The following is an 82,192-nucleotide window of genomic DNA, read 5'->3' as shown; positions in this document are numbered from 1 at the left end:
GACTGACGTCATCACGCTCTAGGGCGAGACCGGCACCATCGTGCCCATCAACACCGCCACCAGCGTCTCGGTGCCGGCGTCGATGGCGTGCACCTCGGCCGACACGACCATCAGGCGGCGGCCGGGTTTGATCACCCGGCCGGTGGCCCGCAGCCGTTCACCCGTGGCTGGCGCCAACAGGTTGATCTTGATTTCGGCGGTCATTACCTCGCTTTCCTCGGGCATCAGCGTCAAGGCAGAATAGCCTGCCGCGGAATCGCCGAGGGCAAAGGTCAGCGCCGCATGCGCGGCGCCGTGTTGCTGGCTGGTAGCGGAAAGCATCGGTGCCGAAATCACCACCTGGCCGCGCGACACCGACTGCAGTTGCGCCTGCAGAGTCGTCATCATGCCCTGCCGGTCAAAACTCGCCTGTATCCGGCGATGCATCGCCTGTACGTTGTGTTCGTCCATAGAGTTCCCTATATTCTGCGCGTTATTCTGCCCCGCCCGATGCGGTGATGCGGAACCGGCCTGGTGACGGTTCCCTGGTTGTTTGCAGGTTAAGGCAATTGGGGTGCCAAAGTGAAACTGAAGTCGTATTCTGGATGATCAAAGCCATCGCACGAAGCTATCGGCCGCTTTTCACTTGGCGCACACTGACAATTCTGGCCCTGACCTCGATTGTCGCCGCTGCGGCAGGTCCGTTCGGCACCTATGAAACCACGCCGTTCTGGTTGCGCCTGCTGTACTGGACCGCGGTCGTTGGCATCTCGGTGATCATCGGGCATGGCTGTCACGCGGTGGCGCGCCACCTGGTGCCGGCACATCGCCCGATTCTGACCGACCTGCTGATGACCGCGCTGATGGTTCCGTTGTTCACGCCGGTCCTGTGGGGGCTCAGTCACTTCTTACTTCATCGTGCCGCTGGCTCGGGTCCAAGCCTGTACAAGCTGTTCTATTACGTTGCGACCATCACCGCTGCGATCTGCGTCTGCCGCCGCATCCTGCCCGGATTCGAAACCGTCGGCTATTTCGGCACCCAGCCGATCACGCAGGACGTGCCCGCACCGCCGCGCCTGACCCGCCGCTTGTCGCCGGACTTTGAAGGGCCGATCCTGCGCCTGACGGTGCGCGACCATTTCGTCGATGTGGTTGCGGCCGCTGGGATTGAGACGATCCGGTTGCGGTTTGCCGATGCCATCGACGAAATGGACACGGTGATCGGCCATTGCACTCATCGCTCGCATTGGGTGGTGCAGGACGCAATCGAGGGGTCCGAACGGGAAAAAGGCAAGATTTTCGTGCGGCTGGTCAATGGCGACCGGGTGCCGGTCAGCCGCAAGTACCGCCCAGCCCTGGAGGAAGCGGGCCTGATCTGAGCCTGCAAGCGGCCTTGGACGGGTCAGCATGAGCCGCGCCCCGGCCGCTGGCGCGGCATCGGGATCGCATGCACGGTCGTGCCGGTCAGATAGGCCAGCGCGTCCGGGCGCATCAGCCGGTCCAGAACCGGTGCGTCGCTGCGCAAACCACCGGTATAGGTGCCAAAGGCCGGCAGGATGATCCGGTCGCGGTCAGCCAGAAATGCCGGCCGGGCCATCGACCGGCCGTGGCTGCGCAGCATTGCCTTTGGATGGTAATGTCCCGATATCTCGGCGGTTTCGCCGGGATCGGCAATATGGCGAAACGACAGGGGGCCGACGGTCAGCGCCGTCAGGTGGCTGCCGCCCAGATTCAGTGGGCCGGGATCGTGGTTGCCCTCGATCCAGATCCAGCGCCGCCCCGCTTGCAAACCGGCGATGCACAGACGCGCGGTTTCCGGCAGCGCCCGGGCCGCCTGCGGATCGTCAAAGCTGTCGCCCAGGCAGACAACCGTGCGGGCGGCGCACTGCTGCAGTTCGGCCGCCAGTCGCGCAAGCGTGTCGGCTGTATCATAGGGTGGCACCGGGCCGCTGCCGCGCCGTGCCATCCGCTGCGATTTCCCCAGATGCAGATCGGACACGCAGAACAGATGCCGTGCGGGCCACCACAACGCGCCCGACGACAACGCTACCAGATCGGCTCCGGCCAGAGAAAGCGGCAACCCGTTCATGATCCGTTCCTTGCCGATGGGCGCGTGTTTGGCAAGCCCTGAAATCCGGTCCGCCGCGCTCATGGCGTGGGGGCGGGTTGCAAGCCGGCACGAACCATCAGCCGCCGCGTCTCGTCGGCCAGCAGGCGCTCTTCTGCCGCCCCCTTGATCGGCACCTTGCCGACTTCCAGAAGCAACGGCGCCGCCAGCGGAGTGATACGCGGCAGTCGCAGCAGATCGAACCGGTCGCCGACGCGTTCGATCAGCTCCCGGATGCGGTCGAAATCGACCAGCCCGCGCAGCGCCTCGGTGCGGGTGATCTGCAACAGCAGGTGGTCGGGGTCGTATTTCAGCAGGGTGTCATACAGGATGTCCGATGAAAACGTCGCCTGACGTCCGCTCTTGCGCGCGTCCATCGTGTTTCGTTCGATCAACCCGGCGATGGTGGCGCTGGCGCGAAAGGTGCGTTTCATCACCGCGTTGCCGGCCAGCCAGGTATCCAGTCCGGCCCGCAGAGACGCGAGATCGAACAACGGTGTCGGATCCAGCAGCGGCTCGAGCCCCCAGATCAGCGTCGCATAATCGGTGGCGACAAATCCCAGCGGATGCAGGCCGGTCTCTTCCATCCGTTTGGTCAGCAACAGACCCAGCGTCTGTTGCGCGTTGCGCCCGGCAAACCCGTAGATGCAGGCGTGCTGGTGTCCGTCATGAGGAAAGCTCTCGATCAGCAGCCGGCCGCGCCGGGGCAGGCGGCTGACCTGACGTTGCAGTGCCAGCCAGTCGGCGGTGTGCCCGGGCAGTTCGGGCCAGCCCGGTTGGGCCAGAATATCCAGCATACGGGCGCTCAGCTGGGTCGATGTGGCGAATTTGGTGCCGCTGAACGTGGCGATCCTGGGCTTTTTGTCCGCGTTCCGGCTGACCTCGACGGTCATCTCGCGCAGCCCTTCGTACCGTACGATCTGGCCACCGATCAAAAAGGTGTCACCGTCAGAGAGGCTGGCGGCAAACCCCTCTTCGACCTCGCCCAGCGGTTTGCCGCCCCGGCTGCGTTTCAACCGGACCTTCAGCGTGTCGCTGTCCTGGATGGTTCCGATATTCATCCGGATGCGCTGGGCCGCGCGCGGATCGCGCAGCTGCCAGTGCCCGTCGGCGCGCTGCAGCAACCGTTGCCAGCGGTCATAGGCCCGCAGGGCATAGCCCCCGGTGGCGGCGAATTCCAGGCAGCGATCGAAATCCGTGCGCGCAAGATCGGCATAGGGACCTGCACCTTTGACCTCGGCAAACAGATCATCGGCCTGAAAGGGGCCAGCACAGGCGGTGATCAGAATATGCTGGCACAGAACATCCAAGGGGCCGCGGCCGCGCGGCGCGCCGTCCAGATCACCGGCACGCACCGCCTGCAGGGCCGCCTGGCATTCCACCACTTCGAAACGGTTGGCCGGCACCAGCAGCGCCTTGGACGGCGCGTTGTAGCGGTGGTTGGCACGGCCGATCCGCTGGACCAGCCGCTTGACGTTCTTTGGCGCGCCGATCTGGATCACCAGATCCACATCGCCCCAGTCGATGCCCAGATCCAGGCTGCCGGTGCAGACGATGGCGCGCAGATCGCCCCGCACCATCGCCGCCTCGACCCGTTCGCGCTGGTGTCGGTCAAGACTGCCGTGATGGATGCCGATGGGCAGATCCTCGAGATTCGCCAGCCAGAGGTTGTGAAAGAAGATTTCGGCCTGTGCGCGGGTGTTGTGAAAGATCAACGTGGTCCGGTGCGCGTGGATTTGAGCCATGACCGCCGGGATTGCATAGGCGCCGCCGCCGCCGGACCAGGGCGGCGCGGCGTCGGTTTCCAGCATGCGGATATCGGGCACCGGGCCGGGATCGGCCAGCAGAATCTGGCAGGGATCGGGATGGCGGGCCAACAGGCGCCCGATGGCCGCTGGATCCTCGACCGTCGCCGACAGCCCGATGCGACGCAGCCCGGGACACAGGATCTGCAACCGGGCCAGCGCCAGCATCAGCTGGTCACCGCGTTTGCTTTCGGCCAGGGCGTGGATTTCATCGACCACCACCCGTTTCAGCCCGGCGAAAATACGCGGCGCGTCAGGATAGGACACCAGCAACGCCAGGCTTTCGGGTGTGGTCAACAGGATATGCGGCGGATCGGCGCGCTGGCGTTTCTTGCGCGTGGCCGAAGTATCGCCTGTGCGGTCTTCGATGCGGACCGGCAGGCCGATCTCGTCCACCGGTGTCTGCAGATTGCGCCGGATGTCGGCGGCCAGCGCCTTGAGCGGGCTGATATACAGCGTGTGTAGCCCGTCATGGGGATGGTCCGCCAGATCGACCAGGGTCGGCAGAAACCCGGCCATGGTCTTGCCGCCGCCAGTGGGGGCGATCAACAGGACGGCCGGCGCATCGGCACATGCCAGCATGTCCAGCTGATGCGGATGAACCGACCAGCCCCGGGCGGAAAACCAGTCGTGAAAACGGCGTGGCAGTTGCATGCCTGCAGTCTATCGCAGCCCCGTCCCCGGGACAGCCCCCAAACCCGCTGGCGCCTTGCCGGTCGCGGCAGGGCGGGTCACTTCACGATTTTCTCGTCCCGCACGAACATGTTGGCCCAGGCCCGGTCGATCAGGTCCGGGCTCATCTGATAGGGAATGCCCTCGAATTCGCAGATCGCGATCATCTGATCGATCAGAAAGACCGGCTGATAATTGGCAAAGATGTTGTCGATCGTCGGATATTTGACCCTGAGCAGATGCAGCAGGGTCGGTTCATCCAGCGGCATGCCCTTTGCCCGGGCCACCAGGGCAAAGATCTTGAGAAAGTTTTCCTGGCTGGGGCCGTCGATCTTGATCTTGAAGAAGATCCGGCGCAGGGCGGCCTGGTCAAAGATCTCGTTCGGGTGAAAGTTGGTGGAAAAGATCACCAGCGTGTCGAAGGGCACCTCGAATTTTTCCCCCGATTGCAGACCCAGAATATCCTTGTTTTCCTCCAGCGGCACGATCCAGCGGTTGATCAGCGCCTGTGGCGGCTCTTCTTGCCGGCCCAGGTCGTCGACGATGAAAATGCCGCCGGTGGATTTCAGCTGAAGCGGTGCCTGATAGGTGCGCGCCGTGGGGTTATAGACCAGGTCCAGCATTTTCAGCGACAGTTCGCCGCCGGTAACCACCGTGGGGCGTTCGCAACAGACATAGCGCGTATCGAACCGTTTCACGCGGCGCAGCGTGGTCGGATCGTCGCGCACCTCGTCAACGGCGCAATGCACGATCGGGTCGTAAACGGTGATGACCTGGCCGGAATACTCGATGGCGCGCGGCACATAGACCCGGTCGCCCAGCGCGTCGCGGATGCCGTTCGAGATCGAGGACTTGCCGTTGCCGGGGGGCCCGTACATCAGGATCGAGCGCCCGGCACTGACCGCGGGGCCCAGGTGATCGAGCAGGCTGTCCGGCAGAACCAGATGCCCCATCGCCCGGACCAGTTGATCGCGCGTGACCTGGATGTTGCGTATGGACTGGCGTTTGACCTGTTCGCGGTAAACGTCCAGCGGCACCGGCATGGCACCGAAATACTCGGATTGCGCCAAGGCGTCCAACGCCCGTGCCTTGCCGGCATCGGTCAACTGATAGCCCATTTCGTTGCCGCTGTTGGCGTTCAGGGTGCCGGTGGCCTCAAGCAGGCGCTGATCGCGGGCGATGTCCACCAGTTCCTGCGTGACCTGCATCGGCAGGCACACAGCCTGGGCGATTTCCGACACCGTGTCGGCGTTCTTTCGGAATATGGTTTTCAGCAGGATGTCGCGCATCATCACCATGGGCAGCTGCATCTCGGCCATGGTGCGGGGGGCGGGCGGCTGAATCACCGCGGCGTTCTGCATGTTCATCGGGGGTCTGCCTGTGGTTGGGTCGCGTCCGTCTGGGCCCGGTGCATCCCCGGGGGCGCGGCGGGCGGGCATGTGTCACTGATCGGTCTGTTGCCCGACAGGGTGCGGCAGACAGTTTTAGATTCGGTGAATCCTCGCCCCTTAGCGCCCGAAATTGGCGCCCAGGATCAGATAGATCGCCAGGGTGCCGCCCAGCGACAGCCCCATCGGGAATTTCAGGCCCGCATCCCAGCTTTTCCACCCCGGTGCGATCCGGCGCAGCGGCGTGTATTTCGCCAGGCGGTGGGTCAGAAAGGCGGCCAGCAGGTTGGCGGCAAAGATCGCGATCAGCAGCCGCAGATCACCGACCGCGATATAGGGCGCAGCGGCGGCGGCGAATTTCGCGTCGCCGGCACCGACCGCGCCGGCGGCATTCAGGATGATGCCGATCACCAGCACCGCGCCCATCTGAACGAGGCTCATGCCATAGGTGGACAGGGGCAGCAGAAATGGCCCGACCAACAGAAACACCGCCGCCAGCAGCAGTACAGACTGGTTGGTGATGCGCATGTCGCGCAGGTCGGTAAAGGCGACATAGAAACAGATCGGAATCACGAACGGCAGGAACCACAGGGCGGCCGATGCGGAAACCGACATTGCCGTCAGGTGCTTTCAAGTGCGCGCAGGGACCGCGTCGCCTCTTCGAAATGCTGCGGATGGGTGTCGATCGCCTCGCGCAGCAGACCTTCGCCGGTCTTGACATCGCCCTGTTTGATCGCCGTCAGCGCCATCGTGTGCAGCAATTCCGCCCGCTCGGTCTGATCCATCGGAATCACCGGCAGGGAATAGTTGCGCTGCGCACCACGGGCCAGAACCAGATTGTTCTTGGCGGTGAACAGCGACGGGTCCTGACGGATCGCCTGACCGAACAACCGTTCCGCACCGGAATAGTCGCCGCGGGTCAGCTTGGAATAGCCCCAGTTGTTCATCACCCCGGCGGGTTTGGTGGTCAGGCCGACGGCGGTCTCGTAAAAGCTGTCGGATTTTTTCCATTCCCGGTTGGCATCCGCCACCATCGCCTCGAGCCGGTAGCGTTTGAAGGTCTCGTAGGTGGGCGGCACGCTGTCCAGGGACTTTTCCGCATCCTTCCAGTCGCCGTTGCGGATCTGGGCATCGGCCAGTTCGATCTTGTCGTCCGAAGTCGCCCCGGGCATCGACACCACCTTTTTCCAGGCGCTGACACCTTCGGTGTTACGCTTGGCGCGGACCAGCGACAGGGCCAGGCCGCGCTGCAAATCGATGCGGTTCGGGTTCTGTTTCAAGCTGCGCGAGAAATAGTCGACCGCCTCGTTCGGGTCGGACACGGTCAGCATCACGTCGTTCAGATCGCTTTCATCGACGACATTGACGTCCTGAAAGGCCCGTTCGACCGTTTCGTCGGCCTTTTCGGTACAGGCCGAAAGGGTCAGCCCCGCCGCGATGACCGAAGGGATCAGAAGAAGGTGGCGCATTTTTTGCGTCCTTTACTGCTTTTGCCTCTGTCATGGTGTCTTGCGGATCAGATAGTCGCTGCTGCTCCGCCGCACCAATTTATAGTCTTGGTTTTGTCCAGTATTAATAGCAGAAATTTCGTTTTTTGCGAGCGCTAAGCGCAGATTGTCCCGGATTGAGTCACTTTCGCCATTGTCCAGTGCATAGGCCTTGCGGAAAATCTGTTGCGCTTCGGGAATTTTTCCCTGTTCGATCAATACAACCCCAAGGTTATTCCAGGCTTCGGGCCAGTCCGGTGCGGCGGCCACCGCATCGCGCAGCTGTTTCTCGGATTGCCCCAACCGTCCCAGCCCCAGATTCGCGGTACCCAGGCCGGTCAGGACCTCGGCGGTCAGGCCACGATCCAGTGCGGCGCGGGTAAAGGCGTCCAGCGCCAGTTCGTATTCCCCGGCGGCCAGCAGCCGGTTGCCGACTTCCATGCCGTCGACCGCCGTCTTGCTGCGGTCAACACCTGGGGCATAGGGGCCGACCTGGGCGTCCGAAATCGGACGCGGACTGCAGGCAGCCATCGCCCCGAAAAGGACGATGGCCAAGCCCAGATTGCGAATAGCCGGTGACGGCCTCTCGCCCGATGGCGGCATGGATTTACCTGCTCATGTTGCCCAAATTCGAGATGCCCTGCACCGAAGGTCCCACCAGGATGATCAGCAATGGCGGCACCGTGAGGCCCATAGTGGCAAGGGTCATTTTGGTTGGCAACTTGTTTGCGGCCTCTTCGGCGCGCATCACGCGCTTGTCCCGCATTTCGCCGGCATAAACGCGCAAGGCATCGGCGATCGAGGTGCCGAACGTGGCTGACTGGATCAGCACCGTGACAAAGGACGAAACGTCCTGCACGCCGCAGCGGGTGCCCATGTCGCGCAGGACGGCCGCCTTGTCCTTGCCCGCTTTCATCTCGTAGGCGACGACTTCGAATTCCTCGGCCAGTTCGGGGTACGAGGCCCGCAATTCCGCCGAGACCCGGACAATGGATTGATCCAGTGACTGCCCGGCCTCGACACAGACCAGCATCATGTCCAGCGAGTCCGGGAAACCGCGCTCGATCGCCTCTTTGCGCGCGGCCACACGGCGGGTCACCCAGTATTTCGGCAACATGTATCCGACGCCGCCGGGGCCGAGCACGTACATCAGCATCTGCTGGTTGTCCAGTTCCTGGCCCTGGGAACTCAGCATGCCGATATAGGTGACGCCGCCGATCAGACCCAGAATGCCCAACGCAAACTGGGCAAAGTGAAAGAACCGCACCGCGTCCTTGGACTGGTATCCGGCCTGGCGCAGCGTCAGCTGCATGGCCGAGAGTTCCTCTTCGTTCTTGGGCTCCAGGAAGGTCGCGAATTTCTGCAGCTGTTCGTTGCGCCCGGTCTGGCGCAGGCGCTCTTTCTTGGCCTTGCCGCCGCTTTCCGGGTTGTTGTCGCGCTTGAGTTTCTTCAGCGGATCCTCGCGCTGGTTCAGCATCATGGGAATGGTCAGCAGCACCATGAACAGCCCCAGCAGGCCAACGGCGATGATCGGTCCGAACTCGCCCAGCGAACCGGTCAGCAGATCGTTGATATCGGTCAGAAATTGCATCTCGGCCTCCTTACACTTTGATGTCAGTGAGAACGCGCATCACCAGCAGGTTGGCAGCCAGCAGGATGCCGACGACGAAACAGGCGGGAATGAACCAGGGATGGTCCAGCACCTCGTCATAATAGTTCGGATCGTTGACGGTGATCACCAAGAGGCAGAACAGCGGGAAACCGGACAGGAACTTGCCCGACCATTTCGCCTCGGCGGTGATCGCATTGACACGGCGGAACAGGCGAAAGCGGGCGCGGATCACCTTGGCCAGACCGGCCAGGATCTCGGCCAGGTTGCCGCCTGACTGCTGCTGGATGGTGACCGCCACCGACAGAAAGCGCAAATCCTGCATATCCAGACGTTCGGCCATTTCCTTGAGCGCCTCGCCGATGTCGCGCCCATAAGCGGCTTCGTCGGCGATGATGCCGAATTCGGTGGCCAGCGGGTCTTCGATCTCTTTGGACACGATGCTGACGGCGGAGGAAAACGGATGACCGACCCGCAGGCTGCGCACCATCAATTCCACCGCGTCGGGCAATTGCTCTTCGATCATCGACATGCGTTTCTTGGCCTTGGCGTTGACCCAGAAATAGACACCGCCCACACCGATGCCGACCGACGCGACGAGGCGCACGGGCAGATCGGTTGCCGTGCCGATGGTCAGCCCCAGAAAGGCCACGACCGATACGCCGCCCATGATCATCAGCAACTGGCGCGGGGTAAAGGCGATGGCCGCCTTTTGCGCTTTTTCGCCCAGCAGCGAATACAGCGGGATCGTGCGGGTCTTCATGTGCTGACGCATTTCCTTGCGCAGCTGTTCCAGCACCTGTTCGCGCCCGGCGCCCTTGTCCAGCATTTCCAGCCGCCGGTTGACGCGGCTGTTCAGGCTGATCGATTTGCCAAAGGCCACCAGATAGATGCCTTCGACCAGAACCAGGACACCGACAAAGATCAGGCCATAGATAAGCGGTTCGGCACTCAGTTCCATCAGTTCTACTCCATCACGGTGGGTTCATAGATCGCCGCCGGCAGGTCATAACCCCACATCCGGAAGCGTTCGGAATAATGGCTGCGCACGCCGGTGGCGGTGAAATGGCCGATGATCTTGTTGTCCGGCGTCAGCCCGGTGCGCTGATACTTGAAGATTNGGTTCATAGATCGCCGCCGGCAGGTCATAACCCCACATCCGGAAGCGTTCGGAATAATGGCTGCGCACGCCGGTGGCGGTGAAATGGCCGATGATCTTGTTGTCCGGCGTCAGCCCGGTGCGCTGATACTTGAAGATTTCCTGCATCGAGATCACGTCGCCCTCCATGCCGGTGATCTCGGTGATCGAGGTCATCCGTCGGCTGCCATCCTGCAGGCGACTGGCCTGCACGATCAGATTGACCGCCGACGAGATCTGGCTGCGCACCGCCTTCAGCGGCATCTCGATCCCGGCCATCGCGATCATGTTTTCCAGACGGCTGACCCCGTCGCGGGCGCTGTTGGCGTGGATCGTGGTCATCGAACCGTCATGGCCGGTGTTCATCGCCTGCAGCATGTCGATGACCTCTTCGCCGCGGGTCTCGCCGACGATGATGCGGTCCGGGCGCATCCGCAGGGCGTTTTTCAGACAGTCGCGTGGACTGACCTCGCCCTTGCCTTCGACATTGGGCGGGCGGCTTTCCATGCGGCCCACATGGGTCTGCTGCAATTGCAATTCCGCGGTGTCCTCGATGGTCAGGATGCGTTCCGCATTGTCGATGAAACTGGACAGGGCGTTCAGCGTCGTCGTCTTGCCCGAGCCGGTACCGCCCGACACGATCACGTTCAGCCGGGTGGCCACCGCGGCCTGCAGATAGGCCGCCATCTCTTCGGAAAAGGCGCCGAACCCGACAAGGTCGTCGATGCCCAGCTTGTCCTTCTTGAATTTCCGGATCGAGACCAGGCTGCCATCCACCGCGACCGGCGGCACCATGGCGTTGAACCGCGACCCATCGGCCAGGCGGGCATCGACATAGGGGTTGGATTCATCGACACGCCGACCCACGGCGCTGACGATCTTGTCGATGATGCGCAGAAGGTGACGCTCGTCCTTAAAGGTGATGTCGCTGAGTTCCAGCTTGCCGGCGCGTTCCACGAACACCTGTTGCGGGCCGTTGACCAGAATGTCGTTGACCGTCTCGTCCTGCAGCAGCGTCTCCAGCGGGCCGAGGCCGGTGACCTCGTCGTAAAGTTCCTTGTTCAGGGTCTGGCGGTCCTCGCGGTTCAGGATGATCCCGCGTTCCTCGAGCAGTTCGCTGGCGATACTGCTGATTTCGCCACGCAGTTCCGCCTCGCTGGCATGTTCCAGGGCCGCCAGGTTCAGGTTGTCCAGCAGCGAGCGGTGCAGCTCGATCTTGATTTCGCCCAGCCGTTCCTTGCGCTTGCGATCCTTGTCGGCGTTGGTGGCCTCGGCCGCCTTGGTCGGCATCGGGCGGCGCAGGGTGGCGGCGGCGGGGGCCGGTGCGGCCTCGATATTGACCTCGGCGACATTTGCGGCCTTGGCCGCCGGTTGCACCGCCGGCGCTGCTTTTGCGGATTTCTTGTATTTGGAAAACATGCTTGGGTCTCCCCCTTGGTGATTAGGCCGCCTTGGCGTCGCTGCTGCCCAATTGGTGCAGGGACAGCGCCAGCTTGGCGATTTCCTTGCGCAGCGGGTTCTTGGCGGCCGAGCTGGCCAGGGGCAGGCCATGATCGGCGCCCTGGGTCACCGGCTTGCCACCCTCGGGCAGTTGCAGGTCGATCGAGATGCCCAGGCTTTCGGCCATGCGCTTGACCCGGCTCTTGCCCGACAGATCGGTAAATTTCGGCGCCCGGTTCAGCGCAAAGCGCAGCTTTTGAAACGGCAGGTCCTCGGATTGCAGCGCCCGCTTCAGGCGCAGTGCGTTCTGGGCCGACCGCATGTCCAGTTCGATCAGCGCAAAGTAGACATGCGCGGCGTTCAGCACGGTTTCGGACCAATGCACCAGGGTCGAGGGCATGTCGATCACCACATAGTCGAAATGGCTGCGCGCCATGGCGATGACCCGTTCGATATCCTCGGGGCCGAGAATGTCCAGCGGCACCAGCTCCGAAGGTGCGGTCAGGACCTGCAGCTTGTCCTCGAAACTGAGCAGGGCCTGTCCGAACACCTCTTCGTCCATGTTCTCGGTGTCCGACAGCATCTCAAGCACGGTTTCGCGCCGGGGCAGGTCGAGATAGGTCGCCACCGAGCCGAATTGCAGGTCCAGATCCAGCAGGCAGACGCTGGGAGGGTCGTCGGCGTCGATCGTGGCCAGTTCCCAGGCCATATTCACCGCCACCGTGGTCGATCCGACGCCGCCGGCCAGACCATGCACCACCATCACGGCGCCCTCTTTGGATGTGCCGGATTTCAACTGATGCGTATTGTGTTGCACCGCCTCGGGTTCCGGTTCCGGCGTGTTCAGACGGTCGATGGCCGATTGCAACTCGTTCTCGGGCAGCGGGTAGGGGACGAATTCGTCGGCCCCCTGACGCAGCAACTGGTGCAGCGAGGCGGGGGTGACATCCTCGGCGATCAGGATGACGCGGATGCCGCGGGTCTTGGCCTGGGTAATGATCTCGCCCATCAGGACGAGATTGTCCTCGTCATCCGAGTCGATCGCCAGGGCGACAAATTCCAGCGCGTCCGCCTCGGGCTGGCCAAAGAACGCCAGCGCTTCGGCAAAGCCCAGATCGCCCCAGCTTTCGCCCAGCGCGGTTTCCATGTCCTCGATCAGCAAATCGAAATTCTGAACATCGCGGCTGATCGTGCAGGCCACGATCGGATTCATTTCTGGTTGTGCCTGTCCACTGCTCATTGCCTTAGTCCCCAAATTCGAGGCTCGGCAGGCGCTGCGGACCCAAGGCCCGTTCTTGCTGTCCTGCGTTCGCCGGCGTTTGACCGTCTATGGTCGCACGTCACCTATTGAGGACAATGTCGCGGGAAATCTGGGCGAGATTGGGGCCAAAAAACCCCAATTGTAGGGAATCTGGATACGATAGCGAAAATCGACCGCTATTGTGTTTCCGCAAATCCGCCGGTGTTGCTGCGCCGGGTCAGGCCGTCGACGGGTTTGGCGCTGACGATGTATTCGCGATAGACGATTTCGGCATATTTGCCATCCAGCACGGTGGGATGGCGCTGCAGGAAACCGGCAACTTCGGTGACGCTGCGGCGGTTCTGGCGTTCCGGACCGGCCGTGTCGATGACCGGCCGGGTCTCGCCATAGGACACCAGCGCTTTCAGCCGCGAGGGGCTGATTCCGCGCGAGGACAGATAGCGCACGACGGCTTTGGCGCGGCGCCGTCCCAGGCCGTAATTATAGGATTGCGTGCCGACCTTGTCGGTATAGCCATAAACGTTAAAGCGAACCTCGGGAAACTGGCGAATCCAGTCTGCCTGACGTTCCAGAATCAGCTGTGCCTCGCCATCCAGCACGTCGCTGTTAAAGGCAAAGTTCACGGTGGTCGGGATTTCCCGGGCGAAACGCTGACCCAGGCTGATCGCATAGCTCTTGTCGCCGCGCATCACCAGGTCGTTGTTGTGGGTGGCCTGGCCGAAATCGCCGGTCTTGACAAAGTTTCCGGCCTCTTGGGCGCAGCCGGTCAGGGCCATGCTGAGTCCCGCCACGATGATGAGTTTCTGCATTTTCCCGCTCCTCCGCTCAGTCCATGACATAGCCATAGGATCCGCTGAAGTCCTGTTTCGCCACTTCCTGTGCGGCGCGGTTTGCGCTTTTGCCGGCCACCTTGCTCATCTTGCCCATCAGAAACAGATCGCTTTCGCTGGGTGGGGTCACGCGATCGGTCGGCAGGGCCAGCGCCTCGCCCCGGGTCGGGGTGACCAGGTGGGCGGTGACGATGATCACCAGTTCGGTCTGCTTGCGCTTGTAGTCGGCGCTGCGGAATAGCGTGCCCAGCACCGGGACATCGCCCAGCCAGGGGATTTGCGAAGCATTGTCCAGAAAATCGTCCTCGATCAGGCCGGCGATGGCAAAGCTTTCGCCATCGCGCATCTCGACCGTGGTCGAGGTTTCGCGGCGGGAAAAGGCCGGGACCTGCAGATCGTTGATGTCGGCCCCCAAGGTGGGGTCGATGGCGGACACGGCGGCCATCAATTCCAGGTTGAACACGTCCTTGTCGACCACGCGCGGAACAAAGTTCAGCTCGATGCCAAAGGGTTTGTATTCGATCGAGAACAGGCCGTCGCGCTGGGCCACGGGGATCGGGAACTCGCCGCCGGCGAGAAATTTGGCCTCCTGCCCGGACAGGGCGGTCAGATTGGGTTCGGCCAGCGTGCGCACGACGCCTTTTTGCTCCAGCGCTTCGATCAGCAGGCCGACCTGCACCGATCCGGCGTTAAAGCCGAACAGGACGGCGCCGGTATTGTCGTTGGCCAGAGGCAAATGACCGGCCATGCCGTTGGACAGGCCGGGCTGGGCGCTATAGCGTCCGGTTCCACCGTTCAGTCCGTTTTTGCCGCTGTTGATCGAGCCGTTAAAGCCCAGAGAGGCGCTGAGCGATTTCGACACCGACCGCTGCATCTCGGCGAAACGTACCTTGAGCATCACCTGCTGCACGCCACCGACGCTCATCAGGTTCGATACCCGCTCGGGCGCATAGCGTTCGGCCAGGTCCAGGGCCCGCTGCAGCCGTGCCGAGCTGCTGACCACGCCGGACAGCACGATGCCGTCATTGGCGGTGCGGACCTCGATCTTTTCGCCCGGCAAGATCTGTCGCAGGCGTTCCTTGAACTCGGTCACATCCGCGGCGACGCGGACATTGACATTGGTGATCAGGCGCCCGGTCGCATCCAGCAGGGTCAGGGTCGTCATGCCCGGCGACTTGCCCAGCACATAGATCGTGCGGTCAGACAGCGAGGAAATGTCGGCGATACCGGGATTGGCGATGCTGAGTTCCGCGAAGGGGACGTCGCTTTCGACGACGACGGCCCGGTTCATCGGCACATCCAGCGTCGACTCGGTGCCCTTTTTGACCACCGTCAGCGACTCGGCCTGCACGCCATGCGCGACCGGAGCGAACGTCAGTGAAAGGCCCAGAAGGGCCGCTTTCAGGAATCTGTCGATGTTCATGTGACCTGCCTCTCCGATCACGCCTCATTGTCGGGTCTTTTTGCCCGATCCATTTACCACTTTGCGTTACCTCCACATTTTTTGCAAGAATCAAAGGCTTCGCCCGGATTTCTTATGTGGATATCCGGCAACATAGACAAACCCCCGGCATGTGGACTACACGCCAAGGGAGAGTTAACCTGCTGGTATCGTTTCAGTTTGTGCAAGGAATGGGCAGTTCCACGACTTCGGCCCCACGGCGGGTTCGGATCGTGCAAACCCGCTCTTCAGCCTTTTGCGGCGCCATTTCCACCGCGCCCAGACCCAGCAGCGAGCGCTGATCGACCTCGACCGCCGCCGCGATCGTGTCGTCCCCGGCTCCGACAAGCGACAGGGACAGCTTGCCCGTGGTCTGGGCCTGGGCCAGGGCGGCCACCTGTTCCGGCCGCGCTGCCACGGTCACGGTGCGGGCAATGGTCGTGGCCTCGATATCGCCGCCGGCGCTCTGGTCGATGGCGATCAGGGGCACGTTTGCCTCGATCAGACGGGTGACGTCGCCACGCCCGCCCTCGACCGTGCCGTTGACGCTGCCGGTCCAATAGACATCGACCCGGTCGCCGGGACGCAGAAAGCCCGACACGCCCGAAGCCACGTCGACCTTGATTGCAAAGGCCCGCATGCCGCGTTCCAGCCGCGAGGTCAGGCCAGCATCCTGCCCGGGTTCGGTGACCTTGATGGCCATGATCGCCTCGTCGGGCTCCATGCTGCGCAGAACCACGCGCAGATCGGTCAGTTCGGGCGGGAACAGCACGGTCTGGTCGGTAAAGCTGCCCTCGGGCACCGCGTTTTCCGGCCAGCGCACCTTGCGGACATCCTCGGGCTGCAGGGGTTCGCCGTATTTCAGGGGCCGCGCCGCGACAAAGACATCGACGGTCGGCACGATTTCGGCGCGGGCCGCGCGTTCCTTTTCCAGCTCCGCCTGATAGGCGGTGATGTATTTCTTTGCCATCATGACGGCGCCGCCCGCCAGGGCGATTCCAACGATCAGAACCAATCCGAATACTGCACGCATAGCCTTGACCTTTCTTTTCTTGCTTGGCCCCGGTTATCCCGCGGGCGGGTGTTGGCCCCTGAACTTGCTCACGCACCGGTATCGCAGTTCAATATGGCGAAATAACGGTGCCGGCATGACCTGATGGCGGCAAGCCGCGTCCTGTTTGCGGGCTGAGCCGATATCAGCCGGGTTCGATGGATGAGATATAGGCGCCGGTGCTGCTGCCGACGCCGCCGGTCGCGGTCTGGATCGAGGCGATGACCGCGATGGCCAGGCCGACGACGGCCGCAGTCAGAACGACCCAGTCGACCGTGACGGCACCGCTCTCGCTGCGCAGGAATGTCTTGAAAATGTGTCGCATATTTGCCTCGCAGTGTATCTGGTTAAATCAGGTGAAAAGGGCCACGCCTTGCGATCAAGACGTGGCCCTTGAAATTTTCGTCTCGGACCGGACTTATTCCGGAGCTTGTGCCTCGATGAAGGTACCGGTCGAAGCGGTCAGAGCCGCCGAGCTGGTTTCGATCGAGGTGTACGCAGCGACGGCCAGGCCAACGACGGCGGCGGTCAGCACAACCCAGTCAACCGTAACGGCGCCGTCTTCGTCCTTGCGAAAGTTCTTGATGAATTTGATCATGGTCTTGTCCCTCCAAAGGATCATTTGAGTTTTCAGCAAACCGCGTCGTTCAATGTCGGCCGTTTCTCTCGTTGGCCCGTGTCCGCCGTGGTATGCAGCTATATAGACGGTGCCCGATGGCAGGAGTTGGGCGGAAAAATGGATTTGCATGCCACATTTAACGATTCCCTAATTTTTTGCCTAAGCATCTGAAAAAGAGGGTAAAAAAGCTGGGTTCTTTTGCTCGCGGCCGGGTGGGGGCGATGCAAATCGGTGTCAAATCGGGCGAAATTGACAGATTTGCCACGCAATTTCTGGTTATGCGGCCGGTTTTCGGGGACAGTTTCAAAAAACGAGAGAGCCGGGCAGCGAGGCCACCCCATGTTCAAACCGTTCCCGATCGCCCCCGCGATCGCCCTGTCGCTGTGGGCCGCCGGCTCGCTGGATGCCGAACGTCTGGTTCTGCGCGACGTCACGGTCGCCCCCCAGCAGACCACGGACAGCGCCGCGCCCGTTGCCGCCGAACCGCGTCGCGCGCCGGCGCCCTTTCCCGAGTTTCAGGCGCGGCGGGTGCGCCCGCCCGGCGCCGATTCGGGCAGGCGTATCACCATTCAGATCGACCCGGCAGCGCAGCGCCCGGCGCCACCGCCGCCGCCGGAATCCGCCCCGGGACCCACCGTCCCTGCGGACCCGATCGGCCGTTACACCTGGTTCTGGGAACAGATCTCACCCAGCCTGAGCAGCACCGGACCGGGGCGGCTGCCCCAGGCCCTGACGGCGCTGACGACAAGGGGCGACATCGCTGCACCGCGCATGCAGGCGATGCAGGACATCGCCCGTGCGCAGGGCGTGCCGATCCTGCGCGCCACGGTCGGTACGCGGGTGTCGCCGGCGCTGGTCTTGGCGGTGATCGCGGTCGAAAGCGCCGGCCGCTCGGACGCGATCAGCCATGCCGGGGCGCGAGGGCTGATGCAGTTGATGCCCGACACCGCGGCACGGTTCGGCGTGACCGATAGCCTGTTGGCCGAGGATAATATTGCAGGTGGCGTGCGCTATCTCGACTGGCTGATGGGCGAATTCAACAACGATCCGATATTGGTGCTGGCCGGGTACAATGCCGGCGAAGGCGCGGTCTATACCCATGCTGGGGTGCCGCCCTATGCCGAGACGCGCGACTATGTGCCAAAGGTGCTGGCGGCGTTTCAGGTCGCCAGCGGTCTTTGCGCCACACCGCCGGAACTGATCAGCGACGGCTGTGTCTTTGTCGCGATGAACTGACCGCCGGAACGTAAAAGGGCCGATGCATATTGTGCACCGGCCCTTTGTGATCCGACGGTATTCGACAAAAGGTCAGACGATTTTTGCCTCGGTGGCGGCGCGCAGCTCGTCCTCGGTGACGCCGTCGGCGCATTCGACGATCTTGAGGCCACCTTCGACCACGTCCAGCACACCCAGATTGGTGATGATCCGGTCAACCACGCTTTTGCCGGTCAGGGGCAGGGTGCATTCCTTCAGGACCTTGCTGTCACCATGCTTGTTGGTGTGATCCATCACGACAACGACCCGGCCGACGCCGGCGACCAGATCCATAGCACCGCCCATGCCCTTGACCAGCTTGCCCGGGATCATCCAGTTGGCCAGATCGCCGTTCTCGGCCACTTCCATGGCGCCCAGGATCGCCGCCGCGATCTTGCCGCCGCGGATCATTCCAAAGCTCTGCGAGCTGTCGAAATAGCTGGTGCGGCTCAGTTCGGTGATCGTCTGCTTGCCGGCGTTGATCAGGTCGGGGTCTTCCTCGCCCTCGAACGGAAACGGACCCATGCCCAGCATGCCGTTTTCCGATTGCAGGGTAATGTCCTTGTCGCCGACATAATTGGCCACCAGCGTCGGGATGCCGATGCCCAGGTTCACATACATGCCGTCTTCGAGTTCCTCCGCCGCGCGCGCGGCCATCTGATTGCGATCCCAGGGCATTAGGCTTCCTCCCGCTGGCGCACGGTGCGCTGTTCGATGCGTTTTTCGTGTTCGCCCTGAATGAGGCGATGCACATAGATGCCGGGCAGGTGAATCCCGTCCGGGTCCAGGCTGCCGCGCGGCACGATTTCCTCGACCTCGGCGACGCAGACCCGGCCGCACATCGCGGCGGGCGGGTTGAAATTGCGCGCGGTCTTGCGGAACACCAGGTTGCCGGTGTCGTCCGCCTTCCAGGCCTTTACGATCGACAGATCGGTGACGATGCCGCGTTCCAGGATGTATTCCTCGCCGTCAAATGTCTTGCTTTCCTTGCCTTCGGCAATCACGGTGCCGACCCCGGTCTTGGTGTAAAAGCCAGGAATGCCGCAGCCGCCGGCGCGCATGCGCTCGGCCAGAGTGCCTTGCGGATTGAATTCCAGTTCCAGCTCGCCCGACAGATACTGACGCATGAATTCCGCGTTCTCGCCCACATAGGACGACATCATCTTCTTGATCTGCTTGGTGTCCAGCAATTTGCCCAGGCCAAAGCCGTCAACGCCGCAATTGTTGGACGCAATGGTCAGGTCCTTGACACCGCTGTCCACAAGCGCGTCGATCAGCAGTTCCGGAATGCCGCACAGGCCGAACCCGCCGGCCGCAATCGTCATGCCGTCAGACAGCAGCCCGTCCAAGGCCTCGGCGGCGGTGGAATAGACTTTCTTCATGGAAAACTCCCCGAAAATTGGTGTGCCATGCTTGTGCCGCTGCGTTGCAGGAGAGTCAACAAAGCGGCGCGCGGTCTTCGGCGGCGTCCCGGTCGGGCACGCGGCCAGCCGGCTATTGTGTCGCCGGCTTTTTGGCGGGAGTCTTGGCCGTGGTCTTTTTCGTCGCAGGTTTCTTGGCTGCGGCCTTCTTCTTTGGCGCGGCCTTGCGGCGGGTGCCCTTCTTGGCGGCCTTTTCGGCGATCAGCTCGACGGCCTGTTCCATGGTCAGCGCCGCCGCCTCGATCTCTTTGGGCAGGGTGGCGTTGATCTTGTCCCATTTCACGTAGGGGCCGTATTTGCCCTCCATCACATTCACCGGGCCGCCCTCGTCCGGGTGTTCGCCCAGCTCGCGCAGGGGTTTCGCCGCCGCGCCCCGGCGGCCCCGGCTGGCGACTTTTTCCGCCAGCAACTGCACCGCCCGGTTCATGCCGACGGTGAACACTTCGTCGATGCTTTCCAGGTTGGCGTTGGTACCGCCGCGCTCGGACGTGCTGGCCGCGTGTTTCAGATAAGGCCCGTAGCGCCCGATATTGGCCCAGACCATCACCCCGTCCTCGGGGTGCGGACCGATGGGGCGGGGCAGCGACAGCAGTTTCAGCGCCTGCGGCAGATCGACATCCTGCGGCGGCCAGTCCTTGGGGATCGACTGGCGCGGCGGCTTCTTGTTGTCGTCGGTGACTTCGCCGCGCTGTACATAGGGGCCGAACCGGCCCTTGAAGGCGTAGATCTTGTCGCCTGCATCCTCGCCCAGCAGCTTGCCCTCGGGCGGGATCGCACCGTCGTCCTCGGCGCCCGGCGGACCAAAGGCGCGGGTATAGCGGCATTCGGGATAGTTCGAACAGCCAATGAACGCGCCGCCGGACCGGGCGGTGCGCATGCTCAGCCGGCCGGCGCCGCAATTGGGGCATAGCCGCGGGTCGCCGCCATCCTCGGTCGGCGGGAACAGGTGCGGTTCCAGCACCTCGTTGATCTTTTCCAGCACCTCGGTGATCCGCAATTCGCTGGTTTCCGCGATGGCGGCCGAGAAATCGCGCCAGAACCGGTTCAGAACCGCCTTGTAGTCGGCATCACCGGCGCTGACCTGATCCAGTTCGTTTTCCAGCCCCGCGGTAAAGTCGTAACCCACATATTTGCGGAAATAGTTTTGCAGAAAGGCCGTCACCAGCCGCCCCTTGTCCTCGGGGATCAGGCGGTTCTTGTCCTTGCGGACATATTCGCGGTCCTGAATCGTGGTGACGATGCTGGCATAGGTACTGGGGCGCCCGATGCCCAGCTCTTCCATCTTCTTGACCAGGGTCGCCTCGGTATAGCGCGGCGGCGGCTGGGTGAAATGCTGTTCCGGCGTGACCTTGCGCTTGTCGGCCGTCTCGCCCTGGGTGATCTGCGGCAGACGCTTGTCGTCGTCATCGGTTACGGAATCGTCGCGGCCCTCTTCATAGACCCGCAGGAAGCCGTCGAATAACAGCACCTGGCCGTTGGCGCGCAAACCCACCTGATCATCGCGGCTGCCGATCTCGACCGTGGTGCGCTCGAGCCGGGCGGCCTCCATCTGGCAGGCCAGCGTGCGTTTCCAGATCAGGTCATAGATCTTGCGCTGATCGGGGTCGGTCAGCTTTAGAGCCGCCGCGTCACGGGCCATCTCGGTTGGGCGGATGCATTCATGCGCTTCCTGCGCGTTCTTGGCCTTGTTCTTGTACATGCGCGGGCTTTTGGGCACGTATTCGTCGCCATAGCGATCCTTGATCGCGTCGCGCGCCGCGTGCACCGCCTCGGGCGCCATGTCGATGCCGTCGGTCCGCATATAGGTGATGTGCCCGGCCTCGTAGAGCCGTTGCGCCACGCTCATCGTCTGGCGGGCGCCCATGCCGAACTTGCGGCTGGCCTCCTGTTGCAGGGTCGAGGTCATGAACGGCGCGCTGGGGTTGCGGCTGGCGGGTTTGGCCTCGACCGATTTCACCATCAGATCGCGGCTGGTGATCGCCTGCACCGCCAGTTCGGCCTGGGTTTCGTTGGCGATGTCGAACTTGTCCAGCTTCTTGCCCGCCAGAAGCGTCAGCCGCGCTTCGTATTCCTGGCCGCGCGGCGTCGCCAGAATGGCCTTGACCGACCAGTATTCCTGCGCCCGGAACGCCTCGATCTCCATTTCGCGCTCGACGATCAGGCGCAGGCAGACCGATTGCACGCGGCCGGCCGATCTGGCGCCGGGCAGCTTGCGCCACAAGACCGGCGACAGGTTGAACCCGACCAGATAATCCAGCGCGCGCCGGGCCAGATAGGCCTCGACCAGCGGCATGTCGACCTGGCGCGGATGTGCCATGGCCTCGGCGACCGCTGCCTTGGTGATGGCGTTGAACGTGACGCGGCTGACCGGTGTGTCCTTCTTGATCGAGCGGCGCTTGGTCAGCGCCTCCTGCAGGTGCCAGCTGATCGCTTCGCCCTCGCGGTCCGGGTCGGTCGCCAGGATCAAGGCGTTGTCCTCGGCCAGGGCATCGGCGATCGCCTTGACATGTTTGCGGCTGTCGCTGGCGACCTCCCATTTCATGTCGAAATCCTGCTCGGGATCGACGGATCCGTCCTTGGGGGGCAGGTCGCGCACATGGCCGTAAGATGCCAAAACGGTGTAGTCGGGACCCAGATATTTGTTGATCGTTTTGGCCTTGGCCGGGGATTCTACAACAACTACAGGCATTTAACGGATTACCTCATGGGACGGGCTTTGCGCGTTCTATGGCGGGGCTAGATGTGGGGTGCAAGTCCTGATTGTCAATCTGTGCAAAATCGGCGCAGGATCGCGGGGTAAACCCGCCCGCGCAACCTGGCCGCGGCAGAACCGGAGAATGGCCGTGAAACACCGGGTACGCATGAATTTTTTCGTACTGTTTGCGGTGCTGGCGCCGAGCTTCGCGGCGGCATGGCAGGAACCGGCCCGGGGCTCGCCCGAGCGCGCCGCGCTGATGGATGCGCTGCGCCCGCATGCCGAGTGGATGCTGGGCGCGCCGGTTCAGTTCGTCGTGCATGATCTGCGCCGCTCCGGCGATCTGGCCTTTGCATCGGTCTGGCCGCAGCGCCCGGGCGGGGCCGAGATCGATCTGCGGACAACGCCGGGTTTTCTGCGCGGCGAGCTGGATTCGGGCTATATGGACGGGGTGGCGATCCAGGCGCTGTACCGCAAGTCGGGCACCACCTGGGTGGCGGTGCACTGGGCGCTGGGCGCCACCGATGTCTGGTATGCCTGGGCGCCGCTCTGCGCCATCTACCGTCCGGTGATCCCCGAGGCGTGTCAGGGGTTGTAGAGACGCTGGGGCGTCGGTGCCACGATGGGCAACAAGCCGGTTCAATGCTCGCGCGATAGCAAACCGCCCGACTGGCGTCTGATCTTGCCTTCCAGTTCCAGATCGACCAGCGCCGGGCCGACATGTCCGGCCGGGACCGACAGGTCGCGGATCAATTGATCCTCGGCGACCGGCGAGGGCCCGAGCCGCGACAGGATCTGCTGATGCAGGGCCGCGGTCTGACGCAGGCTGCGTTTTTCCGGCGGCTGTGGCGGCAGGTCGGACAACAGGTCCGGCTGAACGGGCGGCGCAGTGTCCGGCAGGGCCGCCAAAACGTCCTCGGCATTGCGCACCAGAACGGCCCCGTCGCGGATCAGCATGTTGCAGCCCGAGGCGCGGGCGTCAAAGGGATGGCCGGGCACCGCCAGCACCTCGCGGCCCTGATCCAGCGCGTCGCGGGCGGTGATCAGACTGCCGGACTTGGCGGCGGCCTCGACCACCACAACAGCCCGGGCCAGGCCCGAGATGATCCGGTTGCGGCGCGGGAAATGCCCGGCCTGCGGGGCCATGCCCATGGGCTGTTCCGAGATCAACACCCCGTCTGCCGCAATGTCGCGGGCCAGATTGCTGTTTTCCGAAGGATAGATGATGTCGACGCCGCTGGCCATCACGGCCACGGTGCCGGTCTTCAGCGCCGCGACATGGGCCGCGGTGTCCACCCCGCGCGCCAGACCGGATACGACGACATGGCCGGCTGCGCCCAGATCCTGTGCCAGACTGCGGGCCGTGCGTGTGCCCAGCGAGCTGGCGTTGCGGGCCCCTACAAGGGCAATCATCGGACGGGACAAGAGCGCGGGGTCGCCGACCACCCACAGCAACGGCGGGGCATCGGAAATGTCGGACAGTGCGGCGGGGTAATCCGCGTCGCCAAGGCACAAAAGCCGCGCATGCGCGGCTTTTGCGGCCTTGATTTCCGCGGCTATTACACCGGCCGGGCATATTTCATACCCGTCTACTCCGGCGGCGCGCGCCACTTCGGGCAACGCGGCCAGCGCGTTCTGCGCTGTGCCATGCTCTGACAGCAGGCGATGGAACGTCGTCACACCGACCCTGCGCGAGCGCAACAGACGGAGCCACGCGAACCGATCGTCTTCCGTGGTGGGTGGGAGTGGGGGGTGAGTGGAAGAATTGGTTTCCTCGGTCATCCGTCGCTCCGCCTGCTTGCAAGACCGGTGTAGCGCCCGTCTGGTTAACACAACGTAAAGCGAAACAAATTCTTTTCAGTTTTTTCGCAGTTTCCCCACGCGACCGGATTCGGCCGCGATCGCGGCCATGAAAACAGGGGCGCACTGCCCGGCCCGGGGGTGCGGGTCGTGACGTCGATGGCCGCTCAGGCCGCCGATCCGCCGACGGTCAGGCCGCCCATCAGCACCGTCGGCTGGCCGACGCCCACCGGCACCCACTGGCCGTCCTTGCCGCAATTGCCCATGCCCGGGTCCAGTTGCATATCATTGCCCAGCCCGCGAATGCGCGTCAGGGCGGTGGCGCCATCGCCGATCAGGGTCGCGCCCTTGACCGGAGCTCCGACCCTGCCGTTCTGGACGCGATAGGCCTCGGTGCAGGAGAACACGAACTTGCCATTGGTGATATCGACCTGCCCGCCGCCGAATCCCACCGCCCAGATGCCGTCTCTGATCTGCGCGACCAGGTCCGCAGGATCGTCCGTGCCACCCTGCATATAGGTGTTGGTCATGCGCGGCATCGGCGCATGGGCATAGCTTTGGCGGCGGCCGTTGCCGGTGGGCTCGACCCCCATCAGCCGGGCGTTCTGGCGGTCCTGCATGTAGCCGACCAGGATACCGTCCTCGATCAGCACATTGCGCCGCGACGGCGTGCCCTCGTCATCGACGGTGATCGAGCCGCGCCGGTCGGGGATCGTGCCGTCATCCAGCACCGTGACGCCGCGCGCGGCGACCTGTTCGCCCATCAGGCCGGCAAAGGCGCTGGCGCCCTTGCGGTTGAAATCACCCTCCAGGCCATGACCGATCGCCTCGTGCAACAGGATGCCGGGCCAGCCCGGTCCCAGCGCCACCTCCATCACCCCGGCCGGGGCGGGGATCGCATCCAGATTGACCAGCGCGATGCGCAGCGCCTCGCGGGCCTTTGCCTGCCAGTCTGCGGGAGCGATCAGCCCGTCCAGCCCGATCCGCCCGCCGCCGCCGGCAGTACCGGTTTCGCGCCGCCCGCCCTGCTCGACGATGACCGACACGTTGATGCGGGTCATCGGGCGCATATCGCCGACATGCACGCCGTCCGGGCGCAGGATTTCGACCTCTTGCAGCGACGCGGCCAGGGTCGCCGACACCTGCACGACGCGGCTGTCCAGGTCGCGGGCAAAGGCATCGATCTCGCGCAGCGTGTCGATCTTGACGGCAAAGGGCTGTCCGGCAATGGGGTCGGCATCGGTATACAGCCGGCGGTTCGTCGCGGCGGGGGCGTCGGCCAGCGTGCCGCCGCCGTCGCCGACTGCCAGGCGCGCGGTTTCGGCGGCGCGTTTCAGCGACGCGATGCTCAGCTCGGTGGAATGGGCATAGCCGGTGACCTCGCCATTGACGGCGCGCAGCCCAAAGCCTTCGGAGGCATCATAGCTGGCGGTCCGCAGGCGCCCGTCATCAAACACCAGCGCCTCGGACTTGCGCCGTTCGGCATAGATTTCACCGTCCTCGGCGCCCGCGGTGGCGGCGCGCAATTCGGCGAGTGCCGCGTCGCGGGGCAGGGCGGTTTCAAAGGGCCGAAAGGGCGCGCTGGTCATTGCATGTGGCCTCGCAATTTGATCTAAGTCAAAAAAAGCGTCCCAATGACGCAATCTCATGGCTTTAACTGACTGCCGGAATATGGTTTCTACCGGCGGCAAAGACAACGGGGCAGGTGCGTTTTGATGAATGACGCTTGTGCCACATAGAACAACGCGATCAACCGATCAGGACATAACATGAAGAACGCTTTCACGCTTTCGGGGGTAATCACCGCCCTTTCGGCCCTTCCGGCATTGGCGCAGGATGGCCTTGAAATCATTGGTACACCGGTTGACGGCCTGACCGGTTTTCAGCCGGCTGCGACCGAACTGGCGCGGGATCAGCAATCGCTGGACTGGCTGATTCTGGTGATCATCACCGTGATCTGTGTCTTTGTGACCCTGCTGCTGCTCTATGCCATTCTGCGCTTTAACCAGCGTGCGAATCCAGAGCCGGCCAGCTTTACGCACAATTCCCCGCTGGAAGTCGCCTGGACGGTGATTCCGATCGTGATCTTGGTGTTCATCGGCGCCTTCAGCCTGCCGGTGTTGTTCAAGCAGCAGGAAATTCCCGAGGCCGACATCACCATCAAGGTGACCGGATACCAATGGTATTGGGGCTATGAATATGTCGACCACGAATTCGGTTTCGAAAGCTTCAAGCTGGAGCGCGACGAACTGGAGGAGAACGGCTATAGCCAGAACGAATATCTGCTGGCGACAGATACCGCCGTGGTCGTGCCGGTTGGCAAGACCGTGGTGATGCAGGTCACCGCCGCCGACGTGATCCACAGCTGGACCATTCCGGCCTTTGGCGTCAAGCAGGACGCGGTGCCCGGACGTCTGGCGGAACTGTGGTTCGCGGCGGAAAAGGAAGGCATCTATTTCGGCCAGTGTTCCGAGCTGTGCGGCAAGGATCACGCCTATATGCCGATCACCGTCAAGGTCGTCAGCCAAGACGCCTATGACGCCTGGCTGGAAGGCGCGATCGAGGAATATGCCGGCACGCCGCGCAACCTGACCGTGGCTTCCAACTAAGCGCGTCCGGGCGGGGCGATCCCGCCGGGCGCGACCTGTGCATAAAGGGTCTGCGATGAGCGACGTCAGCATCAACACCGGTCTGGACCAAGCCGGCCCGTCCCAGAACGAGGCGGGTTTTGGCGACTTTTTTGCCCTGCTCAAGCCGCGGGTGATGTCGCTGGTCGTGTTCACCGCCTTTGTCGGGCTGGTGGCGGCGCCGACGCCTGTTCATCCGGTGATCGGGTTCTGTGCCATCCTGTTCATCGCCATCGGCGGCGGTGCCTCGGGCGCGCTGAACATGTGGTGGGACGCGGATATCGACTGCATCATGCGCCGCACCCGCAAACGGCCGATCCCGGCGGGCAAGGTTCGCGAACAGGACGCGCTGGCGCTTGGGCTGGCGCTGTCGGTGCTGGCTGTGACGATGCTGGCGCTGGCCACCAACCTGCTGGCCGGGGCGATGCTGGCCTTTACCATCTTCTTTTATGTCGTGGTCTATTCCATGTGGCTGAAACGCACGACGCCGCAGAACATCGTCATCGGCGGCGCCGCCGGGGCGTTTCCGCCGGTCATCGGCTGGCTGGCGGCGACCGGGTCGATGGCGGTCGAGCCCTGGCTGATGTTTGCCCTGGTCTTCATGTGGACGCCGCCGCATTTCTGGGCTCTGTGCCTGTTCATGCGCAGCGACTATGACGATGCCGGCGTGCCGATGCTGACCGTGACCCATGGCCGCCCCGCAACCCGGGTGCACATCCTGGTCTATACCGGGCTGCTGGCGGTGCTGGCGCTGGCCGCGGGGTTCACCGGTATTGGCGGCCCGATCTATCTGTCGGTGTCGGTGATCCTGAACCTGCTGTTCCTGAACGGCGCCTATCGCATCTGGCGCCGTGACGAAACCGATGCCGAAGCCGACAATTTCGCGGTCGAGCGGCGGTTTTTCAAACTGTCGCTGCTGTATCTGTTTCTGCATTTCGGCGCGATTCTGGCCGAAGCCCTGCTGAAACCCTATGGCCTGGGGGGCTGGGCATGAGCATCAAGACGACCCACGAGCTGCACCAGCGCCGTTTCGGCCGCAATCTGGGCGTGGCGCTGGCTTTGGTGGCCTTTATCGCGGTAGTTTTCGGTCTGACCGTGGTCAAGGTGACCAGCGGCGATTTTCAGATGCCGAAAGCGGAAAGCCTGAACTGATGGCGATGGCGGGGCCTAAAAAGACCGTTCTGCAACTGGTCGGCGTGGTCGTGGTCATGGGCGCGCTGTCCTGGGCGTCGGTGCCGTTTTACGACTGGTTCTGCCGGGTCACCGGCTTTGGCGGCACCACCGGGGTAGAGACCGCCGGTGCCGAGCAGGTGCTGGACCGCACCATCAAGATCCGCTTTGATGCCTCGCTGGAACGCGACATGCCCTGGACGTTCAAACCGGTGGTGCGCGAAATGGAGCTGAAAATCGGCGAGACCGCGCTGGCCTTTTACGAAGCCCACAACCCCACGGATCGACCCGTGGCCGGATCGGCCAGCTATAATGTCTTTCCCTACGAGGCCGGCGGGTTTTTCAACAAGATAGACTGTTTCTGCTTTGAACAGCAGGTGCTGCAACCCGGCGAACGGGTGCAGATGCCGGTGACCTTCTTTGTCGATCCGGAAATTGTCACCGACAGGGACGCAAAATACGTGCATACGATCACGCTGTCGTACACATTCTATGAAATCGACCTGCCAGAGGGCGCGGCCGACCGCGACGAACTGGCAGGCGCAAAAACGAACTAACGCCGTACGGTGAGGGATACTTAATGGCACACGCAAAAAACCACGATTACCACATTCTTCACCCGTCAGTCTGGCCGCTGCTGGGCGCCCTGTCGGGTTTTCTGATGCTGGCGGGGGCGGTTCTGTGGATGCACAGCATCACGCCCTATCTGTTCTGGATCGGTTTCATGGGCGTTCTGTACACCATGTATGGCTGGTGGGCCGAGGTGGTGCATGAAAGCCATATCGGCGATCATACCGCAGTGGTGCGGATCGGCCTGCGCTATGGTTTCATCCTGTTCATCATGTCCGAGGTGATGTTCTTTGCCGCCTGGTTCTGGTCGGTTTTCAAACATCTGATCTATCCGATGCAGGAATATATCGGCTCGGCCTATGAGAAACCCTATATCTATCCGGTCAACGCCTTTGATCTGCCGCTGATCAACACCGTGATCCTGCTGCTGTCCGGCTGTACCGTGACCTGGGCGCACCACGCGCTGGTGCACGGCAACAACCGCCGCGATCTGGTGGCCGGCCTGGCGCTGACCGTGGTCCTGGGCATCGCCTTTACCGGGCTGCAGGCCTATGAATACCAGCACCTGCTGCACGAGGGCTGGAAGTTCGGCGACGACATCTTCTATTCCAACTTCTTCATGGCGACCGGCTTTCACGGCCTGCACGTGATCATTGGCACGATCTTTCTGACCGTCTGCCTGATCCGCGCCATGCGGGGCGATTTCACGTCTGAACAGCATGTCGGGTTCGAGGCCGCCGCCTGGTACTGGCACTTTGTCGATGTTGTCTGGCTGTTCCTGTTCTTCGTCGTCTATATCTGGGGCACCGCCGGGCTGGGCTGATGTCCGATTGCGGTTGAAAATCCGCATCCACACCTTATCAAGCAGGCGCGCGGCGACACCGCGCGCTTTTTCCTTTCCCGGGAGACCCGCCACCGATGCGCCGCATCCTGTTTCCGCTGATCATTGGCCTGACCGGGTTCGCGATCCTGATTGCACTGGGCACCTGGCAGCTGCAGCGTCTGAGCTGGAAGCAGGATGTGCTGATGCAGATCGAGACCCGCATTTCCGCCGACCCGGTGCCGCTGCCGGCCGCCCCGGATCCTGGGCGCGACCGGTATCTGCCGGTGACCGTGTCCGGCAGCATCGCCGGCGAGGAATTGCACGTGCTGGTGTCGATCAAGCGGGTCGGTCCCGGGTTTCGCATCATCGTGCCGCTGATCACGAATGACGGCCGCCGCATCCTGCTGGATCGCGGCTTTGTCCGCGCCGAAGCCAAGGACGTCGCGCGCCAGACCGGGGCGGTCACGGTGACCGGTAACCTGCATTGGCCCAGCGAGACCGATGGCTTTACGCCACCGCCCGACCCGGCGGCCAACACCTGGTTTGCCCGCGACGTGGCGGCGATGGCGGCGGAACTGGACACCGAACCGCTGCTGGTGGTGGCGCGCACGCCGACCGGATCGGGGGTGACACCATTGCCGGTGGACACGGCGGGCATTCCGAACGATCACCTGCAATATGCAATCACCTGGTTTTCGCTGGCCCTGATCTGGGCCGCGATGACCGCCTATTTCCTGTGGCGCACCCGCGCCCGCGCTGAAGGCTGACTGACATGAAATACATCTCGACACGTGGCGCTGCCCCGGAACTGAGCTTTGAAGAGGCGATGCTGACCGGCCTTGCGCGCGATGGCGGGCTGTATGTGCCGGCCGAGATTCCGCAGGTCAGCGCGGACGAGATCGCGGCGCTGTCCGGGCTGAGCTATGAAGAAACCGCATTCCGCATCATGCGCCCCTTTGTCGGCGACAGCTTTGACGATGACGCCTTCCGCGCGATCATCGCCCGGGCCTATGCCGGGTTCGATCATGCCGCGCGGGCGCCGCTGGTGCAGCTGGACCAGAACCATTTCCTGCTGGAACTGTTCCATGGCCCGACGCTGGCCTTCAAGGATTTCGCCATGCAGCTGATCGGCCAGCTGTTTCAGGCCGCTCTGGCCCGGCGCGGCGAGCGGGTGACCATTGTCGGCGCCACCAGCGGCGATACCGGCAGCGCGGCGATCGAGGCGTTCAAGGGGCTGTCCAATGTCGATGTGTTCATCCTGTTTCCCCATGGCCGCGTCAGCGAGGTGCAGCGGCGGCAGATGACCACGCCTGCGGACAGCAACGTGCACGCGCTGGCGGTGGATGGCGATTTCGACGATTGCCAGGCCGCGCTCAAGGACATGTTCAACGATTTCGAGTTCCGCGACGGGGTTCGGCTGGCCGGGGTCAACAGCATCAACTGGGCGCGGGTGCTGGCACAGGTGGTCTATTACTTCAGCGCCGCCGTCAGTCTGGGCGCGCCGCACCGCAAGGTCAGCTTTACCGTGCCCACCGGAAATTTCGGCGACATCTTTGCCGGATACATCGCCAAGCGCATGGGCCTGCCCATCGACCGGCTGGTCGTGGCCACCAACCAGAACGACATTCTGCATCGCTGTCTCAGCGGACAGGGTTATCACAAGGGACCCACGCACCCTTCGATCAGCCCGTCCATGGACATTCAGGTCAGTTCGAATTTCGAACGGGTGCTCTATGACGCCTATGGCCGCGATGGCGGCGCGGTGACGCAATTGATGGACGAACTCGGTTCCGGCGGGTTCGACGTCAGCCAGGGCGCGCTGGAGTTTCTGCGCGAACAGTTCGATTCCGGCCGCGCCTCGGAGGAGGAAACCCTGTCCACCATCGGGGCGACGCTCAGAACCAGCACGGAACTGCTGTGCCCGCATTCCGCCGTCGGGGTCAAGGTCGCCAATGACCGGCGCGATCCGGCGGTGCCGATGATCACCCTGGCCACGGCGCATCCGGCGAAGTTCCCGGCTGCGGTCGAACAGGCCAGCGGCATTCACCCGCCCTTGCCGCCCCGCATGTCCGATCTGTTCGAACGGCCGGAAAGGGTCAGCCGGATCGCCAATGATCTGGCTGCCATGAAGGAATTCATCAAAGGACATATCGCCAAGTGACGGTTCAGCAGCACACATTAGCCAACGGCTTTCGCATCGTTAGCGAGCATATGCCGGGGCTGCAATCTTCGGCCATCGGCATCTGGGTCACCGCCGGCGGGCGGCACGAGCGGATCGAGCAGAACGGCATCGCGCATTTTCTGGAGCACATGGCGTTCAAGGGCACGCGCAAACGCACGGCGCTGCAGATTGCCGAGGCCATCGAGGACGTGGGCGGCTATATCAACGCCTATACCAGCCGCGAGGTGACCGCCTATTACGCCCGTGTCCTGCAGGATGACGTGCCGCTGGCGCTGGATGTGATCGCCGATATCGTGCTGAATCCGGTATTCGACCCGGCCGAAATCGAGATCGAGCGCGGGGTGATCCTGCAGGAAATCGGCCAGGCGCATGACACCCCCGATGACGTGATTTTCGACTGGCTGCAGGAAAGCAGCTATCGCGATCAGCCGCTGGGCCGCACCATCCTGGGCCCCAGCGAACGCGTGCGGGCATTTTCGCGCGACGATCTGGCCGCCTTTGTCGGCGAGCATTACGGACCCGGGCAGATGATCCTGTCGGCCGCCGGCGCGGTCGATCACGATGCGCTGGTGCGCCTGGCCGAAACGCTGTTCGGCCATCTGGAGTCCAAACCCCTGCGCGCTGCGGATGCGGCCCGGTTCACCGGCGGCGAGACCCGGCATGCCAAGGCGCTGGAACAGGCGCATTTCGCTCTGGCCTTTGAAAGTCCCGGCTACCGCGACGATGCGATCTATACCGCGCAGATCTATTCCAGCGCGCTTGGGGGGGGCATGTCCAGCCGCCTGTTCCAGGAAATCCGCGAGGCGCGCGGCCTGTGTTACACGATCTTTGCCCAGACCGGTGCCTATGCCGATACCGGCACCACGACGATCTATGCCGGCACCAGCGCCGAGCAGATCGGGGAACTGGCGGAGGTCACCTTTGACGAACTGGCGCGCGCGGCCACCGACATGAGTCCGCAGGAGGTAGCGCGGGCGCGGGCGCAGATGAAGGCAGGGATGCTGATGGGGCTGGAAAGCCCGTCCAACCGCGCTGAACGTCTGGCCCGGCTGGTCCAGATCTGGGACACGGTTCCGCCCTTGCAGGACACGATTGCGCGCATCGACGCGGTGACCATCGAGAATGTGCGCGGCTTTGCCGAGGGCATCGCCGGCACCGCGCCGGCGGCGCTGGCGCTGTACGGTCCGATCGAATCGGCGCCAACCCTGGCGCAGCTGCAAGACAGGCGGGCCGCCTGATGCCGGTCTGATTTTCACCCGATGATGCTGGTCAAACGCAAACTGCGGATCGAAACCGAACGGCTGACGCTGCGCCCACCGATCCACTCGGATTTTCGCCCCTGGGCCGAACTGCGCCAGGCCAGCGAGACCTTTCTGGTCCCATGGGAGCCGAGCTGGGCCGTCGATCATCTGACCAGAAAGGCCTTTACCAACCGGGTCTACTGGGCGCAGCGGTCGGTCTCGAACGGATCGGCGGTTCCGCTGTTCCTGTTTCGGCGTACCAATCAGGAACTTCTGGGCGCAATCACGCTGGACAATATCCGCCGCGGCCCGGCGCAGGCGGGAACGCTGGGGTATTGGACCGGCCAGGTCCATGCCCGGCAGGGCTATATGCGCGAGGCTATCGGCGCGGTGGTGCATCACGCTTTTTCCCAGCTCGATCTCAGCCGGATCGAGGCGGCGTGTCTGCCGGAGAACGCTGCTTCGCGGGGCTTGCTGGAAAGCTCGGGGTTCAAATACGAAGGTGTGGCGCAGTCCTATCTGCAGATCAACGGGCGCTGGCGCACGCATGTCCTGTACGCGTCGCTGCGCAGTGACCGCCGCGGCCGCACGGACGCGGGCTGAAGCGGGTTCGGCGGCAGCGATGCCGGGATGCGGATGCGTCCTGCCAATTGGCGGGTCTGATCCAAATGCGCGCCTGCCGGCGCATTCCATTCCCGGATTGGCGACAGGCGGCTGACTTTTGCGCGCTTTGGCCTATCCTTTGATGCATGACACGGTTCGGCCTTTTCCTTTGCCTGGGGCTGGCGCTGCTGGTCGGCCCGGTCTGGGCGCAGGACCGGCGGCCCAGCCATTGCATCGCCGTGGCCGAGGCGGCGCCCGGCATCGCCTATTTGCACCGTGCGGGCTGGCGTGATCCGGTGCCGGATCAGGCTGTCCGGCTGCGCTATGTCGCGCATGCCAGTTTTCTGTTGCAGACGCCGGGCGGGCTGAACGCGGTGACCGATTTCACCGGCTTTATCGGATCGGCAAATCTGATCCCCGATGTAGTCACCATGAACCATGCGCATGGCACCCATTGGACCGCCTTTCCCGATCCGGCCATCGCCCATGTCCTGCCCGGTTGGGGGCTATATGGTCAGGGGATCGCGCATCATCTGGATCTGGGCGAGATGCTGGTGCGCAACGTGTCCACCGATATCCGCGCGCAGGCCGGTCGCATAGAGGCCAACGGCAACTCGATCTTTGTCTTTGAGGTTGCCGGACTATGCATCGGTCATCTGGGGCATCTGCACCATATGCCCAGCGAGGCGCAATTCGCGGCTCTGGGGCGGCTGGATGTGGTGATGGCGCCCGTGGATGGCGGTGTGACCCTGCCGCTGCCGGTGATGATCGCGGTGCTCAAACGCCTGAAATCCAGCGTGGTGATCCCGATGCACTGGTTCAGCGATCCTGCGCTCGAGCGGTTTCTGGCGGGCATGGGCGGCGAATTCATCATTCAGCGCCCGGGGACCTCGGCCATCATCCTCTCGCTGCGCGATCTGCCGCGCCGCCCGACGGTGGTTGTGCTGCGCCCGCAATATCTGACAGAACAGGAGTGAGGCGGGCTACGCGTGCCGCACAGGGGCCAGACTTGGCCCGGACTCGGGACGGAAATGGACCAGCGATCAGTGATCCGGGAATTATCACAACCATGACACTCAATCCTGCCGACGATGTCTTTGCCGCGCGCCTGCCGGAGGGGATTCTGCGTCCGGTCCAGCCCGGCTATCTGCAGGAACCGCGCGGCCGCTATGTCGGTCAGGCCGGGCTTCTGGCGCTGCCGCGCGACGTCTCCGAGGTTTCGGCGCTGCTGTCGGCGGCCAATGCGGCCCGGGTCGGTGTGGTGCCCTACGGGGGCGGGACCGGTCTGGTCGGCGGACAGATTGCTCCGGACGGTCCTCCGCCGCTTGTGGTATCGCTGGAGCGCATGGCGGCGATCCGCGCGGTATATCCGGACGAGAACGTGCTGGTAGCCGAGGCCGGTGCGACGCTGGCGGATGTGCGCCAGGCGGCGCAGGCGGCCGGGCGGCAGTTTCCGCTGTCGCTGGCTTCGGAAGGCTCGGCCCGGATCGGCGGCAACCTGGCCACCAATGCCGGCGGCGTCAACGTTCTGCGCTATGGCACCATGCGCGATCTGTGCCTGGGGATCGAGGCGGTTCTGCCGGACGGGCGTATCTGGAACGGGCTGACCCGGCTGCGCAAAGACAATACCGGTTATGATTTGCGCAACCTCTTGATCGGGGCCGAGGGTACGCTGGGAATCATCACGGCTGCGGCGCTGAAACTGGCGCCTGTTCCGGCGGGCGAGGGCACCGCGATGATCGTCGTGCCCGACCCGGTGGCGGCTTTGCGGCTGCTGTCGCTGGCGCGTGCGCAACTGGGAGAGGCGGTCACCGCCTTTGAACTGATGCATCGGCAGGGCATGCTGTTTCTGTCCGAAACCCAGCCGGATCTGCGCCAGCCCTTTGCCCGGCCACCGGAATGGTGCGTGCTGATCGAGGTCGGCGTGGCGGCAGGTCTGGACCCGGCCCAGGCGCTGGCCGACCTGTTTGCCGCAGCGCTGAACGACGGGCAGGCCAGCGACGGCGTGATCGCGCAATCCGCAGCCCAGCGGGATGCGCTGTGGGCCGTGCGCGAACGCATTCCCGAGGCGAACCGCCGGATCGGATCGGTGTCCAGCCACGACATTTCGCTGCCGCTGGGGGCGCTGCCCGAATTCATCGCCCGTGGCAGCAAGGCAATCGCCGGGATCGGGGCCTTTCGGATCAATTGTTTCGGCCATCTGGGCGATGGCAACCTGCACTATAACGTGTTTCCCCTGCGGGGGCATGACCGGTCGGAACACGATCACCAGCGCGACGCGATCCAGCGCACGGTGCATGATCTGGTGGTGGCGCTGGGCGGCTCGTTCAGCGCCGAACACGGCATTGGCCGGCTCAAGGTCGGCGATCTGGAGCGCTATGGCGATCCGGTAAAACTGGCCGCCATGCGCGCCATCAAATCCGCGCTGGACCCACAGGGCATCATGAATCCCGGCGCGGTGCTGCGCCGGCAGGACTGAGGGTCCGCGACCGCGCGCGTATTCCGTTCAGGCGCGGCCGATGTGGCGACCCAGGCATCGCAACGGTCGTTAAGTGCCGAGTTTCACATCAGGCCGATCCCGGTCCCGGTTCTCTGGCCGAGGCCCGAAGAACAGAGCCGCAGATCCGGAAAACCGTCACGCCGATCAGGGACATGCGGGGGCAGGGTTCGCTATTCACCCTCGAACGCGCACAGCGCGTGCACATCCATGCCCAGGTCTTCCAGCACCTTGCGACCGCCCAGATCCGGCAGGTCGATGACAAAGGCGCAGGACACGATTTCGCCGCCCAGCCGTTCCACCAGCCGGATGCCGGCGGCGGCGGTGCCGCCGGTGGCCAGCAGATCGTCGACCACCAGGATCTTTTCGCCGGGCAGGATCGCGTCATCATGGATCTCGACGATGGCTTCGCCATATTCCAGCGTATAGTCTTCGGAAATAACGGTGCCGGGCAGCTTGCCCTTTTTGCGGATCGGCACGAATCCCACCGACAATTGGTGCGCGATGGCCCCGCCCAGGATGAACCCGCGTGCCTCCAGTCCCACTACCTTGTCGATCCGCATCCCGGCATAGGGGTGCAGCATCTGGTCGATCGCCATGCGAAACCCGCGCGGATCGGCAAACAGAGTCGTCACGTCGCGGAACATGATCCCTTCGTGGGGGAAATCGACGATGGTGCGGATATAATCCTGAACGGTGGTCTTTTTGGGCATGGCGGTCTCTCGAAATTTTCCGGGTCAGGGCGGTGTCGCCGATCGCCCCGTGTTTCGCAAGAGGGCGGCGGTCAGGCCGGTCGCCGCAGCAGGGCGGTGGCCAGCCCCATGACGATCAGTGCCAGACCGCCGGCACGGGTCAGACAGGTTGTCACGCCGGGCCGGGCGATAGAGCGGCGCAGCCGGTCGGCCAGCAGCGCATAGGCCAGCGCATTCAGCCAGGCCAGCGTGACGAATGTGGCGATCAGAATGGCGAATTGCGGTGCCAACGCGGTCTCGGGGCGCAGAAATTGCGGTACGAAGGCGATGAAAAAGGCGATGGATTTCGGGTTCAGCGCGGTCACCCCCGCGGCATGGGCAAACACGCCGCGCGCGGTTACGGTGCCCCGCGTCGCTGTCGGAATCGGCCTGGCGCCGGGTGCGCTGCGCAGCAGTTTCAGTCCCAGCCAGATCAAATAGGCCGCCCCGGCCCATTTGAGCAGGGTAAACAGGCTGGCCGAGGCCGCCACCACGGCCCCCAGCCCGGCCAGCGACGCGGTCATCGCAATCAGATCCCCCAGCGCCACCCCGCCCGCCGAGGCCACCGCGACACCGCGGCCCTGGGACAGGGCATAGCTGAGCACCAACAGCACGGTCGGGCCGGGGATCAGCAGCAGCGCGGTCGAGGCGGCGACAAAGGTTATCCAGAGATCAAATGGCATCGGATCGGTTCTTTCATCGGGGCGTGGGTTCGGTCACCGCGCGCCTCAGGGTTTCGAAGGGGCCGCGTTTGGTGATCAGGCCCCAGATGCGGGCATACAGCGCCGCCAGACCGCAAAAAAAAGCAAGACTGCCCCAGAACACCTGCGGCGAAGACAGCGCGCCATTCATCCAGCCCAGGGCCCGCATTGCCCCCATGCCCGGCACGATATGCGCCACATACAAGGTCCGAGTCTGCCGCCGCGGCACGGCCGATCATTGCCCAAGCAACAGCGCCTGCAGACCCGGGTGACATTCAGGCCGTGCAATCTCATCCAAGAACGCGGCCCGCCACGGCATTGAGTTTCCTGACCAGCGCCGGATCGCGGGCTTCGGGGGCGGTCAGGATGGCGTGATCCAGCGCCCGGTCGCAGCCACAGGGACAGGGTGCGCGATCCGCTCCCAGCAGGGCGGGCAGGCGGCCGACCAGATCCCGGCCCTTGTCCGCGTTGCCCGTTAGAGTGGCAACAATCTCGGCGATGTCGACTTCGCCATGATCCGGATGCCAGCTGTCGTAATCGGTGATCATGGCGACCGAGGCATAGCACAGCTCGGCCTCGCGGGCGAGCTTGGCCTCGGGCATGTTGGTCATGCCGATCACGTCGCAGCCCCAGCTTTCGCGATACATGCGGGACTCGGCCAGCGTGGAAAATTGCGGCCCCTCCATCGCCAGATAGGTGCCGCCGCGATGCACCGTGATACCGGCGGCGCGGGCCGCGGTCTCGCAGGCATCGCCCAGCCGCGCACAAACCGGATGCGCGAGGCTGACATGACCGACGCAGCCAGTGCCGAAAAAGCTTTTGTCGCGGGCGATCGTGCGGTCAATGAACTGATCGACAATCACGAATTCGCCCGGCGCCATTTCGGCGCGAAACGAGCCGCAGGCCGAGACGCTGATCACGTCGGTCACGCCCAGCCTTTTCAGCGCGTCGATATTGGCGCGATAGGGCACGGTGGCCGGCGCATGCACATGCCCGCGCCCGTGGCGCGGCAGAAACGCCATCTCGATCCCGTCCAGCCGCCCGGTCATGACCGCGTCCGATGGCGCCCCCCAAGGGCTCTCGACCCGGGTCCATTGCGCGTCCTGAAGGCCGTCGATCTGATAGACTCCCGAGCCGCCGATAATGCCGATTTTCGTTTGGGTCATGGCAATTCCTGTGTTGCTGCCCGCGCAAGTTGGCGGGCGGGCGCGGGGAAATCAACCGCTTAGACCCGCGGCGTCGGGCGCGCAGGTGCCATGATCTCAGTGCATGGCGGATTTTCGATAGGCCGCATGGCTTTTTCGGGAAATTCCGGGTATCACGCTCCCCTTTGCTGCGCGAACAGCCCGTAAACGACAGGAACTTCCCATGCCCCGTGCTCTTCTGGCGTCCTTCGCCAAACGACTTGCGATGCCCGACCTGCGCTGGATGCCCGATGACGGGCTGACCCCGTCGCGCCTGCGGATCGAGTTGCTGGCCGGACTGACGGTGGCGCTGGCGCTGGTGCCCGAGGCGGTGGCCTTTGCCTTTGTCGCCGGGGTGCATCCGCTGGTCGGGCTTTACGCTGCCTTCCTCGTCGGCCTGATCACTGCACTGATCGGTGGGCGGCCCGGCATGATCTCGGGGGCCACCGGCGCGCTGGCGGTTGTGATGGTGGCGCTGGTGGCGCAGCACGGGGTGGAATATCTGTTCGCCACCGTCGTGCTGATGGGACTGTTGCAGATATTCGCCGGCATCATGCAATGGGGAAAGTTCATCCGGCTGGTACCACATCCGGTGATGCTGGGCTTTGTCAACGGGCTGGCGATCGTGATCTTTCTGGCCCAGCTTGGCCAGTTCAAGGTGCCCGGCAGCATGGAGAACACCGGCCATGGCATGTCGGGCGGCGAATGGCTGAGCGGGTCGCAGCTGTATCTGATGCTCAGCCTGGTGGCGCTGACCATGGCGATCATCTGGGTGATGCCGCGGATCACCCGTCTTGTCCCGGCACCGCTGGCGGGGATCGGCATCGTCGCGGCACTGGTGATCGCGGTGGGGTTGGACGTGCCGCGCGTCGGCGATCTGGCCTCGATCCAGGGCGGGCTGCCCAGCCTGCATATCCCGATGGTGCCGCTGACCTGGGAAACCTTTGAGATCATCCTGCCATATGCGGTGATCCTGGCCGCGATCGGGCTGATCGAAAGCCTGCTGACCCTGAACCTGGTCGGTGAAATCACCGGCAGACGCGGCGGTGCCAGCCAGGAATGCATCGCCCAGGGCCTGTCCAACACCGTGACCGGGTTCTTTGGCGGCATGGGCGGGTGCGCGATGATCGGGCAATCGATGATCAACGTCAAATCCGGCGGCCGCACCCGGGTGGCGGGGATCGCCGCGGCGCTGTTCCTTCTGATCTTCATCCTGTTCGCCGCCCCGGTGATCGAACTGATCCCGCTGGCCGCACTGGTCGGGGTGATGTTCATGGTGGTGATCGGTACCTTTGCGTGGAACAGTCTGACTATCCTGCGCAAGGTGCCGCTGACCGACGCCTTTGTCATCCTGCTGGTCACCGTGGTCACGGTGATGGAGGATCTGGCCGTCGCCGTCGTCGTCGGCGTGATCGTCTCGGCCCTGGCCTATGCCTGGAACAACGCCCGGCGCATTCACGCGGTCACACGGGAATCGGCCACCGAAAAGGGCGCCAAGGTGTACGAAATCCAGGGTCCGCTCTTTTTCGGGTCTTCCGATGGTTTCGTCGAACTCTTCGACGTGGCCAACGACCCGGACAGCGTGATCATCGATTTCGCCGAAAGCCGGGTGGTGGACCAGTCGGCGCTGCAGGCCATCGAGGCGATTGCCGGCAAATACGAAGCCGCCGGCAAGAACATCAAGCTGCGCCACCTCAGCCGCGACTGTCACCGGCTGCTGACCAAGGCGGGACACCTGATGGTCGACAGTGACGACGACCCGGATTACGAACTGGCGGTGGATTACTCGGTGCGCACCGGTATCCTTGGCGGGCACTGAGACCGCATGCAGAGAAATAGCAGGGGGTGACACCCCTAGACCCCCTGTACACCCCTCCGACACCGCCACAGCGCGGCACTTATTTGTCAGTCAGGCACCCCGGGTCTGCGAAACATCGGCGTTCGGCGCAAAAAGCGGCGTTCTTCTGGCCAAGTCACGCCGCAGCGCCGTTTTCCCGGATCGGCCGTTCGTGCCTGTCAAAATGCCACAGCATCTGTGTGGGAACACCGCGGCCGTCCCTTTGCCACGCCGTAAATGTGTCACAAAGGCGTGGCGGCCTGGGCCGCGTGCAGAACACCGTCGATGCGGCGCCAAGCCGACGGGCGGCATGACGCCGGATCATTCAGCCCTTGATTGAGCAGGTCCTGATCCCGAAGATCGAATAGATCGGGCAGGTCCCAATGAGACCGGTCGCAAGCGGTACGATCCCGATCAAGCCCCACATCGTCTGCGGGCCAACAAAAACGATGGACAGCAGCGCTAGGCCGACGATGACGCGCAGGATGCGGTCGATCTTTCCTTCATTCCGTGTCATTTCTTTGCTCCTTTGAAATCTGACTGCAGCGACCCTACCGCAGTGATCGCGGCACTGACGGTGACACTGTCACCGCGAGTCTGCGACAATCTGTTCCAAGGTGCGTTTATCGATGATGCAAACGCCGTGGGTCCGCTGTTCGACAAGGCCCTGTCGGGCGAATGCTGCAAGTCGTCGGCTAACATAGGCGCGACCGGACGCGGTTTCCGCCGCCAGCGATGCATGAGACGACCGCACAAGTCCCTCATCGTCTGCAAGTTTCAGCAACGTCTTGGCCAGTCGGGCATCAAATGCTGTCAGGGCCACGTCTTCGACCAGTTCCTGATATTCGGTGAATCTGAGCGCAACCGACGCGAGGACCGCCTGGCGAAAATCCTTGTCATCCTCCAGACGTTTTCGGAATTCACGCGCCGGTATCATCTCGCCTTCGATATCGGCCTCGACGATGCCCTCGGCCCCGTAGACCCTGCCATCCACCAGACAGGAGAAGGTTTGCAGGCAGACCTCTCCGGGCCCAACGCGATAGAGGACCACCTCTCGCCCCGAAGCGCCGGACAAGGTTACGCGGATCGACCCTGACTTGAGGCTCAGAAAGCCGGGGCATTCCTGACCAGGGCTGAAGATAGACTGGCCCACCGGGGCTTTGAAGTTTCTTGCCAAGATGAAATCCAAGATCTGCAATGTTCGTCGATGCAACGACCTGACACTGACACGGGCGTTGATTCAATACCCAATGGCCGGGGACTGGTCCGCTCGATGAAATGAGTCTCCGTTGCGGGCGTGGGGTGCCGCCATGCGGTTCAGAAAGAGGCCCGAAATCCCTGCAATGGAAATGCCGTCGAAGGTCACCGACAACCAGCTCCCAGAGGAGGCTGGGTCAAGGCGGGCCTAGCCCTCGCCCGGGCGGGTCATCTCGAACAGGTCGGTGACGCGAGCATAGTCGCGATAGCCCAGCCGGGACAGCGGCTGAAAGGTTGTGACATCGAACCGGCCGTCGCGAATGCAGTCATCGCGCATGTGGATTCCAGTGACCTGGCCCAGCACCAGCCGGTTGGCCTGACCCGGCAGGTCGATGATCCGGGTCAGGCGGCATTCCAGGGCCGCCGGGGCGCCCTGAACGCGGGCGCAGTCGATGGTCTCGCACGGGATCGGCGTCAAGCCGGCGGCGTCGAATTCGTCCGCGCCCTTGGCCAGCGCCGCCGAGCTGGCATTCATCGCGTCGCGCGCGGCGTATTCGACGATATTGACGCAGAATTCGCCGGTTTCCGCAATGTTGGCAACGCTGTCCTTGGTGCCGTCCTGATCCGGTTTCGCACCGGTCGAGGCGAACATCACCTGCGGCGGCACATAGGCAATCGCATTGAAAAAGGAATAGGGCGCCAGGTTGTTGGTGCCATCCGCCGCCCGGCTGGAGATCCAGCCGATCGGGCGCGGCGTGACGATGGCGTTAAAGGGGTTGTGCGGCAGCCCGTGGCCGTCTTCGGGGCGGTAGAACATGCAACTCTCCGATGGTTTGCCCCAGACTTAGCGGCGTGCTAGGGCGAATTCCACCACGGAACGCTGAATGGACGCCCCGCGTGATTGAACTGAGAGCTGAAACCCGGGACGACTGGTGGGACGTCGAGGCGTTGTTTGACCTGTGTTTCGCACCGGGGCGCGAGGCGCTGTCCTCGTACCGGTTGCGCGACGGCGTTGCGCCGGTGCCGGGCCTGTCGCTGGTGGCACGCGACAGCGACCGCATTCTGGCCGGCGCGATCCGGTTCTGGCCGGTGCGGGTCGGCGGCGCACCGGCGCTGCTGCTGGGGCCGGTGGCGGTGCATCCGACGCATCAGGGCGAAGGGCTGGGGGCGGTGCTGATCCGCGACGGGCTGGCCGCGGCCCGCGACAGGGGCTGGCAGCGGGTCATGCTGGTCGGGGATGCACCCTATTACGCGCGTTTCGGTTTCACGCCGCTGCGCGGGGTCGAGATGCCGCCGCCGACCAATCCCGAACGGGTTCTGGGGCAGGATCTGACCCCCCGCGCCTGGGCCGGGGTCGTCGGCAATGTCACGCGGTGGGAGGACGACGCGCATTGAAAAGCGCGCCGGCAATGCCGATCTTGGTTCTGTCCCTTTGAAAGGAACGGAAGAGTCGGATGAGCGAAATCGTGACTGTCGGACCGGTGGATGTCGATGCGGAACTGGATCGGTTGGCCGCCAGATACCGCGCCGCCAGCGGCGTCGGCCTGCAGATGCTGACTCTGCTTGGCGGTCAGGCCGAAGGGCTGATCGACAAGCTGCCCGCAGCCGTTCGGGCCGGGCTGGGGGGCGCGACGGAACAGGCATTGACGCTGGCGATGGCGGCGGCACAGCGCTCGCGCAGCGTCGTGCCCGAGCAGAAGCCCTGGGTCAATTCGGCGGTCACCACGGCAATGGGCGCGGCCGGCGGGTTCGGCGGCCTGCCCACGGCGCTGGTCGAGCTGCCGGCGACGACGACGGTGCTGTTGCGCGCCATTCAGGACGTGGCCGCCGAACACGGCTTTGACCCGGCGGCGGAGAATGTCCAGTTCGACTGTATCCGGGTCTTTGCAGCATCCGGTCCGCTGACGGTCGATGACGGGGCCGATCTGGGATTTCTTTCGCTGCGCCTGACGCTCAGCGGCGGCGGGCTGCACAAGCTGATCGCCGCGGTGACGCCGCGGCTAGCGGCGGTGCTGGGGCAAAAGTTGGCTACCCAGACCGTACCGGTTCTGGGAGCGGTGGCGGGTGCCACCGCGAACTATGTCTATACCAGCTATTACCAGCAGATTGCGCATGTTCATTTCGGTCTGCGCCGGCTGGCCATCAACGGCGACGTGCCGCATCGTGATCTGGTTCAGCGTCTGACAAACCGGATGCAGCCGGGAATTGGTTAATGCAGATGTAGATCGTTTACCATTTGGTAACACAAAATATGGAGAGTTTCCGCAGATATTTGGTGAAATTCGGGAAACGGCGTTGTAGCCTTGAAACAAAAAGGTGCGGAGCGCGGGTAGGAAACATGCTGATCAAGCAATTGCCGATTACCATCAAGGCATCACACAAAAGCGATGTGCGCAGCCAGTTCGCTGCCCTGTGCTATCGCGTCCAGCGCGACAGGCCACAGATCCTGCTGGTGACGTCGCGCAGAACCGGGCGCTGGATCGTTCCAAAGGGCTGGCCGATGGACGGGATGACCCCGGCGCAATCCGCCGCGCAAGAGGCTTGGGAAGAGGCCGGTGTTGTCGGTAAGCCGATCGACCGTTGTCTCGGTCTATATTCCTATTACAAGGTCCTGAATGCGGTCGGCGGGCTGCCTTGCGTTGCGATGATCTATCCGGTGCGGGTCAAGTCGCTGGTGCGTGACTTTCCCGAACGGTATCAGCGCCGGCGCAAATGGTTTTCGCCGAAAAAAGCAGCGGCCCGGGTCACCGAACCAGAACTGGCCCGCATTTTGCGGGACTTCGATCCGAAAATTCTGGGCTGAAGTATGCAATTTTCTTGATTTGTCAATCTGGCCGATATCTAATCGGGTTTCATTTAAGTAAATTTTGCGATGATTCAATACGCGTTAAAATGTGCAGACGGACACAGCTTTGACAGCTGGTTTCAGTCCTCTGAGGCCTATGAAAAGCTGGTGGCATCGGGAATGATCGCCTGTGCGGTCTGCGGTATCTGCAAGGTCGAAAAGGCGGTCATGGCCCCCCGCGTGCGCGCCGCGTCCGACGCCGCGATCGACGCGACGCCGCCTGCGCCCGGTACCCCCCTGACGCAACCCGCCAATGCCAAGCAGCAGGCGCTGGCCGAACTGCGCCGCCGGGTCGAGGACAATTCCGACTATGTGGGGGTGAATTTCGCCGACGAGGCGCGCGCCATGCACGAGGGCAAGGTGCCCGAGCGCGCGATCTATGGCGAGGCCAAAGTGGACGAGGCGCGCAAATTGCTGGATGAGGGCATCTCGGTCGCGCCGCTGCCATTCCTGCCCAACCGAAAGACCAACTGAGACCGTCCGCAGCAGTCTGCGGGCCGCCTGAACCCGGGCCGACCGCGACCGGATCAACGCCGCCGAATTGCGGATATTCACGGTTTGGCCGGTGGGTTTCGCCGCCGGCAACCCGGTTTGTCCACTTGCCCTTGGCCCCCCCCTCGCATAAGAGGCGGGCAATTGACAGCCAAGGCGCAGGGAAAGGCTCGGATCATGCCCGTTCTCGTGATGAAATTCGGTGGCACTTCGGTCGCCAACCTCGATCGCATCCGCCGTGTGGCGAAACGCATCGGCGTCGAGGTGGCCAAGGGCTATGACGTCATCGTCATCGTCAGCGCCATGTCCGGAAAGACCAACGAACTGGTCGGCTGGGTCGAAGAGACCTCGCCGCTGTTTGATGCCCGTGAATTCGACGCTGTGGTCAGTTCGGGTGAAAATGTCACCGCCGGGCTGATGGCGCTGACCCTGCAGGAAATGGACGTGCCGGCCCGCAGCTGGCAGGGCTGGCAGGTGCCGGTCAAGACCACGGCGGCCCATGCCGCGGCCCGCATCGAGGACATACCGACCGATAATATCATGGCCAAGTTCGGCGAAGGCATGCGTGTCGCCGTTGTGGCCGGGTTCCAGGGCATCGGACCCGATGGCCGCATCACCACGCTGGGCCGGGGCGGCAGCGACACCACCGCAGTGGCCTTTGCCGCCGCCTTCGAGGCCGAACGCTGCGACATCTATACCGACGTGGACGGGGTCTATACCACCGACCCGCGGATCACCGACAAGGCGCGCAAGCTTGACAGGATCGCCTTTGAGGAAATGCTGGAACTGGCCAGCCTGGGCGCCAAGGTGCTGCAGACCCGCTCGGTCGAACTGGCGATGCGCTACAAGGTCAAGCTGCGGGTCCTGAGCAGTTTCGAAGAACAATCCGACACGGCCGGCACGCTGGTCTGCGATGAGGAGGATATCATGGAATCCAATGTTGTGGCCGGTGTTGCCCATTCCCGCGACGAGGCCAAGATGACGCTGTTGTCGGTGGCCGACCGCCCGGGTATCGCGGCGACGATCTTTACCGCCCTGTCCGATGCCGGGGTGAATGTCGACATGATCGTGCAGAATATCAGCGAAGAGGGCCGCACCGACATGACCTTTTCCTGCCCCACCGATCAGGTCAAGCGGGCCGAAAAGGCGATGGCTGAGATCAAGGATCAGGGCGTTCTGAACTTTGGCGAATTGCTGGCCGACACCGATGTGGCAAAGGTCTCGGTGGTCGGAATCGGCATGCGCAGCCACACCGGTGTGGCTGCCAAAATGTTCAAGGTGCTCTCGGCCGAGGGTATAAACATCAAGGTCATTACAACCTCCGAGATAAAGATTTCGGTGCTGATTGACCGGAAATACATGGAACTTGCCGTGCAGGCCCTGCATGATGCCTTTGAACTGGACAAGGCGGCCTGAGCGCAATCCGCTTGGGCTTTCCTGCTGCAAGGAATTGAACCCGGCGTATGGCAGACCATACTGAAACCGAAAGCCGCAAGCTGCTTGGCCGCTTGCGCGACGCCATGGCCAGCGATGTCGCCGGTCAGGCGCGGCTGGACAAGATCACCCATCTGATTGCCGACAGCATGGGCTCCGAGGTCTGCTCGGTCTACCTGTTCCGCGACGAGGAAACCCTGGAACTCTGCGCCACCGAAGGGCTGGATTCCGCCGCCGTGCACCATACCCGGCTACGCCTGGGCGAAGGTCTGGTGGGCAAGGTCGCCCGGACCGGAAAGACGGTCAACACGCCCAATGCCCCTGCAGAACAGGGGTTTCGCTATATGCCCGAGACCGGGGAAGAGAAATTTTCATCCTTTCTCGGCATCCCGATCCAGCGTCTGGGCGAAAAGCTGGGCGTGCTGGTCGTGCAGTCGCGCGAGGCCCGGACCTTTACCGCGGATGAGCTCTATGCACTGGAAGTCGTGGCCATGGTCATCGCCGAGATGACCGAGCTGGGGGCCTTTGTCGGCGAGGGCGCGGCCCTGTCCGCGCGGCACCAGCAGCCGGTGCTGTTTCGCGGCACCACCGCGCAGGAAGGGGCCGCCGAGGGCCATGTCTGGCTGCACGAACCGCGCGTGGTGGTTGCGAACCCGATTGCGGACGACCCGAATCGCGAACTGGAACGGCTGCTTGAGGCCGTCGAGGAATTGCGGGTTGGCGTCGACCGGATGCTGGAAATGTCGCGCAGCGGCGACAAGGAGCAGCTGCAGGTGCTCGAAGCCTATCGCATGTTCGCCAATTCCAAGGGCTGGATGCGCCGCATGGAAGAGGACATCAGCCGCGGGCTCAGCGCCGAAGCTGCCGTGGAAAAGGAACAGTCTCAGGCGCGGGCGCGCATGTCGCAGGTCACCGATTCCTATTTGCGCGAGCGTCTCAGCGATCTCGACGATCTCAGCAACCGGCTGTTGCGCATCCTGACCGGGCAGGGCACCGAGACCGGGGCCGACCTGCCGGCGGATCCAATCCTGGTCGCGCGCAACATCGGTCCCGCCGAGTTGCTGGAATATGGCCGCAACCTGCGCGGCATCGTGCTCGAAGAAGGTTCCGTCGGCAGCCATGCCGCCATCGTCGCGCGGGCGCTGGCGATACCGCTGATCGTGCATGCCGGCCGTATCGCCACAGAGGCGTTGAATGGCGACCACATCATGGTCGACGGCGATCAGGGCGCGGTACACCTGCGCCCGGAGGAAAGCGTGGTGGCCGCCTTTCGCGACAAGATCGCCATGCAGGCCAAGGCGCAAGAGCGCTATGCCTCGATTCGTGACAAGCCGGCCAAGACCCGTTGTGGCACCAAGTTGACCCTGACGATGAATGCCGGCCTGATGGCGGATCTGCCGTCGCTGGTCGGATCGGGCGCCGAAGGAGTCGGCCTGTTCCGCACCGAGTTGCAGTTCCTGATCCGCAACCAGATGCCCAAGCGCATGGAACTGGCCGAAATCTATTCGCGGGTGCTGGATTCAGCGCATGGCAAGCGGGTCGTGTTCCGCACCCTGGATATCGGTTCGGACAAGGTGCTGCCCTATATGAAGCCCAATGACGAGCCGAACCCGGCGCTGGGCTGGCGCGCCATCCGGGTCGGGCTGGACAAGCCGGGTGTGATGCGCATGCAGCTGCAGGCGCTGATCCGCGCCGCCAAGGGGCGTCCGCTCACCATCATGTTTCCCTTCGTCGCCCAGTACGAGGAATATCTGGCCGCGCGTCACGAGGTTGACAAGGCCATCGCCCGCGAACGGCGGCTGGGCCATGTGCTGCCGGAAAAGCTGGAGATCGGCGCGATGCTGGAAACGCCATCGCTGGTTTTTGCGCCCGAGCGGTTCTTTCAAGAGGTCGAATTCCTGTCGATCGGCGGCAACGACCTGAAACAGTTCTTTTTCGCCGCCGACCGCGAGAACGAGCGCGTGCGCCGGCGCTATGACACGCTGAATGTCAGCTTTCTCAGTCTGATCGAAAGGATCGTCGAGCGCTGCAGGCTCAGCAACACACCGCTCAGTTTCTGCGGCGAGGATGCCGGGCGACCGATCGAGGCGCTGTGTCTGGCGGCGATTGGCATCCGCTCGTTGTCCATGCGCCCGGCCTCGATCGGGCCGGTCAAAAGCCTGTTGCGCCGCAGCAGCCTGGAAGAGGTGCGCCAGGCCATCGACACCGCGCGCGAGCGCGGCGATCAGTCGGTGCGACCTGCGGTGATGGAATTGCTGCGCACCCAGATCTGATCGCCCCGGGGCCTCTCAACAAGACGGCGGGTTTCCGCCTCGTGTGGCGATGTGCACGATTGCCGTCCAGCAGTGCGCGGCGCGGGCGCCATAGAACCGAGCAGGGCTGTATCGCATTGACGTCAGCCACGTTCGGAACAGCATCCACGCAGACCGACATGGTTGTGTATTTGTTGGCGTTTGTCGCCAAAGTGGTATTTTCGCGCCGTCCTCTCTTGGTGGCGCAAGGGGTTGAAAAACCGGCGCGCCGCCCTCGCAAAAACCCGGGCGGTGGCTGTGGAAAACACGGTGGACGACTTTACCCGGCAGACCGTGGAATTTTCGGTTCGTTCCGCGTAGCGCGGCCGGTCATCGCGACCTGGCCAGCCTTCGGCGGGCGCAGTGTTACGTTTTCGAGCCTTCGGTATTTTTCAAATTTTAACAGAAACTTGTCTTTTGAAATGAATGTCGGAAAAATGTCATGGCAGCGGCGTTCGGCCCGCTTGAGTCTATTGGATGCCGTGCATGCCGGTTATTCTGCAACAGCGGGTCGCCGGGTGGGAAAGGCACGGTTCGTCGGATCACAAATCGCTGTTGCCTTGCCGTTATGCGCTCTGGCCAGATGTCATGCCCGTCGGGGCGCCTGTAATGATTGCGGACCGGTTGTCAGGTATGTGCGGACGATTTGCCATAACGTTGCCCAGCGATGCCAGGGCTCGGCTGTTCGACGCCCGTCCGGCCAATGCCCTGACCGATCCCGTCTTTCACCGCCCCGCCTGGCACGCTAGAGGAAGGCATGTCACAACGCTATGATACCCTGCCGGCACTGTTGAACCACGGCTTTGACACCGTGATCGACGTGCGCAGTCCGGCCGAATATGCCGAGGATCATCTGCCCGGTGCCATCAACCTGCCGGTGCTGGACAATCGCGAACGTGCCGAGGTCGGTACGATATATGTGCAGCAAAGCCCGTTTCTGGCCCGCAAGATCGGCGCGGCGCTGGTGTTTCGCAACGCCGCCCGCCACATCGAAACCGCCCTGCGCGATCACGAGGGCGGCTGGCGGCCGCTGGTCTATTGCTGGCGCGGCGGTCAGCGCTCGGGGTCGTTCACCTGGATGCTGGGCCAGATCGGCTGGCGGGCCGATGTCATCGAGGGGGGGTATCGCACCTATCGGCGGCTGGTGAACACGGCGCTTTATGACCGGGTTTTGCCGCACCGGCTGATCGCGCTGGATGGGTATACCGGCACCGCCAAGACCGAGCTTTTACATCGGGTTCGGGGGCAGGGCGGTCAGGTGCTGGATCTCGAAGGTCTGGCCGGCCATCGCGGTTCCTTGCTGGGGCAGCGTTCCGGCGGGCAGCCCAGCCAAAAGGCGTTCGAATCCCGGCTGGCGCTGGCGCTCGAAGCGCTGGATGCGGCCCGGCCGGTGCTGATCGAGGCGGAATCCAGCAAGATCGGGCAACTGATCATTCCGCCCAGCCTGTGGGCGGCAATGAAACAGGCGCCGCGCATCGCGATCACGGCGCCGCCCGAGGCGCGCACTGCATATCTGGTGCGCGCTTATGACGATATCCTGTCGGATGCCGAGCTGCTGGAGACGCAGTTGACCAAGCTGCGCCCGCATCGCGGTCATGCGGTTGTGGATGGCTGGCTGGAAAAGATCGCGGCGGGCGACAAGGCGGGGCTGACCCGGGCGCTGATGCAGCAACATTACGACCCGTCCTATGCCAAGTCGCGCAAGGCGGTGGATGCGCCGGTGATCGCGCACCTGCAGACCGAGCGGCTGGACGCGGCCGGGCTGGGCCGCATCGCCGACCGGATTGTCGCGCTGCTGCGCAACCCGCCTCAGCCCTCGGCCAGCGCCAGCTGAACCGGCCCTTCGGTCAGCACGCCGATGCGCGCCGCCGGATAACCCGCCTCGCACAGCCGCGCCAGCAGCGCCGCCGCCCGGTCCGGGGCCACGGCGGCCAGCAACCCCCCCGCGGTTTGCGGGTCGAACATCAGATCGGCTGCCCCGCCCGTGGGCAGGCCTGGGACCAGGGCGCGGTTGTCGGCGAACAGCGACGAACGCGTGCCTGCCTCGGCCAGTTCGCGCGCCCCGTCCATCAGCGGAATCGCCGCCAGATCCAGCCGCGCGCCGGTGCCCGATGCGTCGCACAGGCCATGCAAGTGACCGGCCAGGCCAAAACCGGTGACATCGGTCATGGCATGGGCCTCGGCCAGAATGCGCGCAGCCTCGGCCTGCGATTGCGTCATCTGCGCGATCGCCGCCGCGATCCAGCCGCCTTCGGCCTGACCGGCCATCTCGGCGGCCATCAGAACGCCGCTGCCCAGGGGCTTGGTCAAGAGCAGCACGTCGCCCGGCAACCCGCCGGCCAGGGTGATGGGCGGCTGCGGGCAGGTTCCGATGACGGTAAAGCCCAGGGTCAGTTCGCTGCCCGTCGAGGTGTGGCCGCCGACAATCTCGGCCCCCACCGCGCGCATCGTTTCTGTTGCGGTCTGCATGATTTCGCTCAGCGTGCGGCGCTGCAGCGGCGTGGACAGGCGCGGCAGGATCACCGTGGCCGTTGCGGCCTGCGGTTGGCCTCCCATGGCCCAGATATCGCCCAGCGCGTGGATGGCGGCAATGCGTGTCATCACCACCGGATCGGCGATGAAGGCGCGCAGGTGGTCCGTGGTCATGACCTGCCGCACCCCGCCGGTATGCAGCACGGCGGCATCGTCGCCCGGCAGGGCGGTGATGTCCGTCCGGTCGCTGTTCTGCAGGCCGTCCAGCGCGCCGCGCAGCGGCGCGCGCCCGACCTTGGCGCCACATCCGCCACACATCGGCTTGTCGCCCAGTGCTTCGGCCAGCCCCTGCGTGTGAACCGCGGGCAGATCGGCCGCGCCCATGGCGGGCAGATCGCGGAACCGGTTCATGAACTTGCGGTCGATATGGTCCTTCCAGCGCCACATCAGCGCGCCGCTCAGAGGGCGGCCAAACCGCTCGGCCACGGCGCGCTTGCCGCCCAGCGATACCAGTTTCAGATAGTCCTTTTGCGCCCGATAGGGGCGCATGCGGCCGCCGATCAGCGAGGCACAGAGATTGTCATAGAGAACCGGTGCCTGGCGCACCGCATAGACGCCGGCCTTGGGCCGCGGTGATTGCGTCAGGTGGGCGCAATCGCCGGCGGCAAAGACCGCCGGGTCGCTGGTGCGCAGATGCGCGTCGACCTCGATGAAGCCGTCCTTGTGCCGCAACCCGGTGCCGGCGATCCAGCCATGCGCCCGCGCCCCGGCCGCCCCGGTGACGAATTCGGCGGCGATGGTGCGCCCATCGGCCAGAATTACCCCTTGGGCGGTGATCCCGGTGGCCTCGGCGTTTTCCAGCAGGGTTACATCCAGGGCCGTCATGTCCGCGCGGATCCGCGCCGCGGCGGCGGTACTCAGAGCGCTCAGCGCCTTGGCCCGGTCGATCAGCGTGACCTGGCCTTGCCGGTTCCGGGTGCGCAGCGCGTGCGCCATGGCCATGGCCAGTTCGGCCCCCGCGACGCCGCCGCCCAGCACCGCCACCCGGGCCGGGCCGGCCCCGGCAACATAGTCTGACCAACGCGCAGCAAAGGGGCCGAGCGGCTTGGCCGGAACCGCATGCGCGGCGAACCCCGGCAGGGCCGGCATGTCCGAGGTAATGCCGATATCGATGGAACAGACGTCAAAGCCGATCGGTGGCCGCCCGGGCACCCGCACCTGACGCGTCTGCAGGTCGATATGCTCGGCCGCCCCCAGAATGACCCGCGCGCCGGCGAACCGGGCCAGCCGCACCAGGTCGATATCCAGATCGCGGCGGGTGTAATGCCCGGCGACATAGCCCGGCAGCATGCCGGAATAGGGGGCCGTGGGACCGGGGTTGATCACCGTCACCCGGGCGCCGGGCACCGGGCGCATGCCCCAGGCCCGCAGGACCAGGGCGTGGGTATGGCCGCCGCCGATCAGGACCAGGTCATGTGTCAGGGGAAGATCGGGATGCTGCATGCGCGCGTTCTAGCCGCTTTTGGCCGGCACACAAGGCGTCGCGGCGCCGATCCGGGCGGCGGCGGTTCTGAAAACGCGATTGTGAGTGTTCAACGCGACCGAACCGCGGCAGGATCAGCGAAACAACGACCGGAGTCCCGACATGACCAGACATCTGCGCGCCATGGCGCTGATGGCCCCGATCTGGGGACTGATCGGAATTGGCGCAGCACTGGCGCAGGACCTGTCCGCCCGCCCGGGCTGGGTGGTGCAGGCCAGCGACAAGCCTTACGAGGCGCTGATCGGCGCGGTGAAATCCGCGACCCGCGCCAACGGTATGGGGGTCGTGACCGAGGCCGGCCCAACCGGCGCCGCGGCCAGCCGCGGCATCACCATCCCCGGCAACCGGGTCATTGGCGTTTTCAACAACGATTTCGCGGTGCGATTGCTGGCCCTGTCGACGGCGGCGATGATCGAGGCACCGATCCGCTTTTACGTGACCGAGAACGCCGATGGCAGCGCAACGCTGGCCTACAAGACCCCCAGCCATGTGCTGGCGCCCTATCTGGACGAGGGCGGGGCAGAGCTGGGCGATCTGGCGGCGGCCCTGGACGCACGTTTTGCGGCAATCGCGGCGGCGGCGCTGCAATAGTCACACTGGCGTGAGCGGGGTTGCGGCGCGGGCCTTGGCGGGCATTCTGCCGCGACACCCCAGCCGGCGGAGCCCCCTGATGACCGATCCGACCCCCTTGCGCGCTGCCGATGTCCTGGCCCGGCGGCTTTACGAGGCCGGCTGTCGCCACGCCTTTGGCATGCCCGGCGGCGAAGTGCTGACCCTGGTTGACGCGCTCGAAACCGCCGGCATCGCCTTTCATCTGGCGAAACACGAGAATGCCGCCGGTTTCATGGCCGAAGGGGTGCATCACCGCGACGGGGCGCCGGGCATTCTGGTCGCGACCCTGGGGCCGGGGGCGCTGAACGGGGTCAACGTGGTGGCCAATGCGCATCAGGACCGGGTGCCGATGATCGTGCTGACCGGATGCGTCGATGCCGACGAGGCGCTGACCTATACCCATCAGGTGCTGGACCATCAGGCGGTGTTCGGACCGATCACAAAGGCCAGCTTTCGCCTGACCGCCGCCGGGGCGGACACCATCGCCGACAAGGCGGTCGCCATTGCCACCGAACCGCGCCCCGGGCCGGTGCATCTGGACGTCCCGATCAGCGTCGCCGATGCCAGGGTTGCCCCGGGGCCGGTGCGCCGCCGCAGGCCCGCCAGCCCGGTGGCACCGCAGGGGGCCGATCTGGCGTTGGCGCGGCAATGGCTGGCCCGGGCCGAACGGCCGCTGGCGGTGATCGGACTGGACATGCTGAGCGGCGATCATGGCTGCATCCTGCGCGCCTTTCTCGAACATTTCCGAATTCCGTTCGTCACCACATACAAAGCCAAGGGTATCGTCCCCGAAGACCATCCCCTGTGTCTGGGCGCGGCCGGGCTGTCGCCGGTGGCCGACGGCCATCTGCTGCCGCTGGTGCGGCAGGCCGATCTGATTCTGGCCATCGGTTACGACCCGATCGAGATGCGTCCCGGCTGGCGCGAGGCGTGGGATCCATCCCGGCAGCCGGTGATTGATATCGCGGCGGTTGCCAACACCCATTACATGCACCAGGCGGGGCTGAATTTCGTTGCCGATCCCGGCGCAACGCTGGAAACTCTGGCGCAAGGCGCGAAATCGCGCGCGACCTGGCCCGGTGGACAGCCCGATCAGACCCGGGCGGCGCTGGCGCGGGCTTTTCCGACGGATGACGACTGGGGGCCCGCCGCCGTCATCGCCGAGGCGCGCGCGGTTCTGCCGCCGGACACGCTGGCCACCGCCGACAGCGGTGCGCATCGCATCCTGCTGTCGCAGATGTGGACCTGCCGGACGCCGCGCGACCTGGTCCAGTCGTCGGGTCTGTGCACGATGGGCTGCGCCGTGCCGCTGGCAATCGGCCTGAAACTGGCCGCACCCGATCGCCCGGTGGTCAGCTTTTCCGGCGATGCCGGGTTTCTGATGGTGGCCGGCGAACTGGCCACCGCCGCCGAGCTGGGCACCGCAGCGATCTTTGTCGTCTTTGTCGATGCCAGCCTGGCTCTGATCGAATTGAAGCAGCGGCAGCGGCAGATGGCCAATCGCGGCGTCGATTTCGCCCGCCACGATTTCGCCGCCCTGGGGCAGGCGCTGGGCGGCAACGGTGTCACGGTGCATAACCGCGCCGATCTGCGGACGGCCTTGCAGCAGGCGATGAGCGCAGACCGTTTCACCGTCATTTCGGCGCAGATCGATGCCGCGGCCTATGACGGCCGGCTCTAGCGCGGACGGGTCCGGGCGCTGACGCCGATCGGGCGCCGAGCCACCCGAATCGTCGCGCCCATAGCGCTGAGATACGGGCTGCGGGTGTCGTTTTCTGTTGGGGCAATTCGTCCCGGCGGAGCCGCGCGCGCGGCATTCTGCCCAAAAGGTTGCAGATGTCGGCGATTTTCCTCGCATCGGCAACACGTGATTTCACCAATGCGCGAGCATCTGCCATAGCGATATTTCAACGGCTTACACTCTGATAGTCCCAGTACCAGTACCCCAGTGTTAAACAGAATTGGACACAGCATGCAGCACGACGTTTTTGGCCAGCCGACCAGCCTGGAACTGGCCGGCAGTTGCGCGGACTGGAATGCCGCGATGCTGGGGTTTCTGGCGCATGCCGCCGTCACGCCACAGCATCTGATGTCGGTCCTCGCCGCCGAGCCGGGCTTTGCCCTTGGGCACGCGGTCAAGGGCATGTTCTATCTGCTGCTGGGGCGGCGCGAACTGGTGGCTGTCGCCGAGACCGATCTGGCCGCGGCACAGCGCGCCATGGCCGAGGGGCATGTGCTGCCGCGCGAAGCGCTCTATGTGCAGGCGCTGCAGGTCTGGCTGCAGGGCCGGCCCAGCCAGGCGGTGCAACTGCTGGAACAGGTGCTGCGCGCCGACCCCGCCGATGCGCTGGCGATGAAGCTGAGTCACGCAATCCGGTTCGTGCTGGGCGACGCCACCGGCATGCGCCGGTCGGTCGAGCGGGTGCTGCCAGCCTATGGCCCGGACCATCCGGGGCATGGCTATCTGCTGGGCTGCCACGCTTTTGCGCTGGAAGAGACCGGCGACTATGACCGCGCCGAAATCGCTGGTCGTCAGGCGCTGTGGACCGCACCCGACGATGCCTGGGGGCTGCATGCGGTGGCGCATGTGCATGACATGACCGGCAATGCGCGCAAGGGCCTGGACTGGCTGGCCGGGCGCGAGACCGCCTGGGCGCATTGCAACAATTTCCGATACCATGTCTGGTGGCACAAAGCGCTGATGCATCTGGATCAGGGGCAGATCGATGCGGTTCTGGACCTGTATGACACCGCCATCCGCGCCGACAAGACCGACGATTACCGCGATATTTCAAACGCCACCTCGCTGCTGACCCGGCTGGAACTGGAAGGCGTGGATGTCGGCGACCGCTGGGTCGAACTGGCCGACCTCAGCGCCGCCCGCACCGAAGACGGCTGTCTGGTCTTTGCCGATCTGCATTACCTGCTGGCCCTGGGTGCGGACAATCGCCCGGCCGAGCTGGGCCGCCTGCTGCAACGCATGCACCGCGATGCCAGGGCCGGTGAAACCGAGATGGCCGAGCGCATGGCCCGCCCGGGTCTGCAGGCGGCGCAGGGGCTGGAAGCCTTTGGCGAGGGCCAGTACGGGACCGCTTTTGTCCATCTGTCGCAGGCCCGTACGACCCTGCAAAAGGCAGGCGGCAGCCATGCCCAGCGCGACGTTTTCGAGCGGCTGACCATCGACGCCGGACTGCGGGCCGGACTGCTGGATCAGGCCGAGGCGATCCTGGACCAGCGCCGCGATCAGCGGGCCGGGGCCGAGGACGCATTTGCCGCAGCCCGGCGCGAAATAATCGCTATCGGACGGAACGAATCCGGTGCACAGAGCGTTCCGGCCCAGTGAGTCCCCATGGGCCGTTGAATTTGCAGAATCAGGACAAGATCATGGCGACGGTATCGCCCGCAACCCAGTTTCAATCGCCCCCGGCGTCCCCCGTGACTCCGGCAAAGCCGCGCGATCCGCGTCTGGATTTCTATCGCGGCATCGCGATGTTCATCATTCTGGTCGCGCATATCCCGTTCAATCCCTGGAGCGGCTGGATCCCGGCCCGGTTCGGCTGGTCGGATGCCACCGAGATCTTTGTCTTCTGTTCCGGCATGGCCTCGGCCATTGCCTTTGGCGGCGCTTTTGCGCGCAAGGGCTGGTTGCTGGGCTCGGCCCGGGTGCTGTTCCGGGTCTGGCAGGTCTACTGGGCGCATATCGGGCTGTTCTTTTTTGTCGCCATGAGCATGGCGGCGCTGGACACCTATGGCAGTTTCGAAAAGAGCTATGTCAACGCGCTGAACCTGGGTCGTTTCTTTAGCGATCCGATGCCGCAGATCGTCGGTTTTTTCACCCTGACCTATGTGCCGAACTATTTCGACATTCTGCCGATGTATCTGGTGGTGCTGGCGTTGATGCCGCTGTTCATAGCGCTGTCCGGTCTGTCGCTGTGGGCCGTCGCTGCCGCCAGTGTTGCCATTTGGCTGGCGGCCAATCTCGGATTTCTGTCGCTGCCGGCCGAACCCTGGTCCGAGCGGGTCTGGTTCTTCAACCCCTTTGGCTGGCAATTGCTGTTCTTCACCGGCTTTGCGCTGATGCGCGGCTGGCTGCCGCCGCCGCCGGTCTCGCGCGGCCTGATCTGGCTCTGCATCGCCTTTCTGGTGCTGTCCGCCCCGTTCGGATCGTGGAAGGTGCAGACCTGGATTGCCGCCACCAGCCCGGCGCTGGGCGAGCAACTGCGCGATGTCTGGACGCTGATGCGCGCCCACGAGGTCGAAAGCGGGTTCAGCCTGCGCGCCAAAACCGAGTTCGGGGTGCTGCGGTACCTGCATTTCCTGGCGTTGGCCTATCTGGCATGGGTCGCTGCCGGCGAGGGCGGACGCCGCCTGCGCGCCAGCGGGGCAGGCGCTGCGGCGCGGCTGTGGCGCGTGGTCCTGAACATCGTGTCCAAGGTCGGCCAGCAATCTCTGGCGGTCTTTGTGTTCTCGATGGCGCTGGCGCGGCTGCTGGGGTTCGTTCTGGACCAGATGGGGCGCAGCGCCGGCACGGTTTTGCTGATCAATCTGGCAGGGTTTGCAATGATCGTTGCGGTTGCCTATATCGCCGGCTGGTTCAAATCGCATCCCTGGCGGAGCAGCCGCGCATGACACTGACGCGCCGAGATTTTCTGGCAACGACATCGGCCTTTGCCCTGGCCGGGCGGGCGGCGGCCAGCGCCCCGGAAACGCGGTTCGACCGTGACCAGGTGGTCGCGGCCGCCCAGCAGCTTTCCCAAACCGCATATGCGCCCCGCGACATGGTTCCGCAGGCCTGGCGCGATCTGACCTACGAGCAGTACAAGCTGATCCGTTTCCGCCCCGAGGCGGCGCTGTGGTACGGGACCGACACACCGTTCAATGTCGATTTCTTTACGCCCGGCCTGTATTTCCCGCGCACCATCAAGGTCGAGACCGTCGAGAACGGCCTTGCCACGCCGGTGCCGTTCGACCTGTCGATGTTCGAGAAATCGCCCAGCGTGCCGGATTTGCCGGTGGATGAAACGCTGGGCTTTTCCGGGCTGCGCCTGCGCACCGAGATGCACCGCCCGGGCCAGACCGACGAATTCTGCGTGTTTCAGGGGGCCAGTTATTTCCGGGCAATCGGACTGGACCAGATCTATGGGCTGTCCGCACGGGGGCTGGCGCTGAAGACCGGCGATCCCGAGGGCGAGGAATTTCCGGATTTCATCCGCTTCTGGCTGGAACGCCCCGCACCGGGGCAGCGCAACATGGTGGTGCACGCGCTGATGGACAGCCCCAGCGTCACCGGGGCGTTTCGCTTTGACATCACCGCCGGCCCGGCCTGTGTGATGGATGTCGAGGCGACGCTTTTTGCGCGCGAGGACCTGCCCCATGTCGGTCTTGGCCCGCTGACCAGCATGTTCCTGTTCGACGAGACCAACCGCCACCGGTTCGACGATTTCCGCCCCGCCGTGCATGACTCCGACGGGCTGATGATGCTGAACGGCGCGGGCGAGGTGCTGTGGCGGCCGCTGGCCAACCCGAAACGGCTGCAGGTGTCGTCGTTTCTGGATTCGGCCCCGCGCGGGTTCGGTCTGATGCAGCGGGCGCGGCGACTGGCCGATTTCGCCGATCTCGAAGCGCTGTATCACCGCCGCCCGGGCCTGTGGGTCGAACCGCGCGGCGATTGGGGCAAGGGCGCCGTGACCCTGGTCGAAATTCCGGCGGATCGCGAGATTTATGACAATGTCGTCGCCTACTGGCGGCCCGCCGAACCCTATGCGGCCGGATCGCGCATTGATCTGTCCTACCGTTTGACCTGGGGCACCCGCGCGCCGGTCGCGGTCGGCTATCCGCAGGTCATCAACACGAGGATGGGGGGCGGGTTCCACGGCCAGCGCGTGGTGACGGTGGATTTCGAGGCGGATCCGTTGTTTGACGAGGGTCCCGACGCGATTACCGCCCATGTCGGCTCGCCGCATGTGGATACCAGCGAAGGCGTCCTGCAGCGCAATCCGGAAACCGGTGGCCTGCGGCTCGCCTTCAGCTTTGAACCCGGTGATCGCGACATGGTCGAACTGCGCGCGCAGCTGCGCAAGGACGGCCAGATGGCCAGCGAAGTCTGGCTGTACCGGTGGACCGCATGAGACAGGATCTGCACATCATGCCGCCGCGCGCGCCGATGGCGATGCCCGAACAGGATTTCGCCACGGCGTTTCGGGACAGGGGCGCGCCGGGCGCGGCCCCGGTCCGCGGCATCGCCTATTGGCGTCTGCTGGCCTTCAGCCCGGCGATTCTGGCGACGCTGGCCCTGACCTGGGCGATCCATGGCTGGTTCGACGATGGCGGGATCAATGCCGTCGAGATGCTGTTGCTGGTGCTGATCTGCTTCAACTTCTTCTGGATCGCCTTCACCGTCAGCACCGTGGCGTTGGGGCTGGTTTCGCTGGCCCGGCGCGAACCGCCGGCGCGCCCGGTGCCGCCGCAGCCCCAAAGGGTGGCGCTGCTGATGCCGATCTACAACGAGGTGCCCTGGTATGTGCTGGGCAACGCCCGCTCGATGCTCGAGGAACTGCGCGCCCGGGGCGGGGCGCATGACTATTCGATGTTCATCCTCAGCGACACCCGCGACGATGCCATTGCCGCGCAGGAACAGGAAAGCGTTCTGGCGCTGCAGGAAAGCCTGTCGCCGGGTCTGAAACTTTATTACCGCCGCCGCGAACAGAACACCGACCGCAAGGTCGGCAACATTGCCGACTGGGTGGCCAACTGGGGCGGCGACTATCCGGCCATGCTGGTGCTGGATGCCGACAGCCTGATGACCGGACGGGCGATCCTGCGTCTGACCGATGCGCTGGCCCGCGATCCGGGCGCCGGCCTGATCCAGAGCTTTCCGCAGCTGATCGGCGCGCAGTCGGTCTTTGCCCGGATGCAGCAGTTTGCCAATGGCGTCTATGGCGCGGCGCTGGCCGAGGGCGTTGCCCGCTGGTGCGGGCAAGAGGGCAATTACTGGGGCCACAACGCGATCATCCGCACCGCCGCTTTTGCCTCATGCGCGGGGCTGCCACATCTGCGGTCCTGGCGCGGGCAGGACCGGCTGATCATGAGCCACGATTTCGTCGAGGCCGGGCTGTTGCGCCGGGCCGGCTGGGGCGTGCGGTTCCTGCCGCGCATCCGGGGCAGCTATGAGGAAACGCCGCAGACCCTGGTCGATCACATCCTGCGCGACCGCCGCTGGTGCCAGGGCAATCTGCAACATCTGAACCTGCTCTGGTCGCGCGGATTCCGTTCGATCAGCCGGTTTCACATGTTTCATGGCGCGGTCGGCTATCTGATGTCGCCGATCTGGTTTGCGCTGCTGGTGATGTGGGCGCTGATCGGGGTCGGCGAGGACGCCAGCGTGCTGGTCTATTTCAGCGAAACCAACCCGTTGACACCGACCTGGCCGGAATTGACCGAGGCGCGTCACGTGCTGATCATCGTGTTGATGTATGCGATGCTGCTGGCGCCGAAACTGATGGGCATCGCTGCCCTGCCGCTGACCGGGGTCCGGTTCCAGGAATTTGGCGGCGGCTGGCGGTTTGCCCTGTCGTTCCTGTCCGAAGTCCTGTTGTCGGTGATCTATGCGCCGATTCTGATGGTGCAGCAGATGATCGCGGTGTTCCGCACGCTGTTCGGGTTGCAAAAGGGCTGGTCGCCCCAGGCCCGCGATGGCGGGCGCTATGGACTGGGCACGCTGATCAAGTGCCATATCCTGGAAACCGTCAGCGGTGCCGCCCTGATGACCGGCATTCTGGCCGGGCTGGTTTCGCCCTGGCTGCTGCCGATTGCGGTCAGCCTGGTCTGTGCGGTGCCCCTGTCGGCGCTCAGCGGTTTGCCGATGGCCGGACGCGCACGCGGCTGGATGGGCACGCGCGAGGTCTATCGCGAGCCCTTGATTACCCAGGCGGCACGGCATTACCGCAACGAGTTGAAATCGCTGCTGGAACACGATGTCACGGGCACGCCGGCGGAATAGCTGACGAAACAGTCAGTTGACCGTGACGGTTTCAAACCAGTCCAGCACCATGTCGGCCCAGCCTGCCGGTACCTGATGCCCGCCGGGAAACAGGGCCAGTTCCAGCGCCGCACCGGGCGCGCAGTCGCGCCAGTTGCGACGCCAGAATGGGCCGGTGCGGGAAAAGCCGCTGGGCTTGTCGTGGGGACAAAGATTGGTCTGGCGCCACAATTCCAGTCCGGCAAAGATGTCGCCCTGCTGAAACCGCCCCCGGGCCAGGAAACGGCCCTCGATCGGCACCGTCGGGTCAGCCCAGCCATGGGTGTGAAACAGCCTCACCGGCCCGGCGCAATTCTCGGGCAGAGGCCGCCAGAACCCGCCGGATACCGCCGCATAAGCGGCAAAGCTGTCCGGTGCAGTGCAGGCCAGATAGTTGACCAGAAACGCGCCGTTGGAGAACCCGGCCAACAGCACGCGCCCGGCATTCAGGTCAAAGCGCCGCGCCGAGTCCGCGACAACCCGGTGCAGAAAATCGGCCTCGGCGACGCGCTTTTCGGCCGGTCGGAAAGACCACGCGCGCCCGGCGCCCGGGCCGAACCGTCGCTGGCCGGTCGGTGCCAGGACCGCATAGCCCCGCGCCAGAATGTCATCGACCAGGACCGTGTTGCGCATCACGTTGCCGCCGCTGCTGCCGACCCCGTGCAGAAAGACGACGATTGGCGCATGCGGCGAGGCCGGTACCGCCGCGTGATACTCGCGCCCATCCAGGGCACAGGCCCCGGGATCGGTGCCGCAGGCCGCCCCTACCGGGGCGGGCAGCGCCGTCAGGCACAGGCAGACAGCCGCGGAAAATGCGGTTCTCGTGATCATGTACCGGACTCTGGAACCGGCGTGACCGGCAAACCGGCAGCCAGCCAGCCGGGGCCGGCGGGCGAGCCCAACATGCCCTCGGGCACGTTGATGATCTGATCAAAACCGGCATTGCTTAGCCGCCTTGCCAGCCGCGCCGAGCGCACGCCGCGCGCACAGATCAGGGCGATGGGCCGTGCCCGGTCGCCAGCGGTCAGGGCGGTCAGGGCGGCGCCGAAGTCATCGCGCCGCATGTCCAGCGCATGGGCGTGCCGGGGCAGGCCGGTGTCACGCCATTCATCCGGACGTCGGATGTCGATCAGCAGGACCTGATTGCGCGCAGCCAGATCAAAGGCCTGGGTGACAGACAGGCTGGGCCCGGCATAGCGCGGTGCGAACCACATGCCGCGATAGGCCATCACGGCGAACAACAAGCCCGCGACCACCAGCACCATCGCGGTGCGGCGGCCCGGTCGCCCGATGTTTATTCCGGCCCGATCCATGCACTGTGTCCTTCCCGGGGACTCTTCCTGTACAGGCATAACACGAAATGCGGCACCCGCCTTGGGCGCAAGGCGCGAACCGGTTCAAGTTCGCGTCAGTTCAACAGCTTGCACCGGGACAGGATGACGCTGATGCGCGGGATTACGTTGTGTGTACAAAGATAAAGATTTTTCTTACTATTTATCCGAATCGAGAAAAGAAAACCGGTCAACAACAGCGCTGAACTAAAACGGCGCGTGTCCGGCAGGGTGGGGGAAACGGGTGCGAACAATTGCAGCAGCTGCGGTTCTGGCCGCTCTTTGGTTGTTGATGTCAGGCATCTACAAACCACTGGTCGTCGGGCTGGGTGCGGTGTCGATTCTGCTGGTGATCTACGTCGTGCGTCGCATGGATCAGGTCGACGGGGATGCCGTCGATATCCGCCTGCGGCCGATGCGCACGATCGGCTACGTCTGTTGGCTGCTGATCGAGATCGCCAAGTCCAACCTGGCCGTGACCCGGATCATCCTGTCACCGATCATGATGATCCGACCGCACATGTTTCCGGTGCCCTATTCCCAGAAAACCGATCTCGGGCAGGTGATCTTTGCCAATTCGATCACCCTGACACCGGGAACATTGTCGGTGGAAACCGATCTTGGTTATTTCCTCGTGCACGCCATTTCCTACGCCCCCGAAGACATGGACGGTCTGGCGGAAATGGACCGGCGCGTCAGCGCCACTGAAAACCTGCGGGAGGCATGATGTTCGTACTGGCCACCATTGCGCTGTTCATCTCGATGATCCTGGTGCTGTACCGGCTGTTTGTCGGCCCGACCCTGTATGACCGGGTCATGGCGGTGAACGCCTTTGGGACGCTGACAGTGCTGTTCATCGGCGTGATCGGTTTCCTGACCGGCCGCCCCGATTTTCTGGACATCGCGCTGCTCTACGCTCTGATCAACTTTGTCGGTACCATCGCGATCCTGAAATTCTTCCGTTACCGCGCCATCGGCGATGTGCGGCGCGACGTGCAGGAGGCGGACGGATGAGCGGCATGGACCTTGCCCTGACGATTTTCAGCTGGATCTGCATCCTTTCCGGATCGTTCTTCGTGATCGTCGGTGCGTTCGGATTGGTGCGGTTCCCGGATTTCTGGGCGCGGCTGCACGCCCTGTCGGTGCTGGACAGTGCCGGGGTGATCCTGCTGCTGTTGGGTATGGCTCTGCATTCAGGCCTGAACCTGGTGACGGTGAAATTGTTCATCATCCTGATTTTCCTGTTCATAACAGGGCCGACTGCGACCCATGCGGTGGCCAACGCGGCGCTGGTTTCGGGGTTGCGGCCGAAATCGGCGGTCGAGCCGGACGACGAGGACGACACCGAGCGCGCAGAGCCGACCCAGAACTGACAAGCCGCCCGGGATCGGGCACCACGAAACAGCAAGACGACAAGGCAGGTCCGACATCGAAACCTTCATCAACATCGTATTGTTCACCTTGCTGGTCACGACCGCATTGGCCGTGGTCCGGACGCAAAGCCTGTTCGCGACGGCGATGCTGTCGGGCGTGTTCAGCCTGTTGTCGGCCCTGTTGCTGGTGACGCTGGACGCGGTTGACGTGGCCTTTACCGAAGCGGCTGTCGGCGCTGGTATTTCAACGGTGCTGATGCTGGGCACCCTGGCGCTGACCCGCCGGTTCGAGCGGCCTTCGTCCCATTCGCCGCTGATTCCGCTGTTTGTGGTGCTGGTGACCGGCGCGGCGCTGATCTATGGCACGCTGGACATGCCCAATTTCGGCAGCGCCACGGCGCCGGCCCAGGTGCATGTCTCGCCCGACTATATCGAGCAGAGCCAGCACGAGATCGGTGTGCCCAACATCGTGACCGCCATCCTGGCCAGCTATCGCGGTTATGACACGCTGGGCGAGGTCGCGGTGGTGTTTACCGCCGGCATCGGGGTGCTGCTGCTGATCAGCGGATTGCGGCGGCGGCGGCGGAACAATAGGGAGGACGTCTGATGCGGCACCACCTGATCCTGCGGGTCATCACCAAGTTGCTGATTGCCGCGATCATGCTGTTCGCGCTGTATGTGCAGTTTCACGGCGACTATTCGCCGGGCGGCGGATTTCAGGCCGGCGTGATCATGGCGGTGGCTTTCATCATCTATGGCGTCGTGTTCAGCCTGGACGAGGTGCAACGGGTACTTCCGCCCTGGCTGGTGCACAAGATGGCCGCCCTCGGCGTGCTGATCTATGCCGGGACCGGGTTGATCAGCTTTTTCATGGGCTATGCCTTTCTGGACTATGCCGCGCTCAGCCCCAGCCACCCGGAACATGGCCAGCACTACGGCATCCTGCTGGTGGAACTGGGCGTCGGCGTCACCGTGACCGGTGTCATGGTCACGATCTATTACGCCTTCACATCGCGGACACCGATCATGGATGACGAGGCATGGTGACGATGCAGGAAAACTGGGCATTCATCGTCGGCCACGCGAATTACTGGCTGTTCATCGTCTTGATGATGACCGGCCTGTATATCGTTGTGGCCAAAGGAAATCTTGTAAAAAAAATCGTCGGCCTGAACATTTTTCAGACGGCCGTTTTCATGCTCTACATCTCGATCGGCAAGGTGACCGGCGGGACCGCCCCGATCTTTCCCGTCGACATGGATGTCGATCCGACGGTGGTCTATTCGAACCCGCTGCCGCATGTGCTGATCCTGACCGCGATCGTGGTGGGCGTCGCCACCACCTCGCTGGGGCTGGCGATGATCGTCCGCATCCGCGAGGAATACGGAACCATTGAGGAAGAAGACATTCTGAATATCGAAAAAGAGATCGCCCGGAACGAGGTCAAGCTGCACAGCGAAGTCGTGGGCGAGCGCGGCTGATGGCGTCCGGAACCGTAGAACACACGGCGCTGACGCTGGCCGACCATCTGCCTGCCCTGCAGGTGCTGGTCCCGTTCCTGGCGGCGCCCCTGATCGTGGTGCTGGCCAACCGCCGCCTGGCCTGGCCGATCGCCTTTGCCGCCAGCGCGCTTTCGTTCGTCATCGCGATCCTGCTGCTGGTCCGGGTCATGGATGGCAGCGTCATCTCGTATCACATGGGCGGCTGGGCGCCGCCTCTGGGCATCGAATATCGGGTCGATGCGGCGAATGCCTATGTGCTGCTGCTGGTCAGCGCGATCAGCACGGTCGTGCTGCCCTATGCCTATAAAAGCATCGAACAGGAAGTGTCCGAACGCCATCACACGCTGTTTTACGCCGCCTTTCTGTTGTGTTTCAGCGGTCTGCTGGGGGTTGCGATCACCGGCGACGCGTTCAACGTCTTTGTTTTCCTCGAAATCTCGTCCTTGTCCACCTATGTGCTGATCGCGCAGGGGTCCGAGCGCGACAAGCGAGCGCTGACCGCCTCCTATGACTATCTGATCATGGGCACCATTGGCGCGACCTTCTTCGTGATCGGCATCGGCTTTCTCTACATGGCAACCGGTACGCTGAACATGGCGGATCTGGCCGAACGCATCCCCGAACAGAGTGGCAGCCGCACGGTGCGCGCCGCCTTTGCCTTTATCGTCGTGGGAATCGGGCTGAAAGTGGCGATGTACCCGCTGCACCGCTGGCTGCCGCCGGCCTATAATTATGCGCCCTCTGCGATCACCGCCTTTCTGGCGGCCACGGCCACCAAGGTGGCGGTCTATGTCATGTTGCGCTTCATCTTTTCGGTGTTTCAGCCGGCCTTTGTTTTCGAGGTCAGCACGCTGGAATTCATCATTCTGCCAATCGCCCTGATCGCCATGTTCGCGGCCAGTTTCGTCGCCATCTTTCAAAGCGATTTCAAGATGATGCTGGCGTATTCCAGCGTGGCGCAAATCGGCTATATCCTGCTGGGCATCGCGTTTCTGACGGAAACCGGGGTGACCGCGGCGATTGCGCATCTGTTCAACCACGGCATCACCAAGGCGACGCTGTTCATGGCCGTGGGTGCCTATGTGTTCAGCGTGCGGGGTTCGTTTTACGACACCATTCAGGGGCTGGGGCGGCGGATGCCGCTGACCTCGGCCGCGGTGGTCGTGGGCGGACTCAGCCTGATCGGCGTGCCAGGCACGGCCGGTTTCATCTCGAAATGGGTGCTGGTGCAGGCGGCGCTGGAAAAGGGCTGGTGGCTGGTCGCCCTGCTGATCGTCGCCTCAAGTCTGCTGGCGGTGATCTATGTCTGGCGCGTGGTCGAGGTGCTGTACATGCGGACGACACCCGATGACAGCCAGGCCCGCGAAGTGCCGGCCATCATGCTGGTGCCGATGTGGATCGCGGCCCTGGCTTGCATCTATTTCGGATTGAACACGGACGTGACAGTGGGCGCGGCCCAGACGGCGGCGCAGGGCCTGATGGCCGGCTCCTCCGGACTGCATTAGGGGAGCGTCATGGATACCAATACAGCCATACTCGCCAGCATGCTGATTCCGGCTCTGGCTGCCATCAGCAACCTGGTCCTGCGCGACAAGCCTGATCTGCGGGACGGCGCGACGCTGGGCGCCGCGGTCCTGACCTTTCTGTGCGTCCTCAACATTTTGTACAATGTCGGCAATGGTACGACCGAGCCGATGGTGCTGTTCTCGGTGATGCCGGGGCTGGATCTGGCGTTCAATGTCGAGCCGTTGGGCCTGTTGTTCGCGATCGTCGCCAGCGGCCTGTGGATCGTCACGCATCTCTATGGCGTCGGTTACATGCGCGGCAACAACGAGGCACATCACGCCCGGTTCTTCTGCTTTTTCTCGATCGCGATCTCGACCACGATGGGCATCGCCTTTTCCGCCAACATGTTCACGCTGTTCCTGTTCTACGAGGCGCTGACCCTGTCGACCTTTCCGCTGGTCGCGCATAAGGGCACGGCCGAGGCGACGTCGGGCGCGCGCACCTATCTGGGCATCCTGATCGGCACCTCGATCGGCCTGCAGCTGGTGGCGGTGATCTGGACCTATACCATCACCGGCACGCTGGATTTCACCAAGGGCGGCATATTGGACGGCCATATCGCCGGGCCGATGGTGGCGGTGCTGCTGGGGCTGTATGCCTTTGGCATCGGCAAGGCGGCGCTGATGCCGTTTCACCGCTGGCTGCCCTCGGCCATGGTCGCGCCGACGCCGGTTTCGGCCCTGCTGCACGCGGTTGCGGTGGTCAAGGCGGGCGTGTTCACCATGCTCAAGGTCGGCATCTATATCTTTGGCATCGACTTTCTGGCCGAAACCGGCGCCTCTGAATGGCTGATGTGGCTGGCGGCGTTCTCCATCCTTGCGGCGTCCATCGTGGCGATGACCAAGGACAATCTGAAGGCGCGGCTGGCCTATTCCACCGTCAGTCAGCTCAGCTATATTACCCTGGGCATGGCACTGGCGACCTCGATGGGGGTGCTGGGCGGCGGCATGCATATCGCCATGCACGCGATGGGCAAGATCACCCTGTTCATGTGCGCCGGCTCGATCTATGTCGCCGTGCACAAGACCGAGATCAGCCAGATGACCGGGCTGGGCCGCATCATGCCGATCACCTATGGCGCCTTTCTGATCGGGGCGCTGTCGATCATCGGCCTGCCGCCGCTGGGCGGATCATGGAGCAAATGGCTGCTGGTCATGGGCGCCGCCGATACCGGGCAATGGGTGATGATCGCGGTGCTGATGATCAGTTCGCTGTTGAATGTGGCCTATCTGCTGTCCATCGTCGGGCGCGGCTTTTTCCTGCCGAACCCGGAGATCGCGGCCGGGGCGAAATCGACCGAAGCCGGCGTGCTGGTCTGGCTGCCGCCGGCGCTGACCGCCTTTGGCTGCCTGGTCCTGTTCTTCTATGCCGGAGATATCCAGACATTCCTGTCCCCGCTGGTGGCAGACGCGGGGCCGGCGGTGTCAGACGGAGGGATGAGCAATGGACAATAAGACCCCGGACGATCCCGACAAGTTCCCGGCTTTGGGCCGGGCGCTGCTATGGGTGGAAAAGCCCGGCGGCGTGGAAAAGATCGTCTATGCGCTATACGCGGTCTGTGCCGTGCTGTTTCTGGCGGATTTCGTCTATCACAAGCACAGCTATCTCGCGATCGAGGATTTCCCGGGCTTTTACGCGCTGTACGGCTTTTTTATGTGTGCCGCACTGGTGGTCTGCGCCAAGGTGATGCGCCTGTTTCTGAAACGGCCCGAGGATTACTACGCGCCCAAGGACGTGGAATCCGAGACCTTCCCCGAAGACCATTTGGAAAAGGTGGATTACGATGCTTGAGTCCATACCCACCGCATTCCTGTTCTTTCTGGCGGCCCTGGTTCTGCCGCTGCTGCCCCGCGGGCCGGCGCGCGCGGCGCTGTTGTTGACCGTACCGGTCATCGCGGTTCTGCAGGTCTATGCGCTGCCCTTCGGCAATCTGGTGCCGGTCGATTTCTTTGGCTTTACGCTGGAGCTGATGCGGGTGGACAAGCTGAGCCGCATCTTTGCGCTGATCTTCTGTATCGCGGCCTTTCTGGGCAATCTTTATGCTTGGCACGTCAAGGACCTGGTGCAACAGGTGGCGGCGCTGCTTTATGCCGGGGCGGCGATCGGGGCGGTGCTGGCCGGCGATCTGATCACCCTGTTCTTTTACTGGGAAGGCACCGCGATCTCGTCGGTGTTCCTGATCTGGGCGCGGCGCACCGAGGGGGCCTATCACACCGGTCTGCGCTATCTGATCATTCAGGTCGGGTCCGGGGTGATCCTGTTGGCCGGCGTGATCGTTAACTATGCCGATACCGGCAGCATCGCCTTCGAGCAAATGCAGCTGGGCACGCTTGGCACCTGGCTGATCTTCATTGCCTTTGGTATGAAATGCGCGTTTCCGCTGCTGCATAACTGGCTGCAGGACGCCTATCCGGCAGCCACGGTCACCGGCACGGTGATCCTGTCGGCCTTTACCACGAAACTGGCGGTCTATTCGCTGGCGCGCGGCTTTGCAGGCACCGAGATCCTGGTCTATATCGGCGCGATCATGACGCTGTTCCCGATCTTTTACGCCGTGATCGAGAACGATCTGCGCCGGGTTCTGGCCTATAGTCTGAACAACCAGCTGGGGTTCATGGTCGTCGGTGTCGGCATCGGCACGGAACTGGCCCTGAACGGCACCGCGGCGCATGCCTTTGCGCATATCCTATACAAGGCGCTGTTGTTCATGAGCGTCGGCGCCGTGCTGTTCCGTACCGGTACTGCCAAGGGGTCGGAACTGGGCGGACTGTACAAGACCATGCCGCTGACAATGATCTTTTGCGTCATCGGCGCGGCCTCGATCTCGGCCTTTCCGCTGTTCTCCGGCTTTGTCACGAAATCGCTGATCCTGTCGGCGTCGGCCAAGGAAAGCTATTACATCGTCTGGGGCATCCTGCTGTTTGCCTCGGCCGGGGTGTTCCACCATTCAGGCATCAAGATTCCCTATTTCGCCTTCTTTGCCCATGACAGCGGCAAACGCCCGAAAGAGGCGCCCTGGAACATGCTGCTGGCGATGGGTCTGACCGCGTTCCTCTGTATCGCTGTCGGGGTCTATCCGGCGCCGCTCTATGCGCTGTTGCCGTTCGACGTCAGCTATGAATCCTATACCACCACCCATGTGATCACCCAGCTGCAGCTGCTGTTCTTCTCGGCGCTGGCCTTTACGGTTCTGATGCGCACGGGCATCTATCCGCCCGAGCTGAAATCGGTGAATCTGGATTTCGACTGGACCTACCGCAGATTGCTGCCGTCTCTGCTGCGCTGGCTGGCCTGGCCCTTTGGCTCGTTCTTTCGGATGCTGGACCATCTCAAGGGCGTGTGGTTCAAGGGGCTGATCATCCGGCTCTACCATTCCTATGGTCCCGAGGGACGGGTGTCGCAATATTGGCCGACCGGTGCCATGGTGCTGTGGATCGGGGTGTTGCTGGGCGTCGCGCTGGTGGTGAATTACCTCAGCTGACCGGGGCAGGGCGGGGCAACCCGCCCGCCGGCCGCCCGCCGGATCCGCAGGGCCATTTCTGGAAAATTCTCGGGATTGTCCGGGCGGCGGCTCGGGATTGTCCGGGCGGCGGCGCGGGTGTCAGGGCGTCCAGCGCAGAAAGTTCGCGATCATCCGCAGGCCGGCGGCCTGGCTTTTCTCGGGATGGAACTGCATGCCCAGCATCGTGCCCCTGCCGATTACCGCGGTGACGTCGCCGCCATAGTCCACATGTGCCAGCCGGTCGGCGGCGTTCTCGACGTGAACCTGATAGGAATGCACGAAATAGGCGTGATCGCCGCTGGATATTCCGTCAAACACCGGATGACCGTGGTCGATCACCAGATCGTTCCAACCCATATGCGGAACCTTCAGCGCGGTATCGGTCGGAGTGATCCTGATCACCTCGCCCGCGATCCAGCCCAGACCCGGCGTGTCCTGGTATTCGCGTCCCAGGCTGGCCATCAGCTGCATGCCGACGCAGATGCCCAGAAAGGGCCGGCCGCGGGTTTCCACCGCTTCGACCAGGGCATCAAACAGGCCGGAATGGCCGCGCAGGGCGGCGGCACAGGCCGGAAAGGCGCCATCGCCCGGCAGCACGACGCGATCCGCGCGGGCGACGACATCGGCATCGCCGGTCACCACCACGGTGCCGGCGTCCACCTCGCGCGCCATCCGCTGAAACGCCTTTTCCGCGGAATGCAGATTGCCGCTTTCATAGTCGATGATCGCTGTCAGCATGCGCCTACAAGGCACCCTTGGTCGAGGGCACCGCATCGGCCTTGCGCGGGTCGGTCTCGACGGCGTCGCGCAGGGCGCGGGCCACGGCCTTGAATGCGGCCTCGGCGATATGGTGGCTGTTCAGCCCGTGCAACCGGTCGACATGCAGGGTGATGCCGCCATGGGTGCTGAGAGCCTGAAAGAACTCGCGCACAAGCTCGCTGTCGAAACTGCCGATCTTGGCGGTGGGCAGATCGACATTCCACACCAGAAACGGCCGGGCTGACAGGTCCAGTGCGGCGCGCACCAGCGCATCGTCCATCGGCAGCAGGCAGGCGCCATAGCGTACGATGCCGCGCTTGTCGCCCAGAGCCTGCGCCAGCGCCTGACCCAGCGCGATACCGGTATCCTCGACCGTGTGGTGATCGTCGATATGGGTGTCGCCCTGCGCCCGGATCGTCATGTCGATCAGCGAATGCCGCGCCAGTTGGTCCAGCATGTGATCAAAGAACCCAACCCCGGTCTGGTTGTCATAGATCCCGGTGCCGTCCAGATCGATCGTGACCGAGATCTCGGTTTCGGCGGTCTTTCGGGTGATGGTGGCGCTGCGCATCCTGGTTCCTCGCTGGGGCTTGCCCGGTTCTTATAGATGCTGGGCCGGGCAGGTAAAGGCGGCGGCGCCTGGAAATCCGTGGAAAAACAGATCCGAAACCGTGTCCGGCACGCAAAACTTGTATCAGGGCAGTCAATCTCGCGCTGCGTTTTCCCAGTGTGATTTTCATGGGGAACAGCAGGATGACATCCAGGATATATCCCCCCGTACCCGCCGAATTCCAAGCGCTGGACCGCCTGCCGATCAAGGGAATGCCGGTCGACTTGATCGGAAAGGCACGCAGGAATGCCACGGCTGACCTGTATCCGTCGGCTGCGCACGGTCAGACAGGCCGGCGGAACGTTCCGCACCACGGGACGGTATCAGTTCCGCTGTACCTGGAGAACATGACCCCGACCGGCGCACACCGGTCGGGGGCGCCGTTTCAAAGCTCGATGGCCTGCATCACCTGCGGCTCGATCACGTCGACATCGGGCAGGGCGGCGATCAGCGCTTCGGCCGATTGTTCGAGCACCGGGAACGACCGGTAATGGCAGGGGATCAGGGTCTTGAAGTTGAAATAGCGCTTGGCGGCATAGGCGACCTTGTCCATATCCATGGTAAAATGCCCGCCGGCGGACAGGATGCCGATATCGGGTTTGTAGTAATCGCCGAACCAGTCCATGTCGGCCATGATATCCGTATCGCCGCTGAGATAGATCATCCGGCCCTCGGCGGCGATCATGTATCCGACTTCGGACCCGCCAGTGCGCAGCCCGTCCTCGGTGGAAAAGGTCGAGGAGTGCTGAGCGGTGACCATCGACACGCGGGCATTGCCCACCGCGACCGTGCCACCCTTGTTGAAACCGACGGTCTCGATGCCCTCGGTCTCGCCCCACAGGCCCATCAGGTCGTATTGCCCGATCACCGGGATGTTCAGCCGCTTGGCCAGGGGCAGTACGTCGACCACATGGTCAAAATGCACATGAGTCAGCAGGATGTGGGTGGCGCCGCTAACGGCGGCGTCGTGCTGGTCCTCGGCCAGGACCGGATTGCCGGTCAGCCAGGGATCGACCAGCAGAACCAAGTCCTCGGTTTCGATTCGGAAACTGCCATGTCCAAGCCAGATGATTTTCATAAGCCCCTCCTTGATGATCGCCGCAAGATTAGCATGCAGCCTGCAAAACACCATTGCCCGCGGATGAAAACGATCATCAAAACCGGTCGGCAAGCGTCGCGAGCAACGGAAACGGTGCGACCGCGAGCAGCACGCTCGCCAGATATTTTGGAAAGGAGAACAGGCGGCTCATGCCGGCAATGAAAGCGATGCCGCCGCCGCCGCCCAACAACGAATTACCCGGCAGGTTGAACAGCGCGATAATGGCCAGATAGCGGTGCCGCAGCAGGGTTGGCAAAAGGCGGCGGGGCATATGCGCGATCAGCAATCGCAGGCCGGCGTCCGGGTCAAGGCGCGACATTTCGATGACGAGATCGGCGGTGTTTGCGAATCCCAATGCCGCGAACAGCCGGGCGGCGCGGTGCAATGGCACCAGTCGGCCCAGAAGAAAGCCCAGCAGCAAGGCCGCGCACATGGCGAGATAGACCAGAAATGCGATCTTGCCGCCAAAAAGCATCAGCAGCGCAAACCCGATTTCGGCCCCGGGTATGAACGGAATGGCCGATGCCAGGATGAACACCAGCGTGGCGATCATGATCATCCGGTGGACCCGTGTTTCGGTTTGCGGCAACACGTCGATGAGCGGCAGGTCCTGCAACCTGTCACCGGCAAACCAGCCGCCCAGCAACACCACCAGATACAGGACAAACACCAGAGCCCAGCGCCGCCGTTTCATGGACACCACTCCGGCAATGTATCCTGCGCGGCGGCTCGGGCGCGCTGCCGTGCATCTGCCGCCGATATGGCCGTGCGGTCGGTGGCAAGGCGGCCGCGAAACACCAGATCGCGATCCATCGACCAGTACCAGCGGTCTTTTGTCCAATGCACGTCGACTGCGGCGCTGTCCTTGGCGATCACCCCCCGATAGCGAAAGGTGCTGCCGGACTGGCCACGGAGTTCCGCGACAAACTGCACGTCCGTCCCGACCTGCCGAGTCCAATACGGGCCGGGAGAATAGCCGCAGACAAGGCAGAGCTTGGACCAGAACAGTCCATGGTTGAAGTGCAGTTCTTCCGCGAAATCAGGGTCGGAGGCGGGGCCGACATGACCGATGAAAATCTGGCCGTCCAGTGGGCCTGTGGCTGTCCGGGTCTCGCTTGCTGCGGTCGTGGCCGGCAGCAACAGCACCAACGCCGCTGCGATCAGGTAGGTCCGGACAGATGAATGGAACATGGCGCCTCCAAGGCTCATATCGGGTATCTTATCCGAGGATCGGGCGGCGACAAACTGCCGTACCCTGTGCCGAGCGCGCGACGACGTGCGCACAGACCGGGCGGGCTCTGTGCTACGGGTCTGGCGCGCGAAAATCGCGATGCCATCAGGATCGCGCAAAAAATTCGGTTGCCCGGCCTATGTGGGCAGTGCGGCCCCGTCAGAACAGACGATGCCGCATGGCGTCAGTCAGACCAGGAACCCGGCCGGGACTTTGCGGCATTGCAATGGGCCAAGTGTTTCTGGATGGCGCGGTCGGCGACCAAGACAACCTCATCGGCATGGCCGATGACCCGGACCAAGGTCGCCGGGCCGGATTGTCGTCGCTTGCCGTTGACGGGGCCAAACTGATCGCAGCCGCTCCGCCGGGACAAGCCGGCGCCCCTTGCGAGCCGGACGCCACGGCGGTAAATGCCCCAGGACACAGCATGAGGACCCCCATGTCGATTGATCAGAACACCGCCGCCCGGGTGGCCAAGCTGGCCCGGATCAAGGTCGAGGATGACGCGCTGCCCGCACTGGCCGCCGAGTTCAACACGATCCTGGGCTTCATCGAGCAATTGAACGAGGTCGATGTCGACGGCGTCGCGCCAATGACATCCGTCACGCCGCAGCGCTTGAAGCGGCGCGCTGATGTGGTGACGGATGGCGACCAGCAGGCCAAGGTGCTGTCCAACGCACCCGACGCGCGTGAAGGGTTCTTTGCGGTTCCCAAGGTGGTGGAATGATGTCTGATCTGAACAAAATGGGCCTTGCCGATGCCCGCGACGCGCTGCGCCAGGGTGAAACGACCTCGGTCGAGCTGACTCAGGCCTGCCTGACGGCTATCGACGCGGCGGACGCGCTGAACGCCTTTGTGCACAAGACGCCCGAGATCGCGCTGGAACGCGCGGCGGCGGCGGATACGCGCATCAGGGCCGGGGACGCGCCCGCGATGTGCGGGTTGCCGATCGGCATCAAGGACCTGTTCTGCACCCGCGGCGTGCCCAGCCAGGCCGGCAGCCGCATCCTGCAGGGCTTTCTGCCGGAATATGAATCCACCGTCAGCCAGCAACTGGCCGACGCGGGCGCGGTGATGCTGGGCAAGCTGAACATGGATGAATTCGCCATGGGCTCGTCCAACGAGACCAGCACCTATGGCGCTGCGATCAGCCCCTGGCGGCGCGGCAATGACGAGGCGGCCCTGACCCCGGGCGGGTCCAGCGGTGGCTCGGCCGCCGCCGTGGCCGCCGATCTGTGCCTGGCGGCCACCGGCACCGATACCGGCGGCTCGATCCGCCAGCCCGCCGCGTTTACCGGCACGGTCGGGATCAAGCCGACCTATGGCCGCTGCTCGCGCTGGGGCATCGTCGCCTTTGCCAGTTCGCTGGATCAGGCCGGGCCGATGACCAAATCGGTGCGGGATGCCGCGATCATGCTGCAGGCCATGTCCGGCCACGACCCCAAGGACAGCACCAGCGCCGACATCCCGGTGCCGGATTTCGAGGCCATGCTGACCGGCGACATCAAGGGCCAGAAAATCGGCATTCCCAGGGAATACCGCATGGACGGCATGCCGGCGGAGATCGAGAAGCTGTGGGCGGATGGCGCCGACATGCTGCGCGATGCCGGGGCCGAGGTCGTCGATATCAGCCTGCCGCACACGAAATACGCGCTGCCGGCCTATTACGTGATCGCGCCTGCCGAGGCCTCCAGCAACCTGGCGCGTTATGATGGTGTGCGCTATGGCCACCGCGCCACGCTGGCGCAGGGCGACGGCATCACCGAGATGTATGAGAAGACCCGCGCCGAAGGGTTCGGTCACGAGGTGCAGCGCCGGGTGATGATCGGCACCTATGTGCTGAGCGCCGGGTTCTACGATGCCTATTACAACCGTGCCCGCCGGGTGCGGAGCCTGATCAAGAAGGATTTCGAGGACGTCTTTGCCACCGGTATCGACGCGATCCTGACTCCGGCCACCCCGTCATCGGCCTTTGCGCTGGGCGAGATGACCGAGGCCGACCCGGTGCGGATGTATCTGAACGACGTCTTTACGGTCACGGTCAACCTTGCCGGGTTGCCGGGCATCTCGGTGCCTGCCGGGCTGGACGCGCAGGGATTGCCGCTGGGGCTGCAACTGATCGGCCGGCCCTGGCAGGAAGGCGAATTGCTGAACACCGCCCAGGCGCTGGAAAACGCCGCCGGCTTTGTGGCCAAGCCGGGCCAATGGTGGTAGGTCTGGCCTGCGAAACCGGTAATAACGGCAGGATGGCAGCCATGCGACCGATCTCACCGTTTCCTCCGGCTCCGGGCCTGACCCGGAGCCTCGGGTTGGGCCTGACCCTGAGTGCCCTGATGGGCATATTGGCGGGCTGCGCGGCACAGGCGCCCGACGCGGGCGCGCAGCAGCAGGCGGCCCAGGCCCGCGAGTCGGAACTGGCGGGGGAACCGGCCAGCATCGAACGGCTGGCGCCGCCCCAGCCTCTGTCCAGCCTCAAGCTGGATGCGACGGCACCGGCCGCCGCGCCCATGCGCAGCCCGGCCAGTTCGACCACCGCTCAGAGCGGCACCGGATCGGATATCGCCGCGCAGACCGCAGCGGCCCTGGCGGCCAGTTCCGGCGCGGACCCGGCTGCCCCGGCGCCCGTCACCACCTCGACCGGTCTGTCGGCCGAGAACGATTTCTCGGCGGTGTCCGAAAGCCGCTCGATTGAGAGCGATGCCGACCGGATCGCCAGCAACCGCGCGCAATACACCGTGATCGAACCCACCGAACTGCCCGAACGCAGCGGGTCGGCCCAGCCCAATATCGTCGCCTATGCGCTGGCCAATGCGCATCCGCGCGGCACCCGCATCTACAGCCGCAGCGGTGTGAACATGCAGGCCCGGGCTGCGCGCAACTGCGCCGCCTTTGCCTCGGCTGATCTGGCACAGATCGAATTTCTGGCCAATGGCGGACCGCAGCGCGATGGCGACGGGCTGGATCCGGATGGCGACGGCTATGCCTGCAGCTGGGACCCGGCACCGTTCCGCCGCGCGGTCGATAACTGATCCGGTGACGCCGATCTGGCATCCGTCGCCGAATTTCGGGATCCGGCGGGACGGGCTGTGCCCGGAATTGATCGTGATCCACTATACCGCCATGGACAGCGCCGGCGCGGCGCTGCGGCGGCTATGCGATGCCGACGCCCAGGTCTCGGCGCATTTCCTGATCGCGGGCGATGGTCAGGTCTGGCAGATGGTGGACGAGACCATGCGCGCCTGGCATGCGGGTGCGGGGCAATGGCAGGGGCGGGGCGACGTGAACTCGCGCTCGATCGGCATCGAACTGGACAATCGCGGCACGCATCCTTTCGCGCAGCCGCAGATGGCAGCACTCGAGGCGCTGGTGACGCGTCTGATGGCGCGCTGGCGGATCGCGCCGCAGGGGGTGATCGGCCATTCCGACATGGCGCCACAGCGCAAATCCGACCCGGGCCCGCGCTTTGACTGGCGGCGGCTGGCGCGGCAGGGGCTGGCGGTCTGGCCCGAGGCCCGGAACAGCGCCACACATGGTCCAGACACTGACAGCGATTTCCTGTCCAATGCCGCTCGGTTCGGCTATCCGGTCGATGACGCAGCGGCCACGCTGGCGGCTTTTCGCGCCCGGTTCAGACCCCAGGCAAGCGGGCGGCTCTGCTGGGCCGACCGGGCGCTGGCGGCCGATCTGGCGCGGCGCTTTGGCGTTGACGGAGCGGCACAGAGCACCTAGATCGCGAGGGCGCGGAGAGCCGGATGGCCGCTGGGGCGGGGCAACCCGCCCGAGAGGAAAGTCCGGACTCCACAAGACACTGGTGCCGGGTAACGCCCGGGCAGGGCAACCTGACGGACAGCGCCACAGAAAACAGACCGCCGTGCAGGTCACGGCAAGGATGAAACGGTGGGGTAAGAGCCCACCGCGCCGCTGGCAACAGCGGTGGCACGGCAAGCCCCACCAGGAGCAATGCCAAATAGGACCCCCGCGCGGGACCGGTCCCGGCAACGGGAAACCGCCGCTAGGCCCGTCTTGGCCAAGAGGGGTCGGGTTGGCAGCCAGACGCGCGTGGCGACACGCGCGCTAGAGGAATGGTCATCAAAGGGGGCGACCCCTGAACAGAATCCGGCTTACAGGCTCTCCGCGCACGTCTGGCCTCGGATCGGCGCCGCCTCCAGCAGATGCCCCCAACAGGTACCGCCCAGGCATGAGTCCCAGAGCCGGAGACCCTGAACAGATGCGCCGGGCAAAGCGCATGGTCAGAACCTGCCCGATCAAGATGCCGTGGTCAGCCGCCGGGCGGGGTATAGGCGTCGACAAGCTGGCTGGCCTTTCGGATCACCCCGACGAATTCCGAACTGCTCCAGGCCCGCACCGTCTCGACCTTTGAGACCGACCCGGCCGCGGATACGGCCATGCCCACCGCAACCGCGTCGCCCTCGTCAGGCATCCGCGAGATCAGGATCACGTCATTCGGGCCGGTGGTCATGTAAAACGCCACCACCGATCCGCCGGCATCCTCCAGCAGTTTCTGCAGCGCGACCGCGCGGTCGTTCGGATCTTTCAGCAATCCCTGAACACCGGATTGGGAGTAGGAAATATAGCTGATGAAAGTTGGCATGGTGGTCTCCTTTGGCATTTTCAGGTTCGGAGCAACGGCAATCAGAACATGCGCATGCGGATGCCGCCAGCCTGACGGCGTCGCGCTGATCAAGACGCATGAAAGACCGCGGTCCTTCCAGGCCAGCGACAAGAATTTACCGCATGGCCACCGACACAGGTTTCCCGCCCACAGATCCCTGCGCGCCCCGTTCTGCGGATTTTCCGGGCGCTTGGATCAGGTTCAGCTTACAACGGTTTGGCAGGGCTGCCAAACCCGCAGGGCCGCAGGCCGGCGGGCAAATGGAAGCGGCTCGAACCGCCGCCGCGGTTGTCGACCCGGACCGAACCGGGGTGAACGGTGCCAGAGAAACCGCGCTGTCACTGTTTACTTTATTTTGCCAGTGACCGCAGTTCCCTTGCCGCGTTTGCGGGTGAACCGAACCTGTTTGCCGTTGATCTCGGCAACCTGACAATCGGTATCGGCCCGATGGGTTTCCAGTGTGCGACACCAGAACCCGTCGCGCCAGGCCCAGGCGCCTTTCAGGGCTTTGCCGTTTGCCTCGCCGCGCAACGCGCCATTCCGCTTGGCGACGACATATCCCCAATCGTACTGAACCTTCTTGCCAACCACGAGCTTTCGAAAGTCGGTGTCCGAGGTGATCCGGGTAAAATCGTCATCGGCAAATAGCGGCGTTGCGACCGGCGCCGTCGCGCAAAGGGCAATGGCCAGCAGAATTCTGGGAAAGCGCATAACTAATCCATCCTATAAGTTGAGTTCTAGAATGGGAACACGTTACGGCAACTTGGCGTTAAGTCAAGAAACCCCGGGGTGGCACCGGGGCGGAACGCTATTGGATCGCCAGCGCCGAATGCTGGGCATCAGTGTTGCCGGTGCGGATCAGCAGCTGACTCGCGGCCAGCAGGCTGGCGCACAGGATCACGGCAATGGCAAAGGGGGGGAGGCGACGAGACCGCATGAAAACCTCTAACCGTCAAAAAAACACTGGGTCGCAAAATATGCGCGAACCTTACCGATGCAATCGAGATTTGTAAAGAATTCGAGCCATTGCGGCGCTGGGGGCGGTGAATCCGCGGAATTGGCAATTCCGCTGTTGACTCGGCCAAGCGCGCGGGTAAAAGCGCAGCTTCATACGCATATGTCGATGGGGCGGCCAAGACCGGACGCGCCTTTCGTTGCAGGAGAGAGACCATGGCGAAGCCGACCACAATCAAAATCCGCCTGAACTCGACCGCAGGCACCGGCCACTTTTACGTGACCAAGAAAAACGCGCGCACCATGACCGAAAAGATGGTCGTCCGCAAATACGACCCGGTGGTCCGCAAGCATGTCGAGTACAAGGAAGGCAAGATCAAGTAAGCCTGTCCGATCAGACCGGAAGAATGGGTCACGCCAGCGCGTGACCCTTCTTGATTCAAGGGTACAGTCTTGCAGATCCGGATACGCCCAAGCACGTTGAATGACCTGGCCGATGTTGATGCGCTGTTGGCCCGTGTCTACCCGCGCCTGCTGAAACCGGATTATCCGCCCTCGGTGCTGGTCACCGCTCTGCCGATCATCAGCCGGGCGAACCCGGCGCTGCTGTCCAGCGGAACCTATCATGTCGCGGTGACGGAACTGGACGCGCTGGTCGGCGCCGGCGGCTGGACCCGCGATCGCAGCGACGCGGAACTGGGGCATATCCGTCACGTGGTCACGGATGATCGCCTGTTGCGCCGGGGCATTGGCCGCGCAGTGGTGGCTCATAGTCTGAACGAGGCGCGCGAGGCCGGGATGGTCCGGATGGAATGCTGGTCCACCCGCACCGCCGAACCCTTTTATGCAGCGCTGGGCTTTGTCACGCGGGGTCCGATGGAAATCGAGTTACGCCCCGGCATCGCCTTTCCCGCGTTGCGCATGCAGCTGCAGTTCAGCGCCTGAGGCCGCTGTTCGACCGGCCCGCGACAAGGGCGCCCCCCCCCGGATCGGCGGCGGCGCCTGCCTGATCACACGTATTGCACGGGACGGGATACAGCCCGATTGGCACCCTCTGTCGCCCTCCTGCCTGTGTCAGGTGCGATCGCGGCGGTCCGGCCGGAAAGGCCCGAGGGCATCCGCCATTCCGGACCGCCGCGGAATCCAGTCGCCTCCATGGCCATGCTTGGGGGGCGGCATTGTCGTTGCGCAAGGTCGGCTGAGCAGATCGATCCCGAAACGAAAAAGGGCCGGTCTGATGACCGGCCCCTGGTATCGTGTCTGGTCAGCGTCCTATTCCCTGTTGCCAAAGATGCTCAGCAGGAACATGAACATGTTGATGAAGTCCAGATACAGGGTCAGCGCGCCCATGATCGCGGATTTGCTCAGCCACTCGGTGTCCGCATGCGCCGCATGCTGGATATATTCGGTCTTGATCTTCTGCGTGTCATAGGCGGTGAGGCCGGCAAAGATCAGCACACCCAGGATCGAGATCGCGAACATCATCGCCGGCGATTGCAGGAAGATGTTGATCACCGAGGCGACGATCAGGCCGATCACGCCCATGATCAGGAACGATCCCCAGGCCGAGATGTCCTTTTTCGTGGTGTAGCCCCACAGCGACAGTCCCGCGAACGAGATCGAGGTGATCAGAAAGATCTGCGCGATCGAATAGCCGGTGAAGGCCACGAAAATCCAGGCCATGGACAGACCCATGACCGCCGAGAACGCGTAAAAGAACAGTTGCGCCCCGGACGCGGACAGCCGGTTGATGGCGGCGCCGAACGCAAACACCATGATCAGCGGCGCGAACATGACGATCCAGCCCAGGATGTTGGGCGACAGGGTGACGGGATCGCGGAAGGCGCCCAGCAGGGCCGGGCTGGTGCCGACGGCCCAGGCCACCAGAAAGGTCAGCAGCGTGCCCACGGACATGGTGCCGTAGACCTTGTTCATATGCGCGCGCAGCCCCGCGTCGATCACGGCGGTGCGCGTTCCGGCCGCAGTCCGGCCCGCCACGCGGTTGATGTCGAATTCAGCCATTCAAGGTCTCCGTTAAAGACGATGGAGCCGTCAGAGTTATTCCAACGGCAGTCTTGGCAAATATCGGGCGACCGGCCGGCTTTTTCAAGTATTTCCGTCAGGAATCTTTACCGCGAGTTTGACAAAACGGGCGGCCTTTGGCGCCCGGGTCGGCGAGGCCTGCGGAATGGGACGGGGAAAAGGTCAACGGGATCAGCGATACCAGTTCGCCGGTGCATCCCAGACCGGACGCCGGGCTTCGGTCAGGGCAGCGGTGCGGGTCACGCCGATATCCTGCAATGCGGCGGCGTCCAGCCGGGCCAGTGCCCGGCGCTGACGCCACAGAGCAAGGGCGCGCGACAGGCGGTTGCGCAGGGTCGGGCGGCGGGTCGTATTCAGGGTGTTCGCAATATAGGTCATGATATATGTTCTTTCATCCACGCTTGATGTATGCTGATTGCAACATCACGATGCTTGATATTTATTGCGGTTGATGGCATATCTTTAAAGCGAATATTTGTTTGGTCATTCATAAAGGAGTGTGATGTATGAGAAATCTGGACAT

Annotated in this window: 85 protein-coding genes, 1 other RNA gene and 1 pseudogene (1 of these 87 cut by a window edge); 46 read left to right on the top strand and 41 right to left on the bottom strand. The window is 63.9% G+C overall.

The genetic code is table 11. The annotated features are described in order from the left end of the window. Nucleotides 1–18 precede the first annotated feature (18 nt). Complete coding sequence (locus tag ACFMPD_RS10550; protein WP_380993902.1) at nt 19–450, bottom strand: PaaI family thioesterase; 432 nt, start codon at nt 448–450, stop codon at nt 19–21. Nucleotides 451–584: 134 nt separating this feature from the next. Here ACFMPD_RS10550 and ACFMPD_RS10545 point away from each other — a divergent pair, with 134 nt between their 5' ends. After that, nucleotides 585–1,358, top strand: coding sequence for a LytTR family DNA-binding domain-containing protein (locus ACFMPD_RS10545; RefSeq protein ID WP_380993901.1), 774 nt, complete (start codon nt 585–587; stop codon nt 1,356–1,358). 23 nt (nt 1,359–1,381) lie between these two features. On the opposite strand, the gene pdeM is transcribed toward ACFMPD_RS10545, so the two are convergent. The 15 genes and pseudogenes from pdeM to ACFMPD_RS10470 form a co-directional block, all read right to left on the bottom strand. After that, nucleotides 1,382–2,068: a ligase-associated DNA damage response endonuclease PdeM gene (gene pdeM, locus ACFMPD_RS10540; protein ID WP_380993906.1), complete on the bottom strand. Its 687-nt coding sequence runs from the start codon at nt 2,066–2,068 to the stop codon at nt 1,382–1,384. A gap of 59 nt (nt 2,069–2,127) precedes the next feature. Continuing rightward, a complete protein-coding gene (locus ACFMPD_RS10535; RefSeq protein ID WP_380993899.1) occupies nt 2,128–4,545 on the bottom strand; it encodes a ligase-associated DNA damage response DEXH box helicase in 2,418 nt (805 codons plus the stop codon). Nucleotides 4,546–4,622: 77 nt separating this feature from the next. Further along, nucleotides 4,623–5,930, bottom strand: coding sequence for a P-loop NTPase family protein (locus ACFMPD_RS10530; RefSeq protein ID WP_380993897.1), 1,308 nt, complete (start codon nt 5,928–5,930; stop codon nt 4,623–4,625). A gap of 141 nt (nt 5,931–6,071) precedes the next feature. After that, nucleotides 6,072–6,566, bottom strand: coding sequence for a prepilin peptidase (locus ACFMPD_RS10525; protein ID WP_380993896.1), 495 nt, complete (start codon nt 6,564–6,566; stop codon nt 6,072–6,074). A gap of 5 nt (nt 6,567–6,571) precedes the next feature. Next, a complete protein-coding gene (locus tag ACFMPD_RS10520; RefSeq protein WP_380993894.1) occupies nt 6,572–7,420 on the bottom strand; it encodes a tetratricopeptide repeat protein in 849 nt (282 codons plus the stop codon). Nucleotides 7,421–7,450: 30 nt separating this feature from the next. Further along, the gene (locus ACFMPD_RS10515; RefSeq protein ID WP_380993892.1) at nt 7,451–7,969 is read right to left on the bottom strand and encodes a tetratricopeptide repeat protein; all 519 of its coding nucleotides are present in this window, start codon (nt 7,967–7,969) and stop codon (nt 7,451–7,453) included. Nucleotides 7,970–8,045: 76 nt separating this feature from the next. Next, on the bottom strand, nt 8,046–9,029 hold the full coding sequence (locus ACFMPD_RS10510) for a type II secretion system F family protein (RefSeq protein WP_380993890.1): 984 nt from the start codon (nt 9,027–9,029) through the stop codon (nt 8,046–8,048). 10 nt (nt 9,030–9,039) lie between these two features. Beyond that, on the bottom strand, nt 9,040–10,008 hold the full coding sequence (locus tag ACFMPD_RS10505; RefSeq protein ID WP_380993888.1) for a type II secretion system F family protein: 969 nt from the start codon (nt 10,006–10,008) through the stop codon (nt 9,040–9,042). A 150-nt stretch (nt 10,009–10,158) separates the two neighbouring features. Continuing rightward, nucleotides 10,159–11,604: pseudogene (locus tag ACFMPD_RS10500) on the bottom strand (CpaF family protein); the annotation flags it as partial. A 22-nt stretch (nt 11,605–11,626) separates the two neighbouring features. Then, nucleotides 11,627–12,865, bottom strand: a complete 1,239-nt coding sequence (locus ACFMPD_RS10495) for a CpaE/TadZ family protein (RefSeq protein WP_380993885.1) — start codon at nt 12,863–12,865, stop codon at nt 11,627–11,629. A gap of 197 nt (nt 12,866–13,062) precedes the next feature. After that, nucleotides 13,063–13,695, bottom strand: coding sequence for an OmpA family protein (locus tag ACFMPD_RS10490; RefSeq protein WP_380993883.1), 633 nt, complete (start codon nt 13,693–13,695; stop codon nt 13,063–13,065). Between the two features lie 16 nt (nt 13,696–13,711). After that, entirely contained in the window at nt 13,712–15,139 is a 1,428-nt protein-coding gene (locus tag ACFMPD_RS10485; RefSeq protein ID WP_380993881.1) for a type II and III secretion system protein family protein, read from the bottom strand. A gap of 193 nt (nt 15,140–15,332) precedes the next feature. Beyond that, nucleotides 15,333–16,190 carry a Flp pilus assembly protein CpaB gene (cpaB, locus tag ACFMPD_RS10480; RefSeq protein WP_380993879.1) on the bottom strand — a complete coding sequence of 286 codons (858 nt, stop codon included), beginning with the start codon at nt 16,188–16,190 and terminating at the stop codon, nt 15,333–15,335. A 163-nt stretch (nt 16,191–16,353) separates the two neighbouring features. Next, nucleotides 16,354–16,533, bottom strand: a complete 180-nt coding sequence (locus ACFMPD_RS10475) for a Flp family type IVb pilin (RefSeq protein ID WP_380993877.1) — start codon at nt 16,531–16,533, stop codon at nt 16,354–16,356. A gap of 93 nt (nt 16,534–16,626) precedes the next feature. Further along, complete coding sequence (locus tag ACFMPD_RS10470; protein ID WP_380993876.1) at nt 16,627–16,806, bottom strand: hypothetical protein; 180 nt, start codon at nt 16,804–16,806, stop codon at nt 16,627–16,629. A gap of 360 nt (nt 16,807–17,166) precedes the next feature. Between ACFMPD_RS10470 and ACFMPD_RS10465 the strand changes: the two genes are divergently transcribed. After that, the gene (locus ACFMPD_RS10465) at nt 17,167–18,063 is read left to right on the top strand and encodes a lytic transglycosylase domain-containing protein (protein WP_380993875.1); all 897 of its coding nucleotides are present in this window, start codon (nt 17,167–17,169) and stop codon (nt 18,061–18,063) included. A gap of 72 nt (nt 18,064–18,135) precedes the next feature. Here ACFMPD_RS10465 and ACFMPD_RS10460 read toward each other — a convergent pair whose 3' ends face one another. The 3 genes from ACFMPD_RS10460 to topA all read right to left on the bottom strand — a co-directional run bounded on the left by ACFMPD_RS10460 (nt 18,136) and on the right by topA (nt 22,191). After that, complete coding sequence (locus ACFMPD_RS10460) at nt 18,136–18,759, bottom strand: 3-oxoacid CoA-transferase subunit B (RefSeq protein WP_380993874.1); 624 nt, start codon at nt 18,757–18,759, stop codon at nt 18,136–18,138. Beyond that, nucleotides 18,759–19,463 (bottom strand): CoA transferase subunit A, encoded by a 705-nt coding sequence (locus tag ACFMPD_RS10455; RefSeq protein WP_380993873.1) that lies wholly within the window; start codon nt 19,461–19,463, stop codon nt 18,759–18,761. Before ACFMPD_RS10455 ends, ACFMPD_RS10460 begins: the two co-directional genes overlap by 1 nt. Before the next feature lie 112 nt (nt 19,464–19,575). Further along, complete coding sequence (topA, locus tag ACFMPD_RS10450; protein ID WP_380993871.1) at nt 19,576–22,191, bottom strand: type I DNA topoisomerase; 2,616 nt, start codon at nt 22,189–22,191, stop codon at nt 19,576–19,578. Between the two features lie 172 nt (nt 22,192–22,363). On the opposite strand from topA, the gene ACFMPD_RS10445 reads away from it, so the two are divergent. Beyond that, the gene (locus ACFMPD_RS10445) at nt 22,364–22,795 is read left to right on the top strand and encodes a hypothetical protein (RefSeq protein WP_380993869.1); all 432 of its coding nucleotides are present in this window, start codon (nt 22,364–22,366) and stop codon (nt 22,793–22,795) included. Nucleotides 22,796–22,836: 41 nt separating this feature from the next. Here ACFMPD_RS10445 and dprA read toward each other — a convergent pair whose 3' ends face one another. Then, on the bottom strand, nt 22,837–23,979 hold the full coding sequence (gene dprA / locus ACFMPD_RS10440; RefSeq protein WP_380993868.1) for a DNA-processing protein DprA: 1,143 nt from the start codon (nt 23,977–23,979) through the stop codon (nt 22,837–22,839). Between the two features lie 185 nt (nt 23,980–24,164). Continuing rightward, the gene (gene tldD / locus ACFMPD_RS10435; RefSeq protein WP_380993866.1) at nt 24,165–25,586 is read right to left on the bottom strand and encodes a metalloprotease TldD; all 1,422 of its coding nucleotides are present in this window, start codon (nt 25,584–25,586) and stop codon (nt 24,165–24,167) included. Between the two features lie 180 nt (nt 25,587–25,766). Here tldD and coxB point away from each other — a divergent pair, with 180 nt between their 5' ends. From coxB to ACFMPD_RS10380, 11 genes are all read left to right on the top strand, one after another. Further along, nucleotides 25,767–26,606, top strand: coding sequence for a cytochrome c oxidase subunit II (coxB, locus tag ACFMPD_RS10430; RefSeq protein ID WP_380993865.1), 840 nt, complete (start codon nt 25,767–25,769; stop codon nt 26,604–26,606). Nucleotides 26,607–26,661: 55 nt separating this feature from the next. Continuing rightward, nucleotides 26,662–27,618, top strand: coding sequence for a heme o synthase (gene cyoE / locus ACFMPD_RS10425; protein ID WP_380993863.1), 957 nt, complete (start codon nt 26,662–26,664; stop codon nt 27,616–27,618). Next, nucleotides 27,615–27,776, top strand: coding sequence for a hypothetical protein (locus ACFMPD_RS10420; protein WP_380993861.1), 162 nt, complete (start codon nt 27,615–27,617; stop codon nt 27,774–27,776). The genes cyoE and ACFMPD_RS10420 overlap by 4 nt, the downstream gene beginning before the upstream one ends. Further along, nucleotides 27,776–28,351, top strand: coding sequence for a cytochrome c oxidase assembly protein (locus ACFMPD_RS10415; protein WP_380993859.1), 576 nt, complete (start codon nt 27,776–27,778; stop codon nt 28,349–28,351). Before ACFMPD_RS10420 ends, ACFMPD_RS10415 begins: the two co-directional genes overlap by 1 nt. Before the next feature lie 23 nt (nt 28,352–28,374). Further along, nucleotides 28,375–29,187: a cytochrome c oxidase subunit 3 gene (locus ACFMPD_RS10410; RefSeq protein ID WP_380993857.1), complete on the top strand. Its 813-nt coding sequence runs from the start codon at nt 28,375–28,377 to the stop codon at nt 29,185–29,187. Between the two features lie 95 nt (nt 29,188–29,282). After that, the gene (locus ACFMPD_RS10405) at nt 29,283–29,954 is read left to right on the top strand and encodes an SURF1 family protein (protein WP_380993855.1); all 672 of its coding nucleotides are present in this window, start codon (nt 29,283–29,285) and stop codon (nt 29,952–29,954) included. Nucleotides 29,955–29,959: 5 nt separating this feature from the next. Further along, nucleotides 29,960–31,348 carry a threonine synthase gene (thrC, locus tag ACFMPD_RS10400; protein ID WP_380993853.1) on the top strand — a complete coding sequence of 463 codons (1,389 nt, stop codon included), beginning with the start codon at nt 29,960–29,962 and terminating at the stop codon, nt 31,346–31,348. Beyond that, nucleotides 31,345–32,607, top strand: coding sequence for a M16 family metallopeptidase (locus ACFMPD_RS10395; protein WP_380993851.1), 1,263 nt, complete (start codon nt 31,345–31,347; stop codon nt 32,605–32,607). The genes thrC and ACFMPD_RS10395 overlap by 4 nt, the downstream gene beginning before the upstream one ends. Before the next feature lie 21 nt (nt 32,608–32,628). Continuing rightward, entirely contained in the window at nt 32,629–33,213 is a 585-nt protein-coding gene (locus tag ACFMPD_RS10390; RefSeq protein ID WP_380993849.1) for a GNAT family N-acetyltransferase, read from the top strand. 146 nt (nt 33,214–33,359) lie between these two features. Then, nucleotides 33,360–34,190 (top strand): MBL fold metallo-hydrolase, encoded by an 831-nt coding sequence (locus ACFMPD_RS10385; protein ID WP_380993847.1) that lies wholly within the window; start codon nt 33,360–33,362, stop codon nt 34,188–34,190. A gap of 92 nt (nt 34,191–34,282) precedes the next feature. Then, complete coding sequence (locus ACFMPD_RS10380; protein ID WP_380993845.1) at nt 34,283–35,692, top strand: FAD-binding oxidoreductase; 1,410 nt, start codon at nt 34,283–34,285, stop codon at nt 35,690–35,692. A gap of 191 nt (nt 35,693–35,883) precedes the next feature. On the opposite strand, the gene ACFMPD_RS10375 is transcribed toward ACFMPD_RS10380, so the two are convergent. The 4 genes from ACFMPD_RS10375 to ACFMPD_RS10360 form a co-directional block, all read right to left on the bottom strand. Further along, entirely contained in the window at nt 35,884–36,423 is a 540-nt protein-coding gene (locus tag ACFMPD_RS10375; protein WP_380993843.1) for an adenine phosphoribosyltransferase, read from the bottom strand. Nucleotides 36,424–36,494: 71 nt separating this feature from the next. Next, nucleotides 36,495–37,124 (bottom strand): LysE family translocator, encoded by a 630-nt coding sequence (locus ACFMPD_RS10370; RefSeq protein WP_380993841.1) that lies wholly within the window; start codon nt 37,122–37,124, stop codon nt 36,495–36,497. A gap of 13 nt (nt 37,125–37,137) precedes the next feature. Continuing rightward, nucleotides 37,138–37,341, bottom strand: a complete 204-nt coding sequence (locus tag ACFMPD_RS10365; RefSeq protein ID WP_380993839.1) for a hypothetical protein — start codon at nt 37,339–37,341, stop codon at nt 37,138–37,140. Between the two features lie 91 nt (nt 37,342–37,432). After that, the gene (locus tag ACFMPD_RS10360; RefSeq protein ID WP_380993838.1) at nt 37,433–38,308 is read right to left on the bottom strand and encodes an S-methyl-5'-thioadenosine phosphorylase; all 876 of its coding nucleotides are present in this window, start codon (nt 38,306–38,308) and stop codon (nt 37,433–37,435) included. A gap of 202 nt (nt 38,309–38,510) precedes the next feature. Between ACFMPD_RS10360 and ACFMPD_RS10355 the strand changes: the two genes are divergently transcribed. Next, entirely contained in the window at nt 38,511–40,145 is a 1,635-nt protein-coding gene (locus ACFMPD_RS10355; RefSeq protein WP_380993837.1) for a SulP family inorganic anion transporter, read from the top strand. 343 nt (nt 40,146–40,488) lie between these two features. On the opposite strand, the gene ACFMPD_RS10350 is transcribed toward ACFMPD_RS10355, so the two are convergent. The 3 genes from ACFMPD_RS10350 to ACFMPD_RS10340 all read right to left on the bottom strand — a co-directional run bounded on the left by ACFMPD_RS10350 (nt 40,489) and on the right by ACFMPD_RS10340 (nt 42,177). After that, nucleotides 40,489–40,680 (bottom strand): YgaP family membrane protein, encoded by a 192-nt coding sequence (locus tag ACFMPD_RS10350; RefSeq protein ID WP_380993835.1) that lies wholly within the window; start codon nt 40,678–40,680, stop codon nt 40,489–40,491. 69 nt (nt 40,681–40,749) lie between these two features. Further along, complete coding sequence (locus tag ACFMPD_RS10345; RefSeq protein ID WP_380993834.1) at nt 40,750–41,352, bottom strand: Crp/Fnr family transcriptional regulator; 603 nt, start codon at nt 41,350–41,352, stop codon at nt 40,750–40,752. Between the two features lie 216 nt (nt 41,353–41,568). Further along, on the bottom strand, nt 41,569–42,177 hold the full coding sequence (locus ACFMPD_RS10340; protein ID WP_380993832.1) for a flavin reductase family protein: 609 nt from the start codon (nt 42,175–42,177) through the stop codon (nt 41,569–41,571). An 80-nt stretch (nt 42,178–42,257) separates the two neighbouring features. Between ACFMPD_RS10340 and ACFMPD_RS10335 the strand changes: the two genes are divergently transcribed. The 7 genes from ACFMPD_RS10335 to mnmH all read left to right on the top strand — a co-directional run bounded on the left by ACFMPD_RS10335 (nt 42,258) and on the right by mnmH (nt 50,256). Further along, the gene (locus tag ACFMPD_RS10335) at nt 42,258–42,755 is read left to right on the top strand and encodes a GNAT family N-acetyltransferase (protein ID WP_380993830.1); all 498 of its coding nucleotides are present in this window, start codon (nt 42,258–42,260) and stop codon (nt 42,753–42,755) included. A 59-nt stretch (nt 42,756–42,814) separates the two neighbouring features. Further along, nucleotides 42,815–43,573, top strand: coding sequence for an EcsC family protein (locus ACFMPD_RS10330; protein WP_380993829.1), 759 nt, complete (start codon nt 42,815–42,817; stop codon nt 43,571–43,573). A 125-nt stretch (nt 43,574–43,698) separates the two neighbouring features. Continuing rightward, entirely contained in the window at nt 43,699–44,163 is a 465-nt protein-coding gene (locus ACFMPD_RS10325; protein ID WP_380993827.1) for an NUDIX hydrolase, read from the top strand. A gap of 69 nt (nt 44,164–44,232) precedes the next feature. Further along, nucleotides 44,233–44,679, top strand: a complete 447-nt coding sequence (locus ACFMPD_RS10320) for a DUF1178 family protein (RefSeq protein ID WP_380993825.1) — start codon at nt 44,233–44,235, stop codon at nt 44,677–44,679. 195 nt (nt 44,680–44,874) lie between these two features. Next, complete coding sequence (locus ACFMPD_RS10315; protein WP_380993823.1) at nt 44,875–46,113, top strand: aspartate kinase; 1,239 nt, start codon at nt 44,875–44,877, stop codon at nt 46,111–46,113. A 47-nt stretch (nt 46,114–46,160) separates the two neighbouring features. Beyond that, a complete protein-coding gene (ptsP, locus tag ACFMPD_RS10310; protein WP_380993821.1) occupies nt 46,161–48,404 on the top strand; it encodes a phosphoenolpyruvate--protein phosphotransferase in 2,244 nt (747 codons plus the stop codon). A gap of 775 nt (nt 48,405–49,179) precedes the next feature. After that, complete coding sequence (gene mnmH / locus ACFMPD_RS10305) at nt 49,180–50,256, top strand: tRNA 2-selenouridine(34) synthase MnmH (protein WP_380993820.1); 1,077 nt, start codon at nt 49,180–49,182, stop codon at nt 50,254–50,256. Here the strand turns inward: mnmH and selD are convergent. Continuing rightward, nucleotides 50,232–52,397 carry a selenide, water dikinase SelD gene (gene selD / locus ACFMPD_RS10300; protein WP_380993818.1) on the bottom strand — a complete coding sequence of 722 codons (2,166 nt, stop codon included), beginning with the start codon at nt 52,395–52,397 and terminating at the stop codon, nt 50,232–50,234. The genes mnmH and selD overlap by 25 nt on opposite strands. Nucleotides 52,398–52,539: 142 nt before the next feature. Between selD and ACFMPD_RS10295 the strand changes: the two genes are divergently transcribed. The 6 genes from ACFMPD_RS10295 (at nt 52,540) to mdoH (ending at nt 61,048) form a co-directional block, all read left to right on the top strand. Further along, nucleotides 52,540–53,028 (top strand): DUF302 domain-containing protein, encoded by a 489-nt coding sequence (locus ACFMPD_RS10295; RefSeq protein ID WP_380993817.1) that lies wholly within the window; start codon nt 52,540–52,542, stop codon nt 53,026–53,028. A 79-nt stretch (nt 53,029–53,107) separates the two neighbouring features. Then, nucleotides 53,108–54,730 (top strand): thiamine pyrophosphate-binding protein, encoded by a 1,623-nt coding sequence (locus tag ACFMPD_RS10290; RefSeq protein ID WP_380993816.1) that lies wholly within the window; start codon nt 53,108–53,110, stop codon nt 54,728–54,730. A 291-nt stretch (nt 54,731–55,021) separates the two neighbouring features. Further along, nucleotides 55,022–56,392 carry a tetratricopeptide repeat protein gene (locus ACFMPD_RS10285; RefSeq protein WP_380993814.1) on the top strand — a complete coding sequence of 457 codons (1,371 nt, stop codon included), beginning with the start codon at nt 55,022–55,024 and terminating at the stop codon, nt 56,390–56,392. A gap of 41 nt (nt 56,393–56,433) precedes the next feature. Next, nucleotides 56,434–57,678, top strand: coding sequence for an OpgC family protein (locus tag ACFMPD_RS10280; protein ID WP_380993812.1), 1,245 nt, complete (start codon nt 56,434–56,436; stop codon nt 57,676–57,678). After that, the gene (locus tag ACFMPD_RS10275; protein ID WP_380993811.1) at nt 57,675–59,177 is read left to right on the top strand and encodes an OpgD/OpgG family glucan biosynthesis protein; all 1,503 of its coding nucleotides are present in this window, start codon (nt 57,675–57,677) and stop codon (nt 59,175–59,177) included. The genes ACFMPD_RS10280 and ACFMPD_RS10275 overlap by 4 nt, the downstream gene beginning before the upstream one ends. Further along, nucleotides 59,174–61,048 (top strand): glucans biosynthesis glucosyltransferase MdoH, encoded by a 1,875-nt coding sequence (mdoH, locus tag ACFMPD_RS10270; protein ID WP_380993809.1) that lies wholly within the window; start codon nt 59,174–59,176, stop codon nt 61,046–61,048. The genes ACFMPD_RS10275 and mdoH overlap by 4 nt, the downstream gene beginning before the upstream one ends. A gap of 12 nt (nt 61,049–61,060) precedes the next feature. Here mdoH and ACFMPD_RS10265 read toward each other — a convergent pair whose 3' ends face one another. Both ACFMPD_RS10265 and ACFMPD_RS10260 read right to left on the bottom strand, forming a co-directional pair. Next, nucleotides 61,061–61,897 carry a CE1 family esterase gene (locus ACFMPD_RS10265; protein WP_380993807.1) on the bottom strand — a complete coding sequence of 279 codons (837 nt, stop codon included), beginning with the start codon at nt 61,895–61,897 and terminating at the stop codon, nt 61,061–61,063. After that, nucleotides 61,894–62,379 carry a rhodanese-like domain-containing protein gene (locus tag ACFMPD_RS10260; RefSeq protein ID WP_380993805.1) on the bottom strand — a complete coding sequence of 162 codons (486 nt, stop codon included), beginning with the start codon at nt 62,377–62,379 and terminating at the stop codon, nt 61,894–61,896. Before ACFMPD_RS10260 ends, ACFMPD_RS10265 begins: the two co-directional genes overlap by 4 nt. A 262-nt stretch (nt 62,380–62,641) precedes the next feature. Here ACFMPD_RS10260 and ACFMPD_RS10255 point away from each other — a divergent pair, with 262 nt between their 5' ends. From ACFMPD_RS10255 to ACFMPD_RS10210, 10 genes are read left to right on the top strand one after another with little or no spacing between them, the layout of a single operon-like run. Beyond that, nucleotides 62,642–63,124 (top strand): Na+/H+ antiporter subunit E, encoded by a 483-nt coding sequence (locus ACFMPD_RS10255; protein ID WP_380993804.1) that lies wholly within the window; start codon nt 62,642–62,644, stop codon nt 63,122–63,124. Further along, complete coding sequence (locus ACFMPD_RS10250; RefSeq protein WP_380993802.1) at nt 63,124–63,411, top strand: MrpF/PhaF family protein; 288 nt, start codon at nt 63,124–63,126, stop codon at nt 63,409–63,411. Before ACFMPD_RS10255 ends, ACFMPD_RS10250 begins: the two co-directional genes overlap by 1 nt. Further along, the gene (gene mnhG / locus ACFMPD_RS10245) at nt 63,408–63,770 is read left to right on the top strand and encodes a monovalent cation/H(+) antiporter subunit G (RefSeq protein WP_380993800.1); all 363 of its coding nucleotides are present in this window, start codon (nt 63,408–63,410) and stop codon (nt 63,768–63,770) included. Before ACFMPD_RS10250 ends, mnhG begins: the two co-directional genes overlap by 4 nt. Beyond that, nucleotides 63,667–64,377 (top strand): DUF4040 domain-containing protein, encoded by a 711-nt coding sequence (locus ACFMPD_RS10240; RefSeq protein ID WP_476463236.1) that lies wholly within the window; start codon nt 63,667–63,669, stop codon nt 64,375–64,377. The genes mnhG and ACFMPD_RS10240 overlap by 104 nt, the downstream gene beginning before the upstream one ends. Further along, on the top strand, nt 64,377–64,817 hold the full coding sequence (locus ACFMPD_RS10235; protein ID WP_380993799.1) for a Na(+)/H(+) antiporter subunit B: 441 nt from the start codon (nt 64,377–64,379) through the stop codon (nt 64,815–64,817). The genes ACFMPD_RS10240 and ACFMPD_RS10235 overlap by 1 nt, the downstream gene beginning before the upstream one ends. After that, nucleotides 64,811–65,251 (top strand): cation:proton antiporter subunit C, encoded by a 441-nt coding sequence (locus tag ACFMPD_RS10230; protein ID WP_380993797.1) that lies wholly within the window; start codon nt 64,811–64,813, stop codon nt 65,249–65,251. The genes ACFMPD_RS10235 and ACFMPD_RS10230 overlap by 7 nt, the downstream gene beginning before the upstream one ends. Continuing rightward, nucleotides 65,251–66,777, top strand: coding sequence for a monovalent cation/H+ antiporter subunit D family protein (locus ACFMPD_RS10225; RefSeq protein ID WP_380993796.1), 1,527 nt, complete (start codon nt 65,251–65,253; stop codon nt 66,775–66,777). Before ACFMPD_RS10230 ends, ACFMPD_RS10225 begins: the two co-directional genes overlap by 1 nt. A 9-nt stretch (nt 66,778–66,786) precedes the next feature. Then, nucleotides 66,787–68,292, top strand: coding sequence for a proton-conducting transporter transmembrane domain-containing protein (locus ACFMPD_RS10220; RefSeq protein WP_380993794.1), 1,506 nt, complete (start codon nt 66,787–66,789; stop codon nt 68,290–68,292). Continuing rightward, nucleotides 68,282–68,629, top strand: coding sequence for a hypothetical protein (locus ACFMPD_RS10215; RefSeq protein WP_380993793.1), 348 nt, complete (start codon nt 68,282–68,284; stop codon nt 68,627–68,629). The genes ACFMPD_RS10220 and ACFMPD_RS10215 overlap by 11 nt, the downstream gene beginning before the upstream one ends. Then, nucleotides 68,622–70,319, top strand: coding sequence for a Na(+)/H(+) antiporter subunit D (locus tag ACFMPD_RS10210; RefSeq protein WP_380993792.1), 1,698 nt, complete (start codon nt 68,622–68,624; stop codon nt 70,317–70,319). Before ACFMPD_RS10215 ends, ACFMPD_RS10210 begins: the two co-directional genes overlap by 8 nt. Before the next feature lie 120 nt (nt 70,320–70,439). Here ACFMPD_RS10210 and hisH read toward each other — a convergent pair whose 3' ends face one another. The 5 genes from hisH to ACFMPD_RS10185 all read right to left on the bottom strand — a co-directional run bounded on the left by hisH (nt 70,440) and on the right by ACFMPD_RS10185 (nt 74,158). Then, nucleotides 70,440–71,078, bottom strand: a complete 639-nt coding sequence (gene hisH, locus ACFMPD_RS10205; RefSeq protein WP_380993790.1) for an imidazole glycerol phosphate synthase subunit HisH — start codon at nt 71,076–71,078, stop codon at nt 70,440–70,442. Nucleotides 71,079–71,082: 4 nt separating this feature from the next. Then, nucleotides 71,083–71,670 carry an imidazoleglycerol-phosphate dehydratase HisB gene (hisB, locus tag ACFMPD_RS10200; protein WP_380993789.1) on the bottom strand — a complete coding sequence of 196 codons (588 nt, stop codon included), beginning with the start codon at nt 71,668–71,670 and terminating at the stop codon, nt 71,083–71,085. 424 nt (nt 71,671–72,094) lie between these two features. Beyond that, nucleotides 72,095–72,787, bottom strand: a complete 693-nt coding sequence (locus ACFMPD_RS10195) for a metal-dependent hydrolase (RefSeq protein ID WP_380993788.1) — start codon at nt 72,785–72,787, stop codon at nt 72,095–72,097. Between the two features lie 76 nt (nt 72,788–72,863). After that, nucleotides 72,864–73,424 (bottom strand): hypothetical protein, encoded by a 561-nt coding sequence (locus tag ACFMPD_RS10190; RefSeq protein ID WP_380993786.1) that lies wholly within the window; start codon nt 73,422–73,424, stop codon nt 72,864–72,866. Nucleotides 73,425–73,498: 74 nt separating this feature from the next. Next, complete coding sequence (locus ACFMPD_RS10185) at nt 73,499–74,158, bottom strand: hypothetical protein (RefSeq protein ID WP_380993785.1); 660 nt, start codon at nt 74,156–74,158, stop codon at nt 73,499–73,501. A gap of 320 nt (nt 74,159–74,478) precedes the next feature. On the opposite strand from ACFMPD_RS10185, the gene gatC reads away from it, so the two are divergent. The 5 genes from gatC to rnpB all read left to right on the top strand — a co-directional run bounded on the left by gatC (nt 74,479) and on the right by rnpB (nt 78,179). Then, on the top strand, nt 74,479–74,766 hold the full coding sequence (gene gatC / locus ACFMPD_RS10180; RefSeq protein ID WP_380993903.1) for an Asp-tRNA(Asn)/Glu-tRNA(Gln) amidotransferase subunit GatC: 288 nt from the start codon (nt 74,479–74,481) through the stop codon (nt 74,764–74,766). Further along, nucleotides 74,766–76,253 carry an Asp-tRNA(Asn)/Glu-tRNA(Gln) amidotransferase subunit GatA gene (gene gatA, locus ACFMPD_RS10175; protein WP_380993783.1) on the top strand — a complete coding sequence of 496 codons (1,488 nt, stop codon included), beginning with the start codon at nt 74,766–74,768 and terminating at the stop codon, nt 76,251–76,253. The genes gatC and gatA overlap by 1 nt, the downstream gene beginning before the upstream one ends. A 41-nt stretch (nt 76,254–76,294) precedes the next feature. Then, nucleotides 76,295–77,068, top strand: coding sequence for a hypothetical protein (locus ACFMPD_RS10170; protein ID WP_380993781.1), 774 nt, complete (start codon nt 76,295–76,297; stop codon nt 77,066–77,068). Next, the gene (locus ACFMPD_RS10165; protein WP_380993779.1) at nt 77,019–77,768 is read left to right on the top strand and encodes an N-acetylmuramoyl-L-alanine amidase; all 750 of its coding nucleotides are present in this window, start codon (nt 77,019–77,021) and stop codon (nt 77,766–77,768) included. Before ACFMPD_RS10170 ends, ACFMPD_RS10165 begins: the two co-directional genes overlap by 50 nt. 11 nt (nt 77,769–77,779) lie before the next feature. Continuing rightward, an RNA gene (gene rnpB / locus ACFMPD_RS10160) (RNase P RNA component class A) lies at nt 77,780–78,179 on the top strand. Between the two features lie 139 nt (nt 78,180–78,318). Here the strand turns inward: rnpB and ACFMPD_RS10155 are convergent. The 3 genes from ACFMPD_RS10155 to ACFMPD_RS10145 form a co-directional block, all read right to left on the bottom strand. Next, a complete protein-coding gene (locus tag ACFMPD_RS10155) occupies nt 78,319–78,651 on the bottom strand; it encodes a GYD domain-containing protein (protein WP_380993777.1) in 333 nt (110 codons plus the stop codon). Between the two features lie 366 nt (nt 78,652–79,017). Then, entirely contained in the window at nt 79,018–79,383 is a 366-nt protein-coding gene (locus ACFMPD_RS10150; protein ID WP_380993776.1) for a hypothetical protein, read from the bottom strand. A gap of 97 nt (nt 79,384–79,480) precedes the next feature. Further along, nucleotides 79,481–79,609 (bottom strand): hypothetical protein, encoded by a 129-nt coding sequence (locus ACFMPD_RS10145; protein WP_380993775.1) that lies wholly within the window; start codon nt 79,607–79,609, stop codon nt 79,481–79,483. Nucleotides 79,610–79,842: 233 nt separating this feature from the next. Here ACFMPD_RS10145 and rpmG point away from each other — a divergent pair, with 233 nt between their 5' ends. Next, complete coding sequence (gene rpmG, locus ACFMPD_RS10140) at nt 79,843–80,010, top strand: 50S ribosomal protein L33 (RefSeq protein WP_007814563.1); 168 nt, start codon at nt 79,843–79,845, stop codon at nt 80,008–80,010. A 96-nt stretch (nt 80,011–80,106) separates the two neighbouring features. Continuing rightward, nucleotides 80,107–80,571, top strand: coding sequence for a GNAT family N-acetyltransferase (locus tag ACFMPD_RS10135; RefSeq protein WP_380993772.1), 465 nt, complete (start codon nt 80,107–80,109; stop codon nt 80,569–80,571). 327 nt (nt 80,572–80,898) lie between these two features. On the opposite strand, the gene ACFMPD_RS10130 is transcribed toward ACFMPD_RS10135, so the two are convergent. Continuing rightward, complete coding sequence (locus ACFMPD_RS10130; protein ID WP_380993770.1) at nt 80,899–81,648, bottom strand: Bax inhibitor-1/YccA family protein; 750 nt, start codon at nt 81,646–81,648, stop codon at nt 80,899–80,901. A 192-nt stretch (nt 81,649–81,840) separates the two neighbouring features. Beyond that, nucleotides 81,841–82,047, bottom strand: a complete 207-nt coding sequence (locus tag ACFMPD_RS10125; RefSeq protein ID WP_380993769.1) for a YjiS-like domain-containing protein — start codon at nt 82,045–82,047, stop codon at nt 81,841–81,843. Nucleotides 82,048–82,175: 128 nt separating this feature from the next. Between ACFMPD_RS10125 and ACFMPD_RS10120 the strand changes: the two genes are divergently transcribed. Beyond that, nucleotides 82,176–82,192: the start of a LysR family transcriptional regulator gene (locus tag ACFMPD_RS10120; RefSeq protein WP_380993768.1), read on the top strand. It continues 862 nt past the right edge of the window; 17 of the gene's 879 nt are visible here — the first part of the coding sequence; it begins with the start codon at nt 82,176–82,178; its stop codon lies off the right edge, out of view.

Origin of the sequence: Sedimentitalea sediminis, assembly GCF_042687825.1 — a bacterium.
Classification (GTDB): domain Bacteria; phylum Pseudomonadota; class Alphaproteobacteria; order Rhodobacterales; family Rhodobacteraceae; genus Sedimentitalea.
This window is presented reverse-complemented; position numbering and strand designations above follow the sequence as displayed.

Coding starts and splice junctions, on each gene's coding strand:
- ACFMPD_RS10455 (WP_380993873.1), bottom strand. CDS start 19,463: ATGAAGAAAGTCTATTCCACCGCCGCCGAGGCCTTGGACGGGCTGCTG.
- ACFMPD_RS10230 (WP_380993797.1), top strand. CDS start 64,811: ATGGTGACGATGCAGGAAAACTGGGCATTCATCGTCGGCCACGCGAAT.
- ACFMPD_RS10490 (WP_380993883.1), bottom strand. CDS start 13,695: ATGCAGAAACTCATCATCGTGGCGGGACTCAGCATGGCCCTGACCGGC.
- ACFMPD_RS10520 (WP_380993894.1), bottom strand. CDS start 7,420: ATGCGCCACCTTCTTCTGATCCCTTCGGTCATCGCGGCGGGGCTGACC.
- pdeM (WP_380993906.1), bottom strand. CDS start 2,068: ATGAACGGGTTGCCGCTTTCTCTGGCCGGAGCCGATCTGGTAGCGTTG.
- ACFMPD_RS10210 (WP_380993792.1), top strand. CDS start 68,622: ATGCTTGAGTCCATACCCACCGCATTCCTGTTCTTTCTGGCGGCCCTG.
- ACFMPD_RS10415 (WP_380993859.1), top strand. CDS start 27,776: ATGGCGATGGCGGGGCCTAAAAAGACCGTTCTGCAACTGGTCGGCGTG.
- ACFMPD_RS10280 (WP_380993812.1), top strand. CDS start 56,434: ATGGCGACGGTATCGCCCGCAACCCAGTTTCAATCGCCCCCGGCGTCC.
- ACFMPD_RS10505 (WP_380993888.1), bottom strand. CDS start 10,008: ATGGAACTGAGTGCCGAACCGCTTATCTATGGCCTGATCTTTGTCGGT.
- ACFMPD_RS10515 (WP_380993892.1), bottom strand. CDS start 7,969: ATGGCTGCCTGCAGTCCGCGTCCGATTTCGGACGCCCAGGTCGGCCCC.
- ACFMPD_RS10485 (WP_380993881.1), bottom strand. CDS start 15,139: ATGAACATCGACAGATTCCTGAAAGCGGCCCTTCTGGGCCTTTCACTG.
- ACFMPD_RS10495 (WP_380993885.1), bottom strand. CDS start 12,865: ATGAGCAGTGGACAGGCACAACCAGAAATGAATCCGATCGTGGCCTGC.
- ACFMPD_RS10125 (WP_380993769.1), bottom strand. CDS start 82,047: ATGACCTATATTGCGAACACCCTGAATACGACCCGCCGCCCGACCCTG.
- ACFMPD_RS10375 (WP_380993843.1), bottom strand. CDS start 36,423: ATGCCCAAAAAGACCACCGTTCAGGATTATATCCGCACCATCGTCGAT.
- ACFMPD_RS10325 (WP_380993827.1), top strand. CDS start 43,699: ATGCTGATCAAGCAATTGCCGATTACCATCAAGGCATCACACAAAAGC.
- dprA (WP_380993868.1), bottom strand. CDS start 23,979: ATGACCGAGGAAACCAATTCTTCCACTCACCCCCCACTCCCACCCACC.
- thrC (WP_380993853.1), top strand. CDS start 29,960: ATGAAATACATCTCGACACGTGGCGCTGCCCCGGAACTGAGCTTTGAA.
- selD (WP_380993818.1), bottom strand. CDS start 52,397: ATGCAGCATCCCGATCTTCCCCTGACACATGACCTGGTCCTGATCGGC.
- coxB (WP_380993865.1), top strand. CDS start 25,767: ATGAAGAACGCTTTCACGCTTTCGGGGGTAATCACCGCCCTTTCGGCC.
- ACFMPD_RS10130 (WP_380993770.1), bottom strand. CDS start 81,648: ATGGCTGAATTCGACATCAACCGCGTGGCGGGCCGGACTGCGGCCGGA.
- ACFMPD_RS10285 (WP_380993814.1), top strand. CDS start 55,022: ATGCAGCACGACGTTTTTGGCCAGCCGACCAGCCTGGAACTGGCCGGC.
- ACFMPD_RS10550 (WP_380993902.1), bottom strand. CDS start 450: ATGGACGAACACAACGTACAGGCGATGCATCGCCGGATACAGGCGAGT.
- ACFMPD_RS10155 (WP_380993777.1), bottom strand. CDS start 78,651: ATGCCAACTTTCATCAGCTATATTTCCTACTCCCAATCCGGTGTTCAG.
- ACFMPD_RS10215 (WP_380993793.1), top strand. CDS start 68,282: ATGGACAATAAGACCCCGGACGATCCCGACAAGTTCCCGGCTTTGGGC.
- ACFMPD_RS10545 (WP_380993901.1), top strand. CDS start 585: ATGATCAAAGCCATCGCACGAAGCTATCGGCCGCTTTTCACTTGGCGC.
- cpaB (WP_380993879.1), bottom strand. CDS start 16,190: ATGCGTGCAGTATTCGGATTGGTTCTGATCGTTGGAATCGCCCTGGCG.
- hisB (WP_380993789.1), bottom strand. CDS start 71,670: ATGCGCAGCGCCACCATCACCCGAAAGACCGCCGAAACCGAGATCTCG.
- hisH (WP_380993790.1), bottom strand. CDS start 71,078: ATGCTGACAGCGATCATCGACTATGAAAGCGGCAATCTGCATTCCGCG.
- ACFMPD_RS10420 (WP_380993861.1), top strand. CDS start 27,615: ATGAGCATCAAGACGACCCACGAGCTGCACCAGCGCCGTTTCGGCCGC.
- ptsP (WP_380993821.1), top strand. CDS start 46,161: ATGGCAGACCATACTGAAACCGAAAGCCGCAAGCTGCTTGGCCGCTTG.
- ACFMPD_RS10225 (WP_380993796.1), top strand. CDS start 65,251: ATGGCGTCCGGAACCGTAGAACACACGGCGCTGACGCTGGCCGACCAT.
- gatA (WP_380993783.1), top strand. CDS start 74,766: ATGTCTGATCTGAACAAAATGGGCCTTGCCGATGCCCGCGACGCGCTG.
- ACFMPD_RS10165 (WP_380993779.1), top strand. CDS start 77,019: ATGCCTGCAGCTGGGACCCGGCACCGTTCCGCCGCGCGGTCGATAACT.
- mdoH (WP_380993809.1), top strand. CDS start 59,174: ATGAGACAGGATCTGCACATCATGCCGCCGCGCGCGCCGATGGCGATG.
- ACFMPD_RS10145 (WP_380993775.1), bottom strand. CDS start 79,609: ATGCGGTCTCGTCGCCTCCCCCCCTTTGCCATTGCCGTGATCCTGTGC.
- ACFMPD_RS10275 (WP_380993811.1), top strand. CDS start 57,675: ATGACACTGACGCGCCGAGATTTTCTGGCAACGACATCGGCCTTTGCC.
- ACFMPD_RS10410 (WP_380993857.1), top strand. CDS start 28,375: ATGGCACACGCAAAAAACCACGATTACCACATTCTTCACCCGTCAGTC.
- ACFMPD_RS10380 (WP_380993845.1), top strand. CDS start 34,283: ATGACACTCAATCCTGCCGACGATGTCTTTGCCGCGCGCCTGCCGGAG.
- ACFMPD_RS10465 (WP_380993875.1), top strand. CDS start 17,167: ATGTTCAAACCGTTCCCGATCGCCCCCGCGATCGCCCTGTCGCTGTGG.
- ACFMPD_RS10350 (WP_380993835.1), bottom strand. CDS start 40,680: ATGACACGGAATGAAGGAAAGATCGACCGCATCCTGCGCGTCATCGTC.
- ACFMPD_RS10315 (WP_380993823.1), top strand. CDS start 44,875: ATGCCCGTTCTCGTGATGAAATTCGGTGGCACTTCGGTCGCCAACCTC.
- ACFMPD_RS10240 (WP_476463236.1), top strand. CDS start 63,667: ATGCGGTGGCCAACGCGGCGCTGGTTTCGGGGTTGCGGCCGAAATCGG.
- mnmH (WP_380993820.1), top strand. CDS start 49,180: ATGTCACAACGCTATGATACCCTGCCGGCACTGTTGAACCACGGCTTT.
- ACFMPD_RS10355 (WP_380993837.1), top strand. CDS start 38,511: ATGCCCCGTGCTCTTCTGGCGTCCTTCGCCAAACGACTTGCGATGCCC.
- ACFMPD_RS10370 (WP_380993841.1), bottom strand. CDS start 37,124: ATGCCATTTGATCTCTGGATAACCTTTGTCGCCGCCTCGACCGCGCTG.
- topA (WP_380993871.1), bottom strand. CDS start 22,191: ATGCCTGTAGTTGTTGTAGAATCCCCGGCCAAGGCCAAAACGATCAAC.
- gatC (WP_380993903.1), top strand. CDS start 74,479: ATGTCGATTGATCAGAACACCGCCGCCCGGGTGGCCAAGCTGGCCCGG.
- ACFMPD_RS10390 (WP_380993849.1), top strand. CDS start 32,629: ATGATGCTGGTCAAACGCAAACTGCGGATCGAAACCGAACGGCTGACG.
- ACFMPD_RS10385 (WP_380993847.1), top strand. CDS start 33,360: ATGACACGGTTCGGCCTTTTCCTTTGCCTGGGGCTGGCGCTGCTGGTC.
- ACFMPD_RS10170 (WP_380993781.1), top strand. CDS start 76,295: ATGCGACCGATCTCACCGTTTCCTCCGGCTCCGGGCCTGACCCGGAGC.
- tldD (WP_380993866.1), bottom strand. CDS start 25,586: ATGACCAGCGCGCCCTTTCGGCCCTTTGAAACCGCCCTGCCCCGCGAC.
- ACFMPD_RS10510 (WP_380993890.1), bottom strand. CDS start 9,029: ATGCAATTTCTGACCGATATCAACGATCTGCTGACCGGTTCGCTGGGC.
- ACFMPD_RS10320 (WP_380993825.1), top strand. CDS start 44,233: ATGATTCAATACGCGTTAAAATGTGCAGACGGACACAGCTTTGACAGC.
- ACFMPD_RS10150 (WP_380993776.1), bottom strand. CDS start 79,383: ATGCGCTTTCCCAGAATTCTGCTGGCCATTGCCCTTTGCGCGACGGCG.
- ACFMPD_RS10290 (WP_380993816.1), top strand. CDS start 53,108: ATGACCGATCCGACCCCCTTGCGCGCTGCCGATGTCCTGGCCCGGCGG.
- ACFMPD_RS10220 (WP_380993794.1), top strand. CDS start 66,787: ATGGATACCAATACAGCCATACTCGCCAGCATGCTGATTCCGGCTCTG.
- ACFMPD_RS10330 (WP_380993829.1), top strand. CDS start 42,815: ATGAGCGAAATCGTGACTGTCGGACCGGTGGATGTCGATGCGGAACTG.
- ACFMPD_RS10470 (WP_380993876.1), bottom strand. CDS start 16,806: ATGATCAAATTCATCAAGAACTTTCGCAAGGACGAAGACGGCGCCGTT.
- ACFMPD_RS10250 (WP_380993802.1), top strand. CDS start 63,124: ATGTTCGTACTGGCCACCATTGCGCTGTTCATCTCGATGATCCTGGTG.
- ACFMPD_RS10475 (WP_380993877.1), bottom strand. CDS start 16,533: ATGCGACACATTTTCAAGACATTCCTGCGCAGCGAGAGCGGTGCCGTC.
- ACFMPD_RS10460 (WP_380993874.1), bottom strand. CDS start 18,759: ATGCCCTGGGATCGCAATCAGATGGCCGCGCGCGCGGCGGAGGAACTC.
- rpmG (WP_007814563.1), top strand. CDS start 79,843: ATGGCGAAGCCGACCACAATCAAAATCCGCCTGAACTCGACCGCAGGC.
- ACFMPD_RS10535 (WP_380993899.1), bottom strand. CDS start 4,545: ATGCAACTGCCACGCCGTTTTCACGACTGGTTTTCCGCCCGGGGCTGG.
- ACFMPD_RS10405 (WP_380993855.1), top strand. CDS start 29,283: ATGCGCCGCATCCTGTTTCCGCTGATCATTGGCCTGACCGGGTTCGCG.
- mnhG (WP_380993800.1), top strand. CDS start 63,408: ATGAGCGGCATGGACCTTGCCCTGACGATTTTCAGCTGGATCTGCATC.
- ACFMPD_RS10525 (WP_380993896.1), bottom strand. CDS start 6,566: ATGTCGGTTTCCGCATCGGCCGCCCTGTGGTTCCTGCCGTTCGTGATT.
- ACFMPD_RS10445 (WP_380993869.1), top strand. CDS start 22,364: ATGAATTTTTTCGTACTGTTTGCGGTGCTGGCGCCGAGCTTCGCGGCG.
- ACFMPD_RS10235 (WP_380993799.1), top strand. CDS start 64,377: ATGCGGCACCACCTGATCCTGCGGGTCATCACCAAGTTGCTGATTGCC.
- ACFMPD_RS10265 (WP_380993807.1), bottom strand. CDS start 61,897: ATGATCACGAGAACCGCATTTTCCGCGGCTGTCTGCCTGTGCCTGACG.
- cyoE (WP_380993863.1), top strand. CDS start 26,662: ATGAGCGACGTCAGCATCAACACCGGTCTGGACCAAGCCGGCCCGTCC.
- ACFMPD_RS10295 (WP_380993817.1), top strand. CDS start 52,540: ATGACCAGACATCTGCGCGCCATGGCGCTGATGGCCCCGATCTGGGGA.
- ACFMPD_RS10260 (WP_380993805.1), bottom strand. CDS start 62,379: ATGGATCGGGCCGGAATAAACATCGGGCGACCGGGCCGCCGCACCGCG.
- ACFMPD_RS10360 (WP_380993838.1), bottom strand. CDS start 38,308: ATGACCCAAACGAAAATCGGCATTATCGGCGGCTCGGGAGTCTATCAG.
- ACFMPD_RS10530 (WP_380993897.1), bottom strand. CDS start 5,930: ATGAACATGCAGAACGCCGCGGTGATTCAGCCGCCCGCCCCCCGCACC.
- ACFMPD_RS10195 (WP_380993788.1), bottom strand. CDS start 72,787: ATGAAAATCATCTGGCTTGGACATGGCAGTTTCCGAATCGAAACCGAG.
- ACFMPD_RS10340 (WP_380993832.1), bottom strand. CDS start 42,177: ATGTTCTACCGCCCCGAAGACGGCCACGGGCTGCCGCACAACCCCTTT.